Here is a 115,343-nt window from a genome sequence, read left to right as displayed (position 1 = left end):
GATGCCATCTATAGACGATTTATCACAATTGGCTTCTTTTAAAGTTTTTTCGATTAACGGGACAATTTTGCGAATGTGATCGCGTGATGCAAGTTCGGGTACAACACCACCATAGTCAGCATGTAATTTTACCTGACTATATAATTGATGATTTAATAGGCCATCTTTTTCATCATAGATGGCGATGCCGGTTTCATCACAAGAAGTTTCTATACCTAAAACGCGCATTTTTTGCCTCTGTTATCACTCTTGGGCGCGCATTTTAGCCATCTTGCGTTTAATTCACCAGTTTTTGTGCTCAATAACTTTACTTTAACGGAATAATTGGATTAGAATTGCGCACCATTTTTAGTCCGACCGCTCAAATAATGTTCGAAGCGGTGTGTTTTATTATCCTGAGGTGATATTTAATGCCAATTGTTAAGGTAAGAGAAAACGAACCATTTGACGTCGCTTTGCGTCGCTTCAAGCGTTCATGTGAAAAAGCTGGTATTTTAGCTGATGTTCGTAGCCGTGAATTCTACGAAAAACCAACTGCAGAGCGTAAGCGCAAAAAAGCTGCAGCGGTTAAGCGTCATGCTAAGAAGCTTTCGCGTGAAAACGCACGTCGTGTAAAATTATACTAAGACAGCGATTGACATGACTCTTACTGAACAGCTGAAAGATGCCATGAAAGATGCGATGCGTGCGAAAAATAAAGTGCGCCTCGGAACGATTAGGCTGGCTCTGTCTGCCATTAAACAACAGGAAGTTGACGGCCAAAAAACTTTGTCTGATGATGAAGTACTCGCCGTGCTTACCAAAATGGTAAAGCAGCGCAAAGACTCGGTTGAACAGTATACACAAGGGGGTCGTGAAGACCTGGCCGCAGTCGAAACAGCAGAAATTGCTGAATTAGAAACTTTCTTGCCTGCCGCGTTAAGCGAATCTGAGTTATCAGATATTGTGATACAGGCAATACAAGAAAGTGGCGCACAAGGCATGCAAGACATGGGGAAAGTAATGAATATTATTCGTCCTCAAGTTCAAGGCCGCGCAGACATGGCTCAGGTAAGCCAAATGGTTAAAGCGAAGATAAACGCTTAATCTTTCAGCTTGCTCTGTCGTTTTTGGTAAAACCGCGCTTATGTGCGGTTTTGCTGTTTATTACGCACTGACATAAAAAAGAAATCATGGCTGGACGCATTCCAAGAAATTTTATTGACGACATAATTGCCCGTACTGACATAGTAGAGGTGATTGATGCACGTGTGCGTTTAAAAAAAACCGGTAAAAATTATTCTGCCTGTTGCCCGTTTCATAACGAAAAATCCCCATCTTTTACAGTCGCACCAGATAAACAGTTTTATTATTGTTTTGGTTGTGGCGCAAAAGGCAATGTCATTTCTTTTTTAATGGAATATGACAGTTTAGAGTTTGTAGATGCAATAGAAGAGCTGGCGGGTATGCACGGCATGGATGTACCGCGAGAAGACACCGGACAACCTATTGACCCAGCTAAAAAAGCGCAAAGTAAACAAGATTATGAAGTGATGGCGCAAGCCACTCAGTTTTACCAGTATCAGCTTACCCATAATTCTCAGTCAGCCAAAGTTCAACAATATATTCAACAGCGTGGTTTAAATGCCGAAACAGTCCAGTATTTTCAGATTGGTTATTCTCCCGCGCAATGGGATGGCTTGTTAAAAGCAATCGGTAAAAGCCGAGATCAAGCAATGCAACTGCGTGATTTAGGCATGCTGATTGAAAAAGAAGGCAAAGGATCATTATACGACAGGTTTAGAGATCGTCTGATGTTTCCGATATTGGATCGCCGGGGAAAATGCATTGGTTTTGGCGGTCGAGTGATTGGTGATGGGACACCTAAGTATTTAAACTCACCTGAAACACGTATTTTCCATAAAGGCCGGGAACTTTATGGGCTTTATCAAGCCAGAAATGCAAATCGTGGGCTTGAACGTTTAATTGTTGTTGAAGGTTATATGGATGTTGTCGCCTTATTTCAGGCTGGTATTACCTATGCTGTCGCTTCATTGGGCACTTCAACCACAGCCGAACAAATTCAGTTGATGCTACGCACTACCAGCGAGATTGTGTGCTGTTACGATGGTGATAAAGCGGGTCGAGCTGCTGCGTGGCGAACGCTTGAAAATGCTTTGCCACATCTAGTGGATGGTGTACAAATTAAGTTTATGTTTTTACCGGATGGCGAAGATCCCGATTCGTTTGTAAAAACACAAGGAAAAGAAAAGTTTGAGCACGAAGTTGCCAAAGCTCAAGATTTAGTAAGCTTTTTTTACCAGAATTTGTATGAAAAAATTGGTGAAAGTGATGGCGATTTTGCACGTTCCAAACTCAGCCAACTGGCACAGCCTTTGATAGATAGTATGCCAGATAGTGAGTACAAACATGCAATTGCCAGTACATTATCGGTTAAACTTAAACGCGATGTCGCCGTTAATAAGATAGATAAAGTCAGCCAGGCTAAGGCAAAACAGGCGAAAATGAATGCCAAAGGCGGCAAAAAAGTCACGCCAATACGCATGGCGGTTGCATTAATGCTGTCTCGTCCCCATCTATCACAACATCTGGCACATTTAAGTGAAAGTCAGTTAAATGCGCTCGCATCGATGGAAGAACCCGGCATTGATTTTTTAGTCGCACTGCTCAGATTTTGTCTAAACAATCCAAATTCTAGTGCAGCGGCTATACTTGAACATTGGCGCGGTACAGCACAAGAGAAAATTGTGTCCCAGTTATTGATGTGGGAGCATCATGTTGAAGAAGACAACATAGAGGTGGTTTTTTTGGATGCCATTGAAAAAATTTTGGCTTTGTTTGTTAACAAACGCAAAGCATTACTGCAAGCAAAAGCGCGCATGAATCTAATTTCGAATGAAGAGAAGCAAGAATATTTACAATTACTGAAAGTTCGTTGATTTTAGTTAAGGCTATTTATAACGAATATCAGTCAGAATCGTGTAATCATGGCAAAACTCTGCTATAATGGCGAGTTCACTGCATCGTAATTTATTTCATTTCATAGGTAAGCGGAAGTCTGTATGGAGCAAAACCGTCAGTCACAACTTAAGTTGCTCGTTACTAAAGGTAAAGAGCAGGGCTATTTAACTTACGCCGAAGTTAATGATCATTTGCCGCAAGAAATTGTCGACTCAGATCAAATCGAAGACATTATTAGTATGATCAATGACATGGGTATCCAGGTCTTTGAATCAGCACCCGATGCAGACGCATTGTTAATGTCTGATGAAACAACCGCAACAGACGAAGAAGCGGCAGAAGCAGCTGCACAAGCTCTCGCCTCTGTTGAAAGTGAAATTGGTCGAACGACTGATCCTGTTCGCATGTACATGCGTGAAATGGGAACAGTTGAACTTCTGACGCGTGAGGGCGAAATAGATATCGCTAAGCGTATTGAAGAAGGTATTAACCAAGTTCAATGTTCAGTTGCTGAATTTCCTGAAGCCATCACTTATTTATTAGACCAATACGATAGAGTTGAAGCGGAAGAAATTCGCTTAACCGATATCGTCTCAGGTTTTATCGATCCTAACGAGCCAGACGACGTCTTGGCACCAACAGCAACGCATGTTGGTTCTGAATTATCAAAAGATGATTTAGATGATGAAGATGACGATGACGAAGAAGAAGAAGATACCGGGATAGATCCTGAATTAGCGCGCGAAAAATTCCAGGAGTTACGTGAATCATATGAAAATGTGATGAAAGTCGTAGACAAACATGGCCGTAGCCATCCTGAAACGCGTACCGCTATTGAAGAGCTGAGCAATATTTTTAAATTGTTCCGTTTAGTGCCTAAGCAGTTTGATCGCTTAGTAGGTCACATGCGCTCGATGATGGACAAAGTGCGTACACAAGAGCGTATCATCATGAAGTATGCTGTTGAATATGCAAAAATGCCGAAAAAAGATTTCACACGGGCATTTGCCGGTGATGAAACCTCGACCGCATGGATAGACAAAGCAATTGCAGATGGCAAGCCATTTTCAGCTGGCATTGCAGAGCACAAAGATGAAATTTTACGATGTGTGCAGAAATTAAAACACATTGAAGAAGAAACTAAGCTCAGCGTTGTAAATATTAAAGATATCAACCGTCGTATGTCGATTGGTGAAGCTAAAGCTCGCCGGGCGAAAAAAGAAATGGTTGAAGCAAACTTACGTTTGGTTATCTCCATTGCCAAAAAATACACAAACCGTGGTTTACAATTCCTAGATTTAATTCAGGAAGGTAACATTGGTTTGATGAAAGCTGTTGATAAGTTTGAATACCGTCGCGGTTATAAATTCTCGACGTATGCAACTTGGTGGATCCGTCAGGCGATCACCCGATCAATTGCTGACCAAGCACGTACCATCCGTATTCCTGTGCATATGATTGAAACGATTAACAAGTTAAATCGTATTTCGCGTCAAATGCTACAAGAAAAAGGTCGTGAGCCAACGCCAGAAGAATTGGCTGAAGAAATGATGATGCCGGAAGATAAAATCCGCAAAGTGATGAAGATTGCCAAAGAGCCGATTTCTATGGAAACGCCCATTGGTGATGATGAAGATTCGCATTTGGGGGATTTTATTGAAGATAGCACTATTAGCTCACCGGTTGATGCGGCGACTTCTGAAAACTTACAAGATGCGACACGTGACGTATTAGCGGGCTTAACAGCACGTGAATCTAAAGTTTTACGTATGCGATTTGGTATTGATATGAATACTGACCACACTTTAGAAGAGGTCGGTAAACAATTTGACGTAACACGCGAACGTATTCGTCAGATTGAAGCAAAAGCACTTCGTAAGCTAAGACATCCATCACGCTCTGAGCAGCTACGCAGTTTCCTAGACGAGTAGATAGACGAGTAGATTGCAAAGCATTAAATTGTACTTTATAAGAAGCCTCATTTGAGGCTTCTTTTGTTTTTGCGCGAATAAATTTAATGCAAAAATCAACACACCCTAATCAAATGTTGAAAAAATAGTCACTTAAACAAAAGATTACGAAAAATAAGTGACATCAAAAAAAGACTCCATTATACTGCGCACCACTTTCACGGCTTAGCCTGCTGAAAGCATAAAAAATGGCCCTATAGCTCAGTTGGTTAGAGCACCCGACTCATAATCGGTAGGTCCCCTGTTCGAGTCAGGGTGGGGCCACCATTTTTCTTTACCAAATCCCGCTTATTTTGCATTTATTATTTCGAATGTTTTAACACCTTGTCGCACAAGCGCTTCATCTGTATCTAATACAATATTTATTAGAGCGACAGACCTAGCCCCTTTACTGCCTACAATTTTAAGATCTGTCAGTGAACCTAGATATTCTAGTTGCAAGCTTTTCACCTAGTACTGGCCTTGAGCTAGCGAAACTATCGGCGTAGAATACGCGCTCACAAAAAAATCAAGGCAGCTTCATGTTAGACAATATTCGTATCATTCTGGTTAATACATCTCATACAGGTAATATCGGTTCGACAGCTCGTGCAATGAAAACCATGGGTTTGTCTAAACTTTGGTTAGTTGATCCGGTTAACGAACCCGATAGTCATGCCAGTGCATTGGCGGCGGGTGCAACAGATGTATTAGGCAATGCGAAGATAGTTAAAACCTTAGATGAAGCAATCGCGGGTTGTCGTTTAGTGGTTGCGGCCAGTGCGCGCAGCAGAACTTTATCTTGGCCGGTGATGGATCCAAGAGAGTCGGGCATTAAATTAGTGCAGGAATCTCAAACAGGTGAAGTTGCACTTATTTTTGGCCGTGAGAATAATGGTTTAAGTAATGAAGAATTACAAAAAGCGAATTTTCACGCGATTATTCCAGCTAACCCTGATTATAGTTCTTTAAATTTAGCCGCAGCTGTACAGACGCTTTGTTACGAAGTTCGCATGGCTTATTTGCAAGAACATCAGTATCCCGAGCAAGAAGAACCCTATCCCTTGACGGATGATGTTGAACGGTTTTATACACACCTTGAACAGACACTTACGGATATTGATTTTATCGTTAAAAACCATCCGGGGCAGGTGATGGCAAAGTTACGTCGATTGTTTAATCGTGCCAGACCTGAAGCGCAGGAGTTAAATATCCTGCGTGGTATGTTAGCTTCTGTTGATAAGCTAAGTAAAAACAAGGATAGCTAGCATGTTTGAGCGCCTCAAAGAAGATATTAACTCTGTATTTCATCGCGACCCAGCGGCGCGTAATTTTATTGATGTATTAACCAATTATCCAGGGATGCATGCAATTTGGTGGCACAGAATAAGTCACCCTTTGTATAAACGAAACTGGAAATGGCTGGCACGTTTTGTCTCCAATTTAGCGCGTTGGTTGACCGGTATTGAAATTCATCCGGGGGCAACCATTGGCCGGCGCTTTTTTATCGATCATGGGATGGGCGTTGTTATCGGTGAAACGGCAGAAATTGGTGATGATTGTACTTTGTACCATGGCGTGACATTAGGTGGTACAAGCTGGAACGCTGGCAAACGCCACCCAACACTTGGCAATGGTGTTGTTGTCGGGGCAGGCGCTAAAGTTTTAGGGCCAATTTACGTTGGTGAAAATGCCAAAGTCGGTTCTAACTCCGTAGTCGTTAAAGATGTACCGGAAGGAGCGACAGTGGTCGGTATTCCGGGGCGAGTTGTAACACCGAAAAACAAACAAGCTAATGTTGATAGTGCAGCGGATGAAAAACGCCAAGCGATCGCTAAAAAGTATGGTTTTGATGCCTATGCAGTCAGTGAGGATAACCCTGATCCGGTCGCCAGCCATATTGGCAGAATTTTAGACCACCTTCATTTTATGGATGGCAAAGTCGCAGATTTATGCCGTGAAGTTAAAAAAATGGGTGGCGATGTGTGCGATCAGGAAATTCCGGGTTTATCCATTGATGATGAAGAAATCGTAAAAGCTGAAAAAGCGGCAGCAAGTGACAGAGAAAAACGCCACGAGTCGTTTGATCCGCAAATCTAAAATCATTTAGTTAAACAGCGACAAACGGCTTTACAGTCAACTGTTATAATGTAACAATACCCTCCATTTGTTACGTTATAACATCTTGGCCTCTTATGTTTAAAAAAATCCTCCCTTTATCTTGTCTGGTATTTACACCCTTCGTAAATGCAAATTATCTTGCTGGGCAACTTTCAACCGAAAATGGTCAACCCGTTAAAAACGCTTTAGTTGAAGTGATTGGCGGTAGTCAAAAAACACAAACTTCAGAATATGGACACTTTGCGATTAAACCCTTGCCGGAAGGTCATTACGAGCTGCATATCGTAGCGGATGGTTATGTGCATAAAAACATTCATATTGACGTGCCAGCGACTGGTTTAGAAGGCGTAAAGATTACATTGAGTCAATCACCAATTGAAGTGATCGATGTTACGGCCAGCTCGTTTCATACCTCGCAAATAGAATCAGCGATGCCGGTTAGTGTTTTAAGTGGAGAGCAGTTGCGTCAACAACAAGCGACTACCATAGGGGATAGTTTAAAAAAGGTGGTTGGCGTACATAGCAACCACCATGGCTCTGTCGCAGCATCTCCGATTATCCGCGGTTTAGACGGTCCGCGTGTGTTAATGGTGCAAAATGGATTAGATAGTGGTGATGTTTCGCGCTCGGGCGCCGATCATATCATCAGTAGTAATGCGAGCACGGCGAAACAAATTGAAGTGTTAAGAGGGCCGGCCACCTTGTTTTATGGCAATGGGGCGATTGGTGGTGTTGTGAATATTGTTGACGGGCGTATTCCGCAGGACACAGCAACGGAAGGTCAAGCCAGTTTGCTTTACGCGAATAACAATAGCGGTAAAAATGCCAGCGCAAGTTATAAAACCGGTTTTGAATCTACTGCACTTTATTTAGATGGTTTTGCTTATGACAATGGTAATTATCATTCAGCAGAAAGTGAAATTGAAAACTCAGATGCGCAAGCGTCTGGTTTTACCTTGGGAGCCAGTCAGTTTTTAGATAATGGCTCTATTGGTGCTAGTTATGGTTTTATGAATAAGCAGTATGGCATACCGGGCCATAGCCATTCACCCGACACCGCTCATCAAGACGGACATGAAGACGGACATGAAGATGAGCACGAAGACGAACATCTATTGCACGAAGATGATCACGACGGTGAACACGACGGTGAACACGCAGCACATGAAGAGCGTGTTTATGCGGATATGTGGCAGCATCGGGGGCAGGTTAAAGGTGAATTTAATTTCGCGGATGCATTTGTACAGCAGGTTAATTTTGCGCTGGGGTATACCGATTACCGACATGATGAAATTGAAGACGGCGCGGTAGCAACTAGGTTTGATAAACAAACGTTCGAAATTAGAAATGAATTTTTACATAAAGAATATCATGACTGGCGTGGTGGCTGGAATGTGCACTACAAACGAGACGCACAGCAGTCAAAAGGTGAAGAAGCTTATGCACCCGATTCAACAACTGAAAATCTAGCAATTGCCTGGATAGAAGAAAAACATGCAGGTGATTTTTTAATTCAGTTGGGGATGCGTTTAGATGAGGTAAAGATAAAAGCTGATCCGCTCAGCTTGCAGGAGATAGAATTTGCATCCCATCATGACGAACACGCCGAACCGCATGAAGAACCGCATGAAAACGAGCATGAAGGTGAACATGACGAGCACGCAATCACTTTTAACTATAGTGAGCACTCATTTACACCATTAAGTTTAACCGCTGGCGTGGTTTGGGATTTCACCGAAGGTTACAACTTAGGATTGGCAGTATCTCATGCGCAGCGAGCGCCTTCCGTTAACGAATTATTTGCGTTTGGTCCTCATTTGGCCAGTGGTGTATATGAAGTTGGCCGTGCTTATGAGCTTCACGAACATGATGAACATGTCGATTTTGAGCTAAATGCAAGTGATTTGAAATTAGAAAAATCCAACAACTTGGATCTCAGTTTTCGTAAGTTTTCTGGCAATACAGGTTTTGTCTTTAACGTTTTCTACAACAATATAGATAATTATTATTATCAACAAAAAACCGAGTTTACAGCTTTAGTTAGTGCGCACGAACATGAAGATGAGCATCTAGAAGAGCCTGAAGAAGCGCATGCAGAAGATGCGTTAAATTTAGATGTATATCAATATCAAAGTGCCGATGCAAAACTCTATGGCTACGAAGCGCAAGTGTTTTGGCAACCCAATTCTGATTGGAAACTTGAAGTAGGTAGTGATGCAGTTCGAGCAAAATTAAAAAGTGGCGAAAATCTTCCGCGCACATCACCGATGCGTGTCTACAGCCATGTTAAATATCAAGCCGTCAATTATTCAATAGAAGGGCAGCTGAGTCGTTATTTTTCACAAAAAAATATCTCGCAAAATGAAACGGCGACAACGGGTTATACCGTTTTAGATGTGTATTTTAATTATTACACCAATCTAGCCGGACAAGAGCTGAAAGTGTTCGCCAAAGCAGAAAACTTAACCGATGAATATGCCAAAGTGCATACCTCGTTAATTAAAGATGAAGCGCCTATTATGGGCAGAAACATCAGTTTTGGTATCACAACTTATTTTTAGGCCTAACGCTTTGCTTGATATAAAAAAATAATACAAGGATAACGCCCTGTTGACCTCGCGCCCTTTTCTAATTTTGTATATAGTTTGCTACAGATAAAGAAGAGGGCCGTCTTATGCACATTTTATCTATTAATGTTTCTAAAAAACGCTTGGTTCAGTATGGTACAAGGCAAATAGAAACCGGCATTTTTAAACAGCCTGTCAGCTCAGCCGTCCAAGTTTTTAATGACCACATCGAAGGTGATGAGCAAGCCGACCTAAAAAATCATGGTGGGCTGGGTAAAGCAGTTTATGCTTATAGCTATCAGCACTACAGTTACTGGCGCACTGAACTGAGTTTAAATGAACTGCCGTTCGGTAGTTTTGGTGAAAACCTGACCCTGTCTGAATTAGATGAAGCACAAATACAAATAGGGGATATTTTTAAAGTGGGTGATGTGATTTTGCAAGTATCACAGCCACGCGTTCCTTGTTTTAAATTGGGCTTAAAATTTGATAACGCTGAAATGCCAAGGTTATTTTCTAAATCGTTGCGCACAGGTGTGTACTTCAGCGTAAAACAAAGCGGTACGATTGCACCGGATGATACCTTTCAATTAATCGATAAAGCAGCGAATAGTGTTTCTGTACAAAGTATCTTTTCAGCGTATTTTCACATGGAAAAAAGTGCTGCTAAACCCATTATCGAAAAAGCGGTAGCGGTTGAAGGTTTATCCGAAGAATGGCGCGCGCAGCTGCAAAAATTTTTGCTGCGGTGGTAATTTAGTACAGATAAAAAAGCCTAGTACATTAAGCATCATCTCTGATTTATAACTAGACTATCGTAAGCACTGGTATTTCTAAGCAGTTAGCCTGCCAAATATTGGTATTAATTAAGCTCATAAGCAGTGCGTCTTTTAGGTATATATTAATCCATTACGACCAGTTTAGTTTTTATCTAACTTGTCAGAAATTAGCTGAGAATGCATAGACGTTGTGTTTATTCGTTAGATAAAATTTTGTAAAGTTTGATGTTTTATATTTAAATTTTCCATGGGGGTAGATTATACCTTTGGATACCGGTTACATTTTTTTATTGTAAGAATTATATTTCGCTATTATGATGCACATATTCTTGATGCCAAATAATTAGGTATTGAGAGTTTTAGCTTAAGAAACATGAGAGATTAATGTGTTAACTGTGAATAAGTTTTGTGCAACGTACGCGGCGCTTAACAGCGAAATTCAATAAATATAACTGCGGTTTTAAGTATCGTTTTCTTAATCAAGCAAATTTGCTTGGCTCTGCAATACCAGCGCTTGTTTGCCAATAAACCACATTGCTATGGATTTTTCTTATCTAATTTGTGTAACCGGTTACTATTTGGTGTTTAACCACTTTTGTATTTAAATGAGTAGAGAAAGAATAAGATGTTTTCAAAACCATTAAGACTGAACAATCAATTTCAAAATTATGATTGGGGTACTTATAACGATATTCCAGCAATATTGGGAATCGACAAACCAGATACAGATTTACCTTTAGCAGAGTTATGGGTTGGTGCACATCCGAATGCGCCGTCAATGGTGGCAGATAGTGGTCAATCTTTAAATGAGCTGATCCGCCAGCAACCCGAACTTATATTAGGTGCGCATGCTGCAAGTATGGACAATACCTTACCGTATTTATTTAAGATATTGTCTGCTCGTAAAGCGCTTTCTATTCAGGTTCATCCCAGTAAAGCTCAGGCGCAAAGTGGTTTTAAAAAAGAGCGGGCCGCGGGTATAACCGCACAGAGTCAAAACTGTAATTATAAAGATGACAATCATAAGCCTGAACTGATTTACGCGCTGACCCCTTTTTATGCGATGGCGGGTTTTCGAACTAATGAGGCACTCGCTGAATCGCTATTGACCTTGCAGCATCCAGATTTTGATAAATGGGCTTTTCGCATTAAAGCAGGGAGTGCGCAGGATATTGAAGCTTTTTATCATTGGTTATTGTATCTGGATGGTGAACTGTTAACGGACTATGTTGGGTATGCGGTACAAATTGCACAACAATCCGATGATAACGCTTTGTCTTGGTTGTACCAGTTATATCAACTTTATGGTGTTGACTCAGGGATCTTCTTTCCATTGATTTTAAATCTTTTTGAGTTATCTCCGGGTCAGGCAATATTTTTGGGAGCTGGTTGCCCACATGCATATCTGAAAGGAACGGGCATTGAAATTATGGCGAATTCTGACAATGTATTGCGCGGTGGTTTAACACAAAAATACATGGACAGAGCAGAGCTTGTTAAAGTAACCCAGTATACTTCACAAGCCAATCAAATTGAGGTGCAACAAGGGCGGGTTAAAAAGAATGTACGTATATTTGATATTCCTTGTCCCGATTTTCAGTTTGAACTATTAATGCTTAATGAAGAAAATGAATATCTTACAGGCTCCAGTGAAGGGGTTGAGTTGTATTTTGTAGTAGAAGGGCAGGTCGCGGTAAGCGGTGAAATTTTTGTTCAGGGTGAATCATTTTTATGGCCAGCAAGTCTCAAACCAAAAACATTAACTGGCGCAAATACAAAAGTGGCGCGGGTGTATACTTGTTTATAATGCTTTAAAATCTTTGCTGCTTATATCTGGGTGCTTTCGATATCCAAGTGCGGATATCCAGATGCTTATACAGTCTGATGGAGAAAGCGAGCTCTGAATATATAGCGCGGTATTCGCGCTATATCTCGGTCAAAACAAGGGGTAACGCTAGCCTTTATATGGCAGTACACTGTCTCTTAACACAAACTCATGTTTAAGAATAAATTCTTGCTGTGCGGGTTTTTTACCGTCTAATATTTGCAATAAAAGTTGCATTGCTTTTTTACCCATCTCTTCAGCAGGTTGACGAATGGTTGTCAGTGCCGGATCGGTATAAGTTGCAAAGTCCAAGTCATCAAAACCGGTAATTGAAATATCTTGTGGTACACGAATACCATGCTCTTTAAATGATTTAATCGCACCAATTGCCATGTCGTCATTCATCGAGAAGATGGCACTGGGCTTTTCGTCTAATTGAGCGTAATAATCACCGGCATCATGGCCGGATGCCATGGTGAAGTTACCTTCAAATATCAATGTTTCATTAAACTCGATACCCGCTTCTTCTAAAGCTTGTTTATAACCGACTAAACGGTCACGGCTGTGCGGGTTATCTGCTAAACCTGAAATACAAGCAATTTTGCGATGGCCCATTGAAATTAAATAATTCACAATCGATTTTGCAGCAGATATATGATCCATCCGCACAGAAGTATACGGTGTGTCACAAGCGCCACAGGCTGCAACAGCATGAATATGCGGATGCGGTAAAAGCTCTTGCTCGGGGATATGTGGGCTGAGTTGAATGACACCGTCAGCCTGTCTTGTTTCAACCAGCTTTAAATAATCCGCCTCGCGCTCTTTAGAATCGCGAGTTTCACCTAATAAGATATTGTAACCGTGTTTTAACCCTGTTTCCTGAATTGCACGAATGACTTTGGTGAAAAATAAGTTGGCAAAATCCGGTACTAATACAACAACAGCGTATGATTTTGTTGAGCGAAAATTGCGAGCCATCATATTTGGACGATAACCCACTTCATCAACTGCATCCATTACTTTTTTCAGGCTACTTTTTGTAACTTTATCTGGGTTGGTGAAGGCACGTGAAACGGTTGCTATTGAAACACCGGCGCGTTTCGCAACTTCTCTGATATTGCTCATAGTTATTTCCGTTGTTGTTATCTACTGATCTCTATTCATAAGAATTTAACAAAGAAACAAATGTAATGCTATATAAAATTATCCTTTGGAGCACCAGTATTAATAACGTGTAAACCGGTTTCTCTATGTGTTAGCTTAGATGGTGAAAATTGCTCTAATTTAAGCGCTTTAAGAATCTATGGAATAGAATTAGACTTTTTCGCATACTGGCATACACTAAATTTATGATGTTTAAAAACTGAAAATCAGATGAAAACCTGTTGCGTTAGTATATTAATCGCCATTGCAACTATACTGTGTGCACCTGCACAGGCGCTAAATATTGTTTATTTAAGCCCATGTAAACAAACCACCCAGTGTACCTATTGGACACAAGTGCAAGCGCATATGCAAAAAGCAGCAAATGATTTGCATGTAAACCTTTCAATTTTGTATGACCAGCATGACGATAATTTTCGCGAACAAATTGCTAAAATGCGTCAAATCGAAGCGATGTCGCCTAAACCTGATTATGTTATTTTCACGCCATTACCAGGCTTAATCAGCTATAAAACACTCGTTAAGCTGGAATCATTGAAAATACCTTCTTTAATGATATCCGGTGAAATACCGCCAAACGAAGTGGATAGTTATAAAAAACCACGCGAAAAATTTAAGTATTGGTTAGGGCACATATTTGGTAACAATGTGCAAGCGGGACGCCGGCTTATGGAAGCGTTGCAAACACCGCAGAATGAGTCTGATACCTATTCTGATACCTATTCTGATACTTATGTCGTCGCGCTGGCAGGTAGTAAACAACATAGTGAAAGTGAAAACCGAATTGCTGGTTTGAAACAAGTCGTTGCCGCTGGCAACACGCATTTACAACAAATAATTCCAACCGACTGGACCGAAACCGATGGTTTTTATAAAACGACTAAATTATTAACACGCTTTCCAAACACAAATGTAATATGGACGGCAGGACACCGTATTGCAAAAGGAAGTGCCAGCGCTATCGAAGCACTTGGCAGACAATCAAACATCAGTATCGGCACGGTTAATTTTACACCTCAAACTTTTGCTGCGTTACAGGCTGGAGAATTACACGTAGTTGTTGGTGGGCACAGTGTTACAGGGGCTTTGGGTCTTGTATTGTTATTTGATCACGCCAATAAAAGAGACTTTGCTGAGATTGATAATGGGGTTCAATTCCCCTTGGACTTTGGCTTAATAACCCGCGATAAGCTGGATGAAACATTACTGCATTTTAAAGCTTGGAGACGGCAAGATTTCTCATCTTTATCTGTTTTTCTAAATTTGCAGCGGACTAAACATTATTTTAACGTTTTCCCGCCTAAAGAAGATTAATTTTAGACATAAAGTTGTTTTAAAATAAGCTAACTTTATGAATTTAAATTACTTTTTATATACTAGGTGGCGAATTCTTCTTTTCAGTTAAGCAAGCAATGTAATAAAAATGTACATTTTCACTTTTTTTGCTGTTACTTATCCAAAAAGTTGTGCTAATATCTTACCTATGTAACCGGATACAATTTGGTTTTCACACTTGGTATTGGTTTTCCATCGAATGTAGAGCAAATTTATGAATGAAACACAGCAGTTAAAATTTAAAGAAAAATTAGGATATGGTTTTGGCGATTTTGCCTCTTCGATGTTTTGGAAGATGTTCTCTGTCTACCTGATGATATTTTACACTGATGTTTTTGGGATCTCAGCAGCAGCAGTCGGTACTATGTTTTTAGTCACACGTATTTGGGATACTGCAAACGACCCAATTATGGGCATTGTCGCAGACAGAACCAATACACGCTGGGGTAAGTTCAGACCCTATTTATTGTGGGGGCAATACCCTTTGCTTTAATCGGCGTGTTAACTTTTACCACGCCAGATTGGTCAAACGAAGCTAAACTAGTGTATGCATATTGCACTTATACACTGATGATGATGGCGTATACCGCTGTGAATGTACCTTATGGCGCGTTATTAGGCGTAATGTCTGCAAACAGCGACGATAGAACACAGCTTGCTTCATACAGAATGGTGTTGGCATTTGCCGGTAGTATCTTTGCGTTTGTGCTTATCGATCCGTTAACTCAGTTTTTTACCCATTTAACCGAAACACCGGATCCGCAGACGGGTTGGATGTTAACTATGGTGGTGTACGGCTGTATTGCCGCAATTTTGTTTTATTTTACATTCGCTTGGACAAAAGAGCGCATTCAACCGCCGGCAACACAACAAAGCTCACTTAAAAAAGATTTTAAAAACTTAGCAACCAATAAACCCTGGTTTATTTTATTGGGTGCAGCATTGGCAACTTTAATCTTTAATAGCATGCGTGATGGTGCTTCAGTTTATTATTTTAAATATTATATCCAATCACCAGAGTGGTCGTTTCTGGGGCTAAGTTTTGGTATTACGACGGTTTATTTAGTTTTAGGACAGGCGTCAAATATCATCGGGGTGGTATTGGCACAACCTATCTCTAAAAGACTTGGTAAGCGCAACACCTTCATGTATGCAATGTTTTCTGCCGCCATTTTAAGCTGTTTGTTTTATTTTTTAGATGAAGGACAATTAACACTTATTTTAATGTTGCAGGTGGTGATCAGCGCCTGTGCTGGTATTATTTTTCCATTGTTGTGGTCAATGTATGCGGATATTGCAGATTATTCTGAATATACAACGGGTCGGAGAACAACCGGATTAATCTTTTCATCCTCTTCATTTGCACAAAAAATGGGGTGGACATTAGGGGGGCATTAACCGGCTGGACATTGGCATATTTTGGCTACGTTGCCAACGTTGAACAGACCGATGTCGCCAAAGAAGGTTTGCGTTACATGGTCAGTTTTTTACCCGCCATAGGGGCTATGATTTCAGCATTATTTATGATTTTCTATCGATTGACTGACGATTATATGCAGCAAGTTAATCAAGAGCTGTATGCCCGACGTGCAGAAGGCTAATTAGAAACTATATTTTATTTTAAATTAAGACAAATTATTAATCGATTTGTAACCGGTATTATTAAGGGGTCAACATGAGTTCATACATTCAGCAAGTCAAAGCTTTGATTTCTGCGCAAGAAAGTTTATTAATTAAACCAAACAAAGCAAAAACGGGTGGTAACAGAATATACCAACGTTGGGAAAACCCGATAATTACGCGTGAGCACGTACCGGTTTATTGGCGTTTTGATTTAAACGAAAAGAGCAATCCTTATTTATTAGAAAGACAGGGTATTAATGCAACTTTAAACTCAGGTGCTATTTATCTGAACGGTAAATACTTATTGGTTGTGCGGGTAGAAGGAGATGATCGTAAATCATTTTTTGCTGTCGCTGAAAGTGAAACCGGTGTCGATAATTTTAGGTTCTGGTCACATCCAATCACCATGCCGGAAACAGAAAGAGCGGATACAAATATTTATGATATGCGATTAACTCAGCACCAAGATGGATATATTTACGGGTTATTTTGCACTGAGAGAAAAGACGAAAACTTCCCGGATGACTTATCTGCCGCTGAAGCGCAGTGCGGTATTGCACGTACCAAAGATTTAGTGAACTGGGAGCGTTTACCTGACTTAATTACCTATTCTGGTCAACAGCGCAATGTTGTTTTGCACCCTGAGTTTGTTGATGGCAAATACGCGTTGTATACCCGTCCTCAAGATGGTTTTATCAGTGTCGGCAAAGGTGGTGGTATTGGTTGGGGTTTATGTGACTCGATGGAAAATGCTGAAATTAAAGAAGAAGTCATTATCGACAACAAGGCTTACCATACCATTAAAGAAATCAAAAATGGGCAAGGCCCGGCACCCATTAAAACCGATGAAGGGTGGTTGCATTTAGCCCATGGTGTGCGAAACACTGCAGCCGGTTTGCGCTACGTATTATATATGTTTATGACAGAGTTAGATAAACCTTGGGTGATTAAACATGCACCTGCAGGCCACTTTATTGCACCAGAAGGTGAAGAACGAGTGGGTGATGTATCCAATGTCGTATTTGCCAATGGTTGGACGCTAAATGGCAAAGATGTGAATATTTATTACGCATCGTCGGATACCCGTATGCACGTTGCTACAACAACTTTAGATAAGTTGATTGATTATGTGAAAAATACGCCGGAAGATGGTCTTCGCTCAGCGGCGTCGGTTGAAGTGCGTAATGCATTAATCAATCGAAACCTAGCTGTTTTGGAATCAATCTAATGTCTTTGTTTAACAAGCCGGAAATCGCCAGCTTAGTTGCCGAGTTTAGAGATGAACTCGGTAATATTGCTGACTGGTGGGTAAAAAATACCATAGATGAAAAAAATGGTGGATTTTATGGCCAGGTAGAAGCAGATGGCACTGCTGTGGCTTCAGCAGATAAAGGTGTAGTTATGCATGCCAGAATATTGTGGTTTTTTAGTGAGGTTTGTCAGTATATAGATAAACCAGAATATAAAGCTGCAGCACATCGGGCATTTCAATATATAACAAATTACTTTCACGATGCTGAATATGGCGGGGTGTATTGGTCATTAACCGCAGATGGACACGTAAAGGACAGTAAAAAACAAACTTATGCTCAGTCATTTGCCATTTACGGACTATGTGCGTATTACAAATTAACCGGTAATCAGCAAGCGATTGACAAAGCCTATGAATACTTTCAAATTTTACAGAAATATTGCCATGACGATGAAAAAGGCGGCTATTTAGAAGCCTTTGATCGCAAATGGGGAGACATCGGCGATTTTCGTTTAAGTGAAAAAGACGACAATCTACCTAAAACGCAAAATACGCATCTACATGTAATGGAAGCGTATGCGACCTTACATCTGGTTAAACCGACAGCTGAAAGTGCGTTAGCTTTGCGACGTTTAGTCGATTTTTTTGATGGTACTATTATCAACAAAGCAAATAACCATTTACGTTTATTTATGGATGTTGATTGGCAAGACCATTCAAAAACATTTTCATATGGTCATGACATCGAATGTAGTTGGCTGTTGTATGAAGCACTGGTTGCATTAAACGATCCGTTAGTGATGAATCGGGTTAAACCACTGGTTTTAGCTGTCGCTAAAACGACACTGACCGAAGGGTTAGGTGATCAAGGGCAGGTCTGTGATGAATATGATATTGGCAAAGCCATTAAACACCAAGAAAGTTGTTGGTGGGTTCAAGCTGAAGCCATGGTTGGGTTTTTATATACTTACCAATTAACAGGCGACACCGCATATTGGCAAGTATTTAACAATATTTGGTCGTTCACTAAAGAGTTTCATATAGACAGGGCTTTAGGCGAATGGCACTGGCTGGCAACGCGTGATCAGGATGCCGACTATAACACTTACAAAGCTGGGTTTTGGAAAGCCCCATACCATAATGGTAGAGCCATGATGGAAGTAATCAAAGTGCTTAGCGATAAATTGCATTGATAAGGTTAATGTTTACAAACTGGTTTGTTTAGTTAAAGGATTAACCCCATGTGTTTTACATGATTTGTTATCATTTTTTATTTTAGATTTGTATTGTGTATATTTTAAACAATTCGATCAAAAGACAAGTTATTAGTTTACAAAGGCAATTGTTATGAACCTACATAATCAGAAAGTAAAAACCTTCTGTATCCTTGGTGGAGGAACCGCTGGTTGGATGACCGCAAGTATGCTTCAGCATGTCTTCCCAGATTATCGTATTTGTTTAGTCGAGTCGCCAGAAATCAAAACTATTGGAGTGGGTGAGGGATCTACCCCTGCTCTTAAAAGTTTTTTCGAATTATTGGGCATTGCGGAAACAGAATGGATGCCTCAATGCGACGCAACATACAAAAACGGAATATTTTTTGATAATTGGTCTGAGAAGCAAGGGTATCTAAACTACTTTCATGCTTTTCCTTCGATAATTGACAATCATACTTTGCCTCTGTTTATGCACAATTCTATTTCGCGAGTTCGAGGTATGGATGTCTATGCTAATCCGAATGATTATTTTTTAACTGCCAAGTTAGCCCGTGAAAATAAACGGCCAATTGCACAAGAGTCATTTCCTTTCGAGATAAATTACGCATATCACTTTAATTCTGGGAAGCTCGCAGAGTTCTTGAGAAAAAGAGCCATACAGAAAGGCGTAGTGCACTTACAAGCTGAAGTTGTCGAGTGCGAATTGTTGGTCAATGGTGATATCGCTAAACTGATTTTGGACTCGGGTCAAGCAATTGCAGCGGATATTTTTTTTGATTGTTCGGGCATGTCCTCCGCATTAATTCAAAAAACATTGAATGTTGAGTTCAGTAGTTATGACAGGTTATTGTTCAATGATTCTGCTGTGGTAGCACAATCATGCAAAACCAACCAAAATATTGGAACTCAAACGATTTCAACTGGAATGAAAGCCGGTTGGAAATGGCAAATTCCTTTAACTACTCGAATTGGCAATGGATATGTATACAGCTCTCAGTACATTAGTGATGAAGCTGCGACAACAGAGTTTATCAATTCCATTAATACCGATTTGAATGCTGAAACTAAGCTTTTGAAATTTAAGTTGGGTAGGGTTAATGAGCACTGGTGTAAAAATTGTGTCGCAGTTGGTTTATCACAAGGTTTTATAGAGCCACTAGAAGCTACAGCGCTTTTTTTAATTCAACAAACAGTCGGAAAATTTATTGATTATTGGCAAAAAGGCGACGAAACCACTAAATATCAATCGAATTTTAATCAAGAAGTAAATTATGAATTCGATGGTATTCGAGATTACGTTGCACTACACTACAAGTTAAATTCTCGTCAAGATCACTCGTATTGGCGTGATAGTAGATCGGGCTGGGAACATATGTCTGATCGGGTCTTACAATTAGTTGACTGCTGGAAGTCTGGAAAGTCAATCACACAAACAATTCGAGAACTTAAGTTAGATCAACATTATCCTGTTTCATCCTGGTACACAATTTTTGCGGGCCATGGTTTTTTTCCTGCTGTAGGAAATCACACAAACATCCAAAAACATAAATACGATATGGATAAATTGGCCGATTTTATTCGTCGTTCAAGTTTAAATTTTACTTAGATAGCACTTAAAAATAAGCTTGGCGGCCTCTAGGGCGTGTGAATCTTTGTATTATTTTTGAGCAATAGGCTATTTTAATCATTAACAAAGCAGAATGAGTGGGGTTTAGTCATTCTAAATAAACGAATTCTAATGCCGTTAAGGGTTAAAATAGCCATTGCCCTTCGGGCTGAGGCCAAAATGGTCTTATGCAGCGTTAGAAATAACTTATTTAGATGACTAAACTTCATTATTTCTGCCTTGCCTAAGACCATTTTTTCTCTCAGCTCAAATTATAAACAAAGATAAACACGCCCTAGGAAATAACGGGTTAATATAAATTTAATACCGTCCGCTGAGGATTATTAATAAGTTCCCATCCTTTGGCTAAAGATTGGTCACTAAAAAAAGAACATTGAGGCTGCCGTCGTCTTTTGCTGTTTGTAAGCCATATAGTAGACGCTTAGCTAAGTGCTCGTTTTGTGGGCTAACAAAAAAATAATAGTTTGCTCTGTAATGTAATAACAAATGCTGCTCTATTTCAAATCCTGAGAATCGTGTCTGCTGGAGTTCTTGCCAGATTATATAAGCACTCCGAGGGAAATAATCTGCTCGTTTAGCAGTAAACATTTTTATGACTCTGTCGTAGTCCGGACCTGTTGTAATCCTCAGTCCGTTACGGCGCAGTACCTGAGTACCATGCCAATGAACCTAGATAGGTCGGATAGGGTTGATATATCTTTGAATTGACACTGCATTTCTGGACGTATGAGTAATAATTTGTATTGGTTTAAACCTTTGAGTATATCGAACTTTACCGGCAATAATTCTCGATCTCGTTGTTGATTTGAGTTACTCCATAACACGTCGAAGTACTGGTTATCTGCCAGCAATTTTCGCATTCTCTCTTTTGTTGAAATTGCAGGTTTAGCCGACAATGTGAAGCAGCCAAATTTTGGAACAGATTTTTCTAACACTAGTTTTAATAAATCAGGAAAGTAGTTAACACTGTCTTCTAAATATGAAATGTGAGTATCACATTCGGTTAGCTCTATTTCCGGTTTAGCGAAAACCAGAGGTGATGTAATAACTGTGAAGATAGTACAGATTAGAACGCAAGGGCGAAGAATAATTTTGAGTATTTGCATTTTACACCCTCTAAGTTAGCTACGATTTGTATCTATAATGGCTAAGTTAATAACTTAACAGCCAGTTCAATAAATTTGGTTCTGCAAATGCGTTATTCCAACTGTTGTGGTAAACCCCCGGATAGCTGGTAAATTTAAATTCAGTGTTGTTGTTGAAATGTTTTGCTGCTAGCTCGCTATAGGTGTGATCAACGATTTCGTCACGGTCCCCATGAAATACCCAAAGAGGCATATCTTGACGGATTTTTTTTAAAATAAAGTCTGGTGCAGCACCACATATTGCAATTGCGGCATTAAAAGTATCTGGCCGACGAGCTAATATTTCGTACACCCCCATGCCACCCATACTTAAGCCAAGAACGTAGACTTTACTTCCGTCGATATAGGGCTTTGCTTTAGCGTCGTCAACTAATTTGATTAAGGCTTTCATTGATTTAGTTGCTGGGGTTTCTGGCTTAAAAGTTAAAGTAAGTGGGAGAGTATTTCTATCAACGTTTACAGCGGCCCAATAATCATCTTTTGGTACTTGTGGGATGATGGCAATAACTTGATGAGACGCTCTAAATTTCGAGTCCAAAAATAGATCTGCACCGTGAGTAAGCTGTCTTTCATTGTCACTTCCTCTTTCTCCCGCACCGTGCAATAAAAACACCACTGGATATTGGTGATTTACGTTGAAATTACGTGGATACAGGATGCGGTAATCTATTGCTGACTGCTCAGTGGAAAAATGAGCATGTTGAAACAGTTCAATTGGAGCACTTTTAACAGGATTGGTTGCAGCTAAGAGTAAGATGAATAGTAAGATTGTTTTCATATGATCGCCAAGTAGTTAAACAAGGCCACTGAAACAGTGGCCTTAACAATAGGGTGTTACAGGTCAAATATATAAATTAAGTCTTGTCCTGCTTCTATAGTTAGATAGGTGCCATTGTTGATATCTATATATTGACCAGATTCGCAATCGTAAATTGCGCTAGGTTTTGCTACAGATTGGTGGCCAGTTAAAGTAAACTTTTGCTGAATATCTGTTGCGTTATAAACATAGGCAAAAATATTTTTGCCGTTCGTTACGGCTAAAGTTTTTAGGCTGACATTTGGATTGTTGAGTGACTGCTCTCGAATGTAGCCATTGCCGCCAGTCAGCATTAATTCATTTATTTTCTTGACATTGTTGAAGTAGTTTGTTGTTCCATTCTCGTCAAAATATTCCCACCACCAACTTAGTGGCATGATCGGGGTTGGCGAAAAAATACCATACCATAAACCTCGCTTAAAATCGCTAATCATTAACTCTTTGAAATCATCGAAATTTTTGCTCCAATCCCATTCTGCACTGAATTCACCTGCAAAATAAGGCTTATTGTGGTGTTTAACAAACTTATTGATTATTTCTGGAATTCTATCGGTTACCTTGTATAGATGACTTTGGTTTAAATCAATATGTTTGATATCAAAAAGTCCTTTTACGCCGCGATGAGAAATACTGGTTGTAATTAAATGTTGGTGTGGGTCAATTGACTTAAGGTATGCACTCATTTCTGTATGCCATTCAGTAATTATTTCATCAGCTATGTGCTGTTCTTCACCATGATACATAGCGTTGTCTATCTCATTGAAGAATTCCCATGCTGCGATAGAAGGTGAGTGACTCCATTTTGCAACCAGAAATCTAAGTTTGTCTTTGTATCTTTGTTTGGCTTTTGGATTCACAAAGAAGTCTTCAACTGAAGCTGCAGGCCCACCATTTTCTTGATTGTAGCTGTTTAGAGCCCAGCCGTTGCTATCGAAACCAGCATGGCTATCCATTGATAAGATGATTTTTATGTCATATTGCGTTGCAAGTGAAACCAGATCATCCATCCGCTCAATACCCGAACGGTTAAATCTTTGTGCATCGTCTGAGTAGCGTGAGGCATTTTTAACGGTTTTCCAATCTACTGGTAAATTCCAATAGATCATCCATGTACGTATGATGTTTGCGCCTTGCTCGTTTAGTTTTTTCAGGACTTGATCATAGTTAAAACGTTTTTGCTCATGTAGCTCTTTAAAGTAACGTGAATCATCTGTATCTCGAGCTTCCCAGCCAAAGTTTTCGCCAATACCTCTAAATAACTCACCATTACTATATTTGAAAGTCCAATTATCATTGCTCTCAATAAAGCCGTTAGCGTCAGAGGGTTCCACTGAGAAATTGGAAGCTGGGCTTTCACCTGTTATTTTGCCATCATCAGTTAGAATAACACTGACTGTATATGAACCGATTTCTTTTGGAGCCAGTTTAAATTTCCACGATGAAAGTGTGTTGCTGTCACCTTCTACATAATATCCTGGTAACTTAAGTGTTTTGTTACTGGGAGTTACAATTTGAAGGTCTACTGCAACATCATTTGAAGCGTAGGGGTCTTGCCATTCAGCGACTAATTGACTATCAAATGACACTGTTTCATATTGACGGACCGGAGATGTATCTTTAAAAGCATTTGACGTTAAAGATTTAATTGGGTTTTGGTCATCATTTGATAGGCTGCAGCCAGCGACCATTATTGCAGAAAGTAAAATTATAGATTTATTCATTTTTACACCATAGAAAATTGCAAGGGGGGAAGCCTGAAATATTCAGGCTTCCAATTTCACACTGTTTCTAAAATTTAGCTCGTACTCCCAATGTATATCGTGCTTCGAAAACGTTTTGATTGACCTTAACGTCCTCCCATTGCATGTACGTACTTTCAAATTCTTTCGTCAAGTTTTGGCCCTGAAGGTACACCTCAAAATTATCGTTTACTTGATAGTTTACTGACGCGTCGACGTATTTTGTTGGTGATGTCATGTATGCAGCAAAGTGTCCATCAATACCAGGAACGCCATTAAACCTTTCGCTGCGGTAGTTGTATGCGATACGAGCTTGTAAATTGTCTTTTTGATACCAAAGTATTGCATTTAACTGATGCTCGGAGTTATCAGTCATGATCATACTTTTACCATAAAAATCCTCGTTACCACCATCACCCGTTGACCAAGTGTAATTGATGGTTGACCCTAAGCCGCTCAAGAAACCCGGTAAAAATTCATAACCTTGTTGGTATCCAAACTCGACACCTTCAACAGATAGTCCTTCACCATTTGTCGGGTACGCATAAGGTAATCCATTGTTGCGCACAACACCGTCTGAGTCTGGGATGTCCATGATTAATTCACTGCTCACTGTCATTGGAGCACTATCGATATCTAACTTGTATGCACCGATACTGATTATTCCCTCATCGTCAAAATACCATTCCAAACTAACATCAAGATTTTTAGAGCTCCACGGATTTAACTCAGGGTTGCCGCTCACGTCGACACGTTGTGCTTGAAATACACCTTTAAGTTCTTCGTTGCCATAAGGTGTCATGGTTACTTTAGATCCCGCCCCCAATAACCTTGCATCTAACTGAGTTAGATTCTCTGTATATGAAAAACGTAATTTAAGGTCTTGCGTTAAGTCAAAGTTCAGGTTTACGCGAGGTAAATAATCTAACGTTTCTTTACTGGTTACTGTAGTGCCAACTTTTGGACCTGGAGCACCCGCTACTGCATTGTATTGCACACCATCCACGATAAGGTATGAAGTATTGCCACCACTATAACCGGTTACGTCTATGGTGCTGCTAACTGCTTGAACCCCTAAATTTGCGTTAAAAGGCACTAACAATTCGCCACTAAGATTGGCTTGCAGATAGAATGTATTAATATCTTCTTCAACTTTATATGAATTAAACCAATTGTTTGCCTTAACGTTACCTGGGTAAATTGAATCTTGGAAAGCTAACGCATCAGACATTACTTCTGGGTTTATAAAGAAGAAACTTTGGCCATTGCTTGCAGGCCCGAAATCAGAGACTTCGTGTATATAACCTATATCAGCTAATTCTTCGTAACCAATGTAACGACCAATTGTATCGCCAGTTCCTGCATCTACTGCAATGCCTGAATCTTTCCATTTAGCATAAGATGTTAATACTTCACCACTGTTGTCATTGAGTTTACGGGTGAATGGTGCGGCTAAATCATAATTATTTGAAATAACTTCGCGCTTAGCAACTCGTGCACCGAATTCAATAGATGCCATGTCAATAAAAGAGAAACTACTGTCAAATTCGTACTTACCATCAAGGCGCAGCGCGTCAAGACTTGCTTCGTCAAGGTGGTTGTTTTCGGAGAATGTTGAAACTAACGCATATTGGCTCATATCCGTACCAAAACCTTCCGGGAAAGTAAAAGTAGGAAACTTACCTCTAGTATCAACTTCTATTGTAACATCTTCAGGTCCCCAGCCACCTGGGTTTGCAACTTCTTCGACGCCATCAACGCGACGATTTAAGTTTTGTTGTGCACCGCTAGTTGCATATGCATCAGCATAATTGAAAGTATTGTCACTGGTTGCTTCACCGTGAACATATCTAATTGACCCTTTTAGGTTGTCGGTTAAGAATACGTTTGCTTGTAAATTAAGGTTTAGAGAATCTCTCTTGCTGGTAACGGCTTCACCCTTTGACAGCACTCGAGGAGCAACAATGTTGAAGTGATCTGTTGTGTAAAAGTCTTCGCCCTCATGCCCTGGGTTTACGCGACCTTGACCATGATTTGTATATTCGATTGGATCAATAAATCCACTCCATTTTTGCCATGCGTTATCGACAACTAAACCGTTAGCGTGATCATTGTTCTCCATTTCGGTGTAAAACACATCACCGACTAATTCGACTTGGTCATTTAAGTAATATTGGAAGGTTGCAGAAGCCCCAAGGCGATCACGCTTAGCTGTTTTATTGGTAATACCATAATCTATATTGCCAAATAAAACGTCTTGTTCACCGTCTTCATTTACGTCCATATGGTAGCCACGGTAAATCCAATCCCCAAACATGCCATAGCGGAAATTTGCAAGCGTAGAGTCTGATTTAGAAATGGTTGCAATAACGCCAAAATCATCTTGTTTGAATCCAGCGAAAGCAGTTATTTTTTTACCTACATCATCAGTATAATTACCTTTTGAGCCTTCAGCTGAGCCAACAAAAGTCCATCCATCATCCAGGTTTAATGGGCGACGACTCTTTAGATTCACGGTGCCTGAGATACCACCAGACATTAAATTAGCTTCAGAGGATTTATACACCTCTACACCGCCTAATAATTCTGCAGGTATATCACTAAAATCAGGTTGTAAACCGGTAATTGACCCCGTGCTAATAAATTGCTCACCGTTTAACAATGTAGTAACTTGAGATAAGCCACGAACGTTTACACTTGCACCCTCACCGGCAGAGCGTTTAATTTGAATGCCTGTTACACGCTGTAGTGAATCGGCTATAGTGATATCCGGTAGTTTACCAATGTCTTCTGCCGTAATCGCATCTATCACAGAGCCTGCATTTCGTTTGTCGGCAACTGACTTGATCAGTGAGCCTCGAATACCAGTAACGGTAATTGTTTCGGTTTGCTCTTCTGAATTTTCAGCAGCTGACGCTACCGGGGCTATCGTTTGTAGTAGTGCTGTAGTAATACCTGCTGCAAGTAGTGTTCTTTTGAAGATCATAAAATATGTACCCATATTAGTATTATAAATTTAAAGAAAACCGGTTACATTCACAGTCTGGCGTTGAGCCTATAAATGTGATGGTTTAAGTCAATTTAAATCAAAAAAGGTAAGTATTCAATTAAAAATATGTAAAAAAATAGGATTTTAAACTTTTTAATGGTTTTGTTTTTGGGTTTTATCAAAAAAAAGTAATTTTTTTGTAAATAATTAAATTTACCATTTGTAACGCGTTACCTGTTTTGCTATTGTTTTTGTCAAGTCAGCATGATGAGGCGTCCGTAAGCATTTTAGTGCGACTTACTAGCTTTTTATTTTTGCTTTATTTTGGAGTCAATGAATGAATATTACACAACGAGCAGCTGTAGCTGCCGCGATTACACTAGCTTTGGTTGGCTGTGGCAACGAAGAGCCTGTTGTTACTTATACACCAGAAGTTTCAAGCGATGGGCCTACGGAGCTTGAAGACAACCGTTTGCTAGAACCAGTTATGCTTAACTACTTGAACTCAATTAAGGGTCAAAAAACAGTTGTAGGGGTTCACAATAGAGAGCCTAATAGTGATCCAGACATGTGGACTGAAGAAGTTGCAAAAACAACTGGCGTTTGGCCGGGGTTGTGGAGCGGCGACTTCTTGTTTTCAGAAGACGATGTTGCTAATCGTTGGTCTATGATCTATGAAGCCGAAAAACGTTGGAAGCAAGGTATGTTAGTTAACATAATGATGCATGTGTGTCCTCCAACAACTGCCGAAACCTGTGGCTGGAATACCGCTGGTATGCATTATGAGCTGACTGAGCAAGAGTGGTTAGATTTATTAACGAATGGTACTGAGCTAAACAACACATGGAAAGCACGCTTAGACAACATGGCTTTTTATTTAGATTATTTAAATAAAAAGGGCGTTCGTGTAATGTTTCGTCCTTTCCATGAGATGAATCAAACTATCTTTTGGTGGTCTTCAAAAACCTCGGGCAAACAAGAATACACAGCAGAGCTTTATCGATTAACTCATGATTATTTGGTTGATGATAAAGACCTTACAAACTTAACATTTGTTTGGAATGTACAAGACTTTGCAACTTTGGCTGACGATTTAAATTCTTATGATCCGGGTGATGAGTATTGGGATATTTTATCGCTAGACATGTATGGTACTGACGGTAAAGGTTTTACCCAAGAGAAGTATGACGCATTAGTTGCCAAAGCTGGAAATAAGCCTATTGCATTAGGTGAGGTACAAACACTCCCATCGCCGGAGTTATTGTTAGAACAGCCTTTATGGGCTTTTGTCATGAGTTGGGCTGAGTTAACGTTTGAGCATAATTCTAAGGCAAACATCCGTGAGCTTTATAATGCAGATAATGTTGTCAAACTGGACGACATGCCAGGGTGGACGGATGGAAACAAGACCGTATACGAAGTCCCATCTTCAGGCGCGCAAACAGTTGAACCTCTGGTAATATTTAATGAAGAGTTGACCAATTGGAAGCTACCTTCTACAAATGCCAATATTACTGAAGCTGTTGTAATTGAAGACGAAAATTATGGCAATGTTGTTGAGCACACTTATGTTGGTATTGAAACAGTTAGTGAATTTCGTTCAGATACCGCTGTTGATTTGTCTGGATATGTTGGTGGAACACTTGAATTCGATTTAAAAGTAGTAAACGAGCCAACTGCAATTGATGGTAACTGGTTTATGAAAATAGATTGTGGCTGGCCTTGCGGTACTGGTGACGTGCCGTTAACTTCTAGTGTTGAAGGTGTTGCGCCGACTGTTGGCCAGTGGCAACACTATACTTTTAATATTGATGATTTAATAGCGTTAGAAAATAACGGTAATCCATTACAAATTGATTCAGTTTCTTCTCCTTTAGTAATTTTCCCAGAGTGGGGCGCTAATCAGAAAGATACTGTGTTTAGAATTGACAACATTGTAGTTAATCCTGCGCCTGAAGCCCCCATTGCAGATACGATAATTTTTGCGGATGACATAACAGATTGGAAATTACCTGAAAAGTCTGTTGCTGCAATCACTGAAACTGTGGTAGATGCTGAAGATGCTCAATATGGCAAAGTTATTCAGCATGAGTATGTCGGCATTGAAGTGGTTAGTGAGTTTAGTTCTTTGTCTCCTTTAGACTTTAGTGCTTATACTGGTGGGACGTTATCGTTTGATTTGCTGGTTGTTACAGAGCCCGAAGGTATAGACGGTAACTGGTTTATGAAAATGGATTGTGGCTGGCCATGTGGTACGGGTGATGTTCGATTAGATGCAAGTGTTGAAGGGGTCATGCCATCGGTTGGTATGTGGCAGCACTACACCTTTAAAATAGACGATTTGCTTGCTCTAGAGAATAACGGCAGTCCGTTACAATTAGACTCGGTAAATTCACCATTGGTTGTTTTTCCTCAATGGGGAGCAAACCAAAAAGGTGCTGTCTTTCAAATAGATAACATCATTTTATCAAAGGATTAAAATATCAATTAGTTTTTACTCCACCGGTTACATACAATTGCACACAATTAATTTATGTAACCGGTATTTTACTCGGCCTATAAAAGGTACACTTATGCACTACACAAAAACTAGACTTACTAACTTTTATAAGTTCGTTCAAGCAGGACTTGTTTCAAGCGCGCTGATGATGTCGGCGAACAGTTATGCGTTGGAAACTTTAGATTTTTTATATTCCATTAAAGGCACTAAAACAATTGGGGCAATGCATAATAGGCAACCCAATTCAGACCCTAATAAATATAGTCGTGATTTAAATGCTGTCACGGGTCAATGGCCAGGTATGTATAGCACTGATTTTCAGTTTGAGCCGAATGAAATAGCCCATCGTCAAACCATCACAAATCAAGTAATAAACGAGTGGAATAACGGGGCAATGATCCACTTAATGTGGCACGCCTGTAATCCAGCCAAACAATCACCTTGTCAGTGGGACTCAAATGGCGTTTTGAGTGCTATGTCGGATTGGGAATGGAATCAGTTAATCACAGATGGAACTGCAATAAATAGTAACTGGAAATCAATGATGGACGATGTTGCTTATTATATTCAGCAAATGAAAGATGCTGGTGTAGAGGTGTTATTCCGACCATTACATGAAATGAACCAAGGTATGTTTTGGTGGGGGGAAGACCTGGCTCAAATGGTTCTGCACGCTTGTATCAAATCACTCGCGATTATTTATTAAACCAAAAAGGTTTAACCAACATTGTTTGGTTATGGAATGTTCAAGATTTCAGTAATATGGCAAATGACTTGAATAGCTATGACCCAGGCTATAACAATTGGGATGTGTTAACTATGGATATGTATTGGAGTGATGGGCAGGGATACACAACTGCGAAATACAATGCCATTTTAAATAAAGCTGCAGGTAAACCAATAGGGATTAGTGAATGTGATGATATTCCAATGCCAGCTTTACTTGCGCAACAATCTCAATGGACGTTTTTTATGCCGTGGTCTGAATTAACCTTTCAACATAACACTAATAGCAAAATTCAGCAGGTATATTGGTCAGACAGGGTATTGGTGCTTAATGAAATGCCTGGATGGCTTGGTTACCAATTTCCACAAAATCCCCCTCAACAAGCTACTTATGTTCAGGCTGAAGACTACTCAAATATGAATGGTGTTATTGTTGGCTCTACAAATGACACTTCAGGCGGTTATAGTGTGGGGTCAATTGATACATGGGATTGGATGACTTATAACAATATACAAATTAGTCAAAGTGGTAATTATGTTTTTGGTTTTAGAGTTGCTAGTCCTAGTGGTGGTCAATTGCAATTAGAGCAAGCTGGAGGCGGCAGTGTGCTAGGCACAGTTAACGTGCCTGCAACTGGAGGGTGGCAAACTTGGACTACAGTTTATACCACTTTGTATTTGTCTGCTGGTACTCATAATTTAGGTATTAAAGCAAATACCGGTGGGTGGAACTTTAATTGGTTCTCATATAACCCCGAGTAGCATTCAAGCCTTAACATCTGGTTTGTATCTCAGTGCATTCATATTTTTGCCAATATCATTAAAGATCTGTAACCAGATTGGATGCGCTCATCAGTTCTTGCAGAAATAAGTAAAACCGGTTACATTTGTGGTTATAGGATAAATTTGGAGTTAATGATGATGCAAACCAGTTGTTTTAAAACATACGACGTACGCGGCAAAGTGCCTCAACAACTGAATACTTTAATCGCTTATGAAATAGGGCGCGCCTATGCGAGCGAACTCGCGGCAAAAAAAGTAGCAGTGGGTCATGATATTCGTTTAACGGGGCCGGAAATAACCGAAGCACTGATTAAAGGGTTGAATGATCAAGGCTGTGACGTAGTACATATTGGACAGTGTGGCACAGAAGAAATCTATTTTGCTGCCCAAACGCTGGATATAGACGGCGGAATTTGTGTTACCGCCAGCCATAATCCTAAAGAATATAATGGCATGAAATTTGTCAAAAAAAATGCGCAGCCAATAACTGAAACACAGTTAGCTAACATCAAATATTTAGCTGAATCGCGCACTTATCCAACCGTTAGCAAAAAAGGAAATGTAGAATATATTTCGATAGCCGAAAATTACAAAGCGCATTTATTGTCGTATATCAATATTGAAGTATTAAAACCACTCAAAGTGGTTGTTAATGCTGGTAATGGTGGCGCAGGCGCAATCATCGACTTGTTAGAAGATGCATTACCTTTTGAATTTATTAAATTACAACATGATGCGAATGGCCATTTTCCACAAGGTGTGCCGAATCCATTATTGCCAGAAAACCGCCAGATTACAGCGCAAGCGGTAATTGATCACAAAGCGAACCTAGGGATTGCTTGGGATGGCGACTTTGATCGTTGTTTTTTCTTTGATGAAACCGGTAACTTTGTCGAAGGGTATTATATGGTGGCTTTGTTAGCCGCGGCTATGCTTGAGAAGCAGCCAAAACAAAATATCGTTTATGATCCCAGATTATATTGGAATACATTAGAGGTTGTTAAAAATAGCGGTGGTCAGGCGCATGTGAGTAAAACAGGGCATGCGTTTATAAAACAAACCATGCGCGAAAAAGACGCTTTGTATGGCGGAGAAATGAGTGCGCATCACTATTTTAGAGATTTTGCGTACTGCGATAATGGCAATATTCCTTGGTTAATATTGGTTGAATATTTATCCCAATCTGACCGTTCATTATCGCAATTAGTTGCCCAACAACAAGCTGAATTTCCTTGCAGTGGTGAGCGTAATTTTACGGTGTCGGATGTGCAAAATGTGCTGGATAAAATTAGCCGATGTTACCAACAGCAGGCGATTAAAGTCGACACGATTGATGGCATCAGTATGGAGTTTGAAAACTGGCGCTTTAATGTACGCGCTTCAAACACTGAGCCCTTATTACGTTTAAATGTTGAAACCCGAGCTGATGCTGAATTATTGAAGCAAAAAACCGCTGAGTTAGCTGCAGTAATTGAAGATAAGTAACTGTTTTTACCCTTTTGACAGGGATGTTTATTTTTTGTAACCGGTTGAGAGGTCAGTATGAAATATCTAATTTGTTTGTTTTTTGTGGTCGCGGGTGCGAATGCCCAGCAGATTCACCACACAAAAGTGGGCGATAGTAAAAGTCGTTATTTTGTTGAGTTGATACAACTGGCGATAGAAAAAGCAGATATAGAATCTACATATAAAATTGTAGAATCTGACCAGATATTTAACCAACATCAGCAGGTAGAAAGAATACAAACGGGTGAGCTATCTATTATGTGGGCAGGCACGCAGCCCGAATATGAGGAAACGCTTTATCCAATCAGGATCCCTTTAATGAAAGGTTTACAAGGACATCGACTTTTTATTATTAAACCTGAGCAACAGCCTGAGTTTTCTAAGGTTAAAACACTGCAAGATTTACAAGCTTTTACCGCGGGGCAAGGGCGATTTTGGGGAGATACAGTCATTCTCAAAAATTCAGGTTTACCTGTTGTAGCACCCGTCAAAAAAGAAAGTTTATTTTATATGTTAGAAGGCGGCCGGTTCGACTATTTTCCATTGGCTGTGCATGAACCATGGGATGAAGTGATTAAGCGCAAAGCGCTGGGGTTAACCGTTGAAGAAAATATATTATTAATTTATCCCATGGCTATGTATTTTTTTGTGAGCCGGGATAACAAAGCATTACAGCAATTAATAGAGCAGGGCCTTGAAAACGCAATTGCCGATGGTAGTTTTGATAAATTATTCTATCAAGCGCCACATATTAAAAATGCATTAGCACGCGCGCAGCTTTCACAGCGCACCGTTATTCGTATTTCAAACCCAAATTTAACGCCGCAAACACCACTTGAACGCAAAGAGTTGTGGTTAAATGTACATAATTAAATTTGAGTTTAGATATCTTAACGCCACAAATAACAGCGAGCTGGCCAATTGTTTAACGTAAATCTAAACACTTGGTCTGCAGGTGTTTGAGCAGCACCAAAACACACGTGTAGAGGCAGTAAATGCTCTTCTCTGGGATGATTAAATTGTGCCGAAGGCGCTTGCTGCCAGTCAATTAAATCTGACTTCGCTTGTTGGTAATCCCAGTCATTGCTGCTCATTCTTCGGTCTAACCAGTGGTGGAATGCATCTGCTTGCTGCGTGAGCATGTTGTTATTGCGCATAAATACATTCAAGTTGTGAAAACTAAAGCCAGAGCCAATAATCAAGGTACCTTGTTCACGTAGCACCTTTAGTGATTCGCCCAGCTTTATATGTTGCTGTGGATTTAGATGCTGCTGCAACGAAACTTGCACAACTGGCACGTCAGCCTCTGGCCATAATAATTTGAGCGGTACAAACATACCGTGATCATAACCTCTTGAGGCATTGTAGCGAGTAGGCAGACCGGCTTTATCTAACTGAGATTTAACTTGTTGCGCAAGCTCAGTATCGCCTGCTGCTGGGTAGCTAATTTGATAAGCCTCGTCGGCAAAACCAGAATAATCGTAAATTAACGCGGGATTTTCATTGTTTTGAATTTCAAAACAATCTGACTCCCAATGTGCACTCAGCAATAAAATATTTTTGGGTTTCGTCAGCTGTTGTTTTATTTGTCTGAATGTATCTAACATATCCCAATGGCTGGGGTGTCCCAGCAGCGGCAGGGGACCACCGCCATGGGAAACAAATAAAACGCCTTGCTGCTTGTTTTGATTGGCGTTTAATGTATTCAAAATCATGCTCGCTTGGTTAACATTGACTAAGGGTTCAGTTTTAATTAAATGATAAAGATTTAATCATTAAACTTTAGTGCTTTTATTATCAAGTGAAAAACGACCCGCACCACTTGCAAACATAAAAATTAATGCACCCGCAATGGATAAATTTTTCATAAACATAATCATTTGCATTTGGTCACTAAAATCGGCGTGAAAAACAATGGCGGCAACCAGTGTGAATCCAGCTAATGCTGGCGCAACCCATTTTATTTTCCAGCCTAGTAGAACAGCTAAACCGCCGATAACCTCTAATGCGATAACCAAGGGGAGTAGTGCGCCACTCAGTCCAAACATTTCCATGTAGCCTTGTGTTTGTTCGTATCCAGATATTTTACTAATACCTGATAAAATAAAAATTGCGGATAAAAGAACACGGCCCAAAGGTGCAGCGAATTGATTTAAAGATTGCATAATATTCTCCATTTCGTTTATTTAAGTGAGTTGTTGATGTGTCAACGGTTGAAATATTATCTGTTGCTGATGGTGGAATAAACCTCTATTATTTGAAATAACTGTTCTTAAAATCGGAACAATAAAAGAGAGATTACAATGGGACAATTAGAAGAACTGGAAAACTTTGTACGTATTGTTGAAGCGGGTGGAATTGGCAAAGTTGCCGAACAAAGCGGCATTGCTAAATCGGCTGTCAGCAGAAGATTAAGTGATTTAGAAGCAAGGTTAGGCACAAAGCTAATTAACCGTACCACACGAAAATCGAGTTTAACCGAAGCCGGTATGCGTTGTTATGAACATGCCACACGCTTACTTGATGCAACGGAAGAGTTACAAAGCTTGATTACTCAAGAGCAGGTATCTGTAACCGGCACATTGAGGATCTCAGTGCCTTTGTCTTTTGGATTGAAGTTTTTTCCGGATTTAATTTCTGAATTTAATCAGTTATATCCAAAAATAAAAGTTGAGTTGGAACTGGCGGACCACTTTGTAGATTTAGTCGCGCAAGGGTTTGATTTGGCGGTGCGTATTGGCGAGCTTAAAGACTCTAGCATGCGTGCCAGAAAATTATTTCCGGTAGAACTAAAGCTGGTTGCCAGTCCGCAGTATTTAAAAAAACACGGTGAGCCCAAATCGCCTGATGATTTAATGCAGCATAAATTATTAAAGTATACATTGGCGACACAAAATCTAAATTTAACTGACCAACAAGGGCAAGCTCACAGTGTTCGTATGCAAAATGCGTTTGTTGCCAACAATGGCGACTTTTTGAATCAATTAGCCATTAATGGCAAAGGTATAACCATAAGCCCTAATTTTATTTGTGACCAAGATTTAAAAGATAACAAGCTAGTACATGTTTTAAAAGACTACTCTGTCGGTTCAAGAAATGCCTATGCTTGTTATCCAGCAACACAATATTTACCTGTCAGGGTGCGTGTTTTTATCGACTTTTTAGTGGCTTATTTTAACGATTAACCACCGTATGCGCCTGCGCTATAGATAAGCTCATAGCTGTGGCTGTATATTTCTAAAATATTGCCGAATGGGTCTTCCATATAAATCATGCGGTACGGCTTTTCCCCAGGGTAATAATACCTAGGCTCTGGCATACGTTTTTTACCGCCAGCAGCTACAATACGCTCGGCCAAACCTTCTACATCGGGATCTTGCACACAGAAATGAAAAATACCGGTTTTCCAATATTCAAAGTTATCTTCTGGGTTGGTTTGGTTTTTAAATTCAAATAGTTCTACACCAATTCTGTCGCCAGTAGACAAATGCGCTATTCTAAATTTTTCCCAACCGGCACCAAACACGTCGGTACACATAACACCAATGGCACTGGTGTCTTCAGTAATTTCTGTGGGTTTCATAATTAAGTACCAGCCTAATACCTGAGTATAAAACTCAACTGCTTTTTCTAGGTCGGGCACTGAGATACCAATATGCGAAAAATTTCTTGGATAAACTGTACTCATTATATTCTCCTCTATGAAGGCACGTTAGTTTTTAACGATGACAGCAGTGAGATTACAGAAGATAAGTGATAATATAAAATTATTAAAATTTATAAAAATAAGAATTTTATGTAATGGTAAATCCGGTTTTTCTGAAAAGTTTTTGTACTTTAGTAAAAGAGCAACACTTTACACGCACGGCCGAAAAGCTTTATATGACGCAATCGGGCGTCAGCCAGCATATTAAAAAGCTTGAAGAAGCATTAGGCACAGCATTGTTGGTTAGAGAAGGGAAATCATTTTATTTAACTGAATCAGGCAAGCGCTTGTATGAGCAGGCAAAGCCAATATTAAATGCACTAGACAATCTAGCCGACAAGGTTAACACCGACCCATTTAATCAAGGGCGCGTAAAAGTCAGCTCACCTGGCAGTGTAGGGCTTAGGTTGTATCCGGATTTACTGTCGCTTCAGCAAAACAACCCAGAGTTGTTTATTGAATATCGTTTTTCGCCAAATGGTGATATTGAACGGGCCGTTGCTGAAAATCACTGTGATATTGGTTTAATGACGCAGGTTTCAGATTTTGACAATTTGGATTGTCAGGCTATTGGCAAAGAGCCATTACTTTTGGTTACGCCAAAAAGTGCGCAACCATTAAGCTGGCAAACATTGTTAGATCTTGGATTTATTGATCACCCAGATGGTGCGCATCATGCAAAATTGTTACTCGGTGAAAATTTTAGTGAGTTTCAAAGTATTCAGCAGTTTAAACATAGCGGTTTTTCGAATCAGATTGGGTTGATACTAGAGCCGGTCAGCAGGGGGCTAGGTTTTACCGTATTGCCAGCGCATGCCGTAGCCGCCTTTAATCAAGCTGAGTCAATCTGTATTCAGCCACTAAAACATCCGGTTTATGAAACCTTGTATTTAACACTAAATAAAAAACACCACCTTGCCAATCGAATTCAGTTTGTTATTAAACACATTAAAAGCGCGTTGTGAGCAATTTAGCTTGTTAACGTAAAGCATTTAATTTTGTGTTGTTTGTCAACAGCAAGAGGATATACAGGCCATGAAATGCTGGATGCTAACGGGCTAATACATATGAATGGGCGTGTTTATGATCCAACAACGGGTCGCTTTCTAAGTGCCGATATATTCATTCAAGTACCAACAAACTCACAGAGCTACAACCGGTATTCATATGTGATGAATAACCCGTTAAGATATACAGACTCAAGTGGATATGAAATGGATCAAATAGGGCCAGACCATTATGAGGTTACATCTTCTGGTTGTGACCAATCATGCCAAGACACGAGAGAAATGGATAACGAATTAGAAAATATGCGCAACGATGAAGCTGAAATGCTGGAAGGCGCGGATAACAACCATAATTACGGCTCTAATGGTGAAGAACAGTTGCATGCACAAGAGGGGCAAGATCACGGTTCTGATGGTCAAGAAGGAGGGGTTAATTTTAACTTCGATCAGTTTGCAAATGAAATCAGAGACAGACGATTCGATATTACTGCTGTCCTAGGCACTCTTGCCACAACCCTTGGTGTTGGAACAATGCCGAAAACACCAGCCGAATTAAGAGGGTTGGGTGTTCCCAAAAATAAGTTAAATCCTTATACCGGTCAGCTTAGTCGTTGGTCTGGTCGGACGGGAAATCGTGCTTTAAGAGAGTTGGGCAGGACTGCCGGAGGTGTCGCTTTAGGTACGGCAGCAACAGGCTTACTTATTTTTGAAGGGTTTTATAACTGGGGGGTTATTGGTCGCGCAGCGGTAAATGCTACGACTTTTCAGAGTGACGATGGAGATTGATGATGGCTTTTTATGATGTGACAAAGCAAGAAATTTTTGATCAAGCGAAAAAACGTATTGCAAAAATATTTTCCATTCCAGTCGAAAGTTTGAATCTTAAAGATCGGTTTGATGGTGAGCTTCAAGCCAGTTTTGTCTCTGATTTTAAAGATAATGAATTTGATAAAATTAATTATGATCTTCAAGATGTTGCAGATAAATCTATGCGCAAAAAGCTTCAATCTGGTGATGTTGTGGTAAACACAGTTGAAGATTATTGCGAATATATGTGTGCATGTTTTGAGGTGAATCCTAAGGGGGTTTATAAGGTTCTTGGGTTTTAAGTAAACAAAATTTACTGTAATGGTCTAATACAACTGTAGAGATTTATAGCTTACAATTAGCGAAATCTTAAAGGTATAAAAATGACCAGCAAAACATCAGCTAACCCAAAGCATGAGCCGCAAAGTTTGCTGCTGGGAGAACGCCATTGCAGAGCGTTTCTTCCATTCACTGAAGGTTGAAGCTATTCAGTACGAGCCAATCATGGACCGAAAAAAACTGAAACAATAATTATAACAAAACGAGAAGGCATAGTTCACTCGGCTATTTAAGCCCAGAGAATTTTGAATTGAAAAATTATGCCTATTTAAGTGTCCAGAGTTAGCGGATCAGATCACATAGATAGGTTTTATTATCGCGAATATACTAAATCGTTATGGAATTTAAAAAAACGCCAGCAGATCCTTTTGCTGGCGCTTACACACATGGAGATGTTTAACTCGTTTTAACGATGCTCGACGAATCGTTAGATATATCGATTAATGATGTTTTCGAACAATTCTTGTTTACCCGAAATTTGTTCTGGCTCGCCGACAGCTGTGCCAATTTCAGCCAGTTCTTCTAATGTCATTTTGCCTTCTGCAAATTGTTGGCCTTTGCCAGATTGGAACGTTTCGTAACGTTGTGCACGTAACGCTTTATAATTAGATTTTGTTAAAATCTCATCTGCAATAATTAAACCGCGGGCAAATGTATCCATACCACCAATATGGCCTAAGAAGATGTCTTCCATGTCTGTTGATTCACGGCGCGTTTTAGCGTCAAAGTTAACACCACCACCTTGTAAACCGCCAGCTTCAACAAACACTAACATGGCTTCTACTGCTTCGTTAATGTTGTTCGGGAATTGGTCTGTATCCCATGCGTTTTGATAGTCACCACGGTTTGCATCAATTGAACCTAACATGTTGTTGTCGGCTGCAACTTGCAATTCGTGCTGGAAGGTATGGTTTGCTAATGTTGCGTGGTTTACTTCAATATTTACTTTAAAGTCATCTTGCAAACCATATTTGTTTAGAAAGCCGGCAACGGTTGCTGTGTCAAAGTCGTACTGGTGTTTTGTAGGTTCCATTGGCTTTGGCTCAATGAAAAAGTTACCGGTAAAACCGTTTTTGCGAGCGTAATCTTTGGCCGTGTGTAACCATGCTGCAAAGTTATCTAACTCTTGTTTCATGTTGGTGTTTAACAGTGAGATATAACCTTCACGGCCACCCCAGAATACATAATTCTCGCCATTTAATTTAATGGTTGAATCAATTGCTAATTTAAGCTGAGCGCCGGCACGAGCCAAAGTAGGGAAGTGTGGATTTGTACCCGCACCATTCATGTATCTTGGATTAGAGAATAAGTTTGCTGTGCCCCATAACAGTTTAACACCTGACGCTTGTTGTTTGGCTTTTGCGTAATCTGTGATGAAGTCTAATTTAGCACCGAATTCTTCAACGCTCGAATCTTCTTCATCAATTAAGTCAGTGTCGTGGAAACAGTAATAACCTAAGCCCATCTTTGTGAAAAACTCAAAAGCGGCATCCATTTTAGCTGTTGCACGGCCTTTTGCGTCCGCATAGTTGTTCCATGCAAAACGTTGTGGGCCTGGGCCAAACGGGTCGTGGCCTTGTCCACAAAATGTGTGCCAGTAACAACCTGAAAAACGTAACCATTCTTTCATGGTTTTACCAGCAACTACACGGTTTTCATCGTACCATTTAAATGCAAATGGATTGTCTGAATCACGACCTTCAAATTCAATTTTTCCAACTGTTGGGAAAAATTCTTTATCACCTAATACTACGCTCATAGCTTCACCTCGTTATTGATATAGCTGAATCGATTTGTTTATAAATCTAAATATTTTTTCCAGTTTTCGTATGCCTGTGCGTACGCGTCTATTTTTTCCGCCTCTGGTGCGAAGTGTTCTAATAGAGTTAATCCGTTAAACATTTCTGCACGGCTGGTAAAATACCCCAAACCGTATCCCGCACCGCGAGCTGCACCTTCTGCGCCATCCGTGTCGTATAATTCAACGTCTGCTTGGCAGCTATTGACAAAGGCTTCTACAAAAATTGGGCTTAAGAACATGTTGCCTTTACCGGCTCTAATCACTTGGCTGCTGACGCCCATGTCTTTAAGTACGTCGAAACCATATTTCAGTGCAAACACGATACCTTCTTGAGCAGAGCGAACAATGTGGCCTAATTGGTGGCGGTTAAAATCAATACCGCGCATATGGCCGCCAATATTTTGGTTTTGTAAAACGCGCTCTGCGCCATTGCCAAACGGATGCATTACTAATCCATCTGAGCCAATATTGACCTGGTCTGCTAATTGATTCAGGGTTGGGTAACTGATGTTTTCGCCCTGTGTATTCAGTAAGCCACGTACCCAGCTGTATAATCGGCCGGTGCCATTTACACATAACAATACGCCATTTCTTTTATTTTCAGCGGTGTCGGATACGTGCTGAAAGGTATTAACACGCGAATGTTGGTCATAAACGTTTTTGTCGGTTACTGCGTATATAACACCTGATGTACCGGCTGTTGCCGCGACTTCGCCGGGTTCCATCACGTTTAATGACATTGCATTATTGGGTTGATCACCACCGCGATAGGTCACTTTAACGCCTTGACGAATGCCTAATTCTGCGGCGGCGTTTTTACAAACTTCACCCTGAATACCAAAACTTGGGACTAATGTTGGGATTAACGAAGCGTCGAAACCATAATGAGACAAAAGGGTTTGTGAGATTTCGCCGTTTTTGAAGTCCCATAAAATGCCTTCACTTAAACCGGAAGAGGTTGTGGTTGTTTCCCCTGTTAATTTCATTGCGATATAGTCGCCAGGCAACATTATTTTGTCTATTTGTGAAAATAACTCTGGTTGGTTGTCTTTAACCCACTTTAGTTTTGATGCCGTAAAGTTACCCGGTGAGTTCAATAGTTCGGCCAAACATGTGTCTTCACCGATCGATTCAAACGCTTTTTGACCAATTTCAACCGCGCGGCTGTCACACCAGATAATGGCAGGGCGAACAATGTTTTGATTTTTATCAACGCAGACTAAACCATGCATTTGATATGAGATACCGATGGCTTCTATTTTTTGTGCATCGATATCGTCACGACTAAACAGTTCGTGACAGGCTGATTTAATGCAAGACCACCAGGTGTCCGGTGCTTGCTCTGCAAAGCCCGCTTGTGGCGCATCAATTGCTAATTCGGTTTTTGGATAATGTGTTGATGCCAAGCTTTTGCCTGTTTTAGCATCCAAGACAGACACTTTGCTAGAAGAGCTGCCTATATCTAAGCCTAAAAAATACATAATCTATAAACGAACCTTAAAATTGTGAAACAAATGTAAAGTACTTTGTTACGAATGAGGTCAGTTTAGAGGTCGGAGAAAAATGCAACAAGTATCAAATTTTATTGTTTTTGTATGAAATTTGATAATCTTACGCTAGGTGTGAAAGCTAGACGTTTTTATACTATTTATGATGATTGATTTTGCAATTATGTGAACAAATGAGCGGTGTGGGGACGGACGGTCGAAGATAATGCCAATTTTTATTGTTAACAGTAAAAGGGCGGTAGTAGGTTACTGCCACCCTTTTGTTAATTATGTGTATTATTCTTCAACACCTAATAACTCATGATATTCTTCTTCTAAATCATGTAGTCTTTTTAATTGTGGTTTAATGTTTTCGATATTGCCTTGTTCTAATTGCAGTTTTAATGCTTGTACTTCTTGGCTCAGTTTTTCGATGCCTTCATCAAATGTTTTTTGATCTTCTGGGCGTACTTTTTGTTCTTTGGCAATGAGTAGATACTTTTCAAAGTCAGCTACCAGCTGCTTTTTATCTTCTAATGTTTCTGCTTTTTTCAATGATTTGTAAGAATCTTCCATTGACTCCATTGAGTCATGTAAAGGTTCAGGTTTGCTGCATGCCGTAAGAGATAAAGCTGCAAATAGAGCCGTGACTAGGATAGTATTTTTCATTATTGATTTTCCGTAGTTGTAAATTTTCACTAACTTTAAACTGGCTCAATTAAGACTGCAAGCTTCGATTTTTAGTTGTTTAATATAAATTTGAATATTTTAAATACAAAACAAATTTTCGTTCAGTTAGGGTGATTTTAGTTGGATCTTGTAAACGCTTTATGCGTTAATTTCACTGCACATATAATAATTTTAATAACATTATTTTGAGTTTAATTGTAAAAAGGATATATAAATTTTATGCAATCTACAGTACGCACGCACAAATCTATTTTAACTCGATTGTTAACAGCTGCCGGGATCGTTTTGTCTTTACCCAATGTTTATGCGCAATCTGCTCAGTTTATTATTGGGGCTGATGCTAAGCCGGATAAAAGTGGTGTTTATCATTTGCAGATAGACTCATTTGAAAAGCAGCAATATAGTTTAAAGCGCGTCATTGACACACAAGACCCCTCTTATATCACTTTATCTGAAGATGGTAGAACTTTATTTGCCGTTAACGAAGAGGCAAACTCAGGCGCGTTTGTTTTTAACTATCAAAATCAACAGAATGGTTGGCAAGCTGTTACTTCGCTGACTGGATTAGGCGATTACCCTTGCCATATTAGTTATAACGAACAAAGCGGATTGGTGAGTATAGCGAATTACGTTTCGCCTCATACTTTGTTGCTGGATTACAATGCAGATAACCGAAAATTGACCGAAGTAACGCGTTTTAAACATAGTGGTAATAGTGGTAAAAGCGTACATCAAAGACAAGAAGCGCCTCATCCGCATTGGATGGGGTGGTCGCCGGATGGAAAGTTTTTGTATGCCGTTGATTTAGGTATAGATGAAGTTAAACAGTATCAGCAACAAGATGGTGAATGGTTAGTCAGCACGGCTGCTAAATTGCAGGCAGGCGACGGTCCTAGACATTTGGCTTTTCATCCAACCCGTAACTTTGCCTATTTATTGAATGAGCTGTCAAATACTCTAGTTGTTTACCAGCAAGATTTAAAATCGGGCGCCCTTAAACAGATTCAGCGTGTGGGTACTTTGCAATCGGATAAACCAACAAGTTCAGCTGCCATTCGGCTTTCAAGTGACGGACGTTTTGTCTATGTCAGTAACCGCGGTGAAAATTCGATTGCTGTTTTCAAAACGCAGCCTAACGGTAAAGTCGAAATGATTCAAAGCATCAGTACAGCAGGCGACTGGCCGAGAGATTTTAATTTTAATCTAGAAGAAAACTATTTGTTGGTTGCCAATTTGCGCAGTGGCAATATCGAGGTGTTTGAACGAAATACTAAAACCGGTTTATTAGTACATACTGATTTTAGTATTCCGCTGGCGACCGCTAAATTTATCCAACCATGGGTCATAAAATAAATTTTTTATCGTTCACGTTAACGGTTAATCTGGTGTGAACCATGCCCCATGGCGAGTGCTAGCGCGCCGTACAATCCCGATTTGTCGCCTAATCCCGGGGCGACAATTATCTCGTCTAAGGTTTGTGGTAAAGTTAAATATTGGTTTAACTTTTCTTCGCATTGCGGCGCGATTTTTTCTAATAAGCCGGGCTTTTGTAATACACCACCCCCTAAAATGATTTTCTCCGGCCCTAAAGTGACAATCAGGTTGTGGCAAAAAGCCGCGATGTGATCTACTTGTTGTTGCCAGGCTGGATGATCATCCGCTAGATTCTCAGCTTTTTCTTGCCATGTTTTCTGGATTGAAGGCCCAGCCGCTAGCCCCTCTAAACAATTGCCGTGAAAAGGGCAGTGGCCGTTGTTATCCTCTTTTGTTGGTAGCAACATATGGCCCATTTCTGGATGATGTAAGCCGTTTAAAATATGACCATTCACAATGATACCACCGCCTACACCTGTCCCTATCGTCACGTAAACTGCTACTTTGCTGTTTTGCGCTTTGCCCCATAGATACTCAGCCAGTATCGCGCCATTTACATCAGTATCAAAAAAAACCGGTAAACCCAACTCGGCATTCAGCTTTTGAGATAATGGCGTGTATGACCAGCTTGGTTTTGGGGTTTTCGCTATGCCCCCATAGTTGCCTGAATTCGCATTTAAATCCATCGGGCCAAAGCTTGCCAAGCCAAGCGATTTAATCTTGTACAGGGCCTGCAACGGGCGATAAAAAGCCAACACCTGAGATATTGTTTCTTGTGGTGTTGTGGTGGCGATACGTGTTAGCTCAATAATTTCTCTATTGCTGTTCATCAGGGCACAGTTGAATTTTGTGCCGCCGGCTTCAATCGCTGCATAATATTCTGACATCACTTTTACTCTTCTTTAATCTTCTTTACGCTTCTTTAATCTTCTTTACTCTTCTTTATTGAGCTTTAACATACAACCAACTCACTTGATATGCGGTGAGTGTTTTGCCCAGATTAAAATCAAACGTAATAATTTCATCGTTGATTAAGTCATACGCTTGAGAAGCAGGTAATAGGTGTTCAAATACACTGGCGTGAGCTGTTTGTTCGTTTTCGCTGAAGTTACACAATACCAGCAATTTGTCGCCATTTTCATGGATGCGCTGATAACCAAACAAGTGATCACTACCGGTATGAATAACTTGCGTTTTTGCGCGACCTAACACCGGATGGGTTTTACGTATTTTAATTAAGTGCCTGATACCTTGATTGATACGGTTTTGCACTGTGCCGGGTGTATGAGCTAGTACAACATCTTCATTGCTAATGGCGGGACGATTCACCCAGCGAGAATCATGCTTTTTATGATCGTCTTGCAAAAAGCTGTAATCATTTAACATACCTAACTCATCGCCGGCATAGAGTAGAGGGATGCCACCGATACTTAATAAAATGCTGTGAATTAAGAGTATTCTACCAATCGACATTTCTAGCAAGTGCGGGTCTTGTTGCTCTAAAGCTTGCTCTAAACCAGCCAATGACGCTAACGAGCCACATACACGACAATCACCATTTTCAGGATTAAACTGAAATCCCATACCGGTTGCGTAGCTACCTTCAAACTGTCCGGTAAAAAATTTGTTTAAGAAGAGTCGATGGTCGTAACCATTGATCCCTAAGATGCCTGCGTCACCATCGTCAAATGTCCAGCCGATATCGTCGTGACAACGGGCATAATTGACCCATGTGCAATCTGGATTGATGGCAAAGCGGTGCGATAATGATTGTGTAATTAAACGCGTTTTACGTGTTGCCAAACTATTCCAAATTAACGCCATGGTTAACGGGTTGTATGAAAGTTGGCATTCTTCTGGTGCGATGTATTTAACTACTTCGTCGGGGTGCACGATTGCTTCTGATTTAAACACAACCGCAGGTGCCGCTATTTGCAAGCAGGCATTAAATGCTTGTATTAATTTATGTGCTTTCGGTTGGTTTTCACATGTGGTGCCCATTTCTTTCCAGATAAACGCAAGTGCGTCTAAACGCAAGGCATCACACCCTAAATTGGCTAAAAATAACATTTCACCGACAATGGCAGTAAATACGGTTGGGTTCGAATAATTTAAGTCCCACTGGAAACTGTTAAATGTCGTCCAAACCCATTTTTTACTGTCTTCAAGGTAGGTGAAACTGCCTCTGCGCACTTGTGGGAATATTTCTCGCAGTGTTTTTTCATATTCGTCGACAATTGATTTATCTTCAAATAAATAATAGTACTCGGCAAAATCTTCATCGCCGGCACGTGCTTTGAGCGCCCACTCATGTTCGTCTGAGGTATGATTAAATACAAAATCTAACACCAAGCTGATACCCGCTTTATCAAGCGCTTTAGCAAGGTTATTCAGCTCTTGAACCGTACCTAATTTGGGGTTCACGCAGCGGTAATCTGATACTGCATAACCCCCGTCGCTGTCACCTTCTGGTGATTTGTAGAGCGGCATTAAATGTAAATAGGTGATCCCCAAATCTTTAAAGTAGGGGATTTTTGTTTGTAAATCGGCTAAATCTTCCGCAATTAAATCAACGTAACAAGCCATCCCCAACATATCTTCTGATTGATGCCAGTGTGGGTTATTTAGGCGTTGCTTGTCTTTTTTCTTTTGCGCGGCCGGGCGCGCTTTAAAGCTGTCTGCGAGTTGCTGCACTAACTGTTCTAACTGGTAGTGCATATCATAGCGTTCGTTATAAACTGTCACTAGAAGCTCAAATAAACGCGGAAAGTGTTGCGTTAATCTTTCATGAAAGATTTTCGAGTCGTTTTTACTGAGTTTACTCAGATCTACGCGTGACAAAATGCGATTTAAACTACGTTTGCATTCTAATGTAAGGTTCATTGGTATATCCGCCTAGTTTTAGTGTTCGTATTCACTGTAATCTTGTGCAAGTAAAATAGCTTCTGCCGGTTTGCGTAACCAGTTGTAAAGCATGCCGACAAAGAGTAATGCTGCAAATAACGTCGCAATGTAAAAACCATATTTTGCATGACCACCCATCAAATCACTAAATGCACCCATGACCAAAGGCCCGACTGACGCCGCGACCGCCGTAAAAAATAAAATCACACCAGCAACCGCGCCATGCTCTGATTTGTGAAAACAACTGATGCCTTTAGAATTTAAAGTGGGATAGATCATCGACATAAATAAGCCTGATAAAGGCAGTAGATATACTGCGACTTCTAAACCAAATATCATGCTGAATAGGTAACAGATAAAAATCGCACCGCTAAAGGTTAACATAGCGACTTCCCAACTGATTTTTTTCAATATCCAGACTGCTAAAAAGCGACCACTGGCGCGCAGTACAAAAAATATAGTCAGGGCATAAGTAGCTAGCCAGACTGCTGAGCCTTCATATTTTGATAATAAAGTTGGCATCCACACATAGATGGCCGCTTCGGTACCAACGTATAATGCGATTGCCGTTGAAAAACCCAATGCAAATTTATTGTTCATCATTTTCATGGTGCGCTTTAGGTTAATTGGCTCTTCGGCTTTTTTCTGGGTGTGCGGGTATTGCACCAATGCTGCGATAATACATAACGCAGAGCAGATAACCCCTGCAATAATGTAAAGATATTTCCATGATATTCCGGCAGTTAATAAGTAAGTTACGATAAACGGGCCTATGATTGCGCCAACGCCAAAAAAACCTTCTACTGCATTCATGGTGCGTGTATGCTCGCCGGTGGATCTTGAAATATCACCAACTAAAGCCAATGCACCAGTTTTGAATATGCCAATGGCTAAACCGGATAAGATGAGTAGAAATAAGAAGAATGAAAATGTGTTGCCAATTGCAAATAAGCCACAAGCAATGGCAAAAACACATAAGCCAATAATAATGGTTTTTTTACGGCCTAATTTGTCGGCTAAAAAACCCAATAAAATGCCACTTAATGCAATGGCCGCCATAGGGGCATAGTGAAATGCACCAGCCGCTGTCATGCTTAAATCAAATTCTTCGATGATGACTGGGATAATAACCCCAACAGCATCTGTCGTCATAGCAAACATCATAAACATCATAAATGTCAGCCACTTTATTAAAGTTAAGTTGTGTGTAGGTGTTGTCATAAGTTATCCAAAAGTAAAAAAGGGGCAATGCATTCGAGTAAAGCTTCCCATTGAACACATTACCCAAAGGCACTAAGGGTTAATCGCGTTAATCATTTATCAGTTTAGCTCACAATTTAGTCTTGTTAAATAAACTAACTTAAACGATTAAGTTGTGTTAATGATAGATAGCAATTTACGCTTTGTAAAGTAGAATATGAAAAAAATATGTTAAATATTAACCTGCTTTATCAGTTGTTGTTTACAACTGCTTGAACTAAATCGATTAAATAGAAAAGCTTCCGCTCGTATTGCTAACTGCTAGAGCGGATGACTAATTGTGACGGGAGGATTGTTTTGTCTTGGAGTTTCCCTTGAATCAATTTTAACGCGGCGGTTTTACCTTTTTCACGACTCTTCTGGCATATAGTGGTTAGTGGGGGAGATAATCTGGAGGCTTCTGGAATATCGTCAAATCCAACTATTTTTAATTGTTCAGGTACGCGAATATTCATCTCGCGGGCAATATTTAGCGCGGCTGACGCAATATTGTCACTCATGCAGATTAAACAATCGGGCAATGGGTGTGAGGTAAGCGCTTCATGGGCCGCTTGTTTTGCCAATTCGTATGTATTTTTGGGGACATGCCAGATTCTATTCGACTTTATCTGGTAGTTATGTTGCTCGGCCGCTTTAAGATAGCCGTCTAGTCTGCGACGTGAGATTGATTCATTTTCGTCAAAGAGTTCGTCATCGGTTATGCGGCATACGCGGTCACTGTGTATCAGTCTTAAGCCCAATATTGCAGGTGATTCAGGTTTTTTTTCTAACACATGGTTAGCAATATCAAAAGCGGCCTGCTGGTTATCGATGTTAACAGACGGGTATTCATCGATATCAAAGTCAATGGTAATGATCGGTTTTCCTTGCTGCACGACCCGCTCAAAAAGTGGGTTGTGATCTTGCGAGCCATAAACAATAAAACCATCTGGCAGTGCTTCAATTCCACTGGTTTGTTGTGCGTTGGTCGCACTGGATAGCATAAGTAGTTGTTTGTTATTTTTCTCTAATACTTCAGAAATGCCTTGTAGTAGCTGATTAGCGACTGGATCGGTGAAATGATAGGCCAAAGAGTCTGTCAGTAATACGGCGATCACGCCAGATTCACCTTTACGCAACGAGCGGGCCGTTAAGTTTGGGCCATGATAACCAATGCGTTTGCATTCAGTTAATATTTTTTCCCTTAACGCCGCAGACAGCTGGTCGGGCCGATTAAATGCATTTGAGATGGTAGCGGTTGAGCAGTTTAATATTTCCGCGACTTTTTTTAATGTAAGTGGTTTGTTGTTATTTTTCACGAAACGTATCAATTTGTAAATGTTGGTCGATCATTCTAAAAGGTTTTAGATTAAATTTAAAGCAACTGAGGAAATTTTATCGGTTTTATCTTTGCATCAAAAAGTCGCTACCGCTAAAATCCGTTAAAATTAATTAATGTTGAGATACGCATGCCTGTTAACTTACCCTCCATTGAATCTATTGCATTACAACCGGTAAACGGAATTCGTTTAGGTTGGGCTGAAGGTGGAATTAAAAAAACAAATCGCAAAGATGTTTTGTTGATTGAGCTGGAAGAAGGTTGCACGGTTTCGGGAATTTTTACCCAAAACCGTTTTTGTGCAGCCCCTGTTACTTTATGCCGCAAACATCTAAAAAATGGGCAAGCAATTCGGGCTTTAGTGGTTAATACGGGTTGCGCGAATGCAGGAACAGGTGACAAAGGCATGCAAGATGCTGTTTCGACTTGTTTGTCTGTTGCTGAGTTATTTAATATTCCAGCCGAGTCTGTCTTGCCATTTTCGACAGGCGTTATTTTAGAACATTTGCCAATGGATAAATTGTTGGCTGCTTTACCAAAGGCGAAAGAGAATTTAAAAGCGGACAATTGGGCGGATGCTGCGCGTGCTATTATGACAACTGATGTTGCGCCCAAAGCAGTTTCTTCAACCTTAGATATTGCAGGTAAAAATGTGGTGATAACCGGTATTTCTAAAGGTGCTGGTATGATCCATCCAAATATGGCGACAATGCTCGGATATTTAGCAACAGATGCCGGTATTGCTCAGCCCTTGTTAGATGAAATTACGCGAGAAATCGGCGATTTGTCTTTTAACTGTATTTCAGTTGACGGTGATACTTCGACCAATGATTCTTTTATTGTGATGGCAAGTGGGAAAAGTGGAGTGTCTTTTTCTTCTAAAGAAGACGAAGGTTTTGATGCGTTTTATCAAAGCTTGTTGAAATCTGCACAAAGCTTGGCGCAGGCAATTGTGAGAGATGGTGAAGGCGCAACTAAGTTTATGTCTATTACCATTGAGGGTGCCTTGTCACGACAAGAAGCGAAGGCGGTTGGTTTTGCCATTGGTAAAAGCCCGCTTGTCAAAACCGCATTTTTTGCATCTGATCCCAATCTGGGCAGAATTTTAGCGGCAATTGGTTATGCTTCACGTGAATGCGAAAGTTTAGAGGATTTGGATACAAACACGATTGCTTTATATCTGGGTGACACTTTAGTTGCTGAAAACGGTGGACGTGCTGCGAGTTATCAGGAGTCTGATGGTCAGAATGTAATGAATGAAGCAGAGATTGATATAACCGTTAAGTTAAATCGTGGCTTAGAATCTATTACCGTATGGACATGTGATTTTAGCTATGAGTATGTCCGCATCAACGCGGACTACAGAACCTGATAGATTAATAAAACCGGATGCAGCGCTTAATAAATTGAATTACTGACTGGGTTTACAATCGCAAAAACGCTGAATGCGCCTATGTTTGCCCAGTCGATTGCTGCATCTATCTCGGTTTGTGAATATCCCAATTTTTTTATCACGTCTTCTTCTAGTAACTGTTCTTGAACATACATATCTGGGTGTGTACTCAGTAACGCCAAGCGGGTTGCTAGGTGCATCATTTGTTGCTCGGTCGAATAACCGGGTATATGTTGATTGAGTGTCAGATTAACCATGAACTTGGGCAGTTTCCAGTATTGAAACAGTGAAGAACCTAATTCGGCATAGGTAAATCCGAGTATTTCTAGCTGTTTATCATGCGGTAAAATATTGTCGGTATAACTTTGACATTTAGCCGCTAAGTCAGGCATAACTTGTGCAACGATTAATTCGCCCACGTTATGCAGTAAACCAACGACAAACAAGCTGTCTGCATTTTTAAACTTTGCTTGTTTAGCGAAGCGTTTAAAAATTAATGCTGCATTAATACTGTTGCGCCAATGCCTGTCTAAGTCGATTGCACTGGTATCTAATCTTCCGAGTGCTTCTGTGGTACCACTGGCTAAAACCAAATTATAGATAGCGTCAATACCCAAAACGCTAACCGCTTTGTTGACTGTATCTATTTGAAAGGAAAAATTATAAAGGGCACTGTTTGCTAGTTTTAAAACATGGCTGGTTAATAACGGGTCGTATGACAATACCTCTGCGATATCATCCATACTCGACTTTTCACATTCTAACAATTCCTGAATGCGCTGACAGGTATCAGGTAGGGCGCAGAGCGAACCTGCTTCGACAATATAGTCTTCTATTTTCATGCTCGCCTTCTCTCATCATTCGCAGGGCATCCGTGCAATTGAGGATAATTCTTACAAAGATTATAGAGTATTTTTGCTTAAATCGTTACATAATATTGAGGTTTTATTAACATTTTGATGTTAATAAAACCCTTGATTTATTTAAGTTTAAAGCCGTCGATAGCACTGTTTTGTTTGCTAGTTGTCCGTAGTGGTAAAGCGCCGAAACGTTGAATTTGCTCTATTAGCTGATAAATCATACAGGTACGGGTTGTAGCCAACATAAAGTGTATAGGTTGTATTTAACTCTAACGCATTATCCGGTACCAAAGTGATTTTATCTCTTTGGGTATTTACGGTTAGCGTGGCGGCGACGAGATTGTTATTGTTGTCCAATAGATAAAAGCTTTCGTTGTTTATGCTGGTGGTGTCTAACATCTCGTCAAATGTAACTGTTGGCGTAAAATCAGTGGTAATTTCTTGTTGGTTCGCGTTGAAATTCCATTCAATATCATTGGGGATCGTAAGATCAACGGTATTACTGCTGGTAAAGCTAATATTAATTGCATTGCTTAATGTATTACCGCTGTTATCTGTTATTTCAGCAATCGTGAGTTGATATGTTGTTTGAGGTTGCAGTAACTCGGCAGGCGATAGCGCTATTTGCTGGCGGTTATGTAGGTAATCTACTGAAACTGCAATTGTTTTGTTTTCATTATCCACCAATTGGACCATATCTAAGGTTATAGGGGAAATCGATTCGTCCAGCTTAATATTGATAACTGGATTGAGTGGCACGTTTTGCTGTCCATTTAGAATATTGGTGTTGATAACAGTCGGTTTATCGTTATCTTCTGAAAACCCTGTAACCATAGTTCTGGAAGTCGCACTCGCGGAGTTGCCACTGGTATCGCGTAAGCCGGTTAGATATATAGTATGCTGTGTGCCAGCTTCTAATAGATCATTTGGCGTTATGGTTATTCTGCGATTGTTTTCAGAAAGCTGAATATTACTGCTAACATTTTCTCCGTTAGCGTGGTTGTAGATATAAACGCGGTCGGCTTCAATTGACACTGGGTCAATTGCTTCGTTATATAAAAATTCCGCAGCCAAATTGGTCGCTATGGTCATTTGGTTATTTACAATAGAAGCGTCGAGCAATATAGGCCCATTAAAATCAATTGTTTCGCCCGTTGAAAAACTAAAGGTATGGTCGGCTGCGACGTTTCCTGCATCGTCATAAATCAAATCATTTAAAATGAATGTGTGTTGTTGCAGCGTGGTTAACGGTTCTTTCAGGGTGTAATAAAAAATTGTATTTTGCTCTGTCGTTAGAATGGAAGCCTGATTAACACCAGTTGGCGTAAATCTAAGTGGATTAACGGTTTCACTAAATTTTAAAGCGAACTGCGGGTTGATACCAATATTATTCAAATCAGAGCTTGGATTGAATGCAACAATGGTGGGGACTTCTTGATCTATTGTCGACTTATCTGACGTTTGCAAGCTAATAATGCGCTGCGATGTAAATGTATTGCCGTTATTGGCTGCTAGTTCAGTACTTAGGTTAATTCTATACTGGGTATTCGGGCTTAGTATTGTATCTGGCGTTACTGTGACTAATGCGGGGTTATTTGCGTTGAGCGCTACAGTAATCGGGATATTTACATCGGGGTTTGCCGTGGTATCAGTCATGATGATACTACTTGTATTAACAGTTGACTGGTCAAGAGGGTGGCTAAACAAGATATCAATTTTGCTGTTTAATGAAATTGAATTGTGGTTCGGGAAATGCCCCTTTATAAACAAGTTTGTATTATCAAGGTCATTGAGTGTGAAATAACCCTCGGTATCATAGGCATAATTACCCGCTAAATCAGTCAGTGTATCGGGCAATGCGTAGTCAATACGAGCAGGTGCTGCAAGATTATCTGGTAGTGTAATCAATATGGCATGTTGGCTAGGGTCTAACTGACTTTGAATGCTGACTGGCTGACCATTTACCGCAATTTCAAAACTCGCCGGTAAACTTTGCGCCGATAGCTTTTCAGAAAAATAGATGACTAGCTTTTCTGGTGCTTCATTCAATGCTTCTGTGTTGGCTGGATAACGGCTGATAACATAGGGTTTACTGGTTTCATATTGATTGTCTGCCGTAGTAAAGCTACTGACAAAATCGGTGATTGTATTACCACTAATATCTGTAATTGAATTGTGCAGTGCAATCTCGATTACTGCGTTTTCAGCTAGATTACCTGCATTAATTAGGACACGTTTATTATCAACAGAACGGCTGATCGAGACACTTTGTTTTACACCATTTTCAAAAACAGCAATATTGTTGCTATTAAGTGTATTTGAGTTCATCGGTTCACTGAATGCAATTTCTATCGGTTGTTTTACAGAAACCGCTGTACTGCCGTTGGTTGGTAAAACTGAAACAATAGTCGGCGAGGTGTTATCTGTGATGTCTGCCGTATCAAAGTATTTAGTACTTAAATTTTTATAATTGCCAGCGTAATCACTGATTTCGTTGTACAGGCGAACCGTGTGACGAGTATTTGGGGATAGTGGTGTAGCAGGATTAAATATCAACTGATTACCATTGACACTTTGTGAGCCATCGACATCGGCACCATTTGCACTAATGGTGATCCGACTGGTCTGCGCTATATTTTCGTCAAAGGTTAGGATAATTTGTGACATGTCTAGCGCAACGTCTGTTGATTGATGCGCTGGCATCATTTCAACAAAGCTGGGGGCAACATCATCTATTGTGCTTTGCGAAGAAGTCGTGAAATTAACAATTTCTGTATTTAAAGCATTTCCAGAGTAATCAAATAAACCATCTGCAATAATAGTGTAGCTTTGAGCAGGCTGTAAGTTTTGGGGTATTAAGGTTATGGTTTTTTTATCGCTACTGATTTCGCCGGCAAACTCAACAGTATTGTTATTACTATCTATTATTTTGATGCACTCCAATTCACATGCTCTGGCAATACGTTCGTCAAATTCTATGCTGATTTGAGTATTAAGCGGCATTTCATTAGCAGCATTTGCAAAACTGGTGTTGATGATATTTGCTGGTGTTTCATCTAGCTCGTTGCCTGTTGTAAAGTAACGCACCAATGCATTAATACGATTACCCGCTAAGTCAGTGATATAGGGGGCGTAAGAGAGATATACGGCAAAACTTGAATATTCAGGCAAAGTATTTTCAGGTGTTAATAAAATAGTTTGTTGGTCTGCCAATATATTGTATTGCAGAGCGGTTGCGCGAGCACGTGTACTTTCCCATAAATATAATGAATCACTGTCTATCGTGGCCGGATCAATCGCTTCTGAAAATTCTAAACCGATAACCGGGTTAATGGCCAAATCTTGTGTGTTTGCGCTATCAAAGCCCCAAATTTCAACTTGACCGCCTGCTAAATCGGCTCGTGTACCGGTCGTGAAGCTGATCAGTAAAGTTTCTTGTTGAATGTTACCGTATGTGTCGCTGACATTTTCAACTGTTAATGTGTACTCGGTTGATGCCGACAACAGCTGTTGTGGCACGACCGACAATAGGTTTTGTTCACGCGTTAGCGTTGAATTTATCGCTATTTGATTGCCAGTTGAGTCTTCTAATCTAATTATGCTTTGTTCTGTTAACCTAACTTTTTCATTAAACCGGACATTAAATTTAAGGTTAACAGGAACATTTGTCGCACCGTCTTGCAGGGTTGTAGCTGTTACAAATGGTGCGTTGGTATCTTCTTCAAAATTGGTTTTCACAGATACCGAGCTATAGGATATCGAATTTCCGCTTAAATCACGTAGCCCATAAGCGTAATATACATAACGTCTGCCCGCTGCCAACGCTTGGGTTGGAATAATTTTAACGGTTTTCAAATCATTAGAGATTTCTAGTGCAGAGGCTACTTTTGCATTTGTCACATAATCCCATAAATAGACGTTTTCTGAGGTCATACTGGTCGGATCGATAGCTTCGTTAAATTGCCAGTAAAATGTAGCGTTTCTACTGATGATTTCATTTTGCGCAAAGCTGGTTTCAGTCAGGGTTGGTGCAATAAAGTCGGGTGTTTCACCGGTTGTGAAATCCACTACTTTGTTGGCTGTCAAGTTACCTGAAAAATCGGCGACGCGTGGCAGGTTGTAGTTAATTGTTTGTTTGGGCGCAAATGGCTGACTGACACGATAACGAATCGTTTTTTTATCGCCGGATATTTCTACATCCGTTATTTCTTGTTGTTGATAATCTATTGATAAAAGATCAATTGCTTCATCAAACTGCATTGCAACATTCGGTTGTATCGAGACTTCCTGTGCAACCTCAGGTGGGCTAAACAGTAACAATTCGGGTGTTCTATCATCAAATATCGCGTTTTCAGATAAGCTAAAAAATCGGCTGATTGTAAACGCGATGGCGTCCCCATCGCTATCTTCTATGTTGGTGGACAGTTGCAGGATATAATTTTGCTCAGCTGATAGTTCAATAGCTGGCGTAACGATTATAATATCCTCGGATGCAGAGAGCTCAACGTCTACCGGAATATTTGTACCTGAGAATGAATTTTTAAGATTGATGTTGTCGTCTGTTATTGTTTCGGCATTCAGGGGTTCGCTGAATTTTAATCTGAACACAGGGTTAGTTTGTGTCAAAGTTGCAAAATTATTGAAGGATACGTCGACAATAAACGGGCTGATCCCGCTTTGCTCTGAGGCGTTATTCACAAAAAATGAGTTTTGATAGGCAAACAACGGGTTGTCATTAACATCTGTCACATCTGATGTTAAGCGTACTTCTATTAAACTATTTTCTGCAAAGTTTGTGGTATTACTGACTTTAATCACATAACCGTTTGCGATTAGTTCACTAGTTGTATTCAGTAGCACACCATCCTGGGTGACAAATAAGTTATTTGTCAGTGAGTTTTCATCTAAGGGTTCACTGGCATATAAATACAAGGTATTGAGCGCTTGGTTACTATAAAGGGTCAGCTCAGGTGACATACGTTTGATCTGAGGTCTGATTATTTCATTTTTATTCAGACCCGTGGTGAAACTGGCAATAAAGGGATCTAACGTGTTACCGGATATATCCGTCACGTCATCGGTTACAACTAGACTCACCAATGCAGTTTGTGGCAAATGACTTTCTAGTGTCACTGTCATATTGTCGTCAGAATGATAAATCGTCGTGGACAAGCGTTCACCATTGTGGAACAGCGCAAAATTATCGTTAGTGATTGTCGATTTATTGAGCGGCTCATTAAACTCTAACTTAACTTGTTGTTGTGGACTGACATCACTTTGCCCATTGGCCGGGCTGCTAAAGACCACTACTGGCTTATCCTGATCAATTTGTTGCAGTGTATTAAAGTATCGAGTACTTAAACTTTTATTGTTGCCAGCTAAATCATAAATTCGGAAATTCATCGCCACGTTGTAGCGAGTGTCACCTTGTAATGGTACAGACGGTGTGAATACCAAAGTGTTGCCTGAAAACTCCGTTGAACCAGCAACCGTTACACCGGCCGCACCTGTTACTTTGATGCTGGAAAGTGGAGATATCGGCTCATCAAAAGTGAGTGTGATGGGGGTATCTAAGTTTGCATTACTACTTTGATGCGGCGGATCCATATCAATTAGGTTCGGCGCACTGGTGTCTTCTTCAGACGATGAGCCAGTTGTAAATACAAGGGTATTTGCTGTCAGTTGATTGCCCGCGTGATCGCAAAGGTTATTAATAACTACTTTATAACTGCTATCTGTATTTAAGTTGCTATCGGGGACAATGTGGATAACACGGCTATCTGAATCTAACGACCAACTGTGGGCAACCGGAGTCTCGTTATCATCTATCAAGTTGAGACTTGCACCTTCGCAAAAAGGATTAACTGACTCATCAAATTGAACGCTTAACTGGCTGTTGACTGCTAGTAAATTCTCTTCTTGTAACGTATGTACGCTAATGGTCGGTGCACTTTGATCAGTCGTGGTTGTTGTTGTAAAGCTGCGTACTAAAAATCTATCCGTTGCGATGCCACTGATGGCATATAGTGGGGCCGTGTAGCTGATGTATAAGCGGTATGTTCGCTGCGGTTTTAATGCTTCATGCGGTTCTATATGCAGTGCTTTTTGATCTGCAGACCAGGTGACACTGCTATTAACCGTTCTTGTTCCTGTTGAATCATATAGGTATACGCTGCTCTCATTAATTGAAGACACATCGATAGCTTGATCAAATAGTACGGATAGTTTTGTATTTAATGGTAAATTTTGCTGTCCGTTGCTATGTAAACTCCATGCGATTAATTTCGCTTCTTGCGAAACCTCTTCAGCTGATGTCGTGAAACTTAACGACTGCGAGCTGGTGAGTAGATTGCCGCTTAAATCAGCTATATCCGATACTCTTATTTGATAAGTTTGCCCACTTTGTAAAACGTTTGTCGGTTGAATAATAACGCGTTGCTTATTGTCATCAAAGCTTAGCGTACTAGGCACGTTTTCACCTGCCAATGTTAGTTCTATGCCGCTAATTTTTTCAGGGTTAATCGCTTCACTGAATTTGACGGCGAGTGGTGCACTTGGTGAGATCAACTGATAATTATCCGGTACACTGAACGTCAGTACTTCAGGCGCAGTCGTGTCCGATTGATAACCGGTTGTAAATGTTACACTGTTGGGAAATAAAAAGTTGCCAAATAAATCAGTAATCAGAGCTGTGGTATATAATCTGTGATTACGACCCGCTTTAAGCGCTTCATTAGGCGCAAATAACAAACCATCATTATTTGAATTTAAGATTATTTGACCTGAAATGCGCTCTGATGTTGTTAAGTCGAGTAAATAAACATTATCAGAGTTAACGCTGGCAGGATCTATTTTTTCGTTAAATTTAACGGCAATTTGAGTATTGGTTGCAATATTGTCACTGTTTGCAGTAGGTGAAAATGATTCCACTGATGGGCGAATAGATTCTGTACAAGTTGTCGTTGAAAACGAAAAATTAAATGTCTGGCTTGCATTACCCGCTAAATCATAAACGGGTTGCACGGTTACGAAATAAGTGGTTTCAGACTGCAGGTTCTGTGCTGGGTTTAATATAATCGCGGTATGATTGGCGTTTGCCGTTACCGTTGACGGAATAACCGACTCGCCTTGCGTCAATATAATGTTTGATGCGTTAAATAAACGATTGTTAAGTGGTTCGTTAAAGTGAATTTCGACGTTTTCATATTCGCATACATCGCTTGCATCCGCTGCCGGAGATTGCGATTCCACTTGTGGCGCAGTTCTGTCTGGGTTTATTGGATCTTGGTTATTGTTAAACTCATTGGCATCGTCAACTGAATCGTTATCTGAGTCGGTTAAATTCAGGTTGGTAAAAATAATGGCTTCTAACTTGTCATTGAGCGTATCACCGTCGCTGTCAATTGAGTTTATATTGGAATTATATTGTGCAGTTTCAATTAAATCGGATAAACCATCAGAGTCAGAGTCGGGGAGAGGAGCAATGGTTTGTGTTAAGTTAACACTCATTTGATTGGCAAAAATATAGTGTGCCGCAATTGTAAACTCTGTACTTGGCGCGGTTGTCGTTAATTGAAATGGCCATTTTGAATCGCTACCAAGCAGCACTTCATCAATATAAAAGTCAACGCGGATAGGGTATTCGTTTTTATCATTGGCAAACTGATAATTTGCCTCTACCTGAAAAACCGCATTTTCGGTAACTTGCGGATTTAAAAACGCAAAATAGTCTAGGCTGACTCTATCACTGACATTATTGGCTGGTTCAGACGTTTGTCGGTACTGCGCAATATAAATTGTATTCTGGCCGGTTGCGTAAACGTATTGTGCATCTACATCCAGTGCGATAGGGCGCTGCGTACTAAATATACTTAGATCGATAATTTGGCTAAATACCGGGTTTTGAGTGTCACTGATATCGACAATTGGCAACGCGTTTGTGAATAAACTATCGTTAAATACCGCAAAGTTTGCTGTTGTTGCAAAAGTACTTGGGAAAAAGTGGTTACTGTCGCTAATGAGCTCTATTACCGGTGGTTCACTACTATCCGACGATGCCACACTAAAGGTTTTAAATCCGCATAACTGGCAGGCGACGTACAAAGTATTATTGTTATTCAAATAGAGTTTTTTTACATTTGAAATTTGATACTCAGCAGCGTTGGAGAGATCAGGTGAAACTACATTTTGAGTATCAATAACCAAAATTTTGTTGTCTGTCGAAAATGCTAAAAAATCACCATTGGTTGAGACAGTATTGATTTTATCAACGCTGTTGAAGCGAATGGCTTTCGTTAAATCTTTGCCTTGTTCGCTATAAACAAAATCAGCTCCGCCAAGTTCGTTGGTGACCAAAAGATAGGGACCGGCGAATGTTACATCGCTAATTTCGCCACCAAGATTTAAATTACTTAATTCGGTGATCGCCAGAGGTTGGCTAACGTCGAGTGAGACTAAAACGCCACCTTCTAAAACTAGATAGAGGACATTTGCTAAAATCTCAATCTGTTTAACAGGCGAGTTGGTTGTATAGGTTGTAATGTGATTGACATTTTTTTTGTCTGTTATGTCGAAAAGGCTGACACCGGTACTGTGTGATAAATACAATACATCACCGTTCACTTTTATATCTGTGGCGTTAAACTCGATTGGCAGATAAGAAATAGCTTGCGGGGTAAATTGATTATTTACATTCGACATGACATCAAATTGAATAACCGCTGCGGCAGAGTTAAGCTCGCCATCATTGGCGATAAAGGATAAACTATCGACCCCTTCAAAGCCTTGGTTAGGCGTGTAAATCAGACTACTTCCTTCAAGTAAAAAGGAGCCTTGTGTTGGATTTGTTGTAACCGAATATGTCAGTGTTTCACTGTCTATATCTGTGCTGTATTGGCTTAAATCAACAATGCTGGATTGGCCGGCATTTAACGTTACATTGCCTGCAAACGCTTCTGGCGCATCATTTACTGCGTTTACTTGTATGATAAATTCACCAGAGGTTGTTGCTAAACCATCACTTACTTGGATTTGGAATTTGTCGGTGCCTGAAAATTCGGGATTAGGAGTATAAATGGCATCGCTATTGGTTAGGGTAAATTGCCCGTTTAATGGGAATGCAAAAACACTGTAGCTTAAAGTATCGCCATCTTCATCTGTTACGAAATCATTTAAATTGATATTCAGTACCGCATCTTCATTGGTATTGAATGTTTGTGCTGTTATCACAGGTGCATCATTTTCAACTGCAACGAGTAACGAGATTTCAATTGTAACAGGTGTACCTTGGCCATCATCTAAGGTAATTTCAATGCGTTCGACACCCGAAAAATTCTCTAAAGGCGTATATGATAACTGGCTGCCGGTTAAGGTCACTTGGCCAAAATCAGGGTTTTTAGCAATACTAAAAGTCAGCGTATCTTGTTCGGCATCTGATGAGATACTGAGTAAATCAAGATTATAACTCGCATCTTCGGCAACATCGAATTCGGTTTGCGTCAATTCTGGTAAGTCATTAACGGGATTTATGGTTAAATCAATTGTCGCGGCTGCGGATGTATTCACCCCGTCACTGGCAACAAATGTCAAAGAGTCTGTGCCAGTATAGTTTGCATTGGGTTGATAGGTGAGGATCGCACCACTAATATTCGCAGTGCCATTAATGGGTTGATTTTGAATGGAATAAACTAAAGTTTCATTTTCGGGATCAGTTGCCTGGTTGTTCAGGTTCAATGTAATACTGATATCTTCGTCGGTAACAAAATCACCATTAATAACGCTAGGCACTAAATTGACTTCGTTAATTTGAATCGTCACAGTGCCTTCAATTGGCTCATTTACACCATCCGATAAGGTATAAACAAAGGTGTCTATACCGACAAAGGTGTCATTGGCTTGATAGTCAAAACTGCCGTCATTATTAAGTGTTAACGCGCCTTGAGCGGGTATCGTTTTTACAGCCAAAGTAGTGGGATCGCCATCAAACTCCATATCGTTGGCCAATACACCCGGCGCAGCAATTTGCAATAGTTGGCCTTTATTGACAGAGTAGCTGTCGGCCATTACCAGCGGTGCATCATCTACTGCATTTATCTCAATACTGACTGTTGCACTACTGACACCATCACTTTGCTGTAGTTGATAAGTAAAAGAATCTGTACCGTTAAAGTTAGCACTTGGTTGGTAGGTTAAATTACCTTCTTGATCGAGAATTACACTGCCATGATTGGCTGGCGTTACGATAGAGAGTGTATAAGGAACCGTTGACGCAATATTGTCATTAAGCAATAGATTACTTTGCAGTAAGGTGTCTTCATCCACTGACAAAATGTCGTTGACTGCTTGTAACGCTTCACCGACATCACCGATTTCTACTGTAACTTCAGCTTGTGATTGCAACCCTTGCGTATCAGCCACCTGATAGCTGAAAGTAACCTGTCCAATGAATCCAGCCTCGGTTGTTAAACTCAGTTGATCATTATCAGCATTCAGGGTTGCATGTACAGGTGTTGAAAACTGCTCTATTAAGATGCTTAAGTTGTCGTTGTCTGCATCTGCATCATTGGCCAATAAATCAGTATAATTGATAACATAAACACCGCTTTCGTTATCGGTTAATTTAAATGAGTCGTTTTGTGCAACGGGCGCATCGTTTACAGGTGTTACGCTAAAGTCGATTTGTCCGCTGCTTGTGGCACCAAATTGATCTATTATTTCGATTGAAACCGAGTCTGCGCCAAAAAAATTGGTCGCTGGCGTATAAGTGAAATCACCATTTTCGGCTAAGCTAAAGCTTCCATTAGCCATAGTGCCGGTTGACATGACAACCGCATTGACTGTGTGTCCGTCAGGGTCGGAGAAAAAACTGGAGATATTGCCAGTTAATGGGGTGTCTTCTGCTGTTGTAAAGAGTGTTGCGGCAAATACAGGGGCTTGGTTATTTAACAAAATGGTTTGTGAGCGCGCACTTTCCCCGTCTGCGTTGACGCCTCGAATTTCAATTTGGAAACTGCCGCCTTGTGCTGGGATACTATAGCTGGTGCTCTTTAAGGCCAGTTTTTGCTGTTGTTCACCATCGTCTACTCGCCAGTACAGGTTATAGCGATCAAAATTGCCACCTAGAGCCAACCAGTTTAGGTTGATGCTTTCTTCAGTTCGACTGGTTGAAATACCCGTAATCTCAATATTTTGCCAGTTAAAGGTTTGGCTACTCACCAGACGAATGGTATTCGCTGTAATATCGGCTGCGTTTTGTCCCCAAACTTGTAACGTCAAGCTACCGCTGGATAAATCGAAATTTAGCGGGTTGATACCTGTGATCGTGATATCCATATCTGCCGCGGTACATTGATTGCAGAGCTGTACCACTTTGTCTGAATTTGCAAAACTTAAAAACAGCTTTTGCGGCCTGTTTTGTTGATTACTGTTGATGGTTAAACGGGTAAAAAAGTTTCCGCTTATAGGGCTATTCAGATGTTTAAGCTCAGCGTCCCATGGAGAAGTATTAATACTCTCGAAGTCACCCGTTAATGTTTCTAAGTTACTGCTACTTAAACCACGTTGGGCGAGGTTTTCAGTTGGCTTGATATGTGAAACCTTAGTATGTGAAACAGGTAAGCCATTAGAAAAAAGAGTCGGTAATTTAATATCGCTAAATGGCGCACTCGACAAAACGATTTGATTTTCAGAATCTGGAACCTTAGATACAGGTGGCTCATTTGTCTTAGCAGAGTCGTTATCACCACAAGCAACTAAACTTGTTGCAATGACTAAAGACAACATTCTAACAAAATGAGGTATGCGTGGATGGTACATGTTTTCTCCCAGTGGAAGTATCCTAAACGCAGTTGTATTTAACACTGTTTATCGAGCGCAAAGTATTGCACCGATATTAAATTAAACTGGCATCTCATTAAATTATTTAAAGTTTAGCGTTCAATTGACATAATCTAAAGTAACAACTACCAATTATGTGACTTTATTTATACAAATTGCTGTTTTGCTTTTGTTCTGTAAATTTTGTTTAAGTTTGGGGTATATACATAATGCCGGCTTAATTGCGATTATCTTCGTGAACATTTGGTATTGACGCTAACATGGTAGATAATTGCGTGCACTTTCTGTCGCCTGGAGTCTACTTTGTTACAGTTCACTAATATGTGGTTTACTAAACGGCCCTTCTTGATTCTATTTTCAATGTGTTGTTTAAGTGCACTGAGCTTAGATGCCGATGCCCAAATGGATGACTTTAAAGGGTCGGAGTTGTGTTTAGTTGCTGATAACACCCTCGCGTATTTAAACAAGGGCGCAATCTACGACAAAAAAGCCATCCACGGAGGACAGCTGAACGGCCATGTGTTTTCGCTAGAGCGTGTTAAAAAAACGCTTAAATTTATTTGCCAAACATATCGGCAGGATGTTCGCGCAGGGCGTTTAAGTCGTCTGCATGATGCGCAATTTATTCAGCAAAATTTTGAAATAATACCTTGGATACCCAATTTAGCCAAAGCGCAAAACGTGATAGCGCAAACTCAAAATGAGGCTAAAAAAAATCTATTGAGCCGTATTCCCGAAGATAAAATATTGCTGACTAAATACTATACAAAGTTGGTCGATGCCCGTTTTACTAAAAAATCGCCCTATCTACATGCATTGTATGAGTTGCCATTTGATGAGCAGCATTTATCCATGGAGCAGGCTGAGCAGCAAAAAGACACGCTGACGCGATTTACCTACACCCGACAAGCAGTTATGAATGGTGCTTTGGATGCGGCATCGAATAATAAGCCATTAGCAAAGCCTATTTTGTATCTTACAGAAAAAGGACTGCACGACACCCTTTTACAGGGGACGGCCGTGGTACAAACGGCTAACCAAACCCGCTATTTCAACGTGCATCGCAACAACGGAATTGCTTATGATTATGCACTTAATAAAGATGAACAAGCGCGTTATTGGTATTTTAAAGAAGTTCCGGGTGTGATGGGATACGGGTTAGAGCCTGAAACAAAAGTGCAAATTGTGCCGCAAGTTAGTGTTGCTGGCAACGTCGCTGGATTGGGGTTGGGTAAGTTGATTATGCTGAGTTATCCAAAAAAACAGAAAAACAACAAACCGGCAGGAATTCATGATAAATCCAGACTAAAAACCGTCAATCGACTGGTGATTTTAGCAGATGAAGGCGGCGCATTTGACGATAACTATTTTCAGCTAGACTTGCTCGTGGGCAGCTATCATGGCTGGGCTGATTATCATGCGGCAAATAAACATTTACCGGATTTTGTGCAAGCCAGTATTTTGCTGCTAAAAGAAGCAGGCTCGCGACAATGAACTTAACACAATCTTTTAAGCGGCTTGATGATTTATTGGTTGAATATCAGTCGTACTGGAATTTTGTACCTTTTGAACAAACTACTGTGCCTTGGAATAACGCACAATTGGATGCTTTATTATCGCAAACCAACTCAACTTCTAAAATTGCGGAGAATATATTTCCTAAAGTACATAACTGGTTAAATAACAGCGAAAAACAAACAGGCGTTGTTAACGAAAATTGGCAAAAAGAAGTTCCTTTTTGGCTCACAAATGGTATTCATGGTCGTAAAATAGAGCAGATCAAACAGTTGTGTAGTCACATTAAACCCATCTACCCGGTTTTGGAGTGGTGTGCGGGCAAAGGTCACTTAGGGCGTTTATTAAGTTTTCAGCACCAATGTAAAGTTGTCAGTGCCGAGTGGCAATCTCATTTATGCCAGCAAGGTGCAGAGTTGGCACACAAATATCAGATACCTCAAAAATTTATACACACCAATGTATTACAAGATCCGTTAAATTTTATCGAGGTAGATCAACATATTGTCGCATTACATGCCTGTGGTGATTTGCACGTGACTTTATTAAAACACATGCAAAAGGTATCTTCTAAACAATTGCATCTTGCACCCTGTTGTTATCACTTAATTGCTGAAGACAGTTATGCGGCGCTTTCACAAGCAGGACAAGCAAGTTCGTTAAACATTAAACGTAATATTTTAAAGCTAGCGGTACAGGCTCAGGTAACCGGTGGTAAACGCATAACTGAATTAAGACGAAAAGAAGTGCTTTGGCGTTTGGCTTACCAGGCGCTACGCGCTGATATCAGTGGGCAAACAGCATATGCGTCTTTGCCGTCAGTTAATAAAAGTTGGTTTAGTGGTGAATTTAATGCATTTGCAAAATGGGGACTCAATCATCAAAATTTGCAACAGCCTGATTTTATTGATGATGAGTATTATCTTGAAATTGGCCAGGAAAAAGCTTTATTTACGCAAAAATTGGAAAGTGTAAGGCATGTTTTTCAGCGGGCACTTGAGTATTGGCTGGTGTTGGATAAAGCCATTTATTTGCAGGACTTGGGTTACCAAGTAAAACTTAAAGCCTTCTGTGATTATCACACCACACCTAGAAATTTAATGATAATTGCAAAGCGCAGTGACGGATAAAATCTAAATATAACTAACATAAAAATAATAGGATGACAGCAATGGCTAAAGTTTTTGATGCATCATGGCAGCAATGGTTAAAAACCAATATCGAACGAGGTTGTAATAAAAATGAGCTGACGACCATTTTATTAGAACATGGTTTTGATATTAATCTGATTGAACAACAATTTTCTGTTGTGACACAAGCCAAGCAAACTGCAAGCCTGAATGTCGCCTCTGACCCATTCACCTTTCATCCCAGTTTTGCGGTCAGTCAATCCGACCCGCTAATGAGACAACAAAACGCACAGCAACAAAACGAACAGCAAAAACAAGTACAACAACGCTTGATTCGGGTTCAGCAGCATCTGGCTCAATCTAAAGCGCAAAAACTAGAGTCCGATGCACTAGAGCTTTACACGCTTAATCATTTTTTATCTGCACAAGAATGCCAAGCTGTGATTGATTTACTAAGCAGTAAACTCAGACCGTCAGAGCTGGCCTCTCAAACCTCAGATTCCAATTTTAGAACCAGTAGAACTTGTGATTTAGGCATTATTAATAATCAATTAATTGCACGTATTGATAAACGTATTTGTGATTTATTGGCGATTCCTGCGACGTACGCTGAAGTTATTCAAGGTCAGTATTACGAGGTGGGGCAGCAATTTAAAGCGCATACTGATTACTTTGAAGCGTATGAATTGCAAAAGCATGGCGGCAAAATGGGGCAGCGCACTTACACTGTGATGATTTATCTAAATGATGTTGAGGCGGGTGGTGAAACCAATTTTTTAAATGTAGGCATTGGTTTTAAACCGCAACAAGGTATGGCGGTTATTTGGAATAGTTTAAACCCAGACTTAACAGGCAACATCAATAGCCTGCATCAGGCCGAGCCCGTAAAAAAAGGATTTAAAGCCGTGATTACCAAATGGTTTAGGCAAAACTCAGTATAAAACGTATTCATTAGCGGGACTCTTAACTTTGGCCGTTTAGACGTCTAGACGTAAATAATTTGACAATTTGCCTATTTCCAGCAACAATTTGCTCCTTTCAGTTGTTCAGGAGCTTATGTTATGCCTATCAAAATTCCCGATCTCTTGCCTGCGATCAAAGTTTTGACCGAGGAAAACATCTTCGTGATGTCTGACAGTCGCGCGTCAAGCCAAGACATCAGACCGCTAGAAGTGGCTATTCTGAACCTGATGCCAAATAAAATTGAAACAGAAGTGCAGTTAATGCGTTTGCTTGCTAATACCCCATTGCAGGTAAATATAGACTTATTGCGCATTGATATGCATGTTTCTAAAAATACACCTGAGTCGCATATGTCGGCGTTTTACCATTTATTTGACGATATTAAAGGTCAAAAAAACTACGATGGCTTGATTATAACGGGTGCACCATTGGGCTTGATTGAGTATACCGACGTCAAATACTGGGACAAAATGACAGAAATAATGGATTGGGCGCGCAAACATGTGCAATCGACCATTTATTTGTGTTGGGCAGCGCATGCGGCTTTGTATCATCATTACGGATTGAAGCGGCGTATTCGTGAGCATAAAATATCAGGTGTATTTACGCATAAAACATTAGAGGCATTGGAGCCATTGACACAAGGCTTTGATGATTATTTCAGCATGCCTCATTCACGCTATGCTGAAGTACCGCTGGAAAAGCTAGTTGCCCATCCAGAACTCAATGTATTGGCAACCTGTGAAGAAGGTGGTGCATTTTTAATTGCCAGTAAAGACAGAAGAAGTGTGTTTATTACCGGCCATGCAGAGTATAATGCAACCACTTTAAGTGATGAATATTGGCGAGACGTTAAAAACGGACTTGAACCCGCACTGCCAGAAAACTATTTTCCGGCAAATAATCCAGACAAAGAGCCGCCCAATGTGTGGCGCAGTCATGGTAACTTGTTGTTTTGTAATTGGTTAAATCATTACGTATATCAAGCAACGCCATTTGATTTGTCACAACTGTCAAAATAATTAATCAAATAGCGCCACTGAAATGTTTTCAGTGGCGCTATTTGTCTTTTTACGCAAAGAAGGTTTTTCAATGATCAAGCAAAGTGAAGTCGGTCAACGTATTCAAACTTTACTCAAAGAACGCATTTTAGTACTTGATGGTGGTATGGGTACCATGATCCAGAATGCAAAACTAACGGAAGAAGATTACCGTGGAGCACGTTTTGCAGACTGGCCATCTGATCTTAAAGGCAATAACGACCTATTATCTTTGACCAAACCTGAGTTGATAGCGGAGATTTATCGCGGTTATCTTGGCGCGGGTGCGGATATCATTGAAACCAACACCTTTAATGCCACAACGCATTCAATGGCTGATTATGATATGCAGTCGTTGGCGCGTGAAATTAATTTTGAATCGGCTATTTTAGCACGCAAAGTTGCCGATGAATTTACCGCACAAAATCCTGACAAACCTAGATTTGTTGCAGGTGTATTAGGCCCAACCAGCAAAACTGCATCTATTTCACCCGATGTAAACGATCCAGGGTTTAGAAACATTAATTTTGATCAGCTGGTAGAAGCGTACATAGAATCAACTGAAGCGCTAATGGAAGGTGGCGTAGATTTTATTTTAATTGAAACCATTTTTGACACGCTTAACGCCAAAGCTGCAGGTTTCGCGGTGCTCCGCGCTTTTGAAAACAAAGGCTATAAATTGCCCATTATGATTTCGGGCACGATTACTGACGCGTCAGGGCGCACTTTATCAGGCCAAACAACGGAAGCTTTTTATAATTCACTGAGTCACTTACAGCCAATGTCTATTGGTTTGAACTGTGCATTAGGACCGGCAGAATTACGCCAGTATGTTGAAGAAATGGCGCGTGTATCTGATTTTGCTGTTTCTGTGCATCCAAATGCGGGTTTACCGAATGCGTTTGGTGAATATGATTTGTCTCCCGAAGAGATGGCGGTGCATATTGCTGAGTGGGCAGAATCTGGCTTTTTTAATATTGTTGGTGGCTGTTGTGGTACGACGCCTGAGCATATTGGCGCAATTGCTAAAGCGGTTGAAGGTAAAAAGCCAAGAGAGATTAAAAAGCGAGAGACAGCGTGTCGTTTGTCGGGTTTAGAGCCTTTAACAATTGATAAAGAATCACTTTTTGTCAACGTCGGTGAGCGAACTAACGTCACAGGCTCTGCGCGTTTTAAGCGTTTAATTAAAGAAGACAAATTTGATGAAGCTTTAGAAGTTGCCAAACAGCAGGTTGAAAATGGTGCGCAAATTATCGATATCAATATGGATGAAGGTATGCTTGATTCGCAAGCAGCCATGGTTCGGTTTTTAAACCTAATCGCATCCGAGCCGGATATTGCCCGTGTTCCTATTATGATTGACTCTTCTAAATGGGAAATTTTAGAAGCGGGTTTGAAGTGTATTCAAGGTAAAGGCATCGTTAACTCAATCAGCCTAAAAGAAGGCGAAGAAAACTTTATTAAACAAGCTCAGTTGGTACGTGATTATGGTGCGGCTGTTATTGTAATGGCGTTTGACGAAGACGGGCAAGCCGACACGCGCGCGCGTAAATATGAAATTTGCAAACGCTCATATGATGTATTAGTGAACAAAGTAGGTTTCCCACCGGAAGACATTATTTTTGATCCAAACATTTTTGCGGTCGCGACCGGGATTGATGAGCACAATAATTATGCGGTTGATTTTATTGAAGCCTGTAAAGATATAAAAGATAACTTACCCCATGCGATGATCTCTGGTGGTGTGTCTAACGTTTCTTTCTCATTTCGCGGCAATGATCCGGTACGTGAAGCGATTCACGCGGTGTTTTTATACTACGCGATTAAAAATGGTCTGACGATGGGTATCGTAAATGCCGGCCAGCTTGCTATTTATGATGATATCCCAACAGAACTAAAAGATGCGGTTGAAGATGTTGTACTTAACCGCAATGACAACGCGACTGAAAACCTACTCGATTTAGCCGAAAAATATCGTGGCAGTGGTGAAAAAGCACAGGACACCACAGCGCAGGAATGGCGAGGATGGGATGTTAAAAAGCGTCTTGAATACTCATTGGTTAAAGGCATTACCGATTTTATTGAAGACGATACTGAAGAAGCACGCCAGCAAGCTGAAAAACCATTACATGTCATTGAAGGGCCTTTGATGGATGGCATGAATGTTGTTGGTGACTTGTTTGGTGAAGGTAAAATGTTTTTACCTCAGGTAGTTAAATCTGCGCGAGTCATGAAACGCGCAGTGGCGTATTTAGAACCTTATATTGAAGCCGAAAAAGCCGAAGGGCAAACCAATGGTAAAATTTTGCTGGCAACGGTAAAAGGCGACGTACATGATATTGGTAAAAACATCGTAGGTGTCGTTTTACAGTGTAACAATTATGAAATTGTTGACTTAGGTGTGATGGTTGCAGCGGATAAAATTTTACAAACCGCAATAGATGAAAAATGTGACATTATCGGGCTATCTGGTTTGATTACCCCATCACTGGATGAAATGGTGCACGTGGCTAAAGAAATGCAGCGCCGCGATTTTAAATTGCCTTTGTTAATTGGTGGTGCGACAACCTCAAAAGCGCATACTGCAGTAAAAATTGAGCAGCAATATGATAATCCGGTGGTTTATGTACCTAACGCATCACGCAGTGTTTCGGTCGCATCGGCTTTATTAAGTGACGAGCTACGCCCGGCCTTTATGAAGCGGATCGACGCAGAATATGTGCGAGTGCGTGAACAACATGCTAATCGTGGTCCAAGAACCACTTTGGTGTCGCTGGAAGATGCACGTAAAAACGCATTTCCATTGAGTTTTGAAAATTACACGCCGGTTAAACCTAAAAAATTGGGTATTACTGAATTGCAAGACGTTGATATCAGTGAAGTTCGCAAGTATATCGACTGGACACCATTTTTCTTAACTTGGCAGTTAAGCGGTAAGTACCCAACTATTTTAAAACACGAAGTAGTAGGGGAAGAAGCACGTAAACTATTTAAAGATGCTAATGATTTATTAGATGTTATTGAAAACGAAAAAACCATCACTGCAAAAGGGGTCTTTGGTTTATTCCCAGCTGCACGGGAAGATGATGATTTACTTGTTTATCAAGATGAAGAGCGTAAGGAAGTGCTTACTCGCTTACATCATTTGCGTCAGCAATCACAGAAAAAAGACGGCAATTATAACCGTTGTTTAAGCGATTATGTGGCAGCGAAAGACTCTGGCGTTGAAGACTACATTGGTGCGTTTGCGGTGACCGCGGGTTTTGGCGCCGATGAATGGGCAGATAGTTTTATCGCAAAACATGATGACTATAACAGTATCATGGTAAAAGCAGTCGCAGACCGATTAGCTGAAGCTTTTGCGGAATACTTGCATGAGCGTATCCGCAAAGATTACTGGGGCTACGCACCGGATGAAGCGCTAGAGAATGACGATTTAATTCGTGAAAAATATCAGGGTATTCGACCCGCACCTGGTTATGCGGCTTGCCCTGAGCATACCGAGAAAAAACGTATGTGGGCGCTGTTAGATGTTGAAAAACGCATTGGTATTAAGTTAACAGAAAGCTGTGCTATGTGGCCGGGTGCTTCAGTTAGTGGTTGGTATTTTGCACACCCTGACACTAAATATTTTGCGGTGGGCAAGATTAAAAAAGATCAGGCTGAAAGTTACGCCCAGCGCACCGGTATGACAGTAACAGAAGCAGAGCGTTGGTTAGCGCCTAACTTGGACTATGATCCAGATGCATAAATAGGTTCTAACACCTTTCATTGGTTGAGTTATTTTTCAAAATATCTAAATTGAGATAAGCACGTCTAAATAGGTCAATCAAACATCAATAAAGCCGGTTATTTAAGCTTAAATAACCGGCTTTTACATTTCTAATGCAGCTGGTCAACTTGCATTAATTCTTTTTCCAGGGCTTGCTGTTCATGTCCTCTGGGTTTATGAAACTTAGCGGTTGCTAAATATACGACTGGGGTTAAATACAGGGTAAACATAGCCGCTAACCCTAAACCACCAAACATCACCCAGCCAATTGCGCTGCGCGCTTCAGCACCGGCACCCGAGCTTAATATAAGTGGCAAACCACCTAACACGGTTGAAACCATGGTTAATGCAATCGGTCGCAAACGGACATTCGCCGCTTGTTCAATCGCTGCGCGAATATCTAAACCTTTATCACGTAACTGATCGGCAAATTCGACCATCAATATGCCGTTTTTCGCCATTAAGCCAATTAACATAACCAGCCCGATCTGTGAATATATATTCACGCTGGTATCCGTTAGCCATAAAGCATAAATCGCGGCGGCTAAACCAAAAGGGACTACGGTCATCACATTAATCGCACTGGCAATGCCTTCAAACTGGGCACATAACACCAAAAATACCACAAGCAACGCAATTGCATAGGTAAAAATGACTTCGTTTGAAGTTTCTTCTAGCGTTTGCGCTTCACCTAAAAATATCATGTGGACATTGTCCGGTAAGACTTGATCTGCGAGGGTTTGTAACTCGGCCATTGCATCAGCCAATGGATACCCATCTGCAATATTGGCGCTGATTTCTATCGCACGGCGCTGTGCATGCCTGTCTAATTCAGCAGCGACACTGTTTTCTTTCATCACGACAACACTGGATAATGGCAACTGACGGCCTGAGGCGCTGGATACGTATAAGTTTGCCAAATCTTGTGGTGAAGAGACGCGTGTCGAGGACGTTTCTAAAATGATGGGGATAGATTCATCCGCAATACTTAAATCAACTAAATCCCATCCATCCACTACGGCGCGCAATGTATTGGCAATCTCGCTTAACGAAATTCCTAAATCAGCAGCCCGTCGCCTGTCGATTTCCAGCGACAACTGCGGCTGAGTAGGGCGATACGAAATATCCGGTTGGGAGATGTACTGGCTTTGTTGATTGATCGCATCAACCAAAGCTAAAGTCGCATTATAAATTTGTGGGTAATCATTGCCCAATAATGCGACTTCAATCCCGCCAACATTACCGCGAATGGCTAAACTATTGGGGCTACCAACGCGCACCCGTGCGCCCGGTATTTGGCTAATTTCTTGATTAATTTCAGCCATCACTTGATGCTGGCTAATTTCGCGCTGGGCCCATGGAACAAATGGCAACATCACCTGTGCACGGTTTGGATCATAGCGTCCAACTGTGGTAAATGCATCTGTAATAATGCCTTGTTCAAGATAGGGTTCGACAATTGCTTCAATTTGTTCTGCCTGACGCGCAATGTAATTTAAACCAACACCGTCAGGGCCCGTGGCATTGATGTACAAAACGCCGCGATCTTCTTTTGGTAATAATTCGTTGGCCAGTTTGGGGTATACCCAAGCCGCCGCAATCGCTAAGCCCAGCGCCAGCATAAAAAACCAGATGGCTTTATTTAACACAAAATGAATCGAGTTAGCGTATAAGCCACTGAGCGATCTGCCAAACCGAGCCAGCACATTCGGCTTGGCATCTTTTGGCGGTTTAGCCAGCGGAAATCGAGCCGCCATAGCGGGGACAATAGACAAAGCAACAAAGGATGAAATAATTACAGCACAAGCCAACACAAAGCCAAATTCTCTAAACATTTGTCCAGCACTCCCTGGTATCAGGGCAATTGGCACAAACACACTGACCAATACTGCAGTGGTTGCAATCACAGCAAAGATAACCTGTCGTGTTCCTAATACCGCAGCTGCTCTTGGTTTTAAGCCTTTTAAACTCAAACGTTGGATGTTTTCCAGAACAACGATGGCATCATCTACAACCAAGCCCGTGGCCAATACAATTGCTAATAAGGTTGTGATATTGATTGAAAAACCCATTAACCAAATACCCGCTAAGGTGCCAATGAGCGCCAGTGGAATGGCCGTACTGGGAATAAGCGTTGCGCGCAGACTGCCTAAAAATAACCATAATGAAGCAACCACAATCAGTATTGTCATCGCTAGGCTGGTTAGTACTTCTGTGACAGAGCTTTTAATAAATACCGCACTGTCGTTTGTAATGGTCAGCTGAATATTGTCGTATTTATTATTGAGCCGGTTGACGACTTTGTTAACTTGTTCTGATATTTCGATGGTATTTGAATGAGCTTGTCGAATAACCCCTAATCCGATCACTGGGTTTTTATTCAGATAAACTAATGACTCGACGTCTTCTGGTCCAAAATATACTTGTGCTACATCGCCAATTCTAGTGGTATCGCGAATAATGATGTTTTTAACCTGCTCTTCTGTCACGGTTGTCGCATTCGCGCGAACTAATAATTCTTGATCTTGGGCCCGAAAACTTCCTGTTGGTACATCTAATGGTGCTTCGTATAACACATCTGCTAAGTCATTTACGGTAAGGCCATAACTTGTCAGCCTTAAAGGGTTTAACACCACATGTAATACGCGTTTTCTATCGCCGAATAAGGGCACGTCAGCAACACCATTGATGCCAATAATTTCAGGTACAATGTCTTTTTCGATAATGCGCGTCAGCTCTTCTTGTTTGAGGTTTTGGCTGGTAATTGCAATGTTAATAATAGGGTGTGCATCGTCCTGCGCTTTAACTACGCTGATTTGTTCAATATCGTCGGGCAGATCACGCTGAACCTGATTAACGGCTTCGCGTACATCTGAAGCCGCGGTCATTAAATCGGTTTGTGCGGTAAATTCAGCATGTATGCGAAAATTATTTTCTTCACTTGAAGAGCGAATATTTTTAATTCCGGAAACGCGGGCCACGGCACCTTCAATAATACCTGTTACTTCAGCATCCATGGTTTCTGGGGTTGCACCCGGCAACACCCCGCGCACCGATACTATGGGGCGGTCAACGTCTGGTAGCTCCCTGACTTCAACGTAACTCAAAGCCGCTAAACCCGCTAAAGCTATGAGCAGGTTAATCACTAAAATTAAAAAAGGGCGGCGTACGCTTAGTGAAGCCAAATCATCTTTGATATATTCACTCATGGCCTAATAACCTTTGTTGAACCTGTGCGGTGACGTCTTTAACTTGCATCCCTTCACGCATTCGTTGAATGCCTTCTTTGACTACCAAACTGCCGCGGGGTAAATCAGCTTCAACCAATATTTCGCCTTTAATTCTTTGCACCACCACAACAGGCACTCGTTTGGCATGTTGATCTTGGATTTGCCAGACATAGGCACCGTCGCCACCCCATTGCAAGGCTGTTTCTGGTACCAGGGGATATTCACCGCCTGTTAAGTTAAGGGTTACTTTAAAGCTCATTCCTGGCCGAAAGTGATCTTGCGTATTATCTAATCTGGCTTGTACAGTAAAAGTTCGACTTTGTGGATCGACCCGGCTATCAATATCTACCACACTTGCTTGTACAACTTGAGCGGCATTTTGCCAGGGTGCAACTGCTATTTTTTGCCCACTTTTCAGTTGACCGTAAAATGCTTCTGCAACTTCAAACATAATCAACAATGCACTTCTGTCATCTAAACTAACCAGCGGCGTTTGGGTGTTAATGTAAGCCCCCGGATCTAGTTGAGTAATACCTAAGTGGCCTGTAAATGGCGCTTTAATTTGATGATAGTCAAGCAGTACTTTTGCTCTGTTATATGCTACTTGAGTACTGGCCAGCGCTGTGTTGGATTCATCTAATACAGATTGGGTGACGCCACCTGCGCCAACCGCAGCTTGAAATCTTTGTTTGGTGCGCTGTGCATCTTCTAAGGCAATTTTTGCCTGCTGCAGCAATAATAATTGCTCGCTGGCATCTAGCTGAATTAATGTTTTACCCTGTTCGACGTATTCGCCGGCTTGAATATTGACGCTTTCAATAATGCCATTGATGCGAGGATATAAAACGACTGATTTTAACGCTCTGGACGTACCAACCGCTTCGATAGATAGTGATTGCTGATGCATTTTAACCGCTTGAGTTAATACAGGTTCGCTTTTGAAGGATGTCGCATTTTTTGCTAGCGGTGTCTCGTCTGTGCAAGCGGCAAGCATCCATACTGCGCTCGTGGCAATAATAATTGATTTTAGAAAATATGAATTAGACATTAAAATTCCCAGCGTGAAATTGATAGCTTATAGCCCTAAGTAGACTATAAGCTATCTACAACTGAATTTTAATTCGACGAGTGTAAAGGTTTCGTAAAGCGCTTTGTTTCTGTTTAGGTTTTCTTTGTTTAAAAAGTTAACCGCATTAACCAGACTAGATGTAATGCATGCAGATATTTTGCATGTTATACCCGTCCGGTAAATTTATGCTCTACCGTATTAATTTTAATTTTGTCACCGCTTGAGATATGTTCAGGTACCTGAATCACTAAACCCGTGGTCATGGTTGCAGGTTTAGTTCTGGCACTGGCGGATGCGCCTTTTATTGAGGGTGCGGTTTCTTCAATGACCAGCTGCACGGTTGCAGGCAGCTCAATCGCAACCGGTGTCTGGTCTACGATCACAACATGTATGCCTTTTGTTTCTTCATTGATAAAGAGAATTTCGTCCGCGATGGCTTCTTTATTTAAATGGTAAGGCGTGTAATCTTCGGCATCCATAAAGATATATTCATCACCATCCACATACGAGAACATGGCTTCTCGACGCGTTAAATCGGCTAAATTTAACATATCAGAATCTTTAAATGTTTCATCAGCTTTTGCGCCGGTCACGACATCATATAAGCGCATTCTGTATAAGCTGCCCCCAGCTCGCCCTTGGGGAACTGAGCGCACAATATCTCTGACAATCATAGTTCGGTTGTTAAACTCGATGGCTGCATTCTTTTTTATTTCACTGGCTTTTGGCATTGATTTGTCCTGTAATAATTTTAGCGCAAATTAGCAGATTTTTTGTCACTCACCAATAGTTTGCTGCGTCAAAAGTTAATTATTTTGCCTTTAAAACACAATGTTTTAGTTGAAAATGTCACATTTTAGCTGTGCTCGTTCTATGCTCTAACAAATGAACAAGATTGAGCAAAATTGAATAATATTGAACAGGTTGTAGAGCGCCAATAGAGCGCCAATAAAGAAAAAAATAAGGAAAAAATAATGTATCAAGAAATTATCGAATTTTGGTTTAGTGAAATAGACAAAAGCAAATGGTTTACCAAAGACCCAGAGTTTGACCAGCTGATTTACGCTCGGTTTGCGGGCATACATCAACAGGCCGTGCAATGTGAGCTGTATGGGTGGCGGTGTGAGGCCTTAGGTTGTCTAGCTGAAATCATTATATTGGATCAGTTTTCGCGCAACATGTATAGAGATAGCGCGCAGTCTTTTGCCTACGACAGCTTGGCACTGGCTTTGGCACAATCAGCAATCGCTGCAGGTAAAGATAGCGCGTTAACGGTTGAGCAGCGTAGCTTTTTATATATGCCATTTATGCACAGTGAATCACTCGCTATTCATCAAGTCGCGGTTGATTTGTATCAAAAATTGGGCGCAGCGCGCAATTTGGAGTTTGAACTAAAGCACCAAAAAATTATTGAAAAGTTTGGTCGATACCCACACCGAAATGAAATTTTAGGCCGCCAGTCAACTGCGCAAGAGATAGAATTTTTAAATCAGCCGGGCTCTCGTTTTTAATTGCGACAGAGTATAAATTTAAATAGCTACTTGATGTTAATTGAAAATAATGTATTGTTAACAATTATTGTTAATTTAATATGAAGTGTAAAATGGTTATGGGTAATTTTAGTTTCAGAAATACCGTAATAGCGGCTGCAGTTTTGTGTGTGCTAGGGTGTAACTCAACATCAAATAATGATAAAGATAGCGCAGAAATAGATACGGGCTCTACAATAGAAACCCCTTCTACACCTACGCCCACACCTACGCCAGAACCCACACCTGAACCTACACCAGAACCAGAAATCCAAGTTATTAATGTTAATGAAGCGGACCCTAGAGAGCCCAGTTTTGTCTCTTTTAACGACACCACACCACAAGATAAATATTGGGTAAAAGTAGACAATTTATCTGACGAATTTGATTTTTGGGATAGCAGTAAGTGGGTTAAAACCAATTGGAACTATGGTGGTACACCGGTGAATATGTTGAATAAAAATTCCGGCGTTGATAACGGCCACTTATGGATAAAAGCGACTTTAAATGCAGACAGTGAAACACAGTGGTTTGAAACATCAAGAGTACGTTCTAAAGCGAAAATAAAGTTTCCTATGTATACAGAAAGCCGCATTAAAACGGCGCATATATCTGCGTACAATACGTTTTGGTTAAATAATGGTGATATTAACAATCGAGATGAAATTGATATCATTGAAAATAATTCAAACCCGTCAACAGACTATTCTAATCCAGAATATCCTTGGACAATGCATTCTCAATATTTTGTTGTAAAAGATGGAGTGACCGAGCGTAACAAGGGTAACTTTGATAACCGAAACTTATCAGAGGGCAATACCTTAAAAGGAGTGAAATGGAATGAAGAATATCATGTTGTCGGTGCTTGGTGGAAAGATGAACACAATGTTCAGTTTTACTTAAATGGTGAACCTGCGGGTAAAATAACTACTAAGCAACCATTTACTTTAGAACAGCATCTAATTTGGGATTTATGGACACAAGATTCTTCTTGGGTGGGTGGCTTGCCAGCTAAAAGTGATTTGTTGGAAGATTCACGCAATACCATGCGCGTGGATTGGGTTAGAACTTGGCGTTTAGAATCAAAATAACGAACGGCACCTTTAGATTTATAATTTAGTTTTAATTTTAGTTTTATGCCTTGATAGCAGCAAAGGAATGCTGCATGCTAATGCCTCACAATAAGGGTTTTACAGGGCAGGGAAATGGGAAAAAAATTTACTGAATTAAACGATAAACACATAGAGTTTATTCAGCAGCAAAAAATATACTTTGTCGCAACGGCGGCTGAAACCGGCAATGTTAATTTATCCCCAAAAGGGGGCGATTCACTGCGGGTAATCGACCGCAACACCATAGCCTGGTTAAACTTAACCGGTAGTGGTAATGAATCTGCAGCGCATGTGTTAAAAAATCCGAGAATGACCATCATGTTTTGTGCTTTTGAAGGCCCCCCTATGATCCTTCGAACTTATGGACAAGCGCAAGTTTTGCATCAATCAGATGATGCTTGGCAGTCTTATAATCATCTGTTTCCGGCCAGTGTCGCGGCTCGGCAAATCTATCTTTTAAATATTGATTTAGTACAAACCTCCTGTGGTATGTCAGTACCTTATTTTGATTATCAAGCGGATCGGGATGACTTAGCGAACTGGTCAATTAAACAAGGTAAAACAGGCATAGAAAAATACTGGCATAAAAAGAATCAACAGAGTATTGACGGTTTTGCCACTGAGATCGTAGAGCGCAGTGGCATTGCAGATTTGGTTGACGAGTAACTTAAAGGTATTTATTTTCAAACCAGCTCATTAAGATAATTTCGGCCGACTTTGAATCAATTTTGTCTTTACTGAGGTTTTTATAACCACCTGTTTCAAATAGAAAGGCTTTGGCATCGACTGTCGTGAGCCTTTCATCCCAAGTTTCGACCGGGTAACCAAATCGGCCGTGCAGTCGGTTTGCAAATTTGCGTGCCCGTGCGGTAATTTCTTGCTCAGTGCCATCCATATTTAAAGGCAAGCCGACAATCAGTAAATCTGGTTTCCAGTCGTTTAAAGTTTTTTCAACGATGTTCCAGTTAGGTGTGCCATCTTGCGCTTTTATGGCACTTAATGAGCGGGTGGAGTAGGAAAGTTCTTGCCCAACTGCAACTCCGATGCTTTTTAAGCCAAAATCAAATGCAATAACTGTGCGTTGTCCATCAGGTGTACTAGGTTTTTTTGAATTTGTTTGCTGTGTCATGCGTGACCAATATCGTCGCTAATTTGCCAGGTCGCAAAGCCTAAATGATCTGTCGCGTGTTGCCAACGTAAATGTATCGGTGTTTTAAAAACCAGCTCAGCACTGGCCGGTAATGTAATCCAAGAGTTTTCTAATATTTCCTGTTCTAATTGTCCGGCTCCCCAGCCCGCGTAGCCTAAACAAATTAAATAATCTTCCGGTTCTTCATGGGTGCCTAAAGCATCTAAAATATCCTGCGAGGTGGTAACCATCATGTCTTCAGACAATTGCATTGAGCTTTTCCATTTTTTGGGCTGTGGTTTGTGCAATACAAAACCACGCTCCATGGCAACCGGACCACCTGCATAAATAGGCGTTTCTGGGTTGATGTTTTTACCTTCAGTACTGGTTTTAATTTGCGCTAGCAATTCGGGTAATTTCATATCAATAGGTTGATTAACGATAATACCCATAGCACCCTGTTCATTATGTTCGCAAACATAAGTGACAGTGCGTTCAAAGTATCCATCTTTTAGTGATGGCATTGCGATGAGTAGTTGATTCTGAAAAGTTTGCATTACGCCCTCAATAAAAAGATTGTTGTTTTAATTATGGGTGTTATTTTTTCGATTTCCAGCCCATTTTTGACTAGGACGAACCCTTCGGACAGCGTTTGTGCGGCATTTCTACTGCCTCAGCCCGAAGGGCAATGGCTATTTTAACCCTTAACGGTATTAGAATTCGTTTATTTAGAATGACTAAACCCCACTCATTCTGCTTTGTTAATGATTAAAATAGCCTATTGCTCAAAAATAATACAAAGATTCACACGCCCTAATCATTAAGCGGCCTGACATTGCTTAAATTATTTAAACTGGTGGATTTGCTGATTTCAAAAAAAGAACGAATATACGGAGTGTTTTTTTGCCTTTGTTTAACCGCTGCATACAGCTTACTACGTAAACCTTGCGCGCCCAGTGGAATAGTCGAAATAAGCCCTTGTTGCTGGTATTCAACGACGGCCCATGACGGCAGCGCGGCGACACCTAAGTTAGCCGTTACCATTTGTAAAATCATGAGTGTTTGGTCGACGCGTTTAACCTGTTTTGGCGCACAATTCGCTGGGTGCAGTAAGTATTTATAAATATCTAAGCGCGCTGCATCTACGGGATAGGTTAGTAAAGTTTGTTGTTTTAAATCTTCGGCAGAAATAAACTTTTTTTGTGCTAAAAGGTGCTCTGGTGACGTGACCAATACCATTTCAAAACTAAATAATGGTTCAAAATGAAAATCTTTAGATTCAAATTTATCTGATGTGATCACTAAGTCTAATTCCCCGTCAGCTAAGCCGGGCATTGCATCAAACATATATTCAGTGTTAAACGCCAGCTCAATCATCGGCCAGGTTTTATGAAACTGACTGATTGCTGGCATCAGCCATTGAAAGCAGCTATGGCATTCGATGGCTAAACGCAATTGGCCTTGTCCTTGCGAGCGTATATCTTGAATGCGGGATTCAGTTTCCTGAATTTTTGGCAGAACTTGTTCGGCCAATTGTAAAACCAACTCTCCTTCAGCCGTAAACTTCAGTGGATTGGTTTTACGAATATATAGCGGATGTCCAATGCGTTGCTCTAACTCTTTGATTTGATGAGATAGCGCCGAAGACGTGCTATGTAACCATTCAGCAGCTTTCACTAAAGTGCCAGTTTGCGCCAATGCTTTAATGGTGCGCAGGTGTTTAATTTCTATCATGAATAAAATTCAACAGTTTGATGAATAAGTTGCGATTTATTCATTTTATCCTTTGCGGCAAGATAAGCAACATCAAATACACAAAACGTAAGGATTGAATGTGAAAATACATAATTTAGGTTTACCCAGAATCGGTGAAAAAAGAGAGTTAAAGTTTGCCTTGGAAGCGTACTGGGATAAAAAAATCAGTTTAGATGAATTAACGCAAAAAACAGACGCATTGCGTGAACAAACCTGGGCGTGGCAGTTAGCGGCTGGCTTAGACTTTATTACTGTGGGTGATTTTCCATTATATGATCAGGTGTTGGACACTTCCATTTTATTTTCCGCTATACCTCAACGATTTCAACATTTGTCTGAACTGGACCAGCAGTTTGCAATTGCTCGTGGTGATACCTGTTGCCAGCACGCGGCCAGTGATATGACAAAATGGTTTAACACCAATTACCACTACATAGTGCCAGAGTTGGATTCGGAGACTGAATTTTCTCTCAATGCTGAAAAGTTACTGAATGAAGTAGCGGCTGCTCAAACATTTTTGAAAAGTCAAAATGCTAAACAACAGCTTAAACTAAAATTAATTGGCCCTGTTAGCTATTTGTGGTTGGCAAAAATCAACAATTTAAATCAGTTGGATGATTTATTAACGCCACTGCTGGCTTGCTATCGTGAGTTATTTAAAAAAATAGCTGCGACGGGCATTGAGTGGATTCAAATAGAAGAACCTATTTTAACAACCGAACCAGAAAGCCACTGGCAAAATGCATTGCGGTTGAGTTATGCCTATTTAAATCAAAAACGCAGCGTAAAGTTGTTACTGACAACTTATTTTGCCGATGTTGATGAGCATATTGAACTGATAAATAGTTTGGCCGTGGATGGTGTCCACATTGATGCGGTTGCCGGTCAGCCAAAGTTGGATGATTGGCTGGTTAAATTAAATTCCGAAAAAGTATTGTCTGTCGGGGTTATTGATGGTCGTAATATTTGGCGCAGTGACTTAGCGGCTAAGCTTAAATCATTGCAAACTATTTATGACAGAAAAGCTGATAATTTATGGATTGCGCCTTCTTGTTCATTACAGCATGTGCCGGTTGATTTAGAACTGGAAACAAAATTACAGCAGCCAGTCAGAAGTTGGTTGGCATTTGCCAAGCAAAAGCTAGTCGAGCTTAATATTTTGAAATCTGCCTTGGTTGATTATGAAGTTGATCCGGTGATTGCTTACAGTAAACCGGTCACTGAACGTCTAAATAGTGATTTAACGCTTAACGTTAGCTTACGTCAACAAATTCAGGCGTTAGGGTTTGAGCATACGCAAAGAGACAATGAGTATAATCAACGTAAAATTGCACAAAAAAGTTTAAATCTTCCGCTGTTGCCAACAACTACTATAGGCTCATTCCCACAAACGGCTCAAGTGCGTCATGTCCGAGCCAGATTCAAGCGCGGTGAGATAAGCGAAACAGAATATCAATCTTATATCAAAGCTTATATTGCCGATGCAATTGCGAAGCAACTGGAAGCCGGTTTAGATGTGTTGGTTCATGGCGAACCTGAACGGAACGACATGGTTGAATTTTTTGGCGAGCAGTTAGATGGATTTGCAATTACACAATACGCATGGGTGCAAAGTTATGGCTCACGTTGTGTAAAACCCCCAATTATTTATGGTGATATTGAGCGCAAACAAGCGATAACGGTAGATACAACTCAGTACGCACAGTCGCTCACTGATAAACCGGTAAAAGGTATGTTAACCGGACCTGTCACCATCTTAAATTGGTCATTTGTACGCGATGATTTGTCGCGTCAATCTGTCGCTAAACAAATAGCCTTTGCACTGAGAGGTGAAGTAAGTGATTTAGAAGCTGCAGGTATTAAAATTATTCAGGTCGATGAGCCTGCTATCCGTGAAGGATTGCCGCTTAAAAAAGCACATTGGCAAAATTATTTAGGGTGGGCTGTTGAAGTATTTAGAATTGCGACCAGTTGCGTAAAAGATGCTACACAGATCCATACGCATATGTGTTACTCAGAATTTCAGGATATTGTTGGCGCAATTTCAGCTTTAGATGCGGATGTGATCTCGGTTGAAGCGGCGCGTTCCGATATGAGTTTATTAAAACCTTTTGCTAAACCCAACTATCAAAATGAAATTGGGCTAGGGGTATACGATATTCATTCGCCAATTGTGCCCAATGTGGAAGATTTGCAGGCAAAAATAGAGTTGTCACTCAACTATATTGAAATTGAACAATGTTGGGTAAACCCGGATTGTGGGTTAAAAACCCGCAAATGGGAAGAAGTACTACCTGCTTTAAATAACTTGGTAAAAGCTGCAGAACAGGTACGCGCAGAGCTCACGCCAGCGGGGCATTCAGGCAAAGCTTTGTTTGAAGTCAGTTAAATCAAACAACATTGCTTTATTTTGGTGCAGCGCAATTGGCCTTGCGCAATTGCGCTGCACGCTATTTTGCCAAATCAGTCGGTTGGATTTATCCAAAAGGTTATTCTGACCAATAAAAAGCAATTTAATGGTATTCTTGATACCATACTAACGGTATGGCATTGTATTTGCTTTAGTCTCAGTATGGACACTGAGAGGTAGTGTATGAATACTGTAATGGCGCAGCCCGCATATTTTTTGATTAGAAATATTGGCATAAAAAAGACCGCTTGGATTTGTTGGATATTGATTTGTTTAAGTTTATCTGGCAGTTTTTGGATGCCACCTACCGCATTTTATATCTTTATTGCAATCACATTACACATCAACGCAAGTATTTTTATTGCGTTGTTAAGTGAACTTGGCAATTTGGAAAACAAGCTCAGTCAAAAAGATGAAAGTGATTTTGACTATCGAAAACTCAAGTTACAATCTATAGCACTAGGCAGACCTATCATCAGTTTAATTGAAATTTTACGAGAATTGAGTCGTGATAAGATCAGTCTTTCTGAGCGTATGAATGAGGTGGAGCACTCTTCGGTTCAGGTAATTGAATCTGCGCAGCAAGTCTCTGTTAATGTTCGCAAACAATATGATTCGACCACCTCGACTGCAGCTGCGATATTAGAAATGAGCCAGTCGTTAGAAGAGGTTGTTGATAAAGTAAAAGCAGTTCTAAATAGCTCCGATGAAGCGCAATCAGTTACAGTGCATGGTCGAGAATGCATCAATTCACTATTAGATGAAATCAGAGTGGTTAAACAAGAAGCTGAACATACCCAAGAGCAAATGGTATCACTGGATGAACTGGCTGAAAAAGTTGCAGTCATGTCACAGTCTATTCAGGATATTTCAGCACAAACCAACTTACTGGCATTGAACGCTTCGATAGAAGCAGCTCGAGCCGGAGATTTTGGTCGTGGATTTGCGGTTGTGGCAGAAGAAGTTAGAGCGTTAGCGCAGCGCAGTAACGACGCCGCCTATAATATCATCAATAATGTTAATCAGGTGCGCGAACAGAGTCATCAGGTGAATGATAAAATGGCCATAGTGGTCGAGCGCAGTCGATCTTGTTCAGAAACGGCTGAAGAAGCGAACGAAGCGCTAAATCAAATAGCGCGGCAAACCACTAACTTGCAAGACCAAATTCATATTATTTCAGCCAATACCGAACAACAAAATATTGCAACACAAGAAATTTCACAACATATAGAGCGGGTAGTTGAGGGCGCGCAAGCTAATTCTGAAGTTGCCGATCAAGCAGCTAAAGTTGCAGAGCATTTGAAAAATCTAACACAAAAACCAGCACTCTCGGAGGGAAAAACGGTATGAGTTTAATGCACATGTTATCGATAGGTGCGGGCCTGATTATTGTGTTTGTGCTGGCTTATTTTATATTGCGACAAAAGAAGAAAGTATTAAATGAACAAAAAAAAGGTATTCAACTGATCGTTCAGGTTAAAGAACTGGTTACCAATTTACAGAAGCACAGAGGCTGGTGCTCTGCTTATTTGCGAGGCGATCATTCTGTTATATTGGATATTCAAAACCTGCAAAAAGAAATTAAAAGAATCAGCATGCAATTAGAGCATCAAAACAATGTAAATAAGTTTGAACGCTGGTTTGGTTATAGTGAGCACTGGAGCCGCCTATCAAAAGCCACTTTAACTTTGAGCTCTGAAAATAGTTTTAAACAGCATACGCAGCTCATTGGCAATATGTTGTATTTATTAGAGGACATTGCTGAAAGTCACTTTTTAACGGCTGATGTGCTGCGAGAATTTCCATCAATTAGTTTGTTGTGGCGCGAATTGTTGCAAGTTGCAGAGTGCGTCGGCCAATCGCGCGCACTGGGGACGGGGGTTGCAACTGTCAAAGTCTGTAGCAGAGTTGAAAAAATTCGTTTGGGTTTTTTACGGCAAAAAATTACGGAAACAGCAGAAGTGACCTATGCGCAACTTAAAGACCATAATTTAATTACAGCCAATGCCCAGTTAGATAAGTTAGTTGAACACGCAAGCAAGCAAACGCGCTATTTGTGCTCGGTTATTGAACATGAATTAGTTGATTGTGATGTCATAAAACTTGACGCAAAAGCTTACTTTGCGCTGGCAACAGAAGCCATGGGAAGCTTAAACCAAATTTTTGATTCTAAGTTAAAGGAGTTAGAATCGCACCTAAATAAAAATGCATAAACTTAGGTGTTTAAAATACAATGCAAAAATTTGACGTAATCTGTTTTGATTTAGGTGGCGTGCTGCTCGATATATCCGGTGTAAATGACATTCTTGGGTGGTTGGGTAATAAACAAACGCTACCTGAGTTTTGGTTTAAGTGGTTGCATTCTCCAGCCGTCAAAGCGTTTGAGGCAGGATTGAGCAGTGAGAATGAATTTATCGCTCGGGTTGTCAAAGAGTTCGAGTTGCCCATTAATGAAGCTGAATTTGAGCAATCTTATCGTTATTGGATCAAAGGCGTTTTTAACGGCACGTTTGCATTATTATCTAAACTACAAAAAGACTACAAGCTTGTATGCTTAAGTAATACCAACACCATACATTGGCCGGAAGTCGAGGCGACTGGTATTTTGGATTTTATGCAAACAGCATATGTTTCTTTTCAGATGCAGGCGGTTAAACCCGACGCCACAATTTATCAAAAAATGTTGGCTGATTTAAATGTGCCGCCTGAACGTGTTTTATTTTTTGATGACAATCAAATTAATGTAGACGCAGCCATTGATTGTGGTATTGAGTCTTATCGAGTCGTCGGTGAAGGCGCGCTGGAAAACCAGTTACATGCCTTGAAACTTATCTAAAGGTTACTGAACGTCTTTAAATTTTGTTGATGGCAGCGTTGTCATTTCTATTTCTGCTGGTTATAGTTAAGCATCTTATGAGATGTCTGGCGGGTTTGGATATGCAAAAAATGCCTTCAATTTTAATCTGTGGTGGTGGCACTGCTGGGTGGATGACTGCCATTTACCTTCAGCATTTTTTTAATCGCGAAAAACCGTTAATAAAAATATCATTGTTGGAAAGTGCAACCGTACCACCGGTCGGGGTCGGTGAGGCGACTGTGCATAGCATTCGCCATTTTTTGCAGACACTGGGGCTTAATGAAAAAGAGTTTATGCGAGCCAGTGATGCAACTTTTAAACTGGGTATTCGTTTTGATGGTTGGAAAAAGCCAGATATGCAAGGACGGCTTCACTCATATTGGCACCCATTTGATATTCAAAATGCCAGTACGGCGGATATGGATATTTCATCAGCCTGGTTAAAACATCAAACAATACTGGCGACTGATTATGCGCATTCTGTATCTATTTCTCCGCATTTAGCCAAGTTGCATAAAGCGCCAAAACTCGACAACAGTGCCGATTATGAAGCCCCTATACCGTATGCTTATCATTTTGATGCTGGTAAACTGGCGGAATATTTAAAAACGGTAGCCTGCCAACGCGGTGTTGAACATATCCAAGCTGATATCCAAAAAGTAAATATTAAAGATGGAATAATTTGCTCTGTTTTATCCACCCAAGGTGAATTTACTGCGGATATGTTTTTTGACTGTACCGGTTTTGCAAGCCTGCTATCAAACCAAATTTCAGCTGAAAATAATTGGCACAGTTATCAGGATGTTTTGCCTTGTAATCGGGCTGTGGTGAGCCAAACACAATATCAAAAAGGTGAAGTGCCATATAACTTTACCCGCGCGATAGCAATGAAGCACGGCTGGCGTTGGAAAATCGGTTTGCAAAACAGAATAGGAAATGGCTATGTTTATGCCGACAAGCATATTACGGCACAGCAAGCCGAGGATGAGTTTCGTAGCGCGTTAGGGCTGGATGAGATGCATCCTGTACGCCATCTAAAAATGAAAATAGGTCGTAAACGGCAGTTTTGGCAGGGCAATTGTGTGTCGGTTGGTTTGTCGTCTGGCTTTATTGAGCCTTTGGAGTCGACTGGTATTTATTTAATTGAAGCGGCCGTGCGACTTTGGTGCGAGCATGCCAATTTTGAGTGGTCAAATCCGGTATTGCAAAAACGCTATAATCAACTGTTCGCTGCAATTTACGATGATTTAAAAGACTTTATTGTCTTGCATTATGCGCTGACCGACAGAGATGACAGTGCATTTTGGCGTGACGCGCAAAACGTGCTAATTCGATGTCCAGAGCTGTCAGAAAAACTGAGTTTGTGGCAACACAAAGTCCCTCAGTCGAGTGATTTTTGGGACGTTGGTAGTCAACTTTTTAATGAAATTAATTATCGTTTTGTGCTCTATGGTATGGGCTATTTTCCGAATACAAAAGCGCTCTTTTCGGTTGTTAAAAAAGAGCAGCAGAGTTTACAGTTGTTGCAATCTCTACTGCAATTTTGCGAGCAAAAAAGCCAACAGCATCCACAACAGATACAATGGTTTTAACCTTGGTTTGTGGCTGCGTCTAATTGTGGGTCAGTTGACTCTCGGATGACAAGTTCAGGTTTAAAACACAAAGACTGGGGGCTTTCTTTGTTTTTATTCTGCATAGACCTTAACTGTTTAAACAAGAGTTCAGCGGCGTGACTGGCGATTTCTCCGGTTGGTTGAGCTGCAGTTGTTAATTTGGGCCAAGTTTGACGTGAGAATGGGTTATCCTCAAAGCCAGCGATGGCAATATCTTGTGGCACGCGCAAGCCCAGTAAGCGGGCAGAAAACAAAGTACCAGCGGCAATTTCATCATTACAGGCAAAGATCGCGGTCGGTTTATCTTCTAACTTCATGACCTTTTTGCAAGATTCAACGCCTGATTCAAAGGAGTATCGGCCTGGTAATATCCAATCATAATTGATATGAATTTGATGTTTTTTAAGTGCTGCGATAAATCCATTTAAGCGCTCATTGCTTGAACCGTGGTCTTCATCGCCGCCGAAAAAGGCAATTTTTTTATGACCTTGTAAGACAAGGTGTTCAGTTACATCAAATGCTGCTTGGTGGTCGTCTATAAAAACACATGCTTCGGTTTGCGTAGATTCCTCAGAAGAGCCTGATAATACGCGCACAATTTTAATGCCTAGGTTATTGAGTTGCTCAATCAAAGCGCTGTTTTCAGAAAGCGGCGGCGTTAAAATCAATCCTGAAACACGAGATTGCTGCACCATGTCAGCCAGCTCATCATTTAAATTGTTTTGCTTACTGTCAATTGGATGAATCAATAACTCATAATGATTTTTACGACAGGCATCTAAAATACCGTGCTGCATGTCGATTACATAGTATGCATTCGGGTTGTCATAGACAAAGCCAACCACGTAAGATTTTGTACTGGCTAAACTCCGGGCAGATTGATTTGGCTGGTAATTGAGCGCTTTCGCCGCATTTTTTACTTTTTCTATGGTGTCGGCACGTACCCTAGGCTCATTGTTTATTACGCGGGAGACTGTTTTTATTGAGACACCGGCTAATTTGGCGACGTCATTGATAGTTGCTTTCATATTGCCTCACATTAAAAGTTAGTAGGTGCATACTATATTTATTCTCTGTTAATTAGAAATTTATTTTAAATTAACTTGACAGCGTTGTCACCATTTTGATATTAATATGACAACGCTGTCATGTAGCAGCCGTTAATTCAACACTACACAAGGGTTAATAACATGTTAAACATTCAACTTAAAAAAACCTCAATTGCTGTTAGCGCTGTTTTGTTCGCCAGTTTGACTCAACCAGTTTACGCAGAAGAAACTGAGTCAGCAGTACAAGACGACGAGGTAGAAGTAATCGCTGTTAAAGGCATTCGTGCGAGTACGCGTGCTAACTTAAATGCAAAACGTTTTTCAGACACCATTGTTGATGCAATTACCGCTGAAGACATTGGTAAGTTCCCAGATAAAAATGTTGCAGAGTCATTACAGCGTATTGCAGGTGTCTCGATTACCCGAGATTTTGGTGAAGGTGAAAAAGTTTCTATACGTGGTACTGCACCTCAATTAAACCAAACTTTGGTCAACGGGCAAAACATCGCCAGCACTAAATGGTGGTCACTAGAGCCTTCGTCTCGCAGTTTTAACTATAGTTTATTACCATCAGAATTGGTTTCTGCATTAGAAGTATACAAATCACCAGAAGCTAAAATTGATGAGGGCGCCATTGGTGGAACGGTTATTTTACGTACGCGTAAACCTTTAGATTTAGATGCAAACTCTTTGTATGGATCAGCCGGTGTGCGTTACAACGATAAAACAGAAAGCTCAGACCCGCAGGTATCTGGTTTATATAGCTGGAAAAATGAGCAAGAAACTTTCGGTATATTAGCTTCGTTAGTTTACCAAGGACGTGAGCAAAGACGAGATGGTTTAGAAGCGTTTGGTTGGTTTGATGCAACTCGAGCTGATACCGCTTCTTCAATTGGTAAATCTGTGCCAGGTTGGGATTATGATACACATACAGGTAAAACCGCATCTTGGAACTGGGGGATGGGGTCTGCGTACTTTAATCAAGAGCGTGACCGGGTAGCGCTAAACCTGACGACTCAATTCCGTCCGACTGAAGATCTCGATCTAACGTTAAATATTATTAATTCTGATTTAAAACAAACCAATACGAACTACAACTATATTAGTGCGCATGGCTGGGCGGCTTACATGCCATGTACACCATGGAATTCAGAGTCTGATTATGATTTATGTGCGCGTATTGAAGATTATTCAATTACCGATCCAAATGGTGTCGCTGCACTGACTGACTATACGATTGGCGCAAATGGCTATGGTGATTACCAGACTAACCAAATGCAGGAATCTTTTTCACGGGTGGCTACGCTAAAAACGCGTGTAATAGATTTAGATGCTGAATATCACGCTGATACATTTAAGTTACATGGTCAGATTGGTTACACCGAAGCGGATGGTGGTTACGATCGTGAAGACATGGTTAACTTTGGTCATGAATCGGGTTCTAAAATTTCGATTAGTGATAATGGCGTGATTGATTTTTCATTTCCAGAGGAGCTCAATGGTAAGCCAACTGACAGTTATGATGGTTTTGATTTTCGCGCATATCGCTGGAATACACGTCCAGAAAATGACAAAGAGTTCTACGCACAAGCGGATGTTACTTATGAACTAGATGGTGATGTGTTTTCATCTGTTGAAGCCGGTTTAAAATATCGAGATAAAGAGCATTCACAAACGGGGGTGACAACGGAAGGGCAAGATTATTCTGCTTTGTTAGCAACAAACCCGGGTGAATTTGATGCTGGATTATCGCCTGAATTACATGAAAGTGTCGCAACCGAAAATACATTAACTCAATACGCTTTGTACGATTTGGCTAAAATTCGCGCTGCAGCAGATAAAGTGGTTAACCCAAGCAAAGCCACTTTAGACAAAGGTAATGTCTATGAACTAACAGAAGAAATTACCGCTGCCTACGTGCAGGCAAATATTAACATGGGTGATTTACGCGGTAATGTTGGTCTACGTTTGGTTAATACGGACGTAACCTCTTCTGCTTACGAGCTCACATCGGGCGACTGGTTTACCGAAGAATCTAGTTATAGCAATGTTTTACCTTCATTAAACTTATCGTACAGCATTACTGACAGTTTTATTACGCGTTTTGCCGCATCTAAAACCATGTCACGTGCAAATTATGCAGATTTAGTTGCCACCCGTACCTTAAATCCAAACCTATCTGGTAGTGGTGGTAACCCGGGGTTAGACCCATACGATGCAACTAACATAGATTTATCTTTTGAATGGTATTTCTCAGATGAAGGATTGTTATCTGCAGCGTTATTCCATAAGAAAATAGGTTCATTTATTTTCAACACCACGGGTGAAGCAACGATCAATTATGACTGTAATCAGGATGGTACAGTGGGTGCTGACGAAACCTGTATTTTTGCAATGACCCGTCCTGAAAATGGGGCAAATGCTACTAACAAAGGTGTCGAATTAAGTTTCCAAATGCCAATTGGTGATAACTTTGGTGTGATTGCTAACTATACTTATTCAGATGCGACAGGTGAAAACGCTGAAGGTACTGAAATACCGCTTGCGGGTAACTCGAAAAATACCATTAACTTAACCGGCTATTTTGAAAATGAGTTATTTTCAGCGCGTATTGCCTATAACGATCGAAGTGAATATTTAACAGGTTTCACTTTTGGTGGGGCCAATACCGCAGATTCGTACTCGCAGGTTGATGCTTCTGTCAGCTACAACATTTCGGATAACTGGAGTGTAACTTTAGAAGGTCAAAACTTGACTAACTCTGAAATATTCCATTATCAGAATGAGAAGTTCCGTCCAATTGGTTTATATACTTTTGGTCGTAGCTTTTATTTGAGCACAAGTTTTAACTTCTAAGTGAATGACCTTGTTTTATGTGTGGGGCTACACTGATATGTAGCACTTGGCCCGGTTTTACCGGGCCTTTTTTTACACACATGTATACACAAAACCAGCAATGGGGCTTTATGGTAGAGTGTTGCAATAGGGCGTTTTTTCGCCTGTTTTGTTTAGCGTGCGCCCCATTGTTTATATTTTTACGTAGAGGGCATAGCATGAATCGTTTTATTTTATTTAGCTTACTTTTCTGCCATTTGAGTTGGGCGGAAGGCTTAACATCACAATCTCAAGTTGAACAATTTAGTCAAACACTTGATATTCGTTATCAACATTTAACCAATAGAGTGGAATCAGGCTGTGATGAACAAAGGGGCTCGGGGTTTTGTTTTAAAGCGCAGCTGGCATTGACCCTACCTTATGATTTACAGGCGGATAATTTTGCAATTTATTTTAGCCATGTTGCACCCATTCAAAAAGATTTCAGTTCACTTTTTGATATCGAACATATTAATGGTGATTTACACCGTTTAACCGCAAGTTCAAGTTTTACAGGTTTTTCGAAAAACCAAACGTACACTATCAGTTTTTTAGCCGATTATTGGCATCTCTCTGAATTCGATATGATCCCCAATTATTTTGTCGCAGTAGACGGTGTTGAACCACAGATAATCAAATCGACAGTTGCAAAAATCGATGATATGACGCAGCAAGAAATCTTACCCTTTGTTGAGCCTTACACAGATTACGAAAAGCAATTTAAAAGAACACCGAATGATAAAACGCGCTGGGCAACGAGTGAGGTACTATATACTCAGAACCAAAGTCGCTTGATGGAGTTAGACAAGGCTCAAAACCTGATACAAACACGTGTTATCCCTAAAGTAAAACAATTGCAAACAACAGGTGATGTGTTAAATATCGAAAAAGGAATTGCTGTATTTGTGAGTGCGAATGTTGATAGCCAAAAAATACAACAAGCATTAAATCGGTTGCAAAAGCTTGGTATCAAGCAAGCTGCAGAAGGCGTTTCACTGAAGCTTATAAAAAAATCGGGTTTTAGTCATCCATCCGCTTATCAGGTTGCAATTTCTCAGCAGCAAATCCAGATTAATGCTGCGTCAGAAAGCGGTTTGTTTTATGGGTTACAAACCTTGGCTGGTTTATATGATTTAAATACACCCAATCAATTACCGGTCGTTAATATTTTTGATGAACCACATTTTGACTTTCGTGGCGTACATATCGATGTTTCGCGCAACTTTCATGGCAAAGATTTGTTGATGACCATGATTGAACAAATGGGCGCGTATAAATTAAATAAACTCCATTTACATTTAGGTGATGACGAGGGTTGGCGGGTTGAAATTCCTGGTTTGCCTGAGTTAACCGAAGTCGGCGCGTTTCGTTGTTTTGATTTGCAAGATAAAAAATGTTTACAACCTCAACTAGGCAGTGGTCCTAGTATAAATACAGAGGTAAATGGTTTTCTATCTGTTCAGGATTATATCGATTTGGTGCAGTATGCCGATCAACATCATATTCAGGTGATCCCCTCATTTGATATGCCTGGGCATTCTCGTGCGGCGATAAAAGCAATGGAAGTTAGGTATCAAAAACTGATGCAAGCTGGAAAAAAACAGCAAGCAGAGGCGTACTTATTGTCTGATTTTGCTGATAAAACCGTCTACAGCTCTATCCAGTTTTACAACGATAACACGATAAACGTATGTATGCCTTCAGCTTACAAGTTTGTCGACAAAGTGGTTAGCGAATTACAAGCATTGCATATTAAAGCAGGTCAGGCGTTAACTAAATATCATATGGGGGCCGATGAAACAGCAGGGGCTTGGGTAGACTCCCCAGCGTGTAAAAAGCTGATGAAAGCCAACCCAGAATTGCAAAAAAGCGAGGATTTAGGCGCTTATTTTATCGCTAAAGTTGCTCACTTGTTAGCGGATAAAGGGATAATGCCAGCTGCTTGGAGTGATGGCCTTAGCCATGTAGATGCTGAAAATTTACCAGCTAAAGTACATAGTAATGTCTGGAGTGTCTTAGCCTGGGATGGGCATAAAACAGCGCAGCAACATGCCAACAATGGCTGGGAGGTGATCCTGTCTCATCCGGATGTGACTTATTTTGATTTTCCGTACGAGGCTGATCCGAAAGAACGTGGTTATTATTGGGGAACACGTTCCACCAACAGTTATCAGGTATTTCAGTTTATGCCTGATAACCTGCCGGTGCATGCAGAAATTTGGCGGGATAGAGAAAATAAAGGCTATCAAGTTGACGATACGGATCAAAAAACACAGTTAAAAGCGGGCAAAAAATATAGTGGTATTCAAGCTCATTTATGGAGTGAAACAACCAGAGCCAGAGCTTCTGTCGAATATTTATTTTTCCCCCGTTTACTTGCTTTAGCCGAGCGCGCTTGGCATCAAGCAGACTGGGCAACTAAGTATCAAGCTGGCAGGGTATACAATCAGAACAGTCAGTTTTTTACTCAGCATCAGCAAATGAAAGCCGATTGGACATTGTTTTCTCATGCCGTCGGGGGCAAAGAAAAATTAAAATTAGACCGTGAAAATATTCGATACCGAGTTGCGACCCCTGGGGCAACACTGGACAGTAACGGAGTATTGCGTATGAATCATATTTTCCCGGGTACCCAACTCTATTACCGGATAGACAAAGGGGAATGGTTGCTTTATCAAAGCGCAGTTAAAGTGTCGGGTAACATTGAAGTGCGCGCACAATCGGCTGATGGCAAACGTTATAGCCGAATACTGCAAGTAAACTAGTTTTCCAATCAATAGTGCGGAGTGGCGCTGGCGGCTACTCCGACATGGTTTTTTATAAATTCATTAATTTTTTTAAAGTCTTTTTGACAAAGCTGATAAATATTGTAATATAGATGACAGCGCTGTCATGTTGGCGGTGGGAAGTGAAAGTGAGAAGCAAAGTGGCGGATCAAACATATATCATTGGTGTAGATGGTGGCGGTACTAAATGCCGTGCACGATTATATAGCTCGCAAAGTGGATTCCTAGCATCAGGTCTGTCGGGGCCGGCAAATCCGGTACGTGGCTTAAACAATGCGATGCATTCTGTAGTGGAAGCATGCGAACGTGCCATTCAAAATTCAGGCATTGAAGATTTACCTTTAAGCGAGGTACATGTTGGTTTAGGTTTAGCCGGCGTCAACCTTGAGACTGTAAACAAAAAGGTACTTGATTGGCCGCATCCTTTTAAATCTCGCTATTTAACGACAGATTTACACATTGCCTGTTTAGGTGCTAACGACACAGATGAAGGCGCAGTGATGATAATTGGCACTGGCTCATGTGGTCTGAGTGTTAGTCAGCAAAAAATGGTGCAGCTCGGTGGTCACGGTTTTCCGATAGGGGATTATGCCGGGGGGGCCTGGATAGGATTTGAAGCGATACGCTATGTTTTACGCTCTTTAGACGGAGTGGCTAAAAACAGTAAAATGAATGCTGAAGTGCTTTCCCAGCTAGATTGCGAAAATGCCACTCAAATCGCAGAAAAAATGTTACATGCTAAACCCTCTGAGTTTGCAGCATTGACACCTATGGTCTTTGATTTAGCCGAATCTGGTGACGAAGCCGCCGCTCACATTATCAAGCAAGGTGCCGCTCAGATTAGTGCATTGGCACGAAAATTACTGGCTGAACAACCAACCCGATTGTCCATGATTGGTGGTGTGTCTGAGCGTATCAAAAACTGGCTAGATGAAGATGTAGCCTATCAAATACAACCACCCATTTACCAACCCGATATAGGTGCAGTTTTTTTTGCACAAAAACACCTAGATTTAAGTGAGAAATAAGAGGTTTTTATGACAACTCAAACCATAATGGAACAAGAAGCACGTGAAAGCGCAACTCGAATTAAACAGCAATTACAAAAAAATAAAGCATTGGCTCAAGCGTTAGGCGCAAAAATTAGAGAGTATAAGCCAAAGTTTGTTTACATCATCGGGCGAGGATCATCCGATCATGCCGGAGTATTTGCGAAATATTTAATAGAAATTGAAGCGGGATTATCGGTTGCATCGGCAGCACCATCTGTCGCCAGTGTATATCAAAAACAATTGGATCTTAGCGGTGCGTTAGTCTTGGCTATCTCACAATCTGGCCGCAGTCCAGACATTTTAGCGCAGCTTGATATGGCAAAAGCGGCTGGCGCACTGACTGTTGCTTTGGTCAATGATGAAAGTTCACCTTTGGCACAAAATGCTGATTTTTTATTGCCGCTCAATGCAGGAGTTGAAACTGCCGTTGCAGCCACAAAAAGCTATTTATGCACATTATCTGCTGTTTTGCAATTGGTTGCACATTGGAAACAAGATCAATCGTTACATTTGGCGCTGGATGTATTACCCAAACAATTGACCCAAGTTGTAGAAAGTGCACCTCAATTAACAACAAGCACGCTTAAAAATGTCCACAACTGTGTTGTTTTAGGTCGTGGCTTAGGATATGCCGTTTCCCGAGAGATCGCGCTTAAGCTGAAAGAAGTCTGTAGCATTCATGCTGAGGCATACAGCAGTGCTGAGTTTGTACACGGGCCTATCGCTTTAGCAGGTAAGAAGCTATACGCCCTTGACATTACAATTGAAGATGAAGCGAATCAATTTCATAAACAGCAAATTGAAGATCTCAAAGCACGTGGCGCACATGTTGTACATATGCATCAGGTGGTTTCTAGCTGCCATCCCAGAACGTCAGCTTTGTTAGTACTGCAAAAGTTTTACGTTGATATTGCAGCGGTTTCTGTTGAACTTGGATACAATCCTGATGCACCTCTAGGTTTAAATAAAGTTACACGGACTCAATAATGACGATACAAAGATACCGCCCAGATCAACTATTTACAGGTGATCACCTGATGGAAAAGCCTGTTGTTAGTGTTGAGAATGGCAAAGTGATTTCGATTGAGGCTGATTCAAACTTGCCCGCTTTACCTTTAGAGGGTTTATTGGCACCCGGCTATATTGATATACAAGTAAATGGAGGCGGCGGTGTCTTGTTTAATAATCAACCTAGTGTAGAGAGTTTGCGCAAAATGATAATTGCGCATAGCCAGTATGGCAGCACTGCATTACTGCCAACTTTAATTACGGATGATTTAGCTACAATGCAGGCGGCTGCTGATGCTGTTGCACACGCCAGAGAGCGTAAGCTGGCAGGTATTTTGGGTATTCACTTTGAAGGCCCGCATTTATCTGTTGAGAAAAAAGGTGTGCATCCTAAACAACAGATACGACCTATCACTGATGCCGAGTTTGCTATTTTTGCACGCCAAGATATTGGTATAAAGGTTATTACTTTAGCACCTGAAAATGTGTCAGTTGATGATATTAGAAAACTGATTCAGTTAAATGTGATTGTTTGTTTAGGGCATTCGAACGCATCATATGAAGTTGTTGAGGCTGCGCTAGATGCAGGTGCCACAGGGTTCACTCACTTGTTTAATGCAATGTCGCCATTGACCAGTAGAGCACCCGGTATGGTGGGGGCAGCATTAAATAGCGAAAAAGCTTGGTGTGGAATTATTGTTGACCATCATCATATGCATCCTGCAGTCGCTCAGTTAGCTTGCCGCGTCAAAGGGGCCGATAAAAGCATATTGGTCACAGACGCAATGGCGCTGATTGGCAGTAAAGCCCAGTCTTTTGATTTGTTCGGCGAAACAGTCACGCTAAAAGGGGACAAATTGACAATTTCTACAGGCCAATTAGCAGGTTCTCATTTATCAATGCAGAAAGCGGTTCAGAATACTGTACATGATTTAAAAATTAGTTTAACGGATGCGCTTAAAATGGCCAGTTTAAGCGCGGCTAGATTTTTAAATTGTGCTGATCAAATCGGTAAAATTAAGGCTGGTTATTCCGCCGATTGGATATTGTTAGATAAAGCGCTCAGAGTTACATCTGTATGGATCAAAGGTACTCAACGTGAGCAATTGTTTCAGCTAGATAACTTTGGAGGTAGCACATGCAATTAGCAACCATAGATTGGGCAATTGTAATCGGCATATTAGCTTTAACCATGTTAATTGGCTTTTTAGTGAGTAAACGCGCTTCGAAAAATAGTGCATCATACTTTTTGGCGGGGCAGAGCATGCCATGGTGGTTGTTAGGGGTATCTATGGTTGCGACCACATTTGCAGCTGATACACCTAATCTAGTCACTGATATTGTCAGAACACAAGGTGTGTCCGGTAACTGGGTTTGGTGGGGAATGTTGTTAACTGGCATGTTAACAACATTTGTTTATGCCAAGTTATGGCGCCGTTTAGGCATAACAACCGATGTTGAATTTTATGAGCACAGATATACCGGTAAACCAGCGCGCTTTTTACGAGGCTTCAGAGCATTATATTTAGGTCTGTTTTTTAATGTCATGATTATGGCGAATGTGACGCTGGCAGCGGTTAAAATTGGCAGTGTTTTATTTGGTATCGATCCTGAGCTTGTCATTATTTCGGCTTGCCTGATCACAGTTATTTTCAGTACCTTGGGGGCTTTTTAGGGGTATTGATCACCGATTTGATTTTATTCTTTGTCGCTATGATTGGTTCGGTACTCGCCGCTTATTATGCGGTTGGACATCCTCAAGTTGGCGGCTTAGATGCTTTGTTCGCGCATCCTGTTGTCTCACAAAAGCTATCCTTTTTGCCGGATATGTCTGACCCAAATAGTTATATTCCGCTGTTAATTATTCCTTTGTTAGTGCAGTGGTGGAGTGTGTGGTATCCGGGCGCTGAGCCAGGTGGTGGTGGCTATGTTGCACAACGTATGTTGGCTGCTAAAAATGAGAAACATGCATTAGCGGCTTCTGCGTTTTTTAACGTTTGTCACTATGCCGTGCGTCCGTGGCCCTGGATTTTAGTTGCGCTTGCTTCATTGGTTGTTTTTCCGGACATGGCAAGTTTACAAGCTGCATTTCCAAATATACCGGAGCATTTAGTCAAAGATGATTTGGCCTACTCAGCAATGTTAACATTTTTACCCGTAGGTGTACTTGGGCTGGTGGTTGCTTCTTTAGTTTCTGCCTACGTTTCAACGATATCGACCAGTTTAAACTGGGGGGCTTCATACTTTGTCAATGATTTTTATGCCCGCTTTGTAAAACCCGATGCAACGGATAAACAACAAGTATTTGTTGGTCGCTTGGCGACTGTTGTGTTGATGTTATTAGCAAGTTTAATGGCTTTGGCACTAGATAACGCGTTGCAAGGCTTTAGATTGTTATTAACAGTGGGGGCAGGTACGGGATTGTTGTTTTTACTACGCTGGTTTTGGAGCAAGATAAATGCATGGTCTGAAATATCTGCAATGGTTTTTTCATTCTTATTTAGTGTCTTCTTTGAGTTTGGGCCGTTTGAATCCTTATTGGATTGGCAAAGAATGTTATTGAGTGTCGCTTGGACAACTCTAGGCTGGATGGCGGTTACTTTATTAACACAAGCCGAATCACGAGAAACACTGGATAAATTTTGGCGGCAAATAGGCTTTAATAAAAGAGAACTGGTTTGCGGCTTACTGGTTGCGCTGGTCGCCACGATAGCAACATATGCAGCTTTATTCGCGACAGGTTATTTACTATACGGGCAAATATCACTGGCAATTTTACTGACCATAATTGCTTCTGCCGGAGGGTATTTTACTTATCGTTATGGTTTTAAAAATAATTAAATTCTAGCCGGCAACCGCCGGCTTATTTTTGTCATTTAAAAGTCACATCTCTGGCGAAATTAAGAACCGAATTCTATACTTCAAACGTGTCTATACACTGTCTTTTAATTCTCCTTTTACAGCTTAGTCGATAAATTAAGTCGTTTAAGCTTGACAAAAGGTTAATTAAATGTGATAAATGACAGCGTTGTCATTATTTTGGTTGTCTTCTGGAGGTTTTATGTTGTCGCTTAAAGGCCGAGTCTGGTTGCTCGTAATTGTTATTTTGGGATGCTTTTTAGCGCTCAGCTCTATTGCGTTATACACCCTTAAAGTAGCCAGTGATTCGGATAACAAATCACGGGTTAAGCAACTTTTTCAATCAACTTATAGCACTATTACATCGCTTGAAAAAATGGTGAGCAAAAATCAATTGGCAGAGGCACAAGCAAAAGAAATAGCGATTCACTTGCTTCGCAATAATATCTACCACAAATCTGAATACGTCTATGTAGCAGATGAAAAACTTATCTTTTTGGCAACGCCTTTAGACCCGCAATTACATGGCACCAGTTTTCATGCATTCAAAGACAGCCAAGGAAACTCGGTAGGTGAAATATTATTTAATGCAGTGGCTTCACAAAGTGGCGAAATAGCTGAATATCATTGGACACAAAGACAAGCGGACGGTTCAGTTGAAGGCAAGCTTTCAATTGCGCAGCGCACGCCTAAATGGGGTTGGTATGTTGGTACCGGGATTGGTTTTGACGAAGTGAATCAACGTTTTTGGAGTACGGCTCGTTGGCAACTAGGGGTTTGTATTGCATTGAGTGTTTTAATTGCTGCATTATTGATGTACGCCACGAAGGGATTGTTGACTTTGTTAGGAGGCGAACCAAAAGATGTATTAAAGTTAGTTAGGTTGGTTGCCGCCGGTGATTTAAGTTCCAACCGGTCGATGGCGGTAAGTGATGATAATTCAATTCTTGGTTCAACCATTTCAATGCGCAACGCCCTCAGTAAAATTGTCACCAGTCTTGCACTGGCCGTGGAAAACTTACATAAGCAAACGCATAATTCTGAAGAGCGAATTAATAGATTGAATATTAATTTTGCTAAACAGCGCAGCGAAACGGATATGGTTGCCACTGCTATGACTGAGATGGCGATGTCATCGCAAACTGTGTCTGAGAGTGCGAGCAATGCCGCACAAGCCGCTAATCAAGCGGATGCCAAAAGTGTAGAAGCAATGCGAGTCGTGGCAACTTCGGTTGATAAGATTTCTGAGTTATCTGCTCAAATTCAAGATAGTCATAAAGCGATAGCCGAGCTTGGCAATGATGTAAACAATATTGTGGTGGTACTCGATGTGATAAAGGGAATTGCCGAGCAAACCAATTTACTGGCATTAAATGCAGCGATTGAAGCCGCTCGAGCGGGTGAAGATGGTCGAGGTTTTGCGGTTGTCGCGGATGAAGTGCGTGGCCTGGCTAAACGAACGCAAGACAGTACAACGGAAATTCAGTCTATGATCACAAGGTTAGAGCAGGGCGCTCAAAAAGCACAAGAAAGTATGAATGCCAGTATGGCGATAGGGCATGAGGCTGTCGATAAAGTTAAAAAAACGCATGCTTCTCTAGATGAAATATCTAATTCAATCAATACGATAACAGAGATGAACAATCAAATTGCCACCGCTGCGGAAGAGCAAAATCAGGTCGGCGAAGATATTTCACGCCGTATCAATCAAATATCAGAGTCTGCTGCGCAAGTTGCAGAGATCAGCAATCAGGGGAAAGAGTCGACTCATCAGTTGGTCACATTAACCGATGAGTTAGATCGTAACTTGCAGTATTTTCAGCTCAACAAATAATTATTTGTTTGCACAGCAGCGTTTAAATTTTTTACCTGAACCGCAGGGACAAGTTTCGTTGCGGTTGATTTTAAGAGTAGAAAAATCAGTATCGCCAGATAAATAAAACCATTCACCATCCTTAAAAACAAACTGTGAATTCTCAGTTAAATGGTGGATTTGTCCATTTGACGCATAGTAAGCGGAAAAATTAACATGGCCTTGTGTTTCATTGTCGTGCTGGTGGTTATGAATTTCCAGTTTTATAAATTTTACCGCGTTAGCAAAGTCGGCAATTTCCTGTCGGATATTTTCGCTATGCGTGCGACTGTCTTGGCTAAACACTAAAAAGTCGATATCTTTTACAGCGTATGCACTGTAACGAGCTCGCATTAGCTCTAGCGGGGTTTGTGCTGGATTTTTGCGAGATATTTTGTCCGCACAACAATCTTTAAATTTTAGGCCTGAACAACAAGGACAGTTTTCCATCAATCTTATATTCGTAAATCAACAATATGGCTATTGTGACTTATATTCACATATGAATAAAGTTTTTCATAAAATTACTGCATACTGTGTACAACATCAAATAAATCTTGCTGAATTTTAACAAGATAAGGATCTAATGATTTTTGAATGCCAAACGCATCTACCAGCTTTATTCTGCTGGGTTGATTATTGTGTTCACCGACCATAATAGCAGTCGCTTGATCAGCGATGCACTCTACAGCATAAGCGCCTAGTTTAGTCGCTAATATTCTGTCATACGCAACCGGCGCGCCCCCTCTTTGGATGTGGCCAAGAATACATGGACGGCACTCAATACCTATTTGATGGGTAAGGGTTTCCGCTAAATCAGAGACACCACCAGGCCACAAATGCTCTGTTATCACCATAATAATACTGGTTTTACCATGGATTTTTCTAAGGCATTCAACGTGTTGCACTATACTTTCTAATTCAGCGTGGGGATCTTCAATGGTTTCTGGAAACAAGGCTTGTTCAGCGCCGCTTGCAACTGCGCTTGCTAAGGCAATAAATCCAGCATGTCGGCCCATGACTTCAACTAAAAAGATGCGTTCAAAAGCGTCTGCAGTATCGCGAATTTTATCGATTGAATCTAATGCAGTGTCAATCGCAGTTTGATAGCCTATCGTGTTGTCAGAACCGTTGAGATCATTATCTATTGTGCCCGGGATACCAATCACTTGTCCTGACCAAATTTCAGATAATTTTTGCAAACCGCGTAAAGAACCGTCTCCACCGATAACGATGAGTGCGTCAATTTCATTGCTATTGAGGTTTGCAACAGCATTTTTTACACCGTCTGGTTTCAGAAATGCTTCACATCGGGCGCTCTTTAATATGGTGCCGCCCAGTTGAATAATATGTTGAACATGTAAATTGCTTAGACGGATTTTCTCGTTATTTAATAGCCCATTGTAACCATGTTCAAAACCAATTACCTGATAACCGAAACGAGCCGCTGATAACACAATGGCTCGGATACAAGCATTCATGCCGGGCGCGTCACCGCCGCTGGTTAATACGCCTATGGTTTTACTCATTACCTAGTTCCCTGTGAAAAAAGTGTCTAGTATCAATTTAGTTCACTTTGGTTTTTTTTCTATCCGAATAAAGTTATTTTTTATAAGTTGGCGTATTCCTCTAAAATTTGCAGGCACCAACTTTCTATACGTGCTTGGCTTAACTCATATTGTTTTTCATCATCTAAACTCAACCCGACAAAGTGAGTGCCATCTTGTGTCAGTGCTTTAGACGCTGCAAACTCGTAGCCTTCGTTGGGCCAAAAACCGATAAAGTTGGCATTGTTTTGCTTTATGGCGTCGAAGAGCATGCCGAGCGCGTCTTGAAACCAGTCACCATAGTCTACTTGGTCGCCTTGGCCATAAAGTGCTATCGTTTTGCCTGTTAAATCCAGCGCGTAAACATCTTGCCAAATCGACTCCCAGTCTTCCTGTAATTCACCAAAATCCCAGGTTGAAATACCAAAAATAATAAACTCATATTTTAAACAATTATCCAGTGATGTATCTTTGATATTATGGATTTCAACTATGTCTGAGCCGATAAATTGTTGAATTTTTTCTGCTGTCATTTCGGTGTAGCAGGTTGTTGAGCCGTAAAATAGGCCTATTTTCATTTTGTTCAATAACCTTGTCATAAAAATTGCGGTATATTAGCAAAAATTGGATTCAGTGTTGATAAATAAACGAGGCTTTTAATGCGTCCGCTAGCACAGGCTGTAATGATAACGCCGATAGGAAAAGTCGCGGTGATTAACAGTGTCGACAAAGTAAAGAAGATTGATGTGCATGCTGAGTCTATTCCTTACCAAATTGCACAGCCAAACTCGCTTACTAAATTAATTTGCCAGCAATTGGAAGCATATTTTAATGGCAAGCTGACGAAGTTTGATTTGCCTGTACAATTAGACGGTACCGATTTTCAATTTAAAGTTTGGTCACAGCTCAATCATATTCCTTATGGTGAAGCTTTAACATATGGTGAGCTTGCTAATCAAGTTTCGACCAGTGCACGAGCGATTGGTGGGGCTTGCCGGCATAATCCAATACCTATTGTGATACCCTGCCATAGAGTTATTGCCGCAAATGGCATTGGTGGTTATTCAGGCCAGTGGCGTTTGGGGGTTAAAGTGGATGTTAAACGCTGGTTATTGCAGCACGAAAAGAAGAACAAGCAAATTAATGAATAAAGAATCTGCCTTAGTTGAATCATTTGTCACTTTTCTCTGGTTGGAAAAAGGATTAAGCAAAAATACACAACAAGCCTATAGAACAGATTTAACGCAATTTTTATCCTTTTGCCAGCAAAAGAATTTGATATTACTCGAGGTGACAGCGCTAGATGTAAGGGATTATTTGGATTATTTAAAAGCATCGAATATTTCTGCGCGTAGTGCAGCTCGAAAACTCAGTAGTTTGAAAAAAATGTACCAATATTTGCTACTTGAAAAAAAAATGGAAGTTGATCCAACTGTCAATGTTGATGGCCCTAAGTTGCCGCAAACCTTACCTAAAACACTGACAGAGCAGGATGTAGAGTTGTTGTTAGAGGCGCCCGATAGCTCAATTACCATTGAGCTGAGAGACAAAGCCATGTTGGAGCTTTTGTATGCGACAGGTTTACGCGTGACCGAATTGGTTAGTTTGAGTATGGAGCAGGTGAATTTAAATATGGGTGTGGTTCGTGTTGTTGGTAAAGGCAATAAAGAAAGATTAGTGCCGATGGGGGAGGTCGCCTTAGACGCTATTGAAAATTATCTAAAAGTGGGCCGAAATTTGCTGAACACCCATGCCAGTGATATTTTGTTTTTAAGCAAACGCGGAACAATGATGACTCGCCAAACATTTTGGCACCGCATAAAAGAATACGCGATCAGAGCGGGCATTAGCGCGCCACTTTCTCCGCACACGCTCAGGCACGCTTTTGCGACGCATTTAGTTAATCATGGTGCCGACCTGCGGGTTGTACAAAGTTTATTAGGACACAGTGATTTATCCACCACTCAAATTTACACTCATGTCGCCACTGCGCGTTTACAAGAGATGCATGCCAAGCATCACCCACGAGCCTGACGTCTTTGTGCTGGTTATACCAAACACGCGCTAACCCTAAGATAAATTATTTGATGAAGCGCTTGAAATCTGCAAATTGATATCAACATCTAAAGAGTCAGAATAATTGCTGTTGTGATCTAACGCACTCACCCTTTCGTAAAGATACGTAGCGTTAATCACGTCAAAAATTTCAGCAAGCTATAAAAAGAATTGATAGAAAAAGCAATAGAAAAAATCGATGATTTCAATCGATTATTTGATTTAGAAAGATTGTTAGAAGCACGTTAGTCTGATTTTTAAAACAGATTGGATTTATTTTCATTGAAAGTAGGAGACACAAATGACAGACATAGATATTGGCATTAACGAAAAGAATAGAGTAATGATCGCTGAAGGATTAAAGAAATTACTGGCAGATTCCTACACGCTTTATTTACAAACACATAACTTTCACTGGAATGTCACAGGTCCGCAGTTTAGAGAGTTGCATTTGATGTTTGAAGAGCATTATACAGAGCTCGCGGTTGCTGTAGATGATATTGCTGAGCGTATTAGAACTTTAGACGTTCCTGCACCCGGTACATACAAAGAATTTGCCCGGCTAAGTTCTATAGAAGAAGTTGAGGGCGTGCCAGCGGCAGCAGAAATGGTTGATCGCTTAACCAAAGGTCACGAACAAGTTGTCAAAACTGCACGCGAAGTTTTGAAATTGGCGCAAGAAGCCGACGATGAATCTACTGCAGCATTGGTCGGGGATAGAATGCGAATTCATGAAAAAACTTCTTGGATGCTGCGCGCAACGCGGCAGTAAGAATAAGCTGAACTTTGAACATTGCGTTTTGAAAAGGCTCCTGTGTGGAGCCTTTTTACTGTCTGCTTAAATTTTAATTATGCCAGTTCAATGCGAAAGAGGAGCATGGGCTATTCAGGTTTTTGTTGGCGCTTTTTCCAGTTGTTTTTGACCGACGTTCGCCACAGGTAAGTCATTAGAAAATAGCCAATTGTCGAAAAGGTCACAGCGCAGATGATACTGCCAGTGATCAGCGCAGGACCTATCGTTGACATACTCTCTACTAACCAATCCCAACTAAGTTCAAAGTGAAAAGGCTTTTCTTCAACTCCCAGTACCCAAGTACCGATTAAATAGCAACCGAAAAAAATAGGTGGTATGGTAAAAGGGTTGGTTATCCAAACAAGTCCAACAGCCAGTGGTAAGTTTACTCTAAATAGAATAGCACCTGCGGCCGATAACCACATTTGAAAAGGTACTGGAATAAATGCGTTAAATAGGCCAAGTGCAAACGCGCCTGCCACAGATTTTCGATTAAGATGCCATAAATTGGGGTCATGTAATAAATTGCCAAAAATCTTTAACGATTTTTGATTCTTAATCGTGTGGTGATCGGGTAGATACCTCTTTATAAACTTTTTTGGCATACAGATTTTCTATTATTTAAGGTTAAACACATGGAAGCGTGTCTGATTGCATTCATTGCAGGCAACCTAGTAGCGAATAATTTTCCGATTTTATTCTCCAACAATGAATTATTAGTGACATTCATTGTATTAAGCGCTGCAATTATACTGAGACAAAGAATTTTTGCATCCTTATTAGCTGGCCTTTGTTCAGTTATGTTCATGCAGTCACTTAATCATGCCGGCACTATTGGATTTATTTCTAAGCCAGTGCAGGTCAATGTGTTGGGTTATGTTTCTTCAATTCCAGAAAAAAGCATGGATAGCACCAAATTTAACTTTGTTGTTTTGTGTCAGTCAGAAGTTAACTTAGTCAAGCATTGGTCTGCTTTTAACTGCCAACAATTATTTTACCAAATTAATAGCTCAATTAGATTGAGTTGGTATAAAAAAGCAGAGGAGCTGAAACAGGGTCAGGTTTGGGCTTTAAAAGTTAAATTAAAACCACCGAGTGGATTTGTCAATGAAGCCGGGTTTGATTATAAAAAATGGCTTATCAGTGAAAGTATAAGTGCAACCGGTTATGTGGTAAATGGCAGCCTTGTTAAAGACCAAACCAGTATTCGGCAACATTGGTTTCAGCAGTTGGTGGAGCAAACCCGTCATCTGGATTTTCAAGATTTAATTTTAGCGCTCGCAATGGGTGAACGGCAGTTAATGTCTGCTGCGCGCTGGCTAACTTTAAAAAAAACGGGCACAGCACATTTGCTGGCAATCTCTGGTTTACATATTGGTTTGGTGTTTGTTTGGCTTTGGTTGTTTTGTCGCATTATTTTTCGATTATTGGTATTTATGACAAACTTAGTCTCAGCCAATAAGATAATACAGAAGCCTAGGAAAAGTGTTAATCCTGATTTTTATGCCATTTTGTTGGCGTTAGCTGGCGCATGGATGTTTGTTGGACTAACGGGGTTTGCATTATCTGCGATACGAGCAGGAGTCTTTCTCACCGTATTATCTGTTTGTTGGTTGTTAGCTACTAGGATGTCTTGGCGCTTGCGCTTTTTACTCGCAACGGCTGTTGTTTTACTGATTTTTCCATTGAGTCCGCTGAGTATTTCATTTTGGCTATCTTTTGGTGCTGCCGCTGCAGTGATTAGTTTGCTCTGGAGTAGTCAGTTTATTTTGACTCTTGGGCCACATAGCACAGCTAAAGTAAAACGAGAATTCACAACCGTCATGGCTAGCAAAATCATGCCGTTCATTTTTGTACAAGTCGGCTTGCTATTATTATTGTTACCGCTACAAGTGGTGTTGTTTCAACATATATCTATTGCAGGATTGGTTGCTAATTTGCTTGCAATACCTTTAGTCAGTTTGTTTATTTTACCCTGTGTCCTGCTCGCTTGTATCTTGTTTTTGTTTAATTGGCCTTTAGCGGGTTGGCTATTTGAAGTTGCTAATTTGTTGTTAGAAATATTGTGGGCTTTTCTGACATATTGTGCTGAGTTTAAATATGCTTATCTAAGCTTACCTGCTCAATCATTGTCTTTTTGGTCGGCACTGGCATTAGGGTTATTGTTATTACTGCTGCCCATTGGTCGGATTTACAAGTTACCCTTATTATTAATAGTCAGCTTATTATTTTGGCCTGCGAATAAAAAGGGTTGGTATCTTCATATTTTAGATGTCGGGCAAGGGTTAGCCGTTATCGTTGAACATCAGGGAGAAGCGATCGTTTATGATACCGGAGATGCGTTTTCCTCTGGGTTTAATTTGTTTGAAGCTGTAGTTGAACCCGTTTTGATCAAACGCCGCCTTCAAGTAAAAGCCATTGTCATTAGTCATAATGATAAAGATCATGCTGGTGGTTTAAAATACATACATCATCATTATCCTGAAGTGCCTATTTTCAAAGGCGCATTAGCCTGCAATTCTATTAATACGAAAAAATGGTTGGCTTTAAATTGGTGGGCATATAGCTGGCAAGTGTCAGGGTTAGAAGCGGTTAAAAGTAACAATCGTTCTTGTGTTATACGTGTTGGTAGCGAAAAGCACTCTGTATTACTAACCGGAGATATAGAGTTACTCGCAGAGCAGCAGTTGTTACAGCGAGTTGATGTTAATTATTATGCTAGCGACTTTATGCTGGTTCCTCATCATGGCAGTAAAACCTCTTCTAGTGAGGCTTTTATCCAGGCGATATCACCACATTCAGCGATTATCAGTCGCGGTCGTTACAATCGATTTAATCATCCGCATAAAGACGTGATCGAGCGCTATCGTAAAATAGGTATTGATATTTACGATACCGCACAACATGGCCAAATAAGCCTTTATTTTAACGATGCGCAAGCCGCACAAATAAGTTATCAGTTGCAAGGTTTTTGGCTGCCTTGGCATCGAAAAGTGAATCAGGGTGATCTTTTCCTTACAAGCGATTAGAATAGCGGCAAATTGCAGTTAATAAGTTCTCTATGAAAACGATACAACCACAACAAACCCGCATTCTTTTTAAGCGTTTGTTTTCTTACGTCAAAAATTTTCGCACTGGTTTTATTATTGCCGTTATTGGTATGGTGCTGTATTCATCGATTGACGCATTTTTCTTTTCGCAAATCCAAACCTTTATAGATGAGGGGTTAACACAAAAAAATTATCAATTGTTGTATTACATGGGGATTGCGATCCCTTTTGTTTTTTTAGCTCGAGGGTTTGCCAACTTTCTATCAACCTATAGTTTAAGTTGGGTGGGGACGCATGTGGTTGCTTCGCTCAGACAAGATGTTTTTAATCATTTAATGCGGGTTCCGGTTGCGTTTCACGATCAAAACTCTACGGGCGATTTGATTGCTAAAATTACTTATGACATAGAGCAAGTGCAAGAAGCTTCCAGTAAAGCACTCATGACGTTAGTGCGTGAAGGTGCGTTTGTCATCGGTTTATTGGTTGTGATGTTTTATTTAAGTTGGCAGTTATCTTTGGTATTTATGGTCATTGGACCTATCGTCGGTATTATTGTGCGTCACGTGAGCCGCCGTTTTAGAATGGTAAGCAAACGCATTCAACATGCAATTGGCAATGTCACCGCGGTTTCGGAGCAGATGCTCAACGGTCATAAAGTCGTTGTAATGAGTGGCGCACAAGAGCAGGAAGCCGATAAGTTTTCAGATATCAACCGGCAAACTCGCCAACAACAGATGAAATTGGTGAGCACCAGAGCCATTAGTGTCTCAGCGATACAAGTGATTGCATCATTAGCATTGGCCGCCGTGCTAATTATTGCCAGCAACCCAGAGTTTTTAAATAAACTAACAACCGGTACCTTTACCACAGTATTAACTTGTATGATGACACTGTTACGTCCGCTAAAGCAGTTAACCACGGTCAACGCTGATTTTCAGCGAGGGATGGCGGCCTGTGCAAGTGTTTTTGAATTATTAGATCAAGCAACAGAAAACGATTCAGGCACCATTAATGTGGAGCGTGTAAAGGGGAGTGTCGATTTAAAGGATGTAACCTTTGCCTATCAAGGTAAAAATGATGCCGCTTTAAAACACATTAATTTATCCATACCGGCGGGGCAAACCGTCGCTTTAGTCGGTCGCTCGGGCAGTGGCAAATCAACTATTACTAATTTGCTGACGCGCTTTTATGAGTATGACTCAGGTGAGATTTTTATCGACAACAAGCCGATTAAATCTTTGACCTTAAAATCGCTGCGCAATCAGTTTGCGATGGTTTCGCAACACGTTATTCTGTTTAACGATACGATTGCCAATAATATTGCCTATGGTATGGAAGAAACCGTTAGTCGGGCGCAAATTGAAGCGGCGGCAGAAGCTGCTTATGTAACGGATTTTGTGCATGATCTACCGCACGGGCTAGATACTAGCATCGGTGAAAACGGGATGAATTTATCCGGTGGCCAGCGTCAGCGCATCACAATAGCACGCGCTATATTGAGAGATGCACCGATACTAATATTAGATGAAGCAACATCAGCATTGGATACAGAATCAGAGCGGCGTATTCAGGATGCAATTGAAAAGCTGAGTGAAAATAGAACGGTCATTGTGATAGCGCATCGTTTGTCCACTATCGAAAATGCCGACAATATTGTTGTTATGAATCATGGAGAGATTGTTGAAATGGGTGATCATCAAAGTCTATTGGCCAAAAATGGGACGTATCGCCAAATTTACGATCTGCAATTTACAGGCAATGCATGAATTGGTTTGAACGAGGATGGTATAAACAACACTCAGCAACTTGGTTGTTGTTACCATTAACCCTGATATTTACTGTTTTATCCGCAGTGAGACGATTATTGTTTAAATTGGGGTTGAAAAAAAAGACTAAGTTACCTGTACCGGTTGTGATTGTCGGTAACATAACGGTTGGCGGTACAGGTAAAACACCTTTTGTCATCTGGCTAGCACGATACCTCCAAGCTATTGGCTTACAACCGGGTATTATTTCTCGCGGTTTTGGAGGGCAAATCAAAAGTGGTTGCCATTGTGTTGCACCGAATGATTCAGCAAGCTTAGTGGGTGATGAAACACGTTTAATTGCCAATAACCTAAACCTGCCGGTTATGGTGGGCCGAGATCGTGCATTGTGTGGCGAAAAACTGGCGTCTGACTATGGCTGTAATATTATTATTTCGGATGATGGTTTACAGCACTATAAGCTTGCTAGAGACATTGAAATTATTTTAATTGACGGACACAGGCAATTAGGCAACCAAGCTCTATTACCGGCTGGTCCGTTACGAGAAGGGAAGTGGCGATTAAATACAACCCCATTGGTGATTCAAAATGGTCGTCCTGACAACTTAACCTTAACCCCTTATTATTTTTCTGTAAAAGCAGCGGGTTTTAAGCCGATACTGCAGATGGGAAATGAGGATGTTGGGCTCATTACACAAAAATTTAATAAAAAAATTGGCTCATATGCCGTTTGTGCGATTGGCAATCCTCAGCGTTTCTACCATACTCTGCAAGAGCAGGGCGTAAAGATACTTGAATATCATAGTTTTATTGATCATCATAACTTTACGTCTGAAGATTTTGACGTTTGCAACGGAGCGCAAATTGTAATGACTGAAAAGGATGCGGTGAAATGTCGTGAATTTGCCCAAGCGAATTGGTGGTATTTACCGATTGAAATAACGCCTGACAGCAAATTTCAGGCAAAACTAGCCGAAATTATTGATAAGACCCGGAAACAATATGGCATTTGATAAAAAACTACTTGAAATAATCGCCTGTCCAATTTGCAAAAGCCCCTTAGAGTTTCATTCAGATGCTCAAGAGTTGTGGTGTAAAGCTGACAGATTGGCCTATCCTATACGCAACGATATTCCTGTTCTGATGGAACCAGAAGCAAGAACATTAACTTTGGATGAGGTACAGTCATGAGTTACACCATAGTGATACCTGCTCGTTACGCTTCAACTCGCTTTCCAGGCAAGCCGCTAGTTGATATGGCGGGCAAAACCATGTTGCAACGCGTTTATAAACAATGTAAAAAAACCCAAGCGGGTAAAATCGTCATCGCCACGGATGATGAACGTATTGCAGAAGCCGCGGTCAGTTTTGGCGCTGAAGTTGTAATGACGGATAAAAATCATGACTCGGGTACAGCGCGAATTGGTGAAGTCATTCAAAAGCTCAGTATCAAAGAGAACGAAATTGTGGTGAACGTGCAAGGTGATGAGCCTTTCATCCCACCAACTGTTATTGATCAAGTGGCAAACAACATGTCGTTATATACAGAAGCAGACATGGCGACACTGGCCGTACCTATATTTGAAGCTGATGAGTTATTTAACCCAAATTCAGTAAAAGTCGTTACCGATAAAAACGGCTATGCACTTTATTTTAGCCGGGCAACCATTCCTTATGATCGCAGTCGTTTTGTTACCCCAAAAGATGATATGCAAATAGGGCAATATTATCTACGCCATATCGGTATATACGCATATCGTGCGGAGTTTGTGCGTCAGTACTTAAACTGGGAACCTAGCCCATTAGAAGAAGCTGAATCATTAGAGCAGCTTAGAGTCTTGTGGCATGGGGAAAAAATCCATGTTGGTATAGCAACAGAAACACCGCCAGCAGGTATAGATACACCTGAAGATATGGAGCGGGCATTAGAATATATTAAGAATAAAAAGAAAAAGGGGGCTTAAATGTCTAAGCAGCAAGAAATAGAAGCAGCCGCATTTAGAAAGTTGCTGGTGCATCTGGATGCAAACAAAGATGTGCAAAATATTGATCTAATGATACTCGCCGGGTTTTGTCGCAATTGTTTGGCCAAATGGTACAGCTCAGCAGCGAGTGAGTTAGGTGAAGAGGTAGATTACGAGCAAGCCCGCGAAATTGTCTATGGAATGCCATTTTCGCAGTGGAAAGAAAAATATCAAAAGCCAGCGACCGCAGAGCAAATAGCTGCTTTTGAAGCAAAAAAGAAACAGTAAATAATCGCTAAAAATTGGTTTTAACATTTAAATTAAAGCTTGAGAAGAGTGAGTTCAATTTCTCATTTTCCTCAAGCTTTTAGCTGCCCACTTTTAAACTTCAAGTTTTTAATTAGGCTCACTTTTAACCCTAGGGCGTGTTTATCTTTGTTTATAATTTGAGCTGAGAGAAAAAATGGTCTTAGGCAAGGCAGAAATAATGAAGTTTAGTCATCTAAATAAGTTATTTCTAACGCTGCATAAGACCATTTTGGCCTCAGCCCGAAGGGCAATGGCTATTTTAACCCTTAACGGCATTAGAATTCGTTTATTTAGAATGACTAAACCCCACTCATTCTGCTTTGTTAATGATTAAAATAGCCTATTGCTCAAAAATAATACAAAGATTCACACGCCCTAGAGCGAACCCTTCAAAACGGTATCATGTTTAGCTCAAACGAAGATGTTAAGTAAATAAATTTAGGCAAAAAAAAGCCCGACCGAAGTCGAGCTTTATTTAAATTCTAAATGAATGGTTGATTATATACCGTCAACGATTGAATTTAAGGTCGGGCTAGGACGCATGGCTTTGAAAGCTAAATCGTCGTTTGGTTTGTAATAACCACCAATCTCAGTGGCTTCACCTTGTACATCCACCAATTCTTTCACGATAACTTCTTCAGCAGCCGCTAATTTTTCAGCGATAGGAGCAAACAGCGCGCTTAACGCCTTGTCTTCGCTTTGTGCTGCCAATTCTTGTGCCCAGTATAAAGCGATATAGAAATGGCTACCACGGTTGTCTAAGCCGCCTAATTTACGAGAAGGTGAGCGGTTATTGTCTAACAACTTGCCCGTCGCTGTGTCTAATGCTTTACCTAACACGCGCGCTTGCTCGTTGTTATTTACGTTTGCAAGATGCTCAAATGAAGCCGCTAGTGCTAAGAATTCACCTAAAGAATCCCAACGTAAGTAGTTTTGGTTAACTAGCTGCTCAACGTGTTTAGGCGCAGAACCACCCGCGCCAGTTTCAAATAAACCGCCACCGTTCATTAATGGAACGATTGATAACATTTTTGCACTGGTACCCAATTCTAAAATTGGGAACAAATCAGTTAAGTAGTCACGTAATACGTTACCTGTTACTGAAATAGTGTCCTGGCCTGCTTTGATTCGCTCTAATGAGAATCGAGTTGCATCAACCGGCGCTAAAATTTGAATATCTAAACCACTGGTATCATGCTCTGGTAAATAGGCTTCAACTTTCTTGATAAGCTGAGCATCGTGTGCACGGTTTTTATCCAACCAAAAAACAGCTGGCGTGTCGCTTAAACGCGCACGATTAACTGCTAATTTAACCCAGTCACGAATCGGTGCATCTTTAACCTGACACATGCGCCAGATATCACCTTGTTCAACTTTATGTTGCAACAACACGTTGCCGTCTTGATCAACAACTCGCACAATACCGTCAGCCGGAATTTCGAAAGTTTTGTCATGCGAACCATATTCTTCAGCTTTTTGCGCCATCAAACCAACGTTTGGTACGCTCCCCATGGTTGCTGGATCAAATGCACCGTGTTTTTTACAGAAGTCGATAACTTCCTGATAAACACCTGCGTATGAACGGTCAGGAATACACATTTTTGCATCGTGTAATCCACCATCTGAGCCCCACATTTTACCGGATGAGCGAATGGCTGCAGGCATAGAGGCATCGATAATAATATCGCTTGGTACGTGTAGGTTAGTAATCCCTTTGTCAGAATTAACCATTGCCATGGCTGGACGCGCATCATAGCAAGCTTTAATATCCGCTTTGATTTGTGCTTGTTCCGCTTCTGATAACTGGCTGATGCGACTTTCTACATCACCAAAACCATTGTTTAAATCG

Annotated in this window: 83 protein-coding genes, 1 tRNA gene and 3 pseudogenes (2 of these 87 running past the window's edge); 56 read left to right on the top strand and 31 right to left on the bottom strand. The window is 40.7% G+C overall.

Going from position 1 to position 115,343, the window contains the following annotated elements:
• Window positions 1–228, bottom strand: the 5' portion of a protein-coding gene (gene tsaD / locus FNT16_RS00940; protein ID WP_143869786.1) for a tRNA (adenosine(37)-N6)-threonylcarbamoyltransferase complex transferase subunit TsaD. It extends 783 nt beyond the left edge of the window; the window shows 228 of its 1,011 coding nt (coding positions 1–228); the start codon lies at window positions 226–228; its stop codon lies off the left edge, out of view.
• A 182-nt stretch (window positions 229–410) separates the two neighbouring features.
• On the opposite strand from tsaD, the gene rpsU reads away from it, so the two are divergent.
• From rpsU to FNT16_RS00915, 5 genes are all read left to right on the top strand, one after another.
• On the top strand, window positions 411–626 hold the full coding sequence (gene rpsU / locus FNT16_RS00935) for a 30S ribosomal protein S21 (protein ID WP_143869785.1): 216 nt from the start codon (window positions 411–413) through the stop codon (window positions 624–626).
• Between the two features lie 13 nt (window positions 627–639).
• Window positions 640–1,086 (top strand): GatB/YqeY domain-containing protein, encoded by a 447-nt coding sequence (locus tag FNT16_RS00930; protein WP_143869784.1) that lies wholly within the window; start codon window positions 640–642, stop codon window positions 1,084–1,086.
• 86 nt (window positions 1,087–1,172) lie between these two features.
• Window positions 1,173–2,939 (top strand): DNA primase, encoded by a 1,767-nt coding sequence (gene dnaG / locus FNT16_RS00925; protein ID WP_143869783.1) that lies wholly within the window; start codon window positions 1,173–1,175, stop codon window positions 2,937–2,939.
• A gap of 123 nt (window positions 2,940–3,062) precedes the next feature.
• The gene (rpoD, locus tag FNT16_RS00920) at window positions 3,063–4,892 is read left to right on the top strand and encodes an RNA polymerase sigma factor RpoD (RefSeq protein WP_143869782.1); all 1,830 of its coding nucleotides are present in this window, start codon (window positions 3,063–3,065) and stop codon (window positions 4,890–4,892) included.
• A 229-nt stretch (window positions 4,893–5,121) separates the two neighbouring features.
• Window positions 5,122–5,198 (top strand) — tRNA-Ile (locus FNT16_RS00915).
• Window positions 5,199–5,219: 21 nt separating this feature from the next.
• Here the strand turns inward: FNT16_RS00915 and FNT16_RS20320 are convergent.
• The gene (locus FNT16_RS20320) at window positions 5,220–5,372 is read right to left on the bottom strand and encodes a hypothetical protein (protein ID WP_185976650.1); all 153 of its coding nucleotides are present in this window, start codon (window positions 5,370–5,372) and stop codon (window positions 5,220–5,222) included.
• Between the two features lie 80 nt (window positions 5,373–5,452).
• Between FNT16_RS20320 and trmJ the strand changes: the two genes are divergently transcribed.
• The 5 genes from trmJ to manA all read left to right on the top strand — a co-directional run bounded on the left by trmJ (window position 5,453) and on the right by manA (window position 12,184).
• Complete coding sequence (gene trmJ, locus FNT16_RS00910; RefSeq protein WP_143869781.1) at window positions 5,453–6,178, top strand: tRNA (cytosine(32)/uridine(32)-2'-O)-methyltransferase TrmJ; 726 nt, start codon at window positions 5,453–5,455, stop codon at window positions 6,176–6,178.
• A 1-nt stretch (window position 6,179) separates the two neighbouring features.
• The gene (cysE, locus tag FNT16_RS00905) at window positions 6,180–7,010 is read left to right on the top strand and encodes a serine O-acetyltransferase (protein ID WP_143869780.1); all 831 of its coding nucleotides are present in this window, start codon (window positions 6,180–6,182) and stop codon (window positions 7,008–7,010) included.
• A 95-nt stretch (window positions 7,011–7,105) separates the two neighbouring features.
• Window positions 7,106–9,592 (top strand): TonB-dependent receptor, encoded by a 2,487-nt coding sequence (locus FNT16_RS00900; protein WP_143869779.1) that lies wholly within the window; start codon window positions 7,106–7,108, stop codon window positions 9,590–9,592.
• Between the two features lie 113 nt (window positions 9,593–9,705).
• Window positions 9,706–10,353 (top strand): MOSC domain-containing protein, encoded by a 648-nt coding sequence (locus FNT16_RS00895; RefSeq protein WP_143869778.1) that lies wholly within the window; start codon window positions 9,706–9,708, stop codon window positions 10,351–10,353.
• A gap of 649 nt (window positions 10,354–11,002) precedes the next feature.
• Window positions 11,003–12,184, top strand: coding sequence for a mannose-6-phosphate isomerase, class I (manA, locus tag FNT16_RS00890; RefSeq protein WP_143869777.1), 1,182 nt, complete (start codon window positions 11,003–11,005; stop codon window positions 12,182–12,184).
• Between the two features lie 147 nt (window positions 12,185–12,331).
• Here the strand turns inward: manA and FNT16_RS00885 are convergent, their stop codons facing one another.
• On the bottom strand, window positions 12,332–13,327 hold the full coding sequence (locus FNT16_RS00885) for a LacI family DNA-binding transcriptional regulator (RefSeq protein WP_143869776.1): 996 nt from the start codon (window positions 13,325–13,327) through the stop codon (window positions 12,332–12,334).
• A gap of 249 nt (window positions 13,328–13,576) precedes the next feature.
• On the opposite strand from FNT16_RS00885, the gene FNT16_RS00880 reads away from it, so the two are divergent.
• The 5 genes and pseudogenes from FNT16_RS00880 (at window position 13,577) to FNT16_RS00860 (ending at window position 20,399) form a co-directional block, all read left to right on the top strand.
• Window positions 13,577–14,680, top strand: a complete 1,104-nt coding sequence (locus FNT16_RS00880) for an ABC transporter substrate-binding protein (RefSeq protein ID WP_143869775.1) — start codon at window positions 13,577–13,579, stop codon at window positions 14,678–14,680.
• Between the two features lie 235 nt (window positions 14,681–14,915).
• A pseudogene (locus tag FNT16_RS00875) lies at window positions 14,916–16,302 on the top strand (MFS transporter).
• A 74-nt stretch (window positions 16,303–16,376) separates the two neighbouring features.
• Entirely contained in the window at window positions 16,377–17,552 is a 1,176-nt protein-coding gene (locus FNT16_RS00870) for a glycoside hydrolase family 130 protein (protein WP_143869774.1), read from the top strand.
• Window positions 17,552–18,769, top strand: coding sequence for an AGE family epimerase/isomerase (locus FNT16_RS00865; RefSeq protein ID WP_143869773.1), 1,218 nt, complete (start codon window positions 17,552–17,554; stop codon window positions 18,767–18,769). Before FNT16_RS00870 ends, FNT16_RS00865 begins: the two co-directional genes overlap by 1 nt.
• Before the next feature lie 154 nt (window positions 18,770–18,923).
• Entirely contained in the window at window positions 18,924–20,399 is a 1,476-nt protein-coding gene (locus FNT16_RS00860; protein ID WP_143869772.1) for a tryptophan halogenase family protein, read from the top strand.
• Between the two features lie 647 nt (window positions 20,400–21,046).
• On the opposite strand, the gene FNT16_RS00855 is transcribed toward FNT16_RS00860, so the two are convergent.
• The 4 genes from FNT16_RS00855 to FNT16_RS00840 form a co-directional block, all read right to left on the bottom strand.
• The gene (locus FNT16_RS00855; protein ID WP_143869771.1) at window positions 21,047–21,526 is read right to left on the bottom strand and encodes a hypothetical protein; all 480 of its coding nucleotides are present in this window, start codon (window positions 21,524–21,526) and stop codon (window positions 21,047–21,049) included.
• Between the two features lie 46 nt (window positions 21,527–21,572).
• Entirely contained in the window at window positions 21,573–22,343 is a 771-nt protein-coding gene (locus FNT16_RS00850) for a carboxylesterase family protein (RefSeq protein WP_143869770.1), read from the bottom strand.
• Between the two features lie 56 nt (window positions 22,344–22,399).
• On the bottom strand, window positions 22,400–24,103 hold the full coding sequence (locus FNT16_RS00845; protein ID WP_143869769.1) for a DUF5060 domain-containing protein: 1,704 nt from the start codon (window positions 24,101–24,103) through the stop codon (window positions 22,400–22,402).
• A 67-nt stretch (window positions 24,104–24,170) separates the two neighbouring features.
• Complete coding sequence (locus tag FNT16_RS00840; protein ID WP_185976649.1) at window positions 24,171–27,107, bottom strand: TonB-dependent receptor; 2,937 nt, start codon at window positions 27,105–27,107, stop codon at window positions 24,171–24,173.
• A 340-nt stretch (window positions 27,108–27,447) separates the two neighbouring features.
• Between FNT16_RS00840 and FNT16_RS00835 the strand changes: the two genes are divergently transcribed.
• The 5 genes from FNT16_RS00835 (at window position 27,448) to FNT16_RS00815 (ending at window position 33,498) form a co-directional block, all read left to right on the top strand.
• Window positions 27,448–29,589, top strand: coding sequence for a glycosyl hydrolase (locus FNT16_RS00835; protein WP_143869767.1), 2,142 nt, complete (start codon window positions 27,448–27,450; stop codon window positions 29,587–29,589).
• Window positions 29,590–29,755: 166 nt separating this feature from the next.
• Window positions 29,756–30,316: a glycosyl hydrolase gene (locus tag FNT16_RS00830; RefSeq protein WP_185976648.1), complete on the top strand. Its 561-nt coding sequence runs from the start codon at window positions 29,756–29,758 to the stop codon at window positions 30,314–30,316.
• Complete coding sequence (locus FNT16_RS00825) at window positions 30,250–31,098, top strand: carbohydrate-binding protein (RefSeq protein WP_185976647.1); 849 nt, start codon at window positions 30,250–30,252, stop codon at window positions 31,096–31,098. Before FNT16_RS00830 ends, FNT16_RS00825 begins: the two co-directional genes overlap by 67 nt.
• A gap of 159 nt (window positions 31,099–31,257) precedes the next feature.
• Window positions 31,258–32,604, top strand: coding sequence for a phosphohexomutase domain-containing protein (locus FNT16_RS00820; RefSeq protein ID WP_281281904.1), 1,347 nt, complete (start codon window positions 31,258–31,260; stop codon window positions 32,602–32,604).
• A gap of 57 nt (window positions 32,605–32,661) precedes the next feature.
• Entirely contained in the window at window positions 32,662–33,498 is an 837-nt protein-coding gene (locus FNT16_RS00815) for a type 2 periplasmic-binding domain-containing protein (RefSeq protein ID WP_143869763.1), read from the top strand.
• A 17-nt stretch (window positions 33,499–33,515) separates the two neighbouring features.
• Here FNT16_RS00815 and FNT16_RS00810 read toward each other — a convergent pair whose 3' ends face one another.
• Complete coding sequence (locus FNT16_RS00810; RefSeq protein WP_221935042.1) at window positions 33,516–34,334, bottom strand: DODA-type extradiol aromatic ring-opening family dioxygenase; 819 nt, start codon at window positions 34,332–34,334, stop codon at window positions 33,516–33,518.
• A 66-nt stretch (window positions 34,335–34,400) separates the two neighbouring features.
• Complete coding sequence (locus tag FNT16_RS00805) at window positions 34,401–34,790, bottom strand: DoxX family protein (protein WP_143869761.1); 390 nt, start codon at window positions 34,788–34,790, stop codon at window positions 34,401–34,403.
• A gap of 138 nt (window positions 34,791–34,928) precedes the next feature.
• Between FNT16_RS00805 and FNT16_RS00800 the strand changes: the two genes are divergently transcribed.
• Complete coding sequence (locus tag FNT16_RS00800; protein ID WP_143869760.1) at window positions 34,929–35,810, top strand: LysR family transcriptional regulator; 882 nt, start codon at window positions 34,929–34,931, stop codon at window positions 35,808–35,810.
• Here FNT16_RS00800 and FNT16_RS00795 read toward each other — a convergent pair.
• Window positions 35,807–36,313: a lactoylglutathione lyase family protein gene (locus tag FNT16_RS00795; RefSeq protein WP_143869759.1), complete on the bottom strand. Its 507-nt coding sequence runs from the start codon at window positions 36,311–36,313 to the stop codon at window positions 35,807–35,809. The two genes, FNT16_RS00800 and FNT16_RS00795, sit on opposite strands and share 4 nt — an antisense overlap.
• Window positions 36,314–36,426: 113 nt before the next feature.
• Between FNT16_RS00795 and FNT16_RS00790 the strand changes: the two genes are divergently transcribed.
• From FNT16_RS00790 to FNT16_RS00775, 4 genes and pseudogenes are all read left to right on the top strand, one after another.
• A complete protein-coding gene (locus FNT16_RS00790; RefSeq protein WP_143869758.1) occupies window positions 36,427–37,296 on the top strand; it encodes a LysR family transcriptional regulator in 870 nt (289 codons plus the stop codon).
• A gap of 42 nt (window positions 37,297–37,338) precedes the next feature.
• Window positions 37,339–38,124: an RHS repeat-associated core domain-containing protein gene (locus FNT16_RS20665; RefSeq protein ID WP_246072292.1), complete on the top strand. Its 786-nt coding sequence runs from the start codon at window positions 37,339–37,341 to the stop codon at window positions 38,122–38,124.
• Window positions 38,124–38,447: a hypothetical protein gene (locus tag FNT16_RS00780; RefSeq protein ID WP_143869757.1), complete on the top strand. Its 324-nt coding sequence runs from the start codon at window positions 38,124–38,126 to the stop codon at window positions 38,445–38,447. The genes FNT16_RS20665 and FNT16_RS00780 overlap by 1 nt, the downstream gene beginning before the upstream one ends.
• A gap of 91 nt (window positions 38,448–38,538) precedes the next feature.
• Window positions 38,539–38,770: pseudogene (locus FNT16_RS00775) on the top strand (integrase core domain-containing protein); the annotation flags it as partial.
• Window positions 38,771–38,911: 141 nt separating this feature from the next.
• Here the strand turns inward: FNT16_RS00775 and xylA are convergent.
• The 3 genes from xylA to FNT16_RS00760 all read right to left on the bottom strand — a co-directional run bounded on the left by xylA (window position 38,912) and on the right by FNT16_RS00760 (window position 42,441).
• Window positions 38,912–40,243, bottom strand: a complete 1,332-nt coding sequence (gene xylA, locus FNT16_RS00770; protein ID WP_143869756.1) for a xylose isomerase — start codon at window positions 40,241–40,243, stop codon at window positions 38,912–38,914.
• Between the two features lie 38 nt (window positions 40,244–40,281).
• On the bottom strand, window positions 40,282–41,766 hold the full coding sequence (locus FNT16_RS00765) for a xylulokinase (protein WP_143869755.1): 1,485 nt from the start codon (window positions 41,764–41,766) through the stop codon (window positions 40,282–40,284).
• A 303-nt stretch (window positions 41,767–42,069) separates the two neighbouring features.
• The gene (locus FNT16_RS00760; RefSeq protein WP_143869754.1) at window positions 42,070–42,441 is read right to left on the bottom strand and encodes a cytochrome b562; all 372 of its coding nucleotides are present in this window, start codon (window positions 42,439–42,441) and stop codon (window positions 42,070–42,072) included.
• Window positions 42,442–42,681: 240 nt separating this feature from the next.
• On the opposite strand from FNT16_RS00760, the gene FNT16_RS00755 reads away from it, so the two are divergent.
• Entirely contained in the window at window positions 42,682–43,815 is a 1,134-nt protein-coding gene (locus FNT16_RS00755) for a lactonase family protein (protein WP_143869753.1), read from the top strand.
• Between the two features lie 17 nt (window positions 43,816–43,832).
• On the opposite strand, the gene FNT16_RS00750 is transcribed toward FNT16_RS00755, so the two are convergent.
• The 4 genes from FNT16_RS00750 to FNT16_RS00735 form a co-directional block, all read right to left on the bottom strand.
• Window positions 43,833–44,723 (bottom strand): ROK family protein, encoded by an 891-nt coding sequence (locus FNT16_RS00750; protein ID WP_185976646.1) that lies wholly within the window; start codon window positions 44,721–44,723, stop codon window positions 43,833–43,835.
• A 55-nt stretch (window positions 44,724–44,778) separates the two neighbouring features.
• The gene (locus FNT16_RS00745; RefSeq protein ID WP_143869751.1) at window positions 44,779–46,719 is read right to left on the bottom strand and encodes an alpha-amylase family protein; all 1,941 of its coding nucleotides are present in this window, start codon (window positions 46,717–46,719) and stop codon (window positions 44,779–44,781) included.
• Between the two features lie 18 nt (window positions 46,720–46,737).
• Complete coding sequence (locus FNT16_RS00740; RefSeq protein WP_143869750.1) at window positions 46,738–47,961, bottom strand: MFS transporter; 1,224 nt, start codon at window positions 47,959–47,961, stop codon at window positions 46,738–46,740.
• Between the two features lie 293 nt (window positions 47,962–48,254).
• Complete coding sequence (locus FNT16_RS00735) at window positions 48,255–49,298, bottom strand: LacI family DNA-binding transcriptional regulator (RefSeq protein WP_143869749.1); 1,044 nt, start codon at window positions 49,296–49,298, stop codon at window positions 48,255–48,257.
• 150 nt (window positions 49,299–49,448) lie between these two features.
• On the opposite strand from FNT16_RS00735, the gene argJ reads away from it, so the two are divergent.
• On the top strand, window positions 49,449–50,690 hold the full coding sequence (argJ, locus tag FNT16_RS00730) for a bifunctional glutamate N-acetyltransferase/amino-acid acetyltransferase ArgJ (RefSeq protein WP_143869748.1): 1,242 nt from the start codon (window positions 49,449–49,451) through the stop codon (window positions 50,688–50,690).
• Between the two features lie 26 nt (window positions 50,691–50,716).
• Here argJ and FNT16_RS00725 read toward each other — a convergent pair whose 3' ends face one another.
• Both FNT16_RS00725 and FNT16_RS00720 read right to left on the bottom strand, forming a co-directional pair.
• On the bottom strand, window positions 50,717–51,553 hold the full coding sequence (locus FNT16_RS00725; RefSeq protein WP_143869747.1) for an HDOD domain-containing protein: 837 nt from the start codon (window positions 51,551–51,553) through the stop codon (window positions 50,717–50,719).
• Window positions 51,554–51,730: 177 nt separating this feature from the next.
• The gene (locus FNT16_RS00720; RefSeq protein ID WP_143869746.1) at window positions 51,731–63,385 is read right to left on the bottom strand and encodes an Ig-like domain-containing protein; all 11,655 of its coding nucleotides are present in this window, start codon (window positions 63,383–63,385) and stop codon (window positions 51,731–51,733) included.
• Between the two features lie 324 nt (window positions 63,386–63,709).
• Between FNT16_RS00720 and FNT16_RS00715 the strand changes: the two genes are divergently transcribed.
• The 5 genes from FNT16_RS00715 to metH all read left to right on the top strand — a co-directional run bounded on the left by FNT16_RS00715 (window position 63,710) and on the right by metH (window position 71,805).
• On the top strand, window positions 63,710–64,900 hold the full coding sequence (locus FNT16_RS00715) for an acetate--CoA ligase (protein ID WP_143869745.1): 1,191 nt from the start codon (window positions 63,710–63,712) through the stop codon (window positions 64,898–64,900).
• Window positions 64,897–66,051, top strand: a complete 1,155-nt coding sequence (locus FNT16_RS00710) for a methyltransferase (protein ID WP_143869744.1) — start codon at window positions 64,897–64,899, stop codon at window positions 66,049–66,051. The genes FNT16_RS00715 and FNT16_RS00710 overlap by 4 nt, the downstream gene beginning before the upstream one ends.
• Before the next feature lie 41 nt (window positions 66,052–66,092).
• Window positions 66,093–66,992: a prolyl hydroxylase family protein gene (locus tag FNT16_RS00705; RefSeq protein ID WP_185976645.1), complete on the top strand. Its 900-nt coding sequence runs from the start codon at window positions 66,093–66,095 to the stop codon at window positions 66,990–66,992.
• Window positions 66,993–67,112: 120 nt separating this feature from the next.
• The gene (gene metA / locus FNT16_RS00700) at window positions 67,113–68,036 is read left to right on the top strand and encodes a homoserine O-acetyltransferase MetA (protein WP_143869742.1); all 924 of its coding nucleotides are present in this window, start codon (window positions 67,113–67,115) and stop codon (window positions 68,034–68,036) included.
• Between the two features lie 70 nt (window positions 68,037–68,106).
• A complete protein-coding gene (gene metH, locus FNT16_RS00695; RefSeq protein WP_143869741.1) occupies window positions 68,107–71,805 on the top strand; it encodes a methionine synthase in 3,699 nt (1,232 codons plus the stop codon).
• A 131-nt stretch (window positions 71,806–71,936) separates the two neighbouring features.
• Here the strand turns inward: metH and FNT16_RS00690 are convergent, their stop codons facing one another.
• From FNT16_RS00690 to efpL, 3 genes are all read right to left on the bottom strand, one after another.
• Window positions 71,937–75,035 (bottom strand): efflux RND transporter permease subunit, encoded by a 3,099-nt coding sequence (locus FNT16_RS00690; protein WP_143869740.1) that lies wholly within the window; start codon window positions 75,033–75,035, stop codon window positions 71,937–71,939.
• Complete coding sequence (locus FNT16_RS00685; RefSeq protein ID WP_143869739.1) at window positions 75,028–76,104, bottom strand: efflux RND transporter periplasmic adaptor subunit; 1,077 nt, start codon at window positions 76,102–76,104, stop codon at window positions 75,028–75,030. The genes FNT16_RS00690 and FNT16_RS00685 overlap by 8 nt, the downstream gene beginning before the upstream one ends.
• Window positions 76,105–76,289: 185 nt before the next feature.
• Entirely contained in the window at window positions 76,290–76,856 is a 567-nt protein-coding gene (gene efpL / locus FNT16_RS00680; RefSeq protein ID WP_143869738.1) for an elongation factor P-like protein EfpL, read from the bottom strand.
• Between the two features lie 243 nt (window positions 76,857–77,099).
• Between efpL and FNT16_RS00675 the strand changes: the two genes are divergently transcribed.
• The 3 genes from FNT16_RS00675 (at window position 77,100) to FNT16_RS00665 (ending at window position 79,432) form a co-directional block, all read left to right on the top strand.
• Window positions 77,100–77,636, top strand: coding sequence for a DUF924 family protein (locus tag FNT16_RS00675; RefSeq protein WP_221935041.1), 537 nt, complete (start codon window positions 77,100–77,102; stop codon window positions 77,634–77,636).
• 98 nt (window positions 77,637–77,734) lie between these two features.
• The gene (locus FNT16_RS00670; protein WP_143869736.1) at window positions 77,735–78,745 is read left to right on the top strand and encodes a LamG domain-containing protein; all 1,011 of its coding nucleotides are present in this window, start codon (window positions 77,735–77,737) and stop codon (window positions 78,743–78,745) included.
• 114 nt (window positions 78,746–78,859) lie between these two features.
• Window positions 78,860–79,432 carry a pyridoxamine 5'-phosphate oxidase family protein gene (locus tag FNT16_RS00665; protein ID WP_143869735.1) on the top strand — a complete coding sequence of 191 codons (573 nt, stop codon included), beginning with the start codon at window positions 78,860–78,862 and terminating at the stop codon, window positions 79,430–79,432.
• A 1-nt stretch (window position 79,433) separates the two neighbouring features.
• On the opposite strand, the gene ruvX is transcribed toward FNT16_RS00665, so the two are convergent.
• The 3 genes from ruvX to FNT16_RS00650 all read right to left on the bottom strand — a co-directional run bounded on the left by ruvX (window position 79,434) and on the right by FNT16_RS00650 (window position 81,629).
• Window positions 79,434–79,895 carry a Holliday junction resolvase RuvX gene (ruvX, locus tag FNT16_RS00660; protein WP_143869734.1) on the bottom strand — a complete coding sequence of 154 codons (462 nt, stop codon included), beginning with the start codon at window positions 79,893–79,895 and terminating at the stop codon, window positions 79,434–79,436.
• Window positions 79,892–80,452: a YqgE/AlgH family protein gene (locus FNT16_RS00655; protein ID WP_143869733.1), complete on the bottom strand. Its 561-nt coding sequence runs from the start codon at window positions 80,450–80,452 to the stop codon at window positions 79,892–79,894. The genes ruvX and FNT16_RS00655 overlap by 4 nt, the downstream gene beginning before the upstream one ends.
• 256 nt (window positions 80,453–80,708) lie before the next feature.
• On the bottom strand, window positions 80,709–81,629 hold the full coding sequence (locus FNT16_RS00650) for a LysR substrate-binding domain-containing protein (protein ID WP_143869732.1): 921 nt from the start codon (window positions 81,627–81,629) through the stop codon (window positions 80,709–80,711).
• Between the two features lie 100 nt (window positions 81,630–81,729).
• Here FNT16_RS00650 and metE point away from each other — a divergent pair, with 100 nt between their 5' ends.
• The 5 genes from metE to FNT16_RS00625 all read left to right on the top strand — a co-directional run bounded on the left by metE (window position 81,730) and on the right by FNT16_RS00625 (window position 88,509).
• Complete coding sequence (gene metE / locus FNT16_RS00645; protein WP_143869731.1) at window positions 81,730–84,039, top strand: 5-methyltetrahydropteroyltriglutamate--homocysteine S-methyltransferase; 2,310 nt, start codon at window positions 81,730–81,732, stop codon at window positions 84,037–84,039.
• A 204-nt stretch (window positions 84,040–84,243) separates the two neighbouring features.
• The gene (locus FNT16_RS00640; protein ID WP_143869730.1) at window positions 84,244–85,410 is read left to right on the top strand and encodes a methyl-accepting chemotaxis protein; all 1,167 of its coding nucleotides are present in this window, start codon (window positions 84,244–84,246) and stop codon (window positions 85,408–85,410) included.
• Window positions 85,407–86,273: a nitrate- and nitrite sensing domain-containing protein gene (locus FNT16_RS00635; protein ID WP_143869729.1), complete on the top strand. Its 867-nt coding sequence runs from the start codon at window positions 85,407–85,409 to the stop codon at window positions 86,271–86,273. The genes FNT16_RS00640 and FNT16_RS00635 overlap by 4 nt, the downstream gene beginning before the upstream one ends.
• Window positions 86,274–86,293: 20 nt before the next feature.
• Window positions 86,294–86,896, top strand: a complete 603-nt coding sequence (locus tag FNT16_RS00630) for an HAD family hydrolase (RefSeq protein ID WP_143869728.1) — start codon at window positions 86,294–86,296, stop codon at window positions 86,894–86,896.
• 101 nt (window positions 86,897–86,997) lie between these two features.
• Window positions 86,998–88,509: a tryptophan halogenase family protein gene (locus tag FNT16_RS00625; protein ID WP_185976644.1), complete on the top strand. Its 1,512-nt coding sequence runs from the start codon at window positions 86,998–87,000 to the stop codon at window positions 88,507–88,509.
• Here the strand turns inward: FNT16_RS00625 and FNT16_RS00620 are convergent.
• Window positions 88,506–89,558 carry a LacI family DNA-binding transcriptional regulator gene (locus tag FNT16_RS00620; protein ID WP_143869726.1) on the bottom strand — a complete coding sequence of 351 codons (1,053 nt, stop codon included), beginning with the start codon at window positions 89,556–89,558 and terminating at the stop codon, window positions 88,506–88,508. The two genes, FNT16_RS00625 and FNT16_RS00620, sit on opposite strands and share 4 nt — an antisense overlap.
• Before the next feature lie 162 nt (window positions 89,559–89,720).
• Between FNT16_RS00620 and FNT16_RS00615 the strand changes: the two genes are divergently transcribed.
• The 7 genes and pseudogenes from FNT16_RS00615 (at window position 89,721) to FNT16_RS00585 (ending at window position 101,992) form a co-directional block, all read left to right on the top strand.
• Window positions 89,721–92,435 (top strand): TonB-dependent receptor, encoded by a 2,715-nt coding sequence (locus FNT16_RS00615; RefSeq protein WP_143869725.1) that lies wholly within the window; start codon window positions 89,721–89,723, stop codon window positions 92,433–92,435.
• 197 nt (window positions 92,436–92,632) lie between these two features.
• Window positions 92,633–95,218, top strand: a complete 2,586-nt coding sequence (locus tag FNT16_RS00610) for a family 20 glycosylhydrolase (protein WP_185976643.1) — start codon at window positions 92,633–92,635, stop codon at window positions 95,216–95,218.
• A 143-nt stretch (window positions 95,219–95,361) separates the two neighbouring features.
• On the top strand, window positions 95,362–96,267 hold the full coding sequence (gene nagK, locus FNT16_RS00605) for an N-acetylglucosamine kinase (RefSeq protein WP_246072290.1): 906 nt from the start codon (window positions 95,362–95,364) through the stop codon (window positions 96,265–96,267).
• A gap of 9 nt (window positions 96,268–96,276) precedes the next feature.
• Window positions 96,277–97,278 (top strand): glucosamine-6-phosphate deaminase NagB-II, encoded by a 1,002-nt coding sequence (gene nagB-II, locus FNT16_RS00600; protein ID WP_143869723.1) that lies wholly within the window; start codon window positions 96,277–96,279, stop codon window positions 97,276–97,278.
• The gene (gene nagA / locus FNT16_RS00595; protein WP_143869722.1) at window positions 97,278–98,447 is read left to right on the top strand and encodes an N-acetylglucosamine-6-phosphate deacetylase; all 1,170 of its coding nucleotides are present in this window, start codon (window positions 97,278–97,280) and stop codon (window positions 98,445–98,447) included. Before nagB-II ends, nagA begins: the two co-directional genes overlap by 1 nt.
• Window positions 98,438–100,140: pseudogene (locus tag FNT16_RS00590) on the top strand (sodium:solute symporter family protein). The gene nagA and the pseudogene FNT16_RS00590 overlap by 10 nt, the downstream one beginning before the upstream one ends.
• Before the next feature lie 220 nt (window positions 100,141–100,360).
• Window positions 100,361–101,992 (top strand): methyl-accepting chemotaxis protein, encoded by a 1,632-nt coding sequence (locus tag FNT16_RS00585; protein WP_221935040.1) that lies wholly within the window; start codon window positions 100,361–100,363, stop codon window positions 101,990–101,992.
• Here FNT16_RS00585 and FNT16_RS00580 read toward each other — a convergent pair whose 3' ends face one another.
• From FNT16_RS00580 to fldB, 3 genes are all read right to left on the bottom strand, one after another.
• A complete protein-coding gene (locus tag FNT16_RS00580) occupies window positions 101,993–102,460 on the bottom strand; it encodes a YchJ family protein (protein ID WP_143869721.1) in 468 nt (155 codons plus the stop codon).
• A 74-nt stretch (window positions 102,461–102,534) separates the two neighbouring features.
• Window positions 102,535–103,539 carry an ATP-dependent 6-phosphofructokinase gene (locus FNT16_RS00575; RefSeq protein ID WP_143869720.1) on the bottom strand — a complete coding sequence of 335 codons (1,005 nt, stop codon included), beginning with the start codon at window positions 103,537–103,539 and terminating at the stop codon, window positions 102,535–102,537.
• An 80-nt stretch (window positions 103,540–103,619) separates the two neighbouring features.
• On the bottom strand, window positions 103,620–104,135 hold the full coding sequence (gene fldB / locus FNT16_RS00570) for a flavodoxin FldB (RefSeq protein WP_143869719.1): 516 nt from the start codon (window positions 104,133–104,135) through the stop codon (window positions 103,620–103,622).
• An 81-nt stretch (window positions 104,136–104,216) separates the two neighbouring features.
• Between fldB and FNT16_RS00565 the strand changes: the two genes are divergently transcribed.
• From FNT16_RS00565 to FNT16_RS00555, 3 genes are all read left to right on the top strand, one after another.
• Entirely contained in the window at window positions 104,217–104,708 is a 492-nt protein-coding gene (locus tag FNT16_RS00565; protein WP_143869718.1) for a methylated-DNA--[protein]-cysteine S-methyltransferase, read from the top strand.
• Window positions 104,701–105,591 carry a site-specific tyrosine recombinase XerD gene (gene xerD, locus FNT16_RS00560; RefSeq protein WP_143869717.1) on the top strand — a complete coding sequence of 297 codons (891 nt, stop codon included), beginning with the start codon at window positions 104,701–104,703 and terminating at the stop codon, window positions 105,589–105,591. Before FNT16_RS00565 ends, xerD begins: the two co-directional genes overlap by 8 nt.
• 322 nt (window positions 105,592–105,913) lie before the next feature.
• Complete coding sequence (locus FNT16_RS00555) at window positions 105,914–106,384, top strand: Dps family protein (protein ID WP_143869716.1); 471 nt, start codon at window positions 105,914–105,916, stop codon at window positions 106,382–106,384.
• Between the two features lie 110 nt (window positions 106,385–106,494).
• Here FNT16_RS00555 and FNT16_RS00550 read toward each other — a convergent pair whose 3' ends face one another.
• Window positions 106,495–107,010 carry a DUF2062 domain-containing protein gene (locus FNT16_RS00550; protein ID WP_143869715.1) on the bottom strand — a complete coding sequence of 172 codons (516 nt, stop codon included), beginning with the start codon at window positions 107,008–107,010 and terminating at the stop codon, window positions 106,495–106,497.
• Window positions 107,011–107,040: 30 nt separating this feature from the next.
• On the opposite strand from FNT16_RS00550, the gene FNT16_RS00545 reads away from it, so the two are divergent.
• From FNT16_RS00545 to FNT16_RS00520, 6 genes are read left to right on the top strand one after another with little or no spacing between them, the layout of a single operon-like run.
• Window positions 107,041–109,434: a DNA internalization-related competence protein ComEC/Rec2 gene (locus tag FNT16_RS00545; RefSeq protein WP_143869714.1), complete on the top strand. Its 2,394-nt coding sequence runs from the start codon at window positions 107,041–107,043 to the stop codon at window positions 109,432–109,434.
• Window positions 109,435–109,466: 32 nt separating this feature from the next.
• A complete protein-coding gene (gene msbA / locus FNT16_RS00540) occupies window positions 109,467–111,221 on the top strand; it encodes a lipid A export permease/ATP-binding protein MsbA (RefSeq protein ID WP_143869713.1) in 1,755 nt (584 codons plus the stop codon).
• Entirely contained in the window at window positions 111,218–112,234 is a 1,017-nt protein-coding gene (lpxK, locus tag FNT16_RS00535; protein ID WP_143869712.1) for a tetraacyldisaccharide 4'-kinase, read from the top strand. The genes msbA and lpxK overlap by 4 nt, the downstream gene beginning before the upstream one ends.
• Complete coding sequence (locus FNT16_RS00530; protein ID WP_143869711.1) at window positions 112,224–112,412, top strand: Trm112 family protein; 189 nt, start codon at window positions 112,224–112,226, stop codon at window positions 112,410–112,412. Before lpxK ends, FNT16_RS00530 begins: the two co-directional genes overlap by 11 nt.
• Entirely contained in the window at window positions 112,409–113,185 is a 777-nt protein-coding gene (gene kdsB / locus FNT16_RS00525; protein WP_143869710.1) for a 3-deoxy-manno-octulosonate cytidylyltransferase, read from the top strand. The genes FNT16_RS00530 and kdsB overlap by 4 nt, the downstream gene beginning before the upstream one ends.
• The gene (locus FNT16_RS00520; protein ID WP_143869709.1) at window positions 113,186–113,473 is read left to right on the top strand and encodes a DUF1244 domain-containing protein; all 288 of its coding nucleotides are present in this window, start codon (window positions 113,186–113,188) and stop codon (window positions 113,471–113,473) included.
• A gap of 519 nt (window positions 113,474–113,992) precedes the next feature.
• Here FNT16_RS00520 and FNT16_RS00515 read toward each other — a convergent pair.
• A protein-coding gene (locus FNT16_RS00515) for an NADP-dependent isocitrate dehydrogenase (RefSeq protein WP_143872822.1) crosses the window boundary here: on the bottom strand, window positions 113,993–115,343 show its 3' portion. 878 nt of this gene lie beyond the right edge of the window; only the last 1,351 of its 2,229 coding nucleotides appear in the window; its start codon lies beyond the right edge, outside the window — the gene reads right to left on this strand; its stop codon occupies window positions 113,993–113,995.

It is taken from the genome of Catenovulum sediminis (assembly GCF_007289895.1).
Lineage (GTDB): Bacteria > Pseudomonadota > Gammaproteobacteria > Enterobacterales > Alteromonadaceae > Catenovulum > Catenovulum sediminis.
This window is presented reverse-complemented; position numbering and strand designations above follow the sequence as displayed.

Bases quoted from the DNA above. Each gene is read 5' to 3' on its own strand.
- rpsU (WP_143869785.1), top strand. From the start codon at position 411: ATGCCAATTGTTAAGGTAAGAGAAAACGAACCATTTGACGTCGCTTTG.
- FNT16_RS00930 (WP_143869784.1), top strand. From the start codon at position 640: ATGACTCTTACTGAACAGCTGAAAGATGCCATGAAAGATGCGATGCGT.
- dnaG (WP_143869783.1), top strand. From the start codon at position 1,173: ATGGCTGGACGCATTCCAAGAAATTTTATTGACGACATAATTGCCCGT.
- rpoD (WP_143869782.1), top strand. From the start codon at position 3,063: ATGGAGCAAAACCGTCAGTCACAACTTAAGTTGCTCGTTACTAAAGGT.
- trmJ (WP_143869781.1), top strand. From the start codon at position 5,453: ATGTTAGACAATATTCGTATCATTCTGGTTAATACATCTCATACAGGT.
- cysE (WP_143869780.1), top strand. From the start codon at position 6,180: ATGTTTGAGCGCCTCAAAGAAGATATTAACTCTGTATTTCATCGCGAC.
- FNT16_RS00900 (WP_143869779.1), top strand. From the start codon at position 7,106: ATGTTTAAAAAAATCCTCCCTTTATCTTGTCTGGTATTTACACCCTTC.
- FNT16_RS00895 (WP_143869778.1), top strand. From the start codon at position 9,706: ATGCACATTTTATCTATTAATGTTTCTAAAAAACGCTTGGTTCAGTAT.
- manA (WP_143869777.1), top strand. From the start codon at position 11,003: ATGTTTTCAAAACCATTAAGACTGAACAATCAATTTCAAAATTATGAT.
- FNT16_RS00885 (WP_143869776.1), bottom strand. From the start codon at position 13,327: ATGAGCAATATCAGAGAAGTTGCGAAACGCGCCGGTGTTTCAATAGCA.
- FNT16_RS00880 (WP_143869775.1), top strand. From the start codon at position 13,577: ATGAAAACCTGTTGCGTTAGTATATTAATCGCCATTGCAACTATACTG.
- FNT16_RS00870 (WP_143869774.1), top strand. From the start codon at position 16,377: ATGAGTTCATACATTCAGCAAGTCAAAGCTTTGATTTCTGCGCAAGAA.
- FNT16_RS00865 (WP_143869773.1), top strand. From the start codon at position 17,552: ATGTCTTTGTTTAACAAGCCGGAAATCGCCAGCTTAGTTGCCGAGTTT.
- FNT16_RS00860 (WP_143869772.1), top strand. From the start codon at position 18,924: ATGAACCTACATAATCAGAAAGTAAAAACCTTCTGTATCCTTGGTGGA.
- FNT16_RS00855 (WP_143869771.1), bottom strand. From the start codon at position 21,526: ATGCAAATACTCAAAATTATTCTTCGCCCTTGCGTTCTAATCTGTACT.
- FNT16_RS00850 (WP_143869770.1), bottom strand. From the start codon at position 22,343: ATGAAAACAATCTTACTATTCATCTTACTCTTAGCTGCAACCAATCCT.
- FNT16_RS00845 (WP_143869769.1), bottom strand. From the start codon at position 24,103: ATGAATAAATCTATAATTTTACTTTCTGCAATAATGGTCGCTGGCTGC.
- FNT16_RS00840 (WP_185976649.1), bottom strand. From the start codon at position 27,107: ATGATCTTCAAAAGAACACTACTTGCAGCAGGTATTACTACAGCACTA.
- FNT16_RS00835 (WP_143869767.1), top strand. From the start codon at position 27,448: ATGAATATTACACAACGAGCAGCTGTAGCTGCCGCGATTACACTAGCT.
- FNT16_RS00830 (WP_185976648.1), top strand. From the start codon at position 29,756: ATGATGTCGGCGAACAGTTATGCGTTGGAAACTTTAGATTTTTTATAT.
- FNT16_RS00820 (WP_281281904.1), top strand. From the start codon at position 31,258: ATGCAAACCAGTTGTTTTAAAACATACGACGTACGCGGCAAAGTGCCT.
- FNT16_RS00815 (WP_143869763.1), top strand. From the start codon at position 32,662: ATGAAATATCTAATTTGTTTGTTTTTTGTGGTCGCGGGTGCGAATGCC.
- FNT16_RS00805 (WP_143869761.1), bottom strand. From the start codon at position 34,790: ATGCAATCTTTAAATCAATTCGCTGCACCTTTGGGCCGTGTTCTTTTA.
- FNT16_RS00800 (WP_143869760.1), top strand. From the start codon at position 34,929: ATGGGACAATTAGAAGAACTGGAAAACTTTGTACGTATTGTTGAAGCG.
- FNT16_RS00795 (WP_143869759.1), bottom strand. From the start codon at position 36,313: ATGAGTACAGTTTATCCAAGAAATTTTTCGCATATTGGTATCTCAGTG.
- FNT16_RS00790 (WP_143869758.1), top strand. From the start codon at position 36,427: ATGGTAAATCCGGTTTTTCTGAAAAGTTTTTGTACTTTAGTAAAAGAG.
- FNT16_RS00780 (WP_143869757.1), top strand. From the start codon at position 38,124: ATGATGGCTTTTTATGATGTGACAAAGCAAGAAATTTTTGATCAAGCG.
- xylA (WP_143869756.1), bottom strand. From the start codon at position 40,243: ATGAGCGTAGTATTAGGTGATAAAGAATTTTTCCCAACAGTTGGAAAA.
- FNT16_RS00765 (WP_143869755.1), bottom strand. From the start codon at position 41,766: ATGTATTTTTTAGGCTTAGATATAGGCAGCTCTTCTAGCAAAGTGTCT.
- FNT16_RS00760 (WP_143869754.1), bottom strand. From the start codon at position 42,441: ATGAAAAATACTATCCTAGTCACGGCTCTATTTGCAGCTTTATCTCTT.
- FNT16_RS00755 (WP_143869753.1), top strand. From the start codon at position 42,682: ATGCAATCTACAGTACGCACGCACAAATCTATTTTAACTCGATTGTTA.
- FNT16_RS00750 (WP_185976646.1), bottom strand. From the start codon at position 44,723: ATGTCAGAATATTATGCAGCGATTGAAGCCGGCGGCACAAAATTCAAC.
- FNT16_RS00745 (WP_143869751.1), bottom strand. From the start codon at position 46,719: ATGAACCTTACATTAGAATGCAAACGTAGTTTAAATCGCATTTTGTCA.
- FNT16_RS00740 (WP_143869750.1), bottom strand. From the start codon at position 47,961: ATGACAACACCTACACACAACTTAACTTTAATAAAGTGGCTGACATTT.
- argJ (WP_143869748.1), top strand. From the start codon at position 49,449: ATGCCTGTTAACTTACCCTCCATTGAATCTATTGCATTACAACCGGTA.
- FNT16_RS00725 (WP_143869747.1), bottom strand. From the start codon at position 51,553: ATGAAAATAGAAGACTATATTGTCGAAGCAGGTTCGCTCTGCGCCCTA.
- FNT16_RS00720 (WP_143869746.1), bottom strand. From the start codon at position 63,385: ATGTACCATCCACGCATACCTCATTTTGTTAGAATGTTGTCTTTAGTC.
- FNT16_RS00710 (WP_143869744.1), top strand. From the start codon at position 64,897: ATGAACTTAACACAATCTTTTAAGCGGCTTGATGATTTATTGGTTGAA.
- FNT16_RS00705 (WP_185976645.1), top strand. From the start codon at position 66,093: ATGGCTAAAGTTTTTGATGCATCATGGCAGCAATGGTTAAAAACCAAT.
- metA (WP_143869742.1), top strand. From the start codon at position 67,113: ATGCCTATCAAAATTCCCGATCTCTTGCCTGCGATCAAAGTTTTGACC.
- metH (WP_143869741.1), top strand. From the start codon at position 68,107: ATGATCAAGCAAAGTGAAGTCGGTCAACGTATTCAAACTTTACTCAAA.
- FNT16_RS00690 (WP_143869740.1), bottom strand. From the start codon at position 75,035: ATGAGTGAATATATCAAAGATGATTTGGCTTCACTAAGCGTACGCCGC.
- FNT16_RS00685 (WP_143869739.1), bottom strand. From the start codon at position 76,104: ATGTCTAATTCATATTTTCTAAAATCAATTATTATTGCCACGAGCGCA.
- efpL (WP_143869738.1), bottom strand. From the start codon at position 76,856: ATGCCAAAAGCCAGTGAAATAAAAAAGAATGCAGCCATCGAGTTTAAC.
- FNT16_RS00675 (WP_221935041.1), top strand. From the start codon at position 77,100: ATGTATCAAGAAATTATCGAATTTTGGTTTAGTGAAATAGACAAAAGC.
- FNT16_RS00670 (WP_143869736.1), top strand. From the start codon at position 77,735: ATGGGTAATTTTAGTTTCAGAAATACCGTAATAGCGGCTGCAGTTTTG.
- FNT16_RS00665 (WP_143869735.1), top strand. From the start codon at position 78,860: ATGGGAAAAAAATTTACTGAATTAAACGATAAACACATAGAGTTTATT.
- ruvX (WP_143869734.1), bottom strand. From the start codon at position 79,895: ATGACACAGCAAACAAATTCAAAAAAACCTAGTACACCTGATGGACAA.
- FNT16_RS00655 (WP_143869733.1), bottom strand. From the start codon at position 80,452: ATGCAAACTTTTCAGAATCAACTACTCATCGCAATGCCATCACTAAAA.
- FNT16_RS00650 (WP_143869732.1), bottom strand. From the start codon at position 81,629: ATGATAGAAATTAAACACCTGCGCACCATTAAAGCATTGGCGCAAACT.
- FNT16_RS00640 (WP_143869730.1), top strand. From the start codon at position 84,244: ATGAATACTGTAATGGCGCAGCCCGCATATTTTTTGATTAGAAATATT.
- FNT16_RS00635 (WP_143869729.1), top strand. From the start codon at position 85,407: ATGAGTTTAATGCACATGTTATCGATAGGTGCGGGCCTGATTATTGTG.
- FNT16_RS00630 (WP_143869728.1), top strand. From the start codon at position 86,294: ATGCAAAAATTTGACGTAATCTGTTTTGATTTAGGTGGCGTGCTGCTC.
- FNT16_RS00625 (WP_185976644.1), top strand. From the start codon at position 86,998: ATGCAAAAAATGCCTTCAATTTTAATCTGTGGTGGTGGCACTGCTGGG.
- FNT16_RS00620 (WP_143869726.1), bottom strand. From the start codon at position 89,558: ATGAAAGCAACTATCAATGACGTCGCCAAATTAGCCGGTGTCTCAATA.
- FNT16_RS00615 (WP_143869725.1), top strand. From the start codon at position 89,721: ATGTTAAACATTCAACTTAAAAAAACCTCAATTGCTGTTAGCGCTGTT.
- FNT16_RS00610 (WP_185976643.1), top strand. From the start codon at position 92,633: ATGAATCGTTTTATTTTATTTAGCTTACTTTTCTGCCATTTGAGTTGG.
- nagB-II (WP_143869723.1), top strand. From the start codon at position 96,277: ATGACAACTCAAACCATAATGGAACAAGAAGCACGTGAAAGCGCAACT.
- nagA (WP_143869722.1), top strand. From the start codon at position 97,278: ATGACGATACAAAGATACCGCCCAGATCAACTATTTACAGGTGATCAC.
- FNT16_RS00585 (WP_221935040.1), top strand. From the start codon at position 100,361: ATGTTGTCGCTTAAAGGCCGAGTCTGGTTGCTCGTAATTGTTATTTTG.
- FNT16_RS00580 (WP_143869721.1), bottom strand. From the start codon at position 102,460: ATGGAAAACTGTCCTTGTTGTTCAGGCCTAAAATTTAAAGATTGTTGT.
- FNT16_RS00575 (WP_143869720.1), bottom strand. From the start codon at position 103,539: ATGAGTAAAACCATAGGCGTATTAACCAGCGGCGGTGACGCGCCCGGC.
- fldB (WP_143869719.1), bottom strand. From the start codon at position 104,135: ATGAAAATAGGCCTATTTTACGGCTCAACAACCTGCTACACCGAAATG.
- FNT16_RS00565 (WP_143869718.1), top strand. From the start codon at position 104,217: ATGCGTCCGCTAGCACAGGCTGTAATGATAACGCCGATAGGAAAAGTC.
- xerD (WP_143869717.1), top strand. From the start codon at position 104,701: ATGAATAAAGAATCTGCCTTAGTTGAATCATTTGTCACTTTTCTCTGG.
- FNT16_RS00555 (WP_143869716.1), top strand. From the start codon at position 105,914: ATGACAGACATAGATATTGGCATTAACGAAAAGAATAGAGTAATGATC.
- FNT16_RS00550 (WP_143869715.1), bottom strand. From the start codon at position 107,010: ATGCCAAAAAAGTTTATAAAGAGGTATCTACCCGATCACCACACGATT.
- FNT16_RS00545 (WP_143869714.1), top strand. From the start codon at position 107,041: ATGGAAGCGTGTCTGATTGCATTCATTGCAGGCAACCTAGTAGCGAAT.
- msbA (WP_143869713.1), top strand. From the start codon at position 109,467: ATGAAAACGATACAACCACAACAAACCCGCATTCTTTTTAAGCGTTTG.
- lpxK (WP_143869712.1), top strand. From the start codon at position 111,218: ATGAATTGGTTTGAACGAGGATGGTATAAACAACACTCAGCAACTTGG.
- FNT16_RS00530 (WP_143869711.1), top strand. From the start codon at position 112,224: ATGGCATTTGATAAAAAACTACTTGAAATAATCGCCTGTCCAATTTGC.
- kdsB (WP_143869710.1), top strand. From the start codon at position 112,409: ATGAGTTACACCATAGTGATACCTGCTCGTTACGCTTCAACTCGCTTT.
- FNT16_RS00520 (WP_143869709.1), top strand. From the start codon at position 113,186: ATGTCTAAGCAGCAAGAAATAGAAGCAGCCGCATTTAGAAAGTTGCTG.